Annotated in this window: 100 protein-coding genes (1 of these 100 running past the window's edge); 57 read left to right on the top strand and 43 right to left on the bottom strand. The window is 68.1% G+C overall.

The genetic code is table 11. The annotated features are described in order from the left end of the window. The 5 genes from BC793_RS52940 to BC793_RS49925 all read left to right on the top strand — a co-directional run. Window positions 1-586 carry the 3' end of a glycosyl hydrolase 53 family protein gene (locus BC793_RS52940; RefSeq protein WP_109601240.1) on the top strand. The gene continues 1,079 nt to the left of window position 1, outside the view, so 586 of the gene's 1,665 nt are visible here — the last part of the coding sequence; its start codon lies beyond the left edge, outside the window; its stop codon occupies window positions 584-586. A 101-nt stretch (window positions 587-687) separates the two neighbouring features. Then, entirely contained in the window at window positions 688-2,094 is a 1,407-nt protein-coding gene (locus BC793_RS37320; RefSeq protein ID WP_109601238.1) for a GDSL-type esterase/lipase family protein, read from the top strand. A 392-nt stretch (window positions 2,095-2,486) separates the two neighbouring features. Further along, a complete protein-coding gene (locus BC793_RS37315; RefSeq protein WP_158319492.1) occupies window positions 2,487-3,887 on the top strand; it encodes a GDSL-type esterase/lipase family protein in 1,401 nt (466 codons plus the stop codon). Between the two features lie 362 nt (window positions 3,888-4,249). Continuing rightward, on the top strand, window positions 4,250-4,768 hold the full coding sequence (locus BC793_RS37310) for a GNAT family N-acetyltransferase (RefSeq protein ID WP_239170485.1): 519 nt from the start codon (window positions 4,250-4,252) through the stop codon (window positions 4,766-4,768). Between the two features lie 60 nt (window positions 4,769-4,828). After that, a complete protein-coding gene (locus tag BC793_RS49925) occupies window positions 4,829-5,098 on the top strand; it encodes a hypothetical protein (protein WP_158319491.1) in 270 nt (89 codons plus the stop codon). Between the two features lie 52 nt (window positions 5,099-5,150). Here the strand turns inward: BC793_RS49925 and BC793_RS37300 are convergent, their stop codons facing one another. Beyond that, window positions 5,151-5,363, bottom strand: coding sequence for a hypothetical protein (locus BC793_RS37300; RefSeq protein ID WP_109601236.1), 213 nt, complete (start codon window positions 5,361-5,363; stop codon window positions 5,151-5,153). A 106-nt stretch (window positions 5,364-5,469) separates the two neighbouring features. Continuing rightward, window positions 5,470-5,862: a helix-turn-helix domain-containing protein gene (locus tag BC793_RS37295; protein WP_275416277.1), complete on the bottom strand. Its 393-nt coding sequence runs from the start codon at window positions 5,860-5,862 to the stop codon at window positions 5,470-5,472. Window positions 5,863-6,017: 155 nt separating this feature from the next. Between BC793_RS37295 and BC793_RS37290 the strand changes: the two genes are divergently transcribed. The 3 genes from BC793_RS37290 (at window position 6,018) to BC793_RS37280 (ending at window position 9,491) form a co-directional block, all read left to right on the top strand. Further along, complete coding sequence (locus tag BC793_RS37290) at window positions 6,018-7,382, top strand: hemolysin family protein (RefSeq protein WP_109601232.1); 1,365 nt, start codon at window positions 6,018-6,020, stop codon at window positions 7,380-7,382. Further along, window positions 7,379-8,455 (top strand): hemolysin family protein, encoded by a 1,077-nt coding sequence (locus BC793_RS37285; RefSeq protein WP_109601230.1) that lies wholly within the window; start codon window positions 7,379-7,381, stop codon window positions 8,453-8,455. Before BC793_RS37290 ends, BC793_RS37285 begins: the two co-directional genes overlap by 4 nt. Window positions 8,456-8,528: 73 nt before the next feature. Next, complete coding sequence (locus BC793_RS37280; protein ID WP_109601228.1) at window positions 8,529-9,491, top strand: sporulation protein; 963 nt, start codon at window positions 8,529-8,531, stop codon at window positions 9,489-9,491. 107 nt (window positions 9,492-9,598) lie between these two features. On the opposite strand, the gene BC793_RS37275 is transcribed toward BC793_RS37280, so the two are convergent. After that, complete coding sequence (locus BC793_RS37275; RefSeq protein WP_109601226.1) at window positions 9,599-10,372, bottom strand: ZIP family metal transporter; 774 nt, start codon at window positions 10,370-10,372, stop codon at window positions 9,599-9,601. 307 nt (window positions 10,373-10,679) lie between these two features. Further along, on the bottom strand, window positions 10,680-11,519 hold the full coding sequence (locus tag BC793_RS37270; protein WP_146246627.1) for a hypothetical protein: 840 nt from the start codon (window positions 11,517-11,519) through the stop codon (window positions 10,680-10,682). Between the two features lie 381 nt (window positions 11,520-11,900). Here BC793_RS37270 and BC793_RS37265 point away from each other — a divergent pair, with 381 nt between their 5' ends. Both BC793_RS37265 and BC793_RS37260 read left to right on the top strand, forming a co-directional pair. Continuing rightward, on the top strand, window positions 11,901-12,845 hold the full coding sequence (locus BC793_RS37265; protein WP_158319490.1) for an endonuclease/exonuclease/phosphatase family protein: 945 nt from the start codon (window positions 11,901-11,903) through the stop codon (window positions 12,843-12,845). Between the two features lie 328 nt (window positions 12,846-13,173). Continuing rightward, a complete protein-coding gene (locus BC793_RS37260; RefSeq protein WP_170167318.1) occupies window positions 13,174-14,157 on the top strand; it encodes an SDR family oxidoreductase in 984 nt (327 codons plus the stop codon). Window positions 14,158-14,458: 301 nt separating this feature from the next. Here the strand turns inward: BC793_RS37260 and BC793_RS37255 are convergent, their stop codons facing one another. Further along, the gene (locus BC793_RS37255; protein WP_239170486.1) at window positions 14,459-15,487 is read right to left on the bottom strand and encodes an arabinan endo-1,5-alpha-L-arabinosidase; all 1,029 of its coding nucleotides are present in this window, start codon (window positions 15,485-15,487) and stop codon (window positions 14,459-14,461) included. A gap of 304 nt (window positions 15,488-15,791) precedes the next feature. Here BC793_RS37255 and BC793_RS37250 point away from each other — a divergent pair, with 304 nt between their 5' ends. The 7 genes from BC793_RS37250 (at window position 15,792) to BC793_RS37215 (ending at window position 24,786) form a co-directional block, all read left to right on the top strand. Continuing rightward, on the top strand, window positions 15,792-16,766 hold the full coding sequence (locus tag BC793_RS37250; RefSeq protein ID WP_109601305.1) for a PaaX family transcriptional regulator: 975 nt from the start codon (window positions 15,792-15,794) through the stop codon (window positions 16,764-16,766). A gap of 53 nt (window positions 16,767-16,819) precedes the next feature. Continuing rightward, window positions 16,820-17,011, top strand: a complete 192-nt coding sequence (locus BC793_RS37245; protein WP_109601219.1) for a hypothetical protein — start codon at window positions 16,820-16,822, stop codon at window positions 17,009-17,011. Window positions 17,012-17,213: 202 nt separating this feature from the next. Continuing rightward, window positions 17,214-18,278, top strand: a complete 1,065-nt coding sequence (locus BC793_RS37240; RefSeq protein ID WP_109601217.1) for a glycoside hydrolase family 43 protein — start codon at window positions 17,214-17,216, stop codon at window positions 18,276-18,278. A 265-nt stretch (window positions 18,279-18,543) separates the two neighbouring features. After that, window positions 18,544-19,602: a pectinesterase family protein gene (locus tag BC793_RS37235; protein WP_109601215.1), complete on the top strand. Its 1,059-nt coding sequence runs from the start codon at window positions 18,544-18,546 to the stop codon at window positions 19,600-19,602. Between the two features lie 48 nt (window positions 19,603-19,650). After that, window positions 19,651-20,145, top strand: a complete 495-nt coding sequence (locus BC793_RS37230) for a hypothetical protein (protein WP_239170487.1) — start codon at window positions 19,651-19,653, stop codon at window positions 20,143-20,145. A 1,195-nt stretch (window positions 20,146-21,340) separates the two neighbouring features. Beyond that, window positions 21,341-23,113, top strand: a complete 1,773-nt coding sequence (locus BC793_RS37220) for an ABC transporter ATP-binding protein (protein WP_109601211.1) — start codon at window positions 21,341-21,343, stop codon at window positions 23,111-23,113. A gap of 20 nt (window positions 23,114-23,133) precedes the next feature. After that, the gene (locus tag BC793_RS37215; RefSeq protein ID WP_158319489.1) at window positions 23,134-24,786 is read left to right on the top strand and encodes an ABC transporter ATP-binding protein; all 1,653 of its coding nucleotides are present in this window, start codon (window positions 23,134-23,136) and stop codon (window positions 24,784-24,786) included. A gap of 43 nt (window positions 24,787-24,829) precedes the next feature. Here the strand turns inward: BC793_RS37215 and BC793_RS37210 are convergent, their stop codons facing one another. After that, entirely contained in the window at window positions 24,830-26,074 is a 1,245-nt protein-coding gene (locus BC793_RS37210; protein ID WP_109601207.1) for a YlbE family protein, read from the bottom strand. A gap of 222 nt (window positions 26,075-26,296) precedes the next feature. On the opposite strand from BC793_RS37210, the gene BC793_RS37205 reads away from it, so the two are divergent. The 14 genes from BC793_RS37205 to BC793_RS37140 all read left to right on the top strand — a co-directional run bounded on the left by BC793_RS37205 (window position 26,297) and on the right by BC793_RS37140 (window position 44,968). Then, window positions 26,297-27,181, top strand: a complete 885-nt coding sequence (locus tag BC793_RS37205; RefSeq protein WP_158319488.1) for an LLM class flavin-dependent oxidoreductase — start codon at window positions 26,297-26,299, stop codon at window positions 27,179-27,181. Continuing rightward, window positions 27,178-27,747, top strand: coding sequence for an O-methyltransferase (locus BC793_RS37200; protein ID WP_109601204.1), 570 nt, complete (start codon window positions 27,178-27,180; stop codon window positions 27,745-27,747). Before BC793_RS37205 ends, BC793_RS37200 begins: the two co-directional genes overlap by 4 nt. 20 nt (window positions 27,748-27,767) lie before the next feature. Further along, entirely contained in the window at window positions 27,768-28,763 is a 996-nt protein-coding gene (locus tag BC793_RS37195) for a thiamine pyrophosphate-dependent dehydrogenase E1 component subunit alpha (RefSeq protein ID WP_109601202.1), read from the top strand. Continuing rightward, complete coding sequence (locus tag BC793_RS37190; RefSeq protein ID WP_109601200.1) at window positions 28,760-29,713, top strand: alpha-ketoacid dehydrogenase subunit beta; 954 nt, start codon at window positions 28,760-28,762, stop codon at window positions 29,711-29,713. Before BC793_RS37195 ends, BC793_RS37190 begins: the two co-directional genes overlap by 4 nt. 38 nt (window positions 29,714-29,751) lie before the next feature. Further along, entirely contained in the window at window positions 29,752-30,915 is a 1,164-nt protein-coding gene (locus BC793_RS37185) for a pyridoxal phosphate-dependent aminotransferase (RefSeq protein WP_146246626.1), read from the top strand. Further along, the gene (locus tag BC793_RS37180; protein WP_109601196.1) at window positions 30,912-32,114 is read left to right on the top strand and encodes an aminotransferase class III-fold pyridoxal phosphate-dependent enzyme; all 1,203 of its coding nucleotides are present in this window, start codon (window positions 30,912-30,914) and stop codon (window positions 32,112-32,114) included. The genes BC793_RS37185 and BC793_RS37180 overlap by 4 nt, the downstream gene beginning before the upstream one ends. A gap of 32 nt (window positions 32,115-32,146) precedes the next feature. Further along, the gene (locus BC793_RS37175) at window positions 32,147-32,425 is read left to right on the top strand and encodes a phosphopantetheine-binding protein (protein WP_109601194.1); all 279 of its coding nucleotides are present in this window, start codon (window positions 32,147-32,149) and stop codon (window positions 32,423-32,425) included. Continuing rightward, window positions 32,422-33,102, top strand: a complete 681-nt coding sequence (locus BC793_RS37170; RefSeq protein WP_109601192.1) for an RraA family protein — start codon at window positions 32,422-32,424, stop codon at window positions 33,100-33,102. The genes BC793_RS37175 and BC793_RS37170 overlap by 4 nt, the downstream gene beginning before the upstream one ends. Beyond that, on the top strand, window positions 33,099-34,298 hold the full coding sequence (locus BC793_RS37165; protein ID WP_109601190.1) for a cytochrome P450: 1,200 nt from the start codon (window positions 33,099-33,101) through the stop codon (window positions 34,296-34,298). Before BC793_RS37170 ends, BC793_RS37165 begins: the two co-directional genes overlap by 4 nt. Continuing rightward, window positions 34,295-35,455: a class-II aminoacyl-tRNA synthetase family protein gene (locus tag BC793_RS37160; protein ID WP_109601188.1), complete on the top strand. Its 1,161-nt coding sequence runs from the start codon at window positions 34,295-34,297 to the stop codon at window positions 35,453-35,455. The genes BC793_RS37165 and BC793_RS37160 overlap by 4 nt, the downstream gene beginning before the upstream one ends. Before the next feature lie 46 nt (window positions 35,456-35,501). After that, window positions 35,502-39,236, top strand: coding sequence for an SDR family NAD(P)-dependent oxidoreductase (locus BC793_RS37155; protein ID WP_109601186.1), 3,735 nt, complete (start codon window positions 35,502-35,504; stop codon window positions 39,234-39,236). A 5-nt stretch (window positions 39,237-39,241) separates the two neighbouring features. Next, on the top strand, window positions 39,242-40,570 hold the full coding sequence (locus BC793_RS37150; RefSeq protein WP_109601184.1) for a condensation domain-containing protein: 1,329 nt from the start codon (window positions 39,242-39,244) through the stop codon (window positions 40,568-40,570). 943 nt (window positions 40,571-41,513) lie between these two features. Continuing rightward, window positions 41,514-43,766, top strand: coding sequence for an ATP-binding protein (locus BC793_RS37145; protein WP_109601182.1), 2,253 nt, complete (start codon window positions 41,514-41,516; stop codon window positions 43,764-43,766). A 458-nt stretch (window positions 43,767-44,224) separates the two neighbouring features. Next, window positions 44,225-44,968 (top strand): S1 family peptidase, encoded by a 744-nt coding sequence (locus tag BC793_RS37140; RefSeq protein ID WP_109601180.1) that lies wholly within the window; start codon window positions 44,225-44,227, stop codon window positions 44,966-44,968. Between the two features lie 342 nt (window positions 44,969-45,310). Here BC793_RS37140 and BC793_RS37135 read toward each other — a convergent pair whose 3' ends face one another. Then, complete coding sequence (locus BC793_RS37135) at window positions 45,311-45,934, bottom strand: PilZ domain-containing protein (RefSeq protein ID WP_109601175.1); 624 nt, start codon at window positions 45,932-45,934, stop codon at window positions 45,311-45,313. Window positions 45,935-46,619: 685 nt separating this feature from the next. On the opposite strand from BC793_RS37135, the gene BC793_RS37130 reads away from it, so the two are divergent. Continuing rightward, complete coding sequence (locus BC793_RS37130; RefSeq protein WP_275416278.1) at window positions 46,620-48,101, top strand: endo-1,4-beta-xylanase; 1,482 nt, start codon at window positions 46,620-46,622, stop codon at window positions 48,099-48,101. 100 nt (window positions 48,102-48,201) lie between these two features. Here the strand turns inward: BC793_RS37130 and BC793_RS37125 are convergent, their stop codons facing one another. Beyond that, entirely contained in the window at window positions 48,202-49,596 is a 1,395-nt protein-coding gene (locus BC793_RS37125; protein WP_109601173.1) for a DM9 repeat-containing protein, read from the bottom strand. A gap of 24 nt (window positions 49,597-49,620) precedes the next feature. Next, window positions 49,621-49,902 (bottom strand): hypothetical protein, encoded by a 282-nt coding sequence (locus tag BC793_RS49175; protein ID WP_146246625.1) that lies wholly within the window; start codon window positions 49,900-49,902, stop codon window positions 49,621-49,623. Between the two features lie 62 nt (window positions 49,903-49,964). On the opposite strand from BC793_RS49175, the gene BC793_RS37120 reads away from it, so the two are divergent. After that, the gene (locus tag BC793_RS37120; RefSeq protein ID WP_109601301.1) at window positions 49,965-50,687 is read left to right on the top strand and encodes a FadR/GntR family transcriptional regulator; all 723 of its coding nucleotides are present in this window, start codon (window positions 49,965-49,967) and stop codon (window positions 50,685-50,687) included. On the opposite strand, the gene BC793_RS37115 is transcribed toward BC793_RS37120, so the two are convergent. From BC793_RS37115 to BC793_RS49915, 4 genes are all read right to left on the bottom strand, one after another. Beyond that, window positions 50,666-51,517 (bottom strand): amidohydrolase family protein, encoded by an 852-nt coding sequence (locus BC793_RS37115; RefSeq protein ID WP_109601299.1) that lies wholly within the window; start codon window positions 51,515-51,517, stop codon window positions 50,666-50,668. The two genes, BC793_RS37120 and BC793_RS37115, sit on opposite strands and share 22 nt — an antisense overlap. Further along, window positions 51,514-53,007, bottom strand: a complete 1,494-nt coding sequence (locus tag BC793_RS51860) for a substrate-binding domain-containing protein (RefSeq protein WP_239170489.1) — start codon at window positions 53,005-53,007, stop codon at window positions 51,514-51,516. The genes BC793_RS37115 and BC793_RS51860 overlap by 4 nt, the downstream gene beginning before the upstream one ends. A gap of 359 nt (window positions 53,008-53,366) precedes the next feature. Beyond that, window positions 53,367-53,576: a hypothetical protein gene (locus BC793_RS37100; RefSeq protein ID WP_203896502.1), complete on the bottom strand. Its 210-nt coding sequence runs from the start codon at window positions 53,574-53,576 to the stop codon at window positions 53,367-53,369. A gap of 120 nt (window positions 53,577-53,696) precedes the next feature. Beyond that, window positions 53,697-54,419 (bottom strand): DUF4386 domain-containing protein, encoded by a 723-nt coding sequence (locus BC793_RS49915; RefSeq protein WP_158319487.1) that lies wholly within the window; start codon window positions 54,417-54,419, stop codon window positions 53,697-53,699. 108 nt (window positions 54,420-54,527) lie between these two features. Between BC793_RS49915 and BC793_RS49910 the strand changes: the two genes are divergently transcribed. Together BC793_RS49910 and BC793_RS37085 are read left to right on the top strand one after the other, a co-directional pair. Beyond that, a complete protein-coding gene (locus BC793_RS49910) occupies window positions 54,528-55,715 on the top strand; it encodes a sensor histidine kinase (protein WP_158319486.1) in 1,188 nt (395 codons plus the stop codon). After that, window positions 55,703-56,368 carry a response regulator gene (locus BC793_RS37085; protein ID WP_170167317.1) on the top strand — a complete coding sequence of 222 codons (666 nt, stop codon included), beginning with the start codon at window positions 55,703-55,705 and terminating at the stop codon, window positions 56,366-56,368. The genes BC793_RS49910 and BC793_RS37085 overlap by 13 nt, the downstream gene beginning before the upstream one ends. 122 nt (window positions 56,369-56,490) lie before the next feature. On the opposite strand, the gene BC793_RS37080 is transcribed toward BC793_RS37085, so the two are convergent. The 7 genes from BC793_RS37080 to BC793_RS37050 form a co-directional block, all read right to left on the bottom strand. Then, entirely contained in the window at window positions 56,491-56,796 is a 306-nt protein-coding gene (locus tag BC793_RS37080) for a hypothetical protein (protein WP_146246623.1), read from the bottom strand. Window positions 56,797-56,856: 60 nt separating this feature from the next. Next, on the bottom strand, window positions 56,857-57,072 hold the full coding sequence (locus BC793_RS37075; protein WP_146246622.1) for a hypothetical protein: 216 nt from the start codon (window positions 57,070-57,072) through the stop codon (window positions 56,857-56,859). Window positions 57,073-57,129: 57 nt separating this feature from the next. Then, window positions 57,130-58,389: an APC family permease gene (locus BC793_RS37070; protein WP_275416279.1), complete on the bottom strand. Its 1,260-nt coding sequence runs from the start codon at window positions 58,387-58,389 to the stop codon at window positions 57,130-57,132. 539 nt (window positions 58,390-58,928) lie between these two features. Then, window positions 58,929-60,536 carry a solute symporter family protein gene (locus tag BC793_RS37065; RefSeq protein WP_158319485.1) on the bottom strand — a complete coding sequence of 536 codons (1,608 nt, stop codon included), beginning with the start codon at window positions 60,534-60,536 and terminating at the stop codon, window positions 58,929-58,931. 34 nt (window positions 60,537-60,570) lie between these two features. After that, window positions 60,571-60,951, bottom strand: coding sequence for a DUF485 domain-containing protein (locus BC793_RS37060; RefSeq protein ID WP_109601161.1), 381 nt, complete (start codon window positions 60,949-60,951; stop codon window positions 60,571-60,573). A 24-nt stretch (window positions 60,952-60,975) separates the two neighbouring features. After that, window positions 60,976-61,602: a phosphatidylserine decarboxylase gene (locus BC793_RS37055; RefSeq protein WP_109601159.1), complete on the bottom strand. Its 627-nt coding sequence runs from the start codon at window positions 61,600-61,602 to the stop codon at window positions 60,976-60,978. A gap of 18 nt (window positions 61,603-61,620) precedes the next feature. Beyond that, on the bottom strand, window positions 61,621-62,955 hold the full coding sequence (locus BC793_RS37050) for a metallophosphoesterase (RefSeq protein ID WP_109601157.1): 1,335 nt from the start codon (window positions 62,953-62,955) through the stop codon (window positions 61,621-61,623). Window positions 62,956-63,200: 245 nt separating this feature from the next. Here BC793_RS37050 and BC793_RS37045 point away from each other — a divergent pair, with 245 nt between their 5' ends. Next, the gene (locus BC793_RS37045; protein WP_109601155.1) at window positions 63,201-63,611 is read left to right on the top strand and encodes a DoxX family protein; all 411 of its coding nucleotides are present in this window, start codon (window positions 63,201-63,203) and stop codon (window positions 63,609-63,611) included. A gap of 71 nt (window positions 63,612-63,682) precedes the next feature. Here BC793_RS37045 and BC793_RS37040 read toward each other — a convergent pair whose 3' ends face one another. From BC793_RS37040 to BC793_RS37020, 5 genes are read right to left on the bottom strand one after another with little or no spacing between them, the layout of a single operon-like run. After that, entirely contained in the window at window positions 63,683-65,170 is a 1,488-nt protein-coding gene (locus BC793_RS37040; RefSeq protein WP_203896503.1) for a vanadium-dependent haloperoxidase, read from the bottom strand. Window positions 65,171-65,201: 31 nt separating this feature from the next. Further along, window positions 65,202-66,269, bottom strand: coding sequence for a class I SAM-dependent methyltransferase (locus tag BC793_RS37035; RefSeq protein ID WP_239170490.1), 1,068 nt, complete (start codon window positions 66,267-66,269; stop codon window positions 65,202-65,204). Beyond that, complete coding sequence (locus BC793_RS37030; RefSeq protein WP_109601153.1) at window positions 66,266-67,921, bottom strand: FAD-dependent monooxygenase; 1,656 nt, start codon at window positions 67,919-67,921, stop codon at window positions 66,266-66,268. The genes BC793_RS37035 and BC793_RS37030 overlap by 4 nt, the downstream gene beginning before the upstream one ends. Before the next feature lie 59 nt (window positions 67,922-67,980). After that, window positions 67,981-69,627, bottom strand: coding sequence for a solute symporter family protein (locus BC793_RS37025; protein ID WP_109601151.1), 1,647 nt, complete (start codon window positions 69,625-69,627; stop codon window positions 67,981-67,983). Next, window positions 69,624-69,959, bottom strand: a complete 336-nt coding sequence (locus BC793_RS37020) for a DUF485 domain-containing protein (RefSeq protein ID WP_109601149.1) — start codon at window positions 69,957-69,959, stop codon at window positions 69,624-69,626. The genes BC793_RS37025 and BC793_RS37020 overlap by 4 nt, the downstream gene beginning before the upstream one ends. A 197-nt stretch (window positions 69,960-70,156) precedes the next feature. On the opposite strand from BC793_RS37020, the gene BC793_RS37015 reads away from it, so the two are divergent. After that, complete coding sequence (locus BC793_RS37015; protein WP_109601147.1) at window positions 70,157-70,912, top strand: DUF6081 family protein; 756 nt, start codon at window positions 70,157-70,159, stop codon at window positions 70,910-70,912. On the opposite strand, the gene BC793_RS37010 is transcribed toward BC793_RS37015, so the two are convergent. After that, window positions 70,905-71,606, bottom strand: a complete 702-nt coding sequence (locus BC793_RS37010; protein ID WP_109601289.1) for an SDR family NAD(P)-dependent oxidoreductase — start codon at window positions 71,604-71,606, stop codon at window positions 70,905-70,907. The two genes, BC793_RS37015 and BC793_RS37010, sit on opposite strands and share 8 nt — an antisense overlap. A 255-nt stretch (window positions 71,607-71,861) precedes the next feature. Between BC793_RS37010 and BC793_RS37005 the strand changes: the two genes are divergently transcribed. Next, entirely contained in the window at window positions 71,862-73,283 is a 1,422-nt protein-coding gene (locus BC793_RS37005; RefSeq protein WP_109601145.1) for an MFS transporter, read from the top strand. 44 nt (window positions 73,284-73,327) lie between these two features. Next, a complete protein-coding gene (locus tag BC793_RS50790) occupies window positions 73,328-74,488 on the top strand; it encodes a helix-turn-helix transcriptional regulator (protein ID WP_203896504.1) in 1,161 nt (386 codons plus the stop codon). Here the strand turns inward: BC793_RS50790 and BC793_RS36995 are convergent. From BC793_RS36995 to BC793_RS36960, 8 genes are read right to left on the bottom strand one after another with little or no spacing between them, the layout of a single operon-like run. After that, on the bottom strand, window positions 74,449-75,123 hold the full coding sequence (locus BC793_RS36995) for an isochorismatase family protein (RefSeq protein WP_109601143.1): 675 nt from the start codon (window positions 75,121-75,123) through the stop codon (window positions 74,449-74,451). The two genes, BC793_RS50790 and BC793_RS36995, sit on opposite strands and share 40 nt — an antisense overlap. 44 nt (window positions 75,124-75,167) lie before the next feature. Further along, complete coding sequence (locus BC793_RS36990) at window positions 75,168-75,953, bottom strand: 2,3-dihydro-2,3-dihydroxybenzoate dehydrogenase (protein ID WP_109601141.1); 786 nt, start codon at window positions 75,951-75,953, stop codon at window positions 75,168-75,170. Between the two features lie 32 nt (window positions 75,954-75,985). Next, a complete protein-coding gene (locus BC793_RS36985; RefSeq protein ID WP_109601139.1) occupies window positions 75,986-77,188 on the bottom strand; it encodes an FAD-dependent monooxygenase in 1,203 nt (400 codons plus the stop codon). A gap of 40 nt (window positions 77,189-77,228) precedes the next feature. After that, on the bottom strand, window positions 77,229-78,545 hold the full coding sequence (locus BC793_RS36980; RefSeq protein WP_109601137.1) for a phenylacetate--CoA ligase family protein: 1,317 nt from the start codon (window positions 78,543-78,545) through the stop codon (window positions 77,229-77,231). After that, complete coding sequence (locus BC793_RS36975) at window positions 78,542-79,303, bottom strand: amidohydrolase family protein (protein ID WP_109601285.1); 762 nt, start codon at window positions 79,301-79,303, stop codon at window positions 78,542-78,544. Before BC793_RS36975 ends, BC793_RS36980 begins: the two co-directional genes overlap by 4 nt. Window positions 79,304-79,314: 11 nt before the next feature. Continuing rightward, complete coding sequence (locus BC793_RS36970) at window positions 79,315-80,415, bottom strand: 3-dehydroquinate synthase II (RefSeq protein WP_109601135.1); 1,101 nt, start codon at window positions 80,413-80,415, stop codon at window positions 79,315-79,317. Window positions 80,416-80,432: 17 nt separating this feature from the next. Beyond that, window positions 80,433-81,257: a 2-amino-3,7-dideoxy-D-threo-hept-6-ulosonate synthase gene (locus BC793_RS36965; protein ID WP_109601134.1), complete on the bottom strand. Its 825-nt coding sequence runs from the start codon at window positions 81,255-81,257 to the stop codon at window positions 80,433-80,435. A gap of 7 nt (window positions 81,258-81,264) precedes the next feature. Then, the gene (locus tag BC793_RS36960) at window positions 81,265-82,557 is read right to left on the bottom strand and encodes an aspartate kinase (RefSeq protein WP_109601132.1); all 1,293 of its coding nucleotides are present in this window, start codon (window positions 82,555-82,557) and stop codon (window positions 81,265-81,267) included. 98 nt (window positions 82,558-82,655) lie between these two features. Here BC793_RS36960 and BC793_RS36955 point away from each other — a divergent pair, with 98 nt between their 5' ends. Beyond that, window positions 82,656-85,220 carry an NAD(P)-binding domain-containing protein gene (locus BC793_RS36955; protein ID WP_146246621.1) on the top strand — a complete coding sequence of 855 codons (2,565 nt, stop codon included), beginning with the start codon at window positions 82,656-82,658 and terminating at the stop codon, window positions 85,218-85,220. Here BC793_RS36955 and BC793_RS36950 read toward each other — a convergent pair. After that, window positions 85,210-85,623 (bottom strand): DoxX family protein, encoded by a 414-nt coding sequence (locus BC793_RS36950; protein ID WP_109601128.1) that lies wholly within the window; start codon window positions 85,621-85,623, stop codon window positions 85,210-85,212. The genes BC793_RS36955 and BC793_RS36950 overlap by 11 nt on opposite strands. A gap of 249 nt (window positions 85,624-85,872) precedes the next feature. On the opposite strand from BC793_RS36950, the gene BC793_RS36945 reads away from it, so the two are divergent. Then, the gene (locus BC793_RS36945) at window positions 85,873-87,843 is read left to right on the top strand and encodes an anthranilate synthase family protein (RefSeq protein WP_109601126.1); all 1,971 of its coding nucleotides are present in this window, start codon (window positions 85,873-85,875) and stop codon (window positions 87,841-87,843) included. 102 nt (window positions 87,844-87,945) lie between these two features. Here BC793_RS36945 and BC793_RS36940 read toward each other — a convergent pair whose 3' ends face one another. The 6 genes from BC793_RS36940 to BC793_RS36915 form a co-directional block, all read right to left on the bottom strand. Then, window positions 87,946-88,608, bottom strand: a complete 663-nt coding sequence (locus BC793_RS36940) for a class I SAM-dependent methyltransferase (protein WP_203896505.1) — start codon at window positions 88,606-88,608, stop codon at window positions 87,946-87,948. 294 nt (window positions 88,609-88,902) lie between these two features. After that, window positions 88,903-89,145 (bottom strand): ferredoxin, encoded by a 243-nt coding sequence (locus BC793_RS36935; protein ID WP_109601124.1) that lies wholly within the window; start codon window positions 89,143-89,145, stop codon window positions 88,903-88,905. A 51-nt stretch (window positions 89,146-89,196) separates the two neighbouring features. Then, complete coding sequence (locus tag BC793_RS36930; RefSeq protein ID WP_109601122.1) at window positions 89,197-90,642, bottom strand: MFS transporter; 1,446 nt, start codon at window positions 90,640-90,642, stop codon at window positions 89,197-89,199. 271 nt (window positions 90,643-90,913) lie between these two features. Beyond that, complete coding sequence (locus BC793_RS36925) at window positions 90,914-91,303, bottom strand: VOC family protein (protein WP_109601120.1); 390 nt, start codon at window positions 91,301-91,303, stop codon at window positions 90,914-90,916. Between the two features lie 2 nt (window positions 91,304-91,305). Then, on the bottom strand, window positions 91,306-92,115 hold the full coding sequence (locus BC793_RS36920) for an arsenate reductase/protein-tyrosine-phosphatase family protein (protein ID WP_109601281.1): 810 nt from the start codon (window positions 92,113-92,115) through the stop codon (window positions 91,306-91,308). A 49-nt stretch (window positions 92,116-92,164) separates the two neighbouring features. After that, window positions 92,165-94,735 carry a helix-turn-helix transcriptional regulator gene (locus BC793_RS36915; RefSeq protein WP_158319484.1) on the bottom strand — a complete coding sequence of 857 codons (2,571 nt, stop codon included), beginning with the start codon at window positions 94,733-94,735 and terminating at the stop codon, window positions 92,165-92,167. A gap of 732 nt (window positions 94,736-95,467) precedes the next feature. On the opposite strand from BC793_RS36915, the gene BC793_RS36905 reads away from it, so the two are divergent. The 4 genes from BC793_RS36905 (at window position 95,468) to BC793_RS36890 (ending at window position 99,988) form a co-directional block, all read left to right on the top strand. Continuing rightward, the gene (locus BC793_RS36905; protein WP_109601114.1) at window positions 95,468-96,691 is read left to right on the top strand and encodes a 3-deoxy-7-phosphoheptulonate synthase; all 1,224 of its coding nucleotides are present in this window, start codon (window positions 95,468-95,470) and stop codon (window positions 96,689-96,691) included. Between the two features lie 187 nt (window positions 96,692-96,878). After that, window positions 96,879-98,066, top strand: a complete 1,188-nt coding sequence (gene metK, locus BC793_RS36900; RefSeq protein WP_109601112.1) for a methionine adenosyltransferase — start codon at window positions 96,879-96,881, stop codon at window positions 98,064-98,066. Between the two features lie 9 nt (window positions 98,067-98,075). Beyond that, window positions 98,076-99,056, top strand: a complete 981-nt coding sequence (locus BC793_RS36895; RefSeq protein ID WP_239170491.1) for a carbohydrate kinase family protein — start codon at window positions 98,076-98,078, stop codon at window positions 99,054-99,056. Between the two features lie 500 nt (window positions 99,057-99,556). After that, window positions 99,557-99,988: a protein-tyrosine phosphatase family protein gene (locus BC793_RS36890; protein ID WP_109601110.1), complete on the top strand. Its 432-nt coding sequence runs from the start codon at window positions 99,557-99,559 to the stop codon at window positions 99,986-99,988. Between the two features lie 43 nt (window positions 99,989-100,031). Here BC793_RS36890 and BC793_RS36885 read toward each other — a convergent pair whose 3' ends face one another. Both BC793_RS36885 and BC793_RS36880 read right to left on the bottom strand, forming a co-directional pair. Beyond that, on the bottom strand, window positions 100,032-100,751 hold the full coding sequence (locus BC793_RS36885; RefSeq protein WP_203896506.1) for a transmembrane-type terpene cyclase: 720 nt from the start codon (window positions 100,749-100,751) through the stop codon (window positions 100,032-100,034). Next, a complete protein-coding gene (locus tag BC793_RS36880) occupies window positions 100,748-101,650 on the bottom strand; it encodes a hypothetical protein (protein WP_203896507.1) in 903 nt (300 codons plus the stop codon). The genes BC793_RS36885 and BC793_RS36880 overlap by 4 nt, the downstream gene beginning before the upstream one ends. 247 nt (window positions 101,651-101,897) lie before the next feature. On the opposite strand from BC793_RS36880, the gene BC793_RS36875 reads away from it, so the two are divergent. From BC793_RS36875 to BC793_RS36820, 12 genes are all read left to right on the top strand, one after another. Continuing rightward, window positions 101,898-102,845 (top strand): polyprenyl synthetase family protein, encoded by a 948-nt coding sequence (locus tag BC793_RS36875; protein ID WP_211340658.1) that lies wholly within the window; start codon window positions 101,898-101,900, stop codon window positions 102,843-102,845. A gap of 40 nt (window positions 102,846-102,885) precedes the next feature. Beyond that, complete coding sequence (locus tag BC793_RS36870) at window positions 102,886-103,953, top strand: Rieske 2Fe-2S domain-containing protein (RefSeq protein ID WP_109601104.1); 1,068 nt, start codon at window positions 102,886-102,888, stop codon at window positions 103,951-103,953. Further along, the gene (locus BC793_RS36865) at window positions 103,950-105,008 is read left to right on the top strand and encodes an aromatic ring-hydroxylating dioxygenase subunit alpha (protein WP_109601102.1); all 1,059 of its coding nucleotides are present in this window, start codon (window positions 103,950-103,952) and stop codon (window positions 105,006-105,008) included. The genes BC793_RS36870 and BC793_RS36865 overlap by 4 nt, the downstream gene beginning before the upstream one ends. Then, complete coding sequence (locus tag BC793_RS36860; protein WP_109601100.1) at window positions 105,005-106,054, top strand: Rieske 2Fe-2S domain-containing protein; 1,050 nt, start codon at window positions 105,005-105,007, stop codon at window positions 106,052-106,054. Before BC793_RS36865 ends, BC793_RS36860 begins: the two co-directional genes overlap by 4 nt. Beyond that, a complete protein-coding gene (locus BC793_RS36855) occupies window positions 106,047-108,593 on the top strand; it encodes a PEP/pyruvate-binding domain-containing protein (protein ID WP_109601098.1) in 2,547 nt (848 codons plus the stop codon). The genes BC793_RS36860 and BC793_RS36855 overlap by 8 nt, the downstream gene beginning before the upstream one ends. Further along, a complete protein-coding gene (locus BC793_RS36850) occupies window positions 108,590-109,183 on the top strand; it encodes a hypothetical protein (RefSeq protein WP_211340657.1) in 594 nt (197 codons plus the stop codon). Before BC793_RS36855 ends, BC793_RS36850 begins: the two co-directional genes overlap by 4 nt. Before the next feature lie 9 nt (window positions 109,184-109,192). Further along, window positions 109,193-110,161: a lysylphosphatidylglycerol synthase transmembrane domain-containing protein gene (locus tag BC793_RS36845; protein ID WP_109601094.1), complete on the top strand. Its 969-nt coding sequence runs from the start codon at window positions 109,193-109,195 to the stop codon at window positions 110,159-110,161. Between the two features lie 31 nt (window positions 110,162-110,192). Continuing rightward, a complete protein-coding gene (locus BC793_RS36840; protein ID WP_109601092.1) occupies window positions 110,193-110,513 on the top strand; it encodes a DMT family transporter in 321 nt (106 codons plus the stop codon). Continuing rightward, window positions 110,510-111,175, top strand: a complete 666-nt coding sequence (locus tag BC793_RS36835) for a phosphatase PAP2 family protein (protein ID WP_109601090.1) — start codon at window positions 110,510-110,512, stop codon at window positions 111,173-111,175. The genes BC793_RS36840 and BC793_RS36835 overlap by 4 nt, the downstream gene beginning before the upstream one ends. 9 nt (window positions 111,176-111,184) lie before the next feature. Beyond that, complete coding sequence (gene dxs / locus BC793_RS36830; RefSeq protein WP_109601088.1) at window positions 111,185-113,020, top strand: 1-deoxy-D-xylulose-5-phosphate synthase; 1,836 nt, start codon at window positions 111,185-111,187, stop codon at window positions 113,018-113,020. Window positions 113,021-113,328: 308 nt separating this feature from the next. Beyond that, window positions 113,329-114,087: an arsenate reductase/protein-tyrosine-phosphatase family protein gene (locus BC793_RS36825; RefSeq protein WP_109601086.1), complete on the top strand. Its 759-nt coding sequence runs from the start codon at window positions 113,329-113,331 to the stop codon at window positions 114,085-114,087. Window positions 114,088-114,135: 48 nt separating this feature from the next. Continuing rightward, window positions 114,136-114,561: an HIT family protein gene (locus BC793_RS36820; RefSeq protein WP_109601084.1), complete on the top strand. Its 426-nt coding sequence runs from the start codon at window positions 114,136-114,138 to the stop codon at window positions 114,559-114,561. Window positions 114,562-115,343: the final 782 nt, after the last annotated feature.

The raw sequence follows: 115,343 nt of genomic DNA, 5'->3' as shown, positions 1-115,343 counted from the left end.
GCTCTGGGACGACGGCCGGGTGGTCAACGGCAACTACACCAATCTCGGGCTGCTGCTCAGGGCCGGCTACAACGCGACCAAGGCGTGCAACAGCGGCACCCAGGTGGTCATCCACACCGCGAACGTCGAGAGCGGCGCGCGCTCGTTCTACGACGGCATCCGGGCCCAAGGCGTCCAGTGGGACATCACCGGCCTGTCCTACTACTGCGCCTGGCACGGCTCACTGTCGAACCTGGCCACTGTGGTTTCCGACATGCGCTCCCGTTTCGGAAAACCGGTGATCATCGCGGAGACCGCCTACCCCTACACCACAGCCAACGCCGACAGCACCCGCAACGTGGTCAGCACCGAGTGCTCGGGCTATCCGGCCACACCGGCCGGGCAGCAGGCCAACTTCGCCGCCGTGCAGAACACCGCCCGCAACGCCGGCGCCAGTGGGGTCTTCTACTGGGAACCCACCTGGTACGCGGTGCCCGGCAACGGCTGGGACCCGGCCGACATCAACGGCTCCGGCAACGAGTGGGACAACATGGCCGTCTTCGACCGGACCGGCCGGCTCAACCCTCACATCCGCTGGTTGCCCTGACACCCGAGCCGGTTTGCCCCCCGCCCGGTAACACCGCGCTCGCCTCCGTACCCCCGCAGTTCCGCCTCTCTCATCCCCTTGCTCACCCCCCGGAGCGCATCATGAAGTTCGCCCCACTCCTCATCGCGTCGGTCGTTCTCGCCGGTACGGCTCTCGCGGTGACGACCGGCCCCGCCACAGCCGCGTCCACCCGGTACGAGGCCGAATCCACACCGGCCACCTGTGCCGGCACCATCGACTCCAACCACGCGGGATTCTCCGGAACCGGCTTCTGCAACGGCGACAACGCCGCCGGAGCGGCGGTCCAGTTCGCCGTCGACGCGACCACGGGCGGCACCGCGACGCTGGCGGTCCGCTTCGCCGGGGGCACCACGACCGCCCGGCCAGCAGACGTCCTCGTCAATGGCTCGCGGGTCACGACGACATCATTCGAGGGCACCGGAGCCTGGTCGTCGTGGGTCACCAGGACGTTGACGGTGTCGGTGAACGCGGGCGGCAACACGATCCGGTTCAGCCCGTCCACCGCCGCCGGCCTACCCAATATCGACTTCCTCGACGTCGAGATGACCGGCAGCGGACCGGCCGGCACCGGCCAGCCGAGCGACCCGAACATCCAGTACCACGGGCGCTGGGAACGGTCGAACTCGTCGTACCACGCCATGGGATGGGCCGGCGGCTACCTGGAGACCGGATTCACCGGTGGCTCCATCGGAGTGCGCCAGCGCAACACCATCGACCTCTACTACTCGATCGACCGGGCGCCGCTGCAATGGCGCCGCAACGTCTCCGGCAACGTGACGCTGGCTACCGGCTTGCCGGCCGGCGAGCACACCATCCGGATCGGCTATCGGGAGCGGGCCGGCTCGTACACCGGCGATCCGGTCTTCGGCGGCCTCCTCCTCGCTGGTGGGGCCCGGACCACAGCGGTCACCCGGCCGCAGAACCTGGTCGAATTCATCGGCGACTCGATCACCGTCGGGCAGCCCAACGCCAATCGGCCCTTCACCGCCTACCCCTGGCTCACCGGCGAGGCGCTCGGAGCCGGTCACACCCAGATCGCCCAGGGCGGCGCCTGCCTGGTCAGCCAGGACTGCTACGGCATGATGGACTGGTTCCGCCGCTCATCGGCCTCGGCCAGCCGCGACGACTGGGACTTCTCCACCTACCAGGCGACCGGCGTCGTGATCAACCTCGGCACCAACGACATCGGCCACGGCGTGTCCACGACGCAGTTCCACCAGAACTACATCGTCCTGCTCGAGCGGGTACGCCAGGCTTACCCCACCGCCCACATCTTTGCGATGGGCACGTTCCGCAACCGGTACGTGCCGGAAACCCGCAATGCCGTCGCGGCCCGCAACGCGGCCGGAGACAGCAAGGTCCATTTCGTCGACACCACGGGTTGGGTCAACACGGCCACGGACACGAGCGACAACGTCCACCCCACCGATGCCGGCCACGCCAAGATCGCACAGCGGCTCACGCCGGTCCTCGACCAGTACCTCTAGTCACCACAGATCCCCGTCCCACCACCGCGACGGCAGCACCCACCCGGTACGAGGCCGAGGCGCGCCGGCCAGGTGCCCGTCATCGACCTGCACACGCTGAGCTTCACGCTCACAACAATCTCCGTCTGCCGTCTCTTCAACGGCGACTACGGATCAGGCCCGGTGGGTGCCCTCTTTCGCACGGACCACACGCACTTCGAAGCGCCGGTGCCCGGCGGATCGCCGGGCTCGTCGCCCTGGCCCTGCACGACCAGCAAGTCCCTCCCCGCCTACCTGAGGCAACCGCGGCAATCCACCCGCACACCAGAACACCCCCGGGAGCATTAATGAGCCAGTTGACGAAGACCTGCGTCATGACGGCAGTGACGACCGCGGTAGCCGGAGGCGCTGTCATGCTCGCATCGAATGCGTATGCCGCCACCACCCGATACGAGGCGGAGTCCGCGCCCGCCACGTGCGGCGGTGCCGTAGCCTCGACTCACGCCGGCTACTCCGGTGGCGGCTTCTGCGACACCACGAACGCGGTCGGTTCCGCGGTTGAGTTCACCGTGGACATGCGAGCCGCGGGTGCGGTCACTCTGGGCATCCGGTATGCCAACGGCAGCACCGCGAACCGGCCGGCGGATCTGAGTGTGAACGGAACGGTGGTGCAGGCCGGATTCGTCTTCGAAGCCACCGGCGCGTGGACCACCTGGACGACCAGGACCCACACGGTCCAGCTGGATGCCGGGGCCAACACGATCCGGTTCGCCGCGACCACCGCTGTGGGGCTCGCCAACCTCGACTACCTCGACGTCGCCACCACGGGCGATCCGACCGAACCGCCCGGGCGGCCGCCGGAGTGCACCGGCAGCTCGCCGATCCGCTGCCACTTCGCGGTCTCCCCCGGCAACTACACGGTGACCGCATGGATCGGCGACCGAGCCTCGGCGGGAAACACCTCCATGTCGGTGGAGGCGCGCCGGTGGATCCTCGCGCCGGTCGCCACCGCGGCCGGCACGATCAGCCGACACGTCTTCACGATCAACGTGCGGCAGCCCGAAGGTCAGCCGACCGGGCAGGGCGGTTCGGGAACGTCCGGCCTGGACGTGTCGTTCGCCGGTTCCATGCCGAAGCTGTCCGGCCTCACCGTCGCGCCGGCGAGCAACCCGCTCGCGGTCTACCTGGCCGGCGACTCCACGGTCTGCGATCAGCCCATCGCCCCGTACACCGGGTGGGGGCAGATCCTGCCCAGTCGCCTGTCGGCCGGCGCGGTCATCGCCAACTACGGCGATTCCGGGGAGGGCTCGGGCAGTTTCCTGAGCAACAGCGCGTTGTTCCCGACGATGCGGCCGCTGATCACGTCGAACGACCTGGTGCTCATCCAGTTCGGGCACAACGACAAGTCCACCGGCGCGTCGGCGTTCCGCACCAACCTGACCACGATGATCAATCAGGTGCGGGCCAGGGGCGGCGTCGCCGTCCTGGTCACCCCGCCGGTCCGGCGGCTGTTCGACGGCAACCAGCTCAACTCCACGGCGCTGCACGTCAATGGCGTCGGCGTGAACCTGCCGGCGGAGATGCGCGCTCTGGGTTCCTCGCTCAGCGTGCCGGTGATCGATCTGACAGCGAAGAGTGAACAGCTGGTGGAGTCCCTGGGCCCGGCCGGCTCCGCCCGGCTCTTCCTACGTGCAGCGGTGGACGGTGTCGCCGACAACACCCACTTCTCCGAGTACGGAGCCGAGGAGATGGCCGGCCTGGTCGTTCAGGGCATCCGCGAGCGCAACCTCCCACTCGCCGACTACCTACGCTGACACACCGGTGTCGGGTCCCTCGGCCGCCGTTGGCGGGGCCCGGCACGCTGCCGGGCAGCCGTCCGGGGATCACGGGTCACCCGATAGATCGGAATCATGCCGCCGCTGACCGCGGATGGTACTGCGGTGAGTCCGAATGTAACTGTTGGTCGCTCAACACCACTGGCCGCCAGACGAGAGGCGATCAAGACTGTCGCCCGGCCCGAGAGGCCGTCGCCCCCGGATCGCTCCAGGCTCCTGGCCTTATACGCCGCAACCTAGTGCCGCGGCCAAGACCCTTGGTGGTGTTGGTGACACGCTGACTGCCGATCGGCACCGAAATCGGGCTCGGCGAGCAGGTGGGCACGTCCTACGATTCTGCGGTGGGTTCCTCGTTGACTGTTCGCTCGGCCCGGGTCGAGGACGTTACCCGGATGGCGGATGTGCATGTTCGGTGCTGGCAGGAGACGTATCGAGGGCTCATGTCGGATGCGGTACTCGACGATCCGGGTTTCCCGGCTGCGCGGGAGCGGTTCTGGACTGCGGCTCTGACCGATGGGCGATATCGCGAGAACCGAACGGCTGTGGTCGAGCGGGAAGGTGAGTTGATCGGCGTCGCGATGTCAGGTCCATCGCTGGACGCTGCGGCGGCTGGGGCAAGACATCTGTATCTGCTCTATGTGGTTACACCCGCGCACGGTACGGGTGCTGGCCAGGCGTTGTTAGACGCTGTCATCGACCCCGTGGAGTCGGCGGTGCTGTGGGTCGCCGATCCCAACCCTCGCGCGCAAGCGTTCTACCGTAAGCACGGCTTCGTAGCCGACGGAGCGGTCCAGGTCGCGGACGGGATACGGGAGATCCGCATGATCCGCTGCGTGCAGGCGCCGTCCCCGGTGCTGTGAGCCAGAACGTTCGAGGCAGCGGATCAGGCTGCCCGGGTGGTGGGTCGGTCGGCCCCAGCGGTGGTGGTGTTCGCTGCGGGCGCAGACGCGGGCGCGTTCGCGTCGTTGGGCGGCGATGACATCGGGGTGGCGGTTGTTGGCGTTGCGCCAGCGCAGGTACGCGTGCAGGGCGCTGGCCAGGGCGATGTGGTTGGGGTAGTTCGAGCTGGCAAGGGCGACGACTGCGACAAGGACGAAGCGTTCACCGACGCCCTGGTCCCGGGCGCGCTCATCAAGGATCTGGAGCTGCACCGCAAGACCGGTGCGGTGAAGGAGGTCAAGCTCGCTTGAGCACACCGCCACCAGAGGTGTTGATCGCCGGCTACCGCCGGCGGACAGGAGGCTAGAACTGCGTGGGCGCGGTGGCTATCGCGATGACCGAGCCGTCCGCGCGGGTCGCTGTGAGCTTGGGCGCCTCGGCGACGAACACCTCGCTATCGTGTGCTCCGGTGACGCCCCGGCCCGATGCCCGCCGGGCGTGAATCCCCATCGTCCCGGTCGGCCCCCGGCCGACCACCAGGTTGGCTTTCAGCACCGCATCGTCGGCGTTGAACATCTGAAGGCCGTCTGCCGTTGTACGGTTGCCGAGATATCACTCCATCGTGAATGCCCTCGGTGATCGCACCTGCCGGATCGGGTGATCGTTGCGGTGTGGGCGGGCGTCACACCAGCGGTGAGTCGATGATCGTCAAGGCGAGATCGATAAGGGCGTGCGCGCGAGCGCTGAGCAGCGTGAGCAGCGCCTGAGCCTGTGGTGCACTCTCCGCCGCCTCTTGCAGTGTCTGAAGGCCCGTGGCGAGGTGGTCGAGCTGGGAGATCAGGTCGGTGTCGCCGGCGCCGTGAAATGCGGCGGCGATGGTTTGCAGGCTAAGGCCGTGCTCTTCCAGCTGCTTGATCGTGGCGATGGTGTCGACGGCTGCCGGGTCGTAGAGGCGGAATCCCCCTCCCGTACGGTCGGCGGCGTTCAGCAGCCCGAGCTGTGTGTAGTAATCGACGGTGCGAGTACTGACGCCGGCTTGGGCGGCGAGTTCGCCGATGCGCAGCAGGGTGCTCACAGAGACCTCCCGATGATCAGCTTTCAGCAACCGTACAGTCATAGGTGCTAGTTTGCGAGGGTGTCCAACGGTTCGATTGAAGGCTGTAGTACCTGGCCGGGCGTGACCCGGCCCCGTGTTGCCCGCTGCGGAGCCCGCGACGGCGGTGATCTGTCGTGTTGATCCTCATCGGGATTCTCGCCATCGTGTTACTGACCGCGGCGACCGGCTATTTCGTGGCGCAGGAGTTCGCGTACGTGGCCGTCGACCGCGAGAAGCTGCGGGCGATGGCCGATGACGGCGACCCGGCCGCCGAACGCGCCCTGCGGGTGACGCAGCGGCTGTCGTTCGTGTTGTCCGGCGCTCAGGTCGGCATCACCGTGACCGCGCTGCTCGCCGGTTATGTCGCCGAGCCCTACCTCGGGCGGGGCACCGCCGAGCTGCTCGGGTTGACCGGTCTGTCCGAGACGGTCAGCACCTCGATCTCGATGGTGTTCGCGCTGCTGTTCGCGACCGTGGTGCAGATGGTGCTCGGTGAGCTGGCGCCGAAGAACCTCGCCATCGCCAAACCGGAGACTCTTGCGCGGGCGCTGTCCCGGTCGACGCTGATCTACCTGGCCGTGGCCGGGCCGCTGATCCGGATGTTCGACGCCACCGCCAACCGGCTGCTGCGTGCCATCGGCATCGAACCGATCGAGGAACTGCCGCAGGGCGCCACGTCGGAGGACCTGGACCGGATCATCGCCAACGCCAGCAGCGAGGGCACCCTCGACGCCCGGGCCGCCCGGCTGCTCGACCACGGCCTGGACTTCCGGGACCGCACTGCCGCTGAGGCGATGCGGCCTCGCGTGGACGTCACCACGATCGGCCAGACGGAGCCGGCGTTGCGGGTCGTCGACCTGCTCGATACCGGGCACTCCCGGTTTCCGGTGACCGGCGACGGCGTCGACGACGTGATCGGTGTGGTCTCCATCGCCGACGTCGTCACCCTGGACCCTGCCGTCCGGGCCACCACCACGGTCCGCGACCTGGCCACGGAGCCCGTCGTGCTACCGGAGACCGCCCGTCTACCGGAGGTCCTGGACCGCCTCAAGGCGGCGCACCGGCAGATGGCGATCGTGGTCGACGAGTACGGCGGCTTCGCCGGCATCATCACCCTGGAGGATGTCGCCGAGGAACTGGTCGGCGACATCCGCGACGAGGACGACCTGCCCGAACCGGTCATCGAGAAGGCCGAGGACGGCGCCTGGCAGATCCCGGGCCGGGCTCGGGTCGACGAGATCGCCGAGGCCACCGGAATCCGGCTACCGGACGACGACATGTACGACACCGTCTCCGGCCTGATTCTGGCCCGACTCGGTCATCTTCCGGCCACCCAGGAGCAGCTCGATGTCCCGCTGCCGCCGATGGTCGACGCCGACGGCAAGCCCGTACCGCAAGGGGTGGCCAGGCTGACCGTGCTGGCCGTGCGCCGGCACGTGCCCGACCGGGTCGCCCTGACCGTCATCCACGACCACGCCGACGGGCAGGTGACAGCATGAGCACCACCTGGTCTCTGCTGATATCGGTGTTGCTGCTGGCAGCCAACGGGTTCTTCGTCGCCGCGGAGTTTGCGCTGGTCGCGGCTAAACGGCACCGGCTGGAAACGGCCGCCGCCGAAGGATCACGCGGTGCTCGGGCCGCGATGGCCGGCACCCGGCAGCTGTCGATGATGCTGGCCGGCGCCCAGCTCGGCATCACCCTGTGCACCCTCGGCCTCGGCGCACTGGCCAAGCCCACGGTTGCACACCTGCTCGAACCCGTTTTCACCACGGTCGGGCTGCCCGCCGGCGCGGCGTACGTGGTGGCTTTCATCCTGGCCGTCGCCCTGGTCGGCTTCCTGCATGTCGTCGTCGGGGAGATGGCGCCCAAGTCGTGGGCGATCAGTCATCCGGAGAACTCGGCGCAGCTGCTGGCGATTCCGTTCGTCGGATTCACCACCGTCTTCCGGCCGGTCCTGGTCGCTCTCAACGGGCTGGCCAACGCCTGCCTGCGGCTGTTCAAGGTGACGCCGCAGGACGAGCTGGCGCAGGTGCACAACGCCGAGCAGCTGCAGATGCTACTGAAGACGTCCAAGGAACACGGCACCATCGAGGACGTCGAACACGAACTGCTCACCGCGATGTTGCGGGTGCAGTCGATGTCCGTACGCGAGGTGATGGTCCCGACCGCGGAAATCCTCGACGTTCCCGCGAACGCCGACGCCCGCGCCGTCGAGGTGCGCAGTACCGAGACCGGCCGGTCTCGGCTCCCGGTCACCGACGACACCGGAGCGATCGTCGGCGTCGTGCATGTCCGGGACGCCGCGAAGACCACCAGCGGCAATCGGCCCGCGACGGCGCGAGACCTGATGACCGCGGCGTTGCCGCTGCCGGCCGACACCAGCGTCCTGGATGCCATCGCGGCGATGCGCAGCCGGCGCAGTCACCTGGCCTTGGTCACCGACACGACCACGGTGATCGGCCTGGTCACTCTCGAAGACCTTCTCGAGCAGGTGATCGGCCAGTTCGACGACGAGACCGATCCGGTCGTGGACGCTGCCCGCCGCGCCGGGCGCACCGGCAGCACCCGCTAGTCATCCGCCGGGCCGGGGTGCGCTGCGGCCGGGCAGATCGTGGTCCGCCCTGCTCTCATGGAGGAGAAAAGACGTGGTGTTCAAACGGATGCTCGGCGCTTTCGGCGTCGGCGGTCCCAGTGTCGACACGGTGCTGACCAATCCGAACGCCTATCCCGGCGGTGTGGTGGCCGGGCAGGTGAATCTGACCGGCGGCAGCCACGACGCCGAAATCGAGCACGTCGCCTTGGGCCTGGTCACCCGGATGGAGGTCGAAGGCGGCGACGGCGAAGGCACGACCACCGGCGAGTACCACCGCGTCACGGTCAGCGGTCCGCTACGGCTGGCCGAGGGCCAGCACCTGTCGGTGCCGTTCCAGCTGGAACTGCCGTGGGAAACCCCGATCACGACCGTGTACGGCCAGCCGTTGCGCGGGATGGTCATGGGTGTGCGGACCGAGGTGGCGGTCGCCCGCGCCGTCGACAAGGGCGACCTGGACACGCTGCACGTCAACCCGCTGCCCGTGCAGCAGCGCATCCTCGACGCCTTCGCCCAGCTCGGGTTCGGGTTCAGAGGCGCCGACCTGGAGTACGGGCAGATCGCCGGCGTCCCGCAGACTCTGCCGTTCTATCAGGAGATCGAATACTTCGCTGCACCGCAGTACACGCACGCGATCAGCGAGGTCGAACTGACGTTCGTGACCACCGCGAACACCGTCGAAGTGATCCTCGAATTCGACAAGGGCGGCGGCATGTTCAGCAGCGGCCACGACAGCTTCGGCCGGTACACCGTCGACCACGCCGCCGCCGACAGCCTCGACTGGACTCAGCAGGTCGACGCCTGGATCCGCCAAGCCGTCGACCACCGGCAGAACCGCGCTGGCTACGGCGCCCCGGGGTACGGGCACGGCGGCCATCACGACGAACACCACGGCGGTCACGCCGGCGGTATGGGTGGCGTCGCCATGGGCGTAGCCGGAGGACTTGCCGTCGGCTACGTCGCCGGTGGAATCCTCGACGAGGTCTTCGAAGACGACGAAGAGGAAGCCGAAGTTTGAAAGATCGTGGTGACGGTGCGGGAGAGCCGCGCCGTCACTCCAGCAGGTCCATGGACACAGCGTCCGGACGGTCTACCGCACCGGTCGTGGTGTCCTCGGTGATGCGGTCACAGCGTCGCGAGGACGAAGGACAGAACGAATCCGGCGGTGGTGCTCAACGCGACCAAAGGGCCGCCCTTCTCGTATGCCTCCGGCATCAGGGTGTCCGCCAGCGAGGCTAGGACGGCACCGGCGGCGAAGGCGAGCGGCAGCGACAGGGTCTCCGGTGCCGCGGACGACAGCGGTCCGGCCCCGAGGACCACGGCCAGGGTCAACAGCCCCGCGCACGCCAGCCACGTGCCGAGGATGAACGTCCGGGAACGACCCTGTTCGCGCATGGAAGCGCTGCCGACCAGCGCCTCCGGGAAGTTGGAGACGAAGATGGCCGCGAGCAGTGCCAGCCCGCCGGTGCCTTCGCCGAGCGACACCCCCAGCGCGACGTTCTCCGGAACACCGTCGAGGGTCACGGCTGCCAACAGCGCCAGCCCGGCGGCACCCGACGTGGATGCGGCCGACGGTGCCCGGTCCTGCGCGGCAGCGTCGACGTCGAGTTTCTCGCTTCCTTCGGGCTCTTTCCGCTTTCCCTGTGCCAACCGGTCGAGCCGGGAACTGAGCACGGTGAACACGAGCGCACCGACGATCAGGCCGACCGCGGCCCGCCAGATTCCGCCGTGCTCGTAGGCGTCTTCGAACAACTCGAAGGACAGCGCGGTGATCAGCGCACCGGCCGCGAAGGCCAACATTCCGGCGAGCACAGCCTTGGGCAGCTGAAACCGGGAACCTACCCACGCGCCGATGACCAGCGCGCTGGAGGCGATGAGACCGAACAGGAGCGCATCCACAGCTGCGGCCTTACCCGTCGGGGCTGCGATCGACACGGAGTCGCCCTCACCTGGCCTACCGGCTGGGCTGGCGTAGTCGTCTCAGCATCCGGCTCCAAGGTCGGCTTACAGTGCGGTAGCCGTGCTGGTCATGCCCAGACGTTGTGTCGGTGCCTCGGCTACGGCGTGCTGCTACTGCCGACCTGGCAGTGGGGCTCGGTGGCAGGTTTCGTAGGCGGCGGGACTGAGATATCCGAGGTTTGAGTGAATGTGGCCTGGTGGAAGGCCTTTCGGCGGTCTCCCTCATGGGGCTGAAATGGGCGTCCGACTACCCCGGATACGACGTCCACAAATCGATTGTCGATCCGGCGATGAAGAACGCCAGCGCTGTCCATCGCAGCAGGTGAAGCGGCTGGGCGCGGTCGAGCTGTCGGGCTGCCCATAGTATGGGCACCGCCAGCACCCGCCATCCGACGGCCAAGGCGGCCCCGGGAGCCGAGCTCACCCACAGCGCCACCACGCACCCGAGACCAAGCGTCCAGGACAGCCACTGCGCCCTGCCCCACCAGCCCGCCAACGGCGTGTGCAGCGCGTACGCCACGAGCCCGCCGACGGCCATCGTGGCGATGAAGGCGATGAGGGCGAGGATGCCGCTCCGGTTGGCAGCACCGGTCGCCTGGCCGACGTACCGTCGCTGACCCGTCGGCAGCACGACCCGTAGCCACTCCTCGATCCGCTCCTCGATGAACGCGTCGGCTGCTCCCGTCTGTCGAGGCGTGAGGATCCGCTCGTCGGCGGCGAGCCGAAATTCCCGCCGTACGTCCGCCGACACTTGGTGCCACCAGGCTTGATACTCCTCCAGCGCGATGTCGTGGGACGGGGCGTAGGTCGGCGGCTGGGCTCGCAGGGTCAGGAACCGGTCGAAGCCGCGCTCGTCAGTACCCTGGCCCGTGACGATATCCAGGTAGGCCGACCACTGAAGGCCGACGATCCGCCGGATCGCCAGCGACCGGCGCTGTCGCCGCCGCGCCCCCGCCGCCCGGCACCGCATCCATACTCCGATTCGGCGCAGCCGGACTCCTCCGAGCAAATCAAGTAGAAGCGGGAAGCCGGCCAGCAGTAGAAGCCATTTACCCGACCATGCGAACCAGCCCATGTCGATCCACATTAGATCCTGCGGTCGAGCGATACCGTCCAGCCGGATCGTGGTCCGGGGTTGACTAGAGTCCCCGATCGGTACCTTCGCCGGAGTGCTGTTCACCGCCGACGCCCTGCACACCCAGACCGGGCACGCCGCTGAGGCAACCGCCCGCCAAGCGCACTTGCTCGTCTAGACCGTGTTGTTTGGAGTTGTTGAACTGCAAGGTCATTCGTGGACCGGGCGTGGATGACGTGGAGAAGTACTGGCCGGATGCGTTGTGGCAGTTAGCGCAGCCGTTGCTGCCCGAGCACCCGGAAAGGCATCAAGACGGCGGGCGGTGCCGCACCGAATAACCGGGGGGTAAGGTCCACTATTTGTCGATCTTTACCCTTACAAATGGTGGATTCGTTGCGTACATACCTGCGAAACATTCTGGCGGCCGCCACCGCACTCCTGGTGGCACCGGCCATCGCGCCGCAGCCGGCCCAGGCCGAGTCCACGGTCCGGCTGACCGCCATGCACTGGAACGTCGGCGGCGGCTGGAAATATCAGACGCCCGGCTCGTCTGACCTGGTGGTCACCAAGATCTTCGACACGATCAAGGGGAAGAACCCGGACTTCGTTGCCCTCAACGAGATCTGCCAGAGCCAATACGCCGCCCTCACCAAGCGGTTGCAGAACGAGACCAACTGGCCGCAGGACAAGGGCAACTTTGTCCGGTTCCAGGCGACCCGCAACGGCACGACCGACGACGGGGACGTCTGTGACCACAAGGCGGTGGGCATCGCGCTGCTCAGCCGGCAGCCGCTCGGCACGGCGAACCGGTTCCCGCTGACCCCGAACCCGGAGTACGACAAGGACGAGATCCGTCACCTGCTCTGCGCGCCGACCACCACCATGCCGGTGCGCTACTGCGTCACCCACATCACCCCGAAGCCGTTCGGCACCTTCGGGAAGATCCAGGTCAACGAGGTGCTCAGGCACGTCGAGGACTTCGAGGCGGCTGGTGACACGGTGCTGGTGGGCGGCGACTTCAACGCCACGCCGAGCTGGCCGGAGCTCAACGTCTGGTACGACCCGAGCGTCAACACTCCGGCGAACGGCGACAACCTCGGCGCGTACCGGGAGATGGACGACGCCGACCCGTACTGCCTGGGCTACGGCGAAGGCACCACCCGCGCGACCACCGGCAGCCCGTGCGGCACCGGCACGAAAATCGACATGATCTTCTTCCGGGCCAATCGCCTCAACGGCCAGCACGCCGGTGACTCGCTGCCGCTGAGCACCTGTGGCAGCGCGCTCTGCTCCGACCACCGCATCTACTGGGGCTGGGCCGACCTAAGCATCGGCTGACCTACGGTCGTTGGAGGGCTGGTCCGGCTCGCCCACGAACCGCTGCCGGAACCCCGCCAGCGCATCGATCACTTCCGCCCGATCCGTCAGGCCCGCAACAACGAACATCGATGCGGCCGGACATGGCTGAAGCTTTTGTCAGGGCTGCCTGCTTCGCGACGCCGCCGTCGCGAGATACCCCTTCTCCGGGGTTGGCACCCATCGGCAGGGGCCGGTGAGGTCGCCGCAGTTGGATCCGCAACGTCGATCGCAGTGGTGCGCGGAAGCCGCCCGGCTGACCACTACTGATCACGCGCAAGATCCCCGCCAACTCTTGGAGGGTCTTGCCATGGACAGATCTCACTCGTCCCAAAGCCAGCCAATCGCCGAGGACGTCAAGCTCCTCACGGTCGTCGCGCCCAACAGGGATGAGGGCTGCAGCCCTACGGGGCTTGTCGGACGACGCTTGGCAGGGCAGTTGCTTGCCGCCGGGGACCCCGTAAGGGTGCTAGCGGAGCTGAAGGAGCGCAGTGGCTGGCCGGCTGAGGTAGAGGTGGTAACTGGCTCCATTAGTCAGCCGTTGCCGTCAGCCGAGATCTTCGCTGGCGTTGATGCGGTATTCCTCGCCGGCGCGCATCCCTCCACCGTCGAAGCGTCATTGAGGTTGGCGCGTGACGCCGGTGTCCGACGGATCGTGCTGCTGTCGTCCCACGGGCCCGAGTACGAGCAGTACAACCCGCCAGAGACCTGGCACTGGCTCGCCATCGAACGCGCTGTAGAGCGTTGCGGGATCGAGTGGACTCATCTCCGGCCATCCGCCGTGATGGGCTCCGTCAGGAGCGGCACGTATCCCGCGACCGGGTCCGACTGGCCGCAGTCCATCCGAACGGCGGGAGCCGTCCGGGAAGCCTTCCTCGACACCGGGCACTACCCGTTCATCCATGAAGGCGATCTCGCCGCTATCGCTGCAGCGGCGATGCACACTGACCACTATGCCGGCACCGTCATCGAGGCGGTGGGACTGCCTTCGTCCACCCAGTCACGAGTACGCAGCATCGCTCACGCCATCGGTCGCGACATTCAGGCTATCAACGTAACGGCTGCTGAGAGCCGGGCAACATGGCAACGTAACGGCTGGCCAGAAGGCGCCATCGAGGTAACGCTGTACGCCCTCCAGGAGTACGGTGCGCGCCTGACCGAACTCACTGAATGGACGGTCGCGCAACGGCCCTCCGTCCGCGACATCATCGGTCGCTCGCCGCGTACCTACGACGAATGGGCGGCTGAGAACGCCGACCTATTTCTCTGGTCCTGCTCGCGCCCGGCACGCTGATCGGCACTCGCTGTAGTCACTTCTGGTAACTAGCGGTCGGGTCTGGTGCGCAGCGATGCTGAAGGGGTCGGAGGTTAAAGCACAAGCTTAAGGTGAAAGGCGACCAGCCAACCCTGTTCAACAGCTCAAACGGCTGCCCTGTTATCCCCGACGCTTGACGTCTCGTCCTAACAGATCCTCCGCGGGTCGCTGCGCCCGGATTGACCTTGCGGGTACGTGATGGGGGTGCCCCGGCCGGAGCCGGGGAACCCCCATCACGTGGCCGACGAGAGGGGGCCGCAGACGGGCCGAGCAGGCGTGCTCAGTAGGCGAAGGGCCAGCCGGTGCTGTCGTAGCCGAGAAGGTTGATGCCGAGTCGGGAGGCCCCGTTGTCGGCGTAGTAGTGGTAGACGAGGACGTCGGCGTCGCTGTCGGCGATCACTGCCTGGTGGCCGGGCCCGTGGACGCTGCCGTGGCCGGCAAGCACCTGGGTGCCGCCACCAGAGTTCATCGCCTTGCCACTACGGTCGACGAACGGCCCGTTGGGGCTGGTCGAACGACCCACCATGATGCGGTATGTGCTCGCGGCGCCCTGACAGCAGCGGTCGAACGACACCCACAGGTAGTAGTAGGAGCCGCGCTTGAACATGTGCGGCGCTTCGATCGCTCCACCGTTACGGCCCGCGATGAGACGGATGCTGTTGTCGGCGCGCAGACCGGTCGACGGGTTCAAGGCGATCTGCTGCAGACCCGACCAGAACGAGCCGAAGTTGAGCCACCAGCGGCCGTTGGCGTCGACGATCAGGTTCGGGTCGATCGCGTTGTAGTTGTTCGACGAGCTGGAGGCGATGACCAGACCGCGGTTGGTCCAGGTCCCGGAGGCGCCGGTGGGGCTGGTGGCGAGGAAGATCGCGGAACGGTTCGAGCCGAACGTCGAGGCCGAGTAGTACAGGTAGTACTGGCCGTTGTGGTAGGAGATGTCCGGCGCCCACAGGTTGGCGCTCCCGCCGGTGTACGTCGTTGTCCACGGCGCACCGTTGGGGAAGGCCGCTCCGGCGGCCCGGAAGGCGGTGCGGTCGGTGGAGGTGGTCAGCGCGATGTTGTTCCCGGTCTGCGCCACGATGTACGTGCCGCCGGGCGTCTTGACCATCGTGGGGTCGTGGGTACCCGTGGCGCCCGAGACGGGACCGGGGTTGGGGTAGGAGCCCGGCGGTGTGGTCGGTGTGGCGAGCGCAATGATCGGGGCTGCGGCGGCGGGCGGTCGCACAGCGGCTTGCGCGTGCATCGCGACAGCCGACATCACTGCCACGACGGCGGCGACCGGAACGGCGAGGAGCACTCGCCTTCGCATGTGGGATCCAGGCATGGAAGCCTCCAGGTTCGCTCGAACCTGGAGAGGGCCGCCAGACTCGAGCATGGGGATGTTAGCGCTCACAAATAGGAGCGCGTTCTGACTGCGTCCGAAGCCGAGGGGGCGGCTGCCGGACGCTGGTGCGCTGTCGTCATCGAGTTTGGCGCAGCGACACGTTGCACGGCAGTTATCGTGCACTCCCGTACAGGAAAGTGTCAAACAGGAACGTCGATGCCTACCCGGGCCAAGGGTGATCAACGGCGTTACAGTCGGGGTCGACAAGTGGAAGCGGTGCGGAGACTCTGTGGATTACCCGTTCGAGATCGAGGAGATCTTCACCGGCGACGCGTCCGGCTCGTTGCAGCTTCCGCGACGGCAGGCGGGGAGTTCACCACAAGGCTTGGCTCTCACGCTTCTTGCTGACTACACCGCGTACACCGAGGCCTGGCTGCCGTCCGGCGCCCTCGTGGCGCTCCTGGCCGAGGCTGACGTCAGCGCGGCCGGCGCGCGGACCGCCATCAGCCGTCTCGCGCGGCGGTCAGTGCTGCAGAGCGACCGCGTGGGGCGGAGCACCTTCTACCGCCTGGCGCCGTCGGTCGCGGCGCATTTGCGCGGCGGAGGGAGGGGGGTCGTCGCGTTCGGCGAGGACGCTGAGAAGTGGGACGGCTGGTGGACGCTGGTGGCGTTCTCGGTGCCCCAAGAGGGTTACGCACAGCGTCGCGCTCTACGTAACCACCTGCGGTGGAGAGGCTTCGCGCCGCTGTACGACGCGCTGTGGGTCTCGCCGCGCCAACTCGAGGACGAAGACCGGGCGAACCTCGCGGAAGTGAATCTGCAGGATCTAACCGTTTTCCGCGCTCGTCACACGGAACTGGCCGTCGGCTCGGGCCGGAGCCCTATCGACGCATGGGACCTGCACGCCGTCAGCGAGCAGTACGAAACCTTCGTTCGCCACTGGAGCGAGATTCTGCCCCGTGTGCGGGCCGGGGCTTTCGGTGGGGCACAAGCGGTACGTGCGCGCACCGCCGTGATGGACAGCTACCGCCGGTTCGCCCCGATGGACCCGCCACTACCGATGCGGCTCCTGCCCGGCGGGTGGCCACGGGAACACGCCCGGCTCATCTTCGCCGCGGTCTATGACGGCCTCGCCGAGACTGCCGAGCGGCACGTTCGCGCCATCGTCGCCGACTTCACCGCGACGCCACCGCGGATCCACGCCAACACCGTCGCCGACCTCTCGGCTGGACGCGTCGCCGACAGCGTGCCGGATTTCCACTGAGGGCGCGCGACCGCGCTGCTGACCCAGTCGTCGCGATCGGGTTTGCCGAGCTGGTGATCAGTGGCCTGGCCGGGTTCCGGAGGCTGAGGTGGACCGAGCGCAGCGACCGGGACCTGCAGACGTCGGCGCACCTGACCCGCACCGCTCTGGAAGCCGGCACGAACCTCGACGCCGTCCGCGGTGACGTGCTGCGCATCGTGTTCGCCCGTGCCAACACCGAACGCGCCGAAGCAACCAGGCCTTGACAGATCTCTATGTGAGCGTTAACACTCCCAAGAAACCTGGCGTCAACATAGCCGAAACATGCGGGCCGCCTTGCCCCGCGGCGCGCCTGCCACCCTCCACCAACCGCAGCTCGCCGCCACCGACCAGTAGGGCGCGACCACTCCTCCGTCACGATGCGCGCCCCTTCCGCCCCTTCGCAGTTCCCGAAGAAAGGACTCACTCATGCCGGTGATGTACCGATGGAAAACAGCGCGGCGCATGCTGATGGCCGCGGGAACAGTCATACTCGCCTCGGTCCTGGGCACAGCGGTTCCCGCCTCGCCCGCGCTCGCGGCACCCGGCCCCTCATTCACCAATCCCCTCGTCGGCTCCCCGAACAGCGCGGATCCCTCGATCGTCTACAGCAACGGCAACTGGTACTACGTGGCCACGACATGGTCCTCCAGAATTGTCATGCGCACAGCGTCCACGATGGCCGGCCTGAAGAACGCCCCTGAGCGAACGGTGTTCACCCTGGGTGCCGGGCCCGGCTGCTGCACCATGTGGGCGCCGGACATCCAATGGATCAACAATCGGTGGTATCTGTACTTCTCCGCGGAGCCGTCGCCGGGCCAGGGCCAGCGCCGTACCGGGGTGCTGGAGAGCAACGGCACCGATCCGCTCGGGCCGTACACCTACCGCGGCATCCTCAACCTCGAACCCAACAACGGCTGGGCGATCGACGGCAGCGTCGTCCGCTTCAACGGCTGGCCGAACCACTTCGTGTACTCGGCGTTCCGCGGCGGGGAACAGGGCCTGTTCATCGCCCCCATGTCCTCACCGACCCAGGTGTCGCGCAACGGTGTGCGGATCTCCTCGCCGACGCTGTCCTGGGAGCGGCAGGGTGGAGCCGTCAACGAAGGTCCGTATGCCGTCTACAACGACGGAAAGACGTTCCTGACGTACTCGGCGAGCTCCTGTAACACCCCCGACTACAAGCTCGGCACGCTGACCTGGACCGGCGGAGACCCGATGTCGGCCGCCTCGTGGACGAAGCGGTCCACGCCGATCTTCCAGCGCAGCGACGCCAACGGCGTCTACGGCCCGGGCCACGCCTCCTTCGCACGGTCGCCCGACGGCGCGGAGACGTGGATCATCTACCACGCGAACTCGTCCACCAGCCAGGGCTGCGGCACCACCCGCACCACGCGGGCACAGAAGATCGGCTGGAACTCCGACGGCACACCCAACCCCGGCACGCCGGTACGCACAGGCGTCACGATCGCGGGCCCCTCCGGCGACTCGTGACCCGCACACGTCATCGGTACTGAACGAGCGTTCCCGTGGTCGCGCAGCGGCCGGTGAGCTTGCGGCGCCACCACGGGATCGGCCCGCTACGGTGCGAACCGGCCGAGGGTCGCCTCAGGGGAAGCGCACACACTTCGGTCCGGTGTTCCGGCACCGCTGGTTCCGATACCGCACTGGCGCACCGCCATTTCGGTCCCCAGATGCGGAATCCGCCCTGGTGAAGAGGTATTTCATATAGCGATCCATGGATGTTAACGTTCACCGCATGATGACATCGAGCAGTGTCCTCCGATGGTGTTCGGGCACGGCGGCCGCGGTCGGCGCACTCGCCGCTACGGTGGTGCTGACCCCGTCCGCTTCGGCGGCGGTGACCATCACGGTGGCGGCCGACGGCAGCGGCAACTTCAGATCCGTGCAGGCGGCGATCGACAGTATCGCGGCCAACAACGGCGTACCGGTCACCATCAACATCAAGCCCGGCACCTACCGCGGTGTGGTCACCATCCCCGCCACCAAGCCGCACCTCACGCTGGCCGGTGCGGGTGGCACCGCCGGCCAGGTGGTGATCGTCGAGGGACATGCGTCCGGCCAGACCAAGCCCGGTGGCGGTACCTACGGCACGTCCGGCAGCGCCTCGGTCTTCGTCAACGCCAACGACACCACGATCAGGAATCTGACGATGGCGAACGACTTCAACGAGGGCGCCAACAATCTCGACGCCGAGCAGGCCGTCGCGGTCAACACTTCCGGCGACCGGGTCCAGTTGGACAACGTCCGCATCCTCGGCAACCAGGACACCCTGCTGGTCAACGCGCCCAGCACGAGCGCGGTCCGGCGTCTCTACGTCCGCAACTCCTACGTGGAGGGCGATGTCGACTTCATCTTCGGCCGGGGCACCATGGTCTTCCAGAACGGCACGGTGCACTCGCTGACCCGTGGCTCGTCATCGAACAACGGCTACCTCACCGCGGCGGCCACCGACATCAACAACAAGTTCGGATTCCTGTTCTGGGGCACCACCCTCACCAGCAACGCTCCCGCCAAGACCGTCTACCTGGGCCGGCCCTGGCACCCCAGCGGCGACGTCAACGCCCGCGGCCAGGTCCTCTACCGCGGCGTCACCATGGGCGCGCACATCCGCAACGACCCCTGGACCGACATGTCCGGCTTCTCGTGGAAGACCGCCCGGTTCGCCGAGTACAGCAGCACCGGCGCCGGTGCCGTCATCAACGCCAACCGGCCCCAGATGAGCGCTTCCACCGCCACCCAGTACACGCCCACCGCCTACCTGGCCGGTACGGACGGCTGGAACCCCATCCGCTGACGAACAGCCCCGGCGACTCCGCGACCGAGCCGGAGGACCCTCATGATCATGCGGCGAGACACGCTTACCTCAGCCCTCCTCGCCGTCGCCGCGACGGTGCTCATCGCGGCTCTGCCCATCTCACGGGCCGACGCGGCGGCCGGTGACGGCACCCCGAGCGACCCGAACATCAACTTCGTCGGCCGGTGGGACAAGACGAACCCCGCGGCCTACGGAGCGTACTGGGCGAGGGCATACCTGCGGTCCGGGTTCACCGGCAGGCCGGTGAAGATAAAGCTGCGCGACACCATCCACCTGTGGGCGAGCGTCGACGGCAAGGCGTTCACCCCGTTCAGCGGCTCCGACACCATCAACCTGACCCCGACCGCGCTGGGGGCCGGCAACCACACATTGATCATGAGCTACCGGCAGGTGGCCGGTTCGTACACCGGCGACGCTGCTTTCCAAGGTCTGGTCCTCGACTCGGTGCGAGCACGTTCAAGCCGCCAAATCGGGCTAAACTGGTCATTTTCGCCGAAGACTCGATCACCGCGGGCGCCATGAGCAGTCAGCTCGCCGTCACCGCCTACGGCTTCCAGGTGGGTGAGAGGCTCGGCTACGACCATACCTAGATCGCGATCGGCGGCATGCGCCTGGCCGAAGCGGCCGACAAGTGGGCTGGACTACGTGGGGGTAGATTTCAGAGACGAGCCGCAGCTCAGACTCGATGCCGGAACTGTCGAGGTGCGGGATTTCAACCGTGGTGAGGAATTCCGAGTTCGAGGTTCTTTTAGCGCAGCGGCTCCGGTTGGGTTCCCCGTTGCGTCAGGCTCATTGTGAGCTGGGCATGGGTCACGAGGACGCACATGTCGCTTTCGTGATGGCCGCGCAGGACGGCGAGCGGTGGTGGTGGGTGCGGTGGGATAGCGCCCGTCACGAGGTCGTCGATATCGATGTGTGCCCTTGGGTGGACGGTACGGTTCACGACGACTGCCGCTTGCCAGGGGGCACGTCGGTCCGCATGGGACGGAGCTCAGATCTGCTTGACGCACCGGGCGACGCATGGTTCATCTGCCGCGTCGCTGCTCACGTTGCTTGAGACTGGGAGCGGGTAGCCATCGATTGACGTGGATGATTTGTTCCTCACATCGAGGACATCAGCGGGCTTCAGGCGAGCGCTGACATGACGCCATGACTGGCGTCACGCAGGGTCTTTATCAATCAGCAGCGGCGTGTCGCGCACCGTTCCGCGGCACCACTGCTCACCTGAAGGCAGTGCGGCAGCGACGAACACCTGTAGACGGCGGAGGGCGCGAGCTCAACAACAAACGGAAGAGCGACTGACCACAAAGCACCATACCAAGGTGCAGCGTGGAGGGTCTGGACTCAAATTCACAGGTTTCAGCTCGACAAAACCTGCCCAGCGGTCTGACCTGGAAAAAGATCGCGCGGAGCCGGAGCGGCGCGTCGGCGTAGCGCCCTTTGCAGCGCTGTTGCAGCGCTGCAAAGCATTGACTTGGCTGACATTGATCGTGCAGCATCGATCTGCCCGGATCGGGCACGTGAAGCCAGGGGTTCCTACCGGAACACGGCTCGACACCAGCTCAGTGGCCCCACCGGGCATCCTGGGGCGCGTTCTTGCAGCACTGCGGCACGGCCATCAATTCGTGGTGGAAAACCACCCATGCCGGCCCTTCCCGATTCGACCGAGCAGGGAGTTCACTCGGAATGACCACGTTCACCGGCCTTCCCGCGGGCAATGACCGGTAACACCGCCGCGGCGAGCTGGCGCGAGATCGCCGATGCTGAATGGGCTCTCCTGAGTGGGTCCCGGCGTCACCTGGCCGTGTGGGCAGTGCTGCTGACGACCGCGTCGCTCTGCGGTGTGGCGGCGGCGGTCCTTCTCGGGCGCTTCGTCAACGAGGCGCGACAGGGACGGGTCGACGCCATGCTGGGGGCGGCCCTGGCCATGGGCGGGCTGATGGTGATCTCCGCGCTGGCCCGGACGGAATCGACGCGCAACATCGAGGTTGCGATCGCTGCCGGGGTCGCTCGCTTGCGCCTGGAGACGTTCGCGCTGCTGCAGCATAAGGACATCCCGGCGATGACGAAGCTAGGCTTGGACGAGATCTACCATCGCCTTACCGACGGCATCACCGCCATCCGGGAGGCGATGCGCCTGCTACTCAGCGATTTTGCCTTCAACGTCGTCGCCGCCATGATCGGCCTGCTGGTGGTGGTGAGGATCGATCCGCTGATTCCGGTCATCTGCGGTGTGGTGTACCTGCCATACATCGTGGTCCGCCGCCGTCTGATGTTCCGGCTCGGACAGCACTGGAACGGGCAAACCGCCCTCTACCCGGCGATCGGCGGAGTCATCCGCGAGGCGGTGGAGGGCGTACGTACGGTCAAGAATCACGCCGCCACCGACATCGAACTCGCGAAACTGGACCGTGCCCAGGATGCGTACCTCGGTGCCGTCCGGCGTCATCTACGGGCCCTCGGCGTTGGTGGGTTCCTGAACCACGTCATGTTCCTGGTCCCCGAAGGGCTGGTGTATCTGTACCTGGGTCGGCACGTCATGCGTGGTGACGCGTCGATCGGCGACCTGCTGACGGTGGTGGCGCTGTTTCCCTTCTTTCGCCAGGTCATCTGGCATGCCTCCCGGATGGCCGCGCACCGGCACGAGCACGGTATCCATCTGGCCCGGCTGGCCGACCTGCGCTCACTGCGCGACGCGGCCCATCTGTCCACGGCGCACCTGCCGGCCCGTTCAGAGGCCCTGCGCGGCGAGGTCGAGCTGCGACAGGTCTCGGTGAACATGGACGGGCAGGCCGTACTGTACGACGTTGACCTGGTTCTGGAGCCGGGCAGCCGGCTGGGCGTCGTAGGGCTCAGCGGGGCCGGGAAGTCCACCATCGCGAATCTGCTCATCGGGCTGATCCAGCCGGACACGGGCGTGGTACTGGTCGACGGCCGGCCGCTGCACGACTGGGACATCGACGACCTGCGCCAGCAGATTTCCTACATCACCCAGGAGATCTTCCTGCTCAACGGGACGGTACGGGACAACCTGACGTACGGCGTGCCGGTGCCCCGTGACGAACGGCTCTGGGAGGTTCTCGGTCAGGCCGACCTGATCGCGTTCGTGCGCGGCCTGCCGGAGCAGCTCGACACCGTCATCGGCGAACGCGGCGTCAAGCTGTCCGGCGGTGAGCGGCAGCGCTTGTCGATCGCTCGCGCCTACCTGCGCGACCCCCGGATTCTGGTCCTCGACGAGACGACCAGCGCGCTGGACAGCGACTCCGAACGCCGGGTCCGGGAGGCGCAGGACCGGCTTGCCGCCGGCCGGACCGTCATGGTGATCGCTCACCGGCTGATCACCTTGCGCCACTGTGACCGGATCCTCGTGGTGGAGAACGGCCGGGTGGCGGAACAGGGCCGGCACGACGAGCTACTCGCGGCGTCCGGTACCTATGCCCGGCTGCACCGCAGTCAGTTCTCGCTCGCCCCGGAACGGCATACCTCATGATCGATCGACGGTGGAACAGTGTGCTGCCGGTCCTCGCCGCGCAGGAGGCCGTCGCGCTCGCGGTGCCGCTCGTTGCGGGTCTGGTGGTGGGCGCGCTGGTGGATGGCGACAGCCGGGCTTTCTTACTGGGCGCGGCAGCGCTGGTCGTGCTGCCGTTCCTGGACGGCCTGATGTTCTGGCGCTGGGAACTGGCGCAAGGGCTGGCCGCCGAGGACAGCGGGGCCGCGTTGCGCCGGCGACTTCTTGCACACCTGATGAGCCTGCCGGTCCCGTGGTTCGCCGAGGCCCGTACCGGAGCGGTGCTCAGCCGGGCGACCAGCGACGTGAAATTTCTCGTCGCGAACCATCGGGTGCTGTTCGAGGCGGTGCGTGGCCTGCTTGCCGTGTCGGTGGTGGCGGTGATCCTACTGGCACAACATCCGCTGCTGCCGCTGGTTCTGGCGGCGACGATGATTCCGTTCGCGATCAACCTGCGTCTCGCCACCCGTACTGACGACCGCGCCTCGGTCGATGTCGTGGACGGCGCCGACCGGATGCACGAGTACTTCCGGGAGCGGCTCGACATTCTGCCGCTGACCCGTTCCAGCGGCGCACGCCGCTGGGAACTACGCGAATGTGAGCGCATGGCACACGACGTGGTGCTCGCCGCCGACGTGGCCAAGGCATCGGTCGATGCCCGCAACGCTGCCCGCATCGGATCCCTCGAGGCGACCGGCCGGATCGCGTTGCTGATCGGTGGAGGGCTGCTGGTGGTGCACGGCGAGATCGGTGTCGGCGCCTTCGTGATGGCGTACGGCTACACGTCGCGTGTCTCGAAGGCGGTCGTCGACTGGAACGCTTGGCACCGGCAGCGCGGTGAGGCCCGAGAGCGGCGCCAGCGGATCTCCGCGGTGTTCAGTGCCGAACCGGAGCCCACCGGCACCACACCGGCGCCGGACCTGGTCGATGTCATCGATTTGCGCCAAATCCGCGTCGACCATCCCGGACGGCCCGCGGTGCTTGACGTGCCGGCGCTCACCTTGCACCGCGGGCAGGTCGTGGCGGTGGTGGGGGCTAGCGGCGGGGGCAAGAGCACTCTGTTGGACGTCCTGTCCGGGCTCATCCGCCCGGATCAGGGCACGATCGTCGTCGACGGATCGCTTACGTTGGAGGAGGTCGACCGGGAGCAGTGGCGCCGGCGGGTCACCTACATGCCGCAGTTCCCCTACTTCTTCACCGGCTCACTACGGGAGAACTTGTACTACGGCCACCGCGCCGAGCCGGACGAGGATCGGACCGATCGGCTGGCCGCCGAACTCGGCCTCGATCCGGTACTGCAGCGCGCGGCCCAAGCGCCGGGCGGCGCCCTGCCCCGCGCGGCGTTGTCGGGTGGTGAGCGCCAGCGGCTGTGCCTGCTACGGGCCTGCCAGTCGCAGCGGCCGCTGATGGCGCTGTTCGACGAGCCCACCTCCGCGCTCGACTCGCTGACCGAGGAGAGGGCCATGAAGGTCATCCGGGACCTCGGCGCTGCGGGGCCGGTGGTCTTCGTGGCACACCGGCTGTCGACGTTGCGCTACGCCGATCGGGTGCTGTTGCTTGACGGCGGGCGGCTCGTGGAGGACGGCGACCCTCAGCAGTTGCTACGCCAGGGCGGCGTATTCGCGGCGATGTGCGCCCGGGAGCTGGAGCCGTGAGGCCGCACGGGCCCGCCAGCGCCGGGCGCTCACCGATTCCGGCTCAGCGTGCGGGCTGTGAGCGCGTCGCCTCTACCAGGGCCGCGGCGGCCGCCTGGAAGACGGACAGCGGGATCGGGGCCAGGCCCGCGCCGATCTGGCCGATCGCCGGATCCCGGTGCACCAGTCCGGTATTGATCATCGGCACGATGCTGGCATCGATGACCCGGCGCACATCGATGCCCTGTGGAATGCCGGGGAATCCGGCCATCGGCAGCCGGTACCGGCCGCTGCGGGTCACGGTGATCCGTTCCATGTCGCGCTCGCGCTGGCGTACGTCGTCGATGTCCAGCCCGAGGTGGGCGGCGACGACCGGGCTGGCGGGCAGGGACAGCGCGCCCAGGCCGACGACCTCGGTCACACACGAGTCCCCCATGATCGGCAGGACGTCGCCGGGGTCGAAGCCGGAGAACAGGACGGTGTGTCCGACGGGGGCGTCTGCCGTAAACCAGCGGTCACCCAGGCCGCTGACCCGGATACCGACCCGGCAGCCGTTGGCGGCGATGGCGGTGACGACCGGGCTTCCGGGGACTCCGTGCACCGAGTCGGCAAGAATCCTGGCCGCCGCCATGGTGAAGGTGCCGAAGAATTGGGCGTCCATGTTCATCCACCGGAAGACGCGGGTCAGCCGGTCCGACTCGACGCCGTTCCGTACGGCCCCGGCAAGGAATTGGATAAGGAATTGATTGGTTGCAGCAACGGACCGACTGTGACATTCATCGCCATGCTCCAGTGCGGAGCGGATTATCCGGCTGATGTTCAGCGACGTTCCCTGGAATGCTGAATTGATGACCGGTAAAGCTTCGGCGAGGATCCACCGGATGCGCTGAATTGTACGTTCGTCATGGGATCCGAACCTCAGACAGCGGCCCGCACCCTCACTCAACGGGCTGAAAGCCGTACGTCCTGCGGAATCCGTGGCGACGACCACCGGCGTGGATGCTGAAATGATGCCGGTCATCGGCCCGACCGCATTAAAGTCATGCCCCGGCATCAGCGTGAGCGCCTCCTTGTCGAGGAGGCGCGCCGCTTCCGAAGGGGTGTCGGCCTGCCTCTCCAACAGCAGCGCCCCGATGAGGGCACTACGCGTTGGACCTGGCAGTTCACCCGCTTCGATCGGCGGTCCGGCATGGAGGAAGGTACGTGGGCCGAGATCCGGGCAGACCGTCGCGGCACGCTCGATCCTGGTGAAAGAAACCTGCGCTGCGTCCCAGTGCTCGACGCCATACGTCTCGTTGGAAATGTGCATGCTGAACCTTCTTGCATTGGCGGTCGGTGTCGTTCCGATGGTGTTGCACGGGCACACGGAAAGTCAACCGAACATTGTCGTCAATTGTTTCCGAGGGATGGGACGAGTGGTTGACGTCGATCCGGCTGTGGGATTAACTGGCGCCTGCCATAACGGCCCATGCCGATACGGTCAGCCGCCATTAGCGGCATAGAATCGCCAGTCGAATCCGCGGGAGCAGTCGTGAGCGAGGCGAGTCCGGGAGTCAGTTTCGGGTTCAAGACACCACAGCAGTCAACCTCGTTCGACGAACTCGTGCGTCTCTGGGCGGCCGGGGACGCCGAGCCGATCTGGGAACACGCCTGGCTCTACGACCACTTCCAGCCCGTCAACGCCGATCCCGCCGGCCCGTGTCTGGAAGCGTGGACAACGCTGGCCGCACTTGCCACCCACACCCGGCGGCTGCGAGTCGGTGTCCTGGTAACCGGCAACACGCACCGCCATCCCGCGGTGCTGGCCAGCATGCTCGCCACGGTCGACCACATCTCCGGTGGCCGCGTGGACTTCGGCTTCGGCGCCGCGTGGCACGAGGCGGAACATCAACGGATGGGAATCGACCTGCCGTCGCCCGGCGTGCGGTTGGCCCGCTGGGACGAAGCCTGCACCGTCGTGCGGCGGCTCTGCACCGAGGATGAGGTGTGGTTCGACGGCGTCCACTACCGGCTCGCCGGAGCACGGCTGAACCCGCGTCCTCCACGACAGCCGACGTTCGTGCTGGGCGCGACCGGACGGCGCGCACTGGCCGTGGTGGCCCGGCACGCCGACGTGTGGAACGCCGGGACGAGCCAGCCGGCCGCCCTGCGCCGCGGCATCGCGGTGCTCGCCGAGCGATGCACAGCGGCCGGGCGGGACATCGCTGACGTGACTATCTCGGTCCAGGTGCCGGTCGTCGCGGCCGACCTAGGCGCCACCCGCCTCTGGACCGAACGCCTGATCAGGGCGGGCGCCCGTCACATCGTCCTGGAGCTACCCGCCCCCGCCGGGGCAGCGCTGCTGCCGCGGCTGGCCGCCGAAGTCGCCCTGCCCCTATCCCACACCGCACCGATCAGTCTGGGGAGTATCCGATGAGAGCCGTTCCCGAGCGGGTGACCGAGTCGATCCGGCGTGCCGGGCGACTGGCATTCCCGGCCTCCTGCGAAGACCCGACCGGCCCGCTGCTGGCGGCGCTGGCTGCAGCCACCCCGCCGCATGCGCGGATTCTGGAGCTCGGCACCGGAGCCGGGGTGGGTACGGCCTGGCTCGTCAGCGGCCTGACCGGCCGTACCGACGCCACTGTCGTCACGGTCGAGATCGACACCGAACTGGTCGCCGCCGTCCGCGAAGCCGGATGGCCGCCGTACGTCGAGATCGTGGCTGGCGACGCCGAGCCGCTGTTGCCGGAGCTGGGCCGGTTCAATCTCATCTTCGCCGACGCGGTCGCCGGCAAATGGACCGGCCTGGACCGCACCATCTCCGTGCTCGCACCTGGCGGCGTCCTCGTCGTGGACGACATGGACCCGGCCCGCTATCCGGATCCGGAGCACCGAGCCACGGTACGGCGCGTCGAGCAGACCCTGGCCGAGGATCCACGCCTGGCCTCGGTCCAGCTGCGGGCTGGAACCGGCATCACCATCGCCACCCGCTGCCACCAGTGAGCCCTTGTGAGGAGAGAGCCATGACGTCGATACCAGCCACCCTTGAGGAGACCGCCGCGCCGCCGGCCGACCTGGCGTCCCTGTTCGCCGGCATGGCACTGATCCGCGAGTTCGAGGACCGCCTGCTCGAGCTGCGCAAAGCCGGTGAGGTGGTGGGCCCGGTGCACCCGTACATCGGGCAGGAAGCCATCGCGGTGGGGGTCTGCGCAGCCCTGGGCGACGGCGACTCCGTGGTCAGTCACTACCGCGGGCACGGGCACGCGCTGGCGCGTGGCGTCGACCTCAACGGACTCACCGCCGAACTGTTCGGCCGGGCCAACGGTGTCTGCGGAGGAAAGGCCGCCGCATTGATCGGCGATCCGCGGCGTAACCTGCTGATGTCCAGCGGCATTGTCGGTGCCGGCATCCCGGTCGCCGCCGGGGCCGCGATGACCGCCCAGGTCCGTGGGGACAGCTCGGTGGCCGTGGCGTTCTTCGGTGACGGGGCCCTGGGCAGCGGCGTGGTGCACGAGACGCTCAACCTCGCCTCGGTGCAGCGCCTGCCGCTGGTCCTGGTCTGTGAGCACAACGGCTACCAGGCCGGCAACCGCACCGAGGACATCTACCCCGAGGTATCGGTGCTGCGCATCGCTGAGGCCCATCGCGTTCGCGCGGTGGCGGTCGACGGCAACGACGTGCTGGCGGTCGCGGCCGCGGCCCGGAGTGCGGTCGCCGCGGCCCGGGCCGGTGAGGGACCGACGTTCATCGAGGCCCGCACCTACCTCACCAAGTTCCACCTGCAGTTCGAACGGCCGTCGCCGGAGGTGCGGCCCCCGGACGAGCTGGCCGCGTGGCTGCAACGCGACCCACTCACCGTGGCACTGACCCGCGCCGCCGAACTCGACATTCACCTCAGCGCCGAACCGCTTCGGGCCGAGGCCCGTGCACGAGTGGAGCAGGCCGTTCAGGCGGCCCGATCGGCGCCCTGGCCGGCCGCCGCCGAGGTCCACACGCACGTACTGGCGGGTGCGGCATGAACGAGGTCGGACTGCTCGATGTCGTGGTGCAGGAGGAGTTCGACCGGGACCCCACCCTGGTTTTCCTCGCCACCAACAGCCCCGCCGCGCTGCGCGGACGCTTCGGAGCCGACCGGGTGCGGATCTGCGCCATCTCGGAACAGGCCATGGTCGGCATGGGCGTAGGCGCCGCGATGAGTGGGCTGCGGCCGATCGTCGACCTGAACCGGGCCTCGTTCGGCCTGCTCACCATGGACCAACTGGTCAACCACGCCGGCCGGATGCATTACCAGAGCGGCGGCGGCTACCGGGTGCCGATGGTGGTGACCGCGGCCACGCGTGGCCGACAGCAGCTCGGCCCGCAGAACGAGCAGTGCACGTACGGGCTGTTCATGCAGACACCCGGCTTGACCGTGGTGGTTCCGGGCTCACTTGCCGAGGCGTGTGGCCTGTTGCGTACCGCGGTGCGGTGGCCCGGTCCGGTGCTGTACTTCGTCGCGCCGGAACTCAACCGGCAGCGCGGTCTCAGCGCCGCTCTCGGCACCCCGCCGCTACCATTCGGCGTCGCGGCCCTACTACGACGCGGCGACGCGGCGACGATCGTCGCGATCGGTGGAGCCGTGCCGGTGGCACTTGCCGCCGCAGAGTCGCTGAGCAACGCCGGTACCGATTGCGACGTGCTCGACCCGCGCACCTTGGCACCGCTCGACGTGCCGGCGATCGCGGATTCGGTCGCCCGGACCGGTCGACTGATCGTGGTCGACGACGGGCCGCGTTCCGGGGCCCCGGTGCAGATCCTCGGCCGCCTCGCCGAACGCCCGGACGCTCTGGCCGCCCTCGGTGGCCGGGTCGGTTTCGTCTGCCAGCCGGACGTGCCGGTGCCTTCCTCGCCGGCGCTCGAGGACCTGACCTGGCCTACCGAACAGCGGATCGTCGACGAGGTCCGCCGTCTGCTGGACGCCGACGGGTGACCGGCCCGGCTCTGCGGGCAGCCCACGGGCAGCGGCCGGTGGACCGGCTGCATCGTCAGTCGGCCTTCGCGGTGCAGCACCGGGCCGACGAAATGGCCCGATCGGGCCGCGAGATCTTCCAGCTGGGACTCGGCGAGCCTGACCTGCCGACCCCGTCGTACATCGTGACCGCGATGGCCGACAGCGCCCGCCGCGGCGACACCGGCTACACCCAACCAGCCGGCGACCCGGCGGTACGGTCACGGCTGGCCCGCCACTACAGCGAGCGGCTCGGTCACCCGCTCGGGCCGAACAACATCCTGCTGGTGCCCGGCAGCAACATGGCGTTGCACTTCGCGCTGCTCGCCCTGGCCGAGCCTGGAGACGAGGTGCTCATCCCGGATCCCGGCTATCCGGTGTACGCCGAGTTGACCCGCCTCGCCGACGCCGTACCAGTCGGCTACCGGCTACGTGCCGAGAACGGCTTCCAGCCCGACATCGCCGACCTGGCCGCCCTGCTCAACGCCCGGACCCGGTTGATCGTGCTGAACAGCCCGCACAATCCGACCGGGACGTCTCTGCCGGCCGGGTTCGGGCCGCGGCTGGCAGAACTCGTCGGCTCGTACGACTGCCACGTGCTGCGCGACGAGGCGTACCGATCGCTGAACTTCGACGGTGTGGACGCCGACCGGGAGTTGTCGGCGTTGCCGGCGGACCGGGTGATCGTCGCCGAGACGCTGTCCAAGAGTCACGCCATGTGCGGCTGGCGGGCCGGCGTCGTACTGGTGCCCGACGCGCTGGCCGCCGATTTCGCGGTGTTGATGACCAACACCAACTGTTGCATGCCTGCGTTCGTCCAGCAGGCGCTGGTGCCGGCATTGACCAGTACCGAGAGCCAGCGGGTCGCCGCCGGGTACGCGGCCGTCCACCGCGAGCGTAGAGATTTGACCGTCCGGCGGCTTCGGGCGATGCCAGGGCTGTCGCTGGTGGCCCCCACCGGCTCGCTCTACGCCTTCCCCGACATCCGGGCCACTGGACTGTCCGACGGCGAGTTCGCGCAACGGCTGCTCGAGGAGACCGGCGTGGTCGTCATGCCGGGGCACATCTTCGGGACAGGCGGCCAGGGATACGTCCGCGTGGCGTTCACCCGTAGCCCACAGCAGCTGACGGCGGCCTTCGACCGGATGCACCTGTTTCTGCAGCGCACGATGGAGGAGAGATGACCGGATCAGCCGTGCTCACCGACCGCGTCCGGTGTCTCAGCGCACTCGACGAGTCGGCTGTCCTGCCGGGCCGTTATGAACTGCTCGACGCGGACAACGCGACCCTGCGGCTGCGTGACATGGCCGGCCGGGAACGCGAGTGCACCGACCTGATGTCGGCGTACGCGTCGGTCAATTTCGGTCACCGCAACCCGTTCATCGAACAGGCGCTGCGCCGTTCCTCCGACCTGGCGGCCCTGTTCCACGTGCCCGAGGCCGAGCAGGTCGCGGCATGGCTGTGCGGACGTCTCGGCCGCGCGACTGACCGGCGGGTTCTGTACCAGGTCGGCGGCAGCTTCGCCGTATCTACCGCGCTGGCCCTGGCCCGCCGTCACCGTCCCGGGCGGGTACTGGCCATCGAGGGCGCGTTTCACGGTCTCGGCGTCGACGCGGCCGCCGTCACCACCGTGCAGCGGGAGTTCTCGTTGCAGGACACCGGACTGCCGGCACTGGTCGCCGGGGAGGTCCGGCATCTGCGGGTCGGTGAGGTGCCGCGTGACTGGACCGGGGTGTCGTGCCTGATCTTCGAACCGGTGCAGGGTGCCAACGGCTACGTCCCGTTGCCCGCCGACTGGCTGCACGAGCTGGTCATGACGGCCCGGGCGGCCGGCGTGGTCACCATCGCCGACGAGATCCAGTGCGGGTTCTACCGACACGGAACGCTGAGCCCGTCCACGGCCGCCGGCCTCGACGCCGACATCACCCTCTACGGCAAGTCGCTGACCAACGGAATGTACCCGCTGTCCGCGGTGGTGTATCGCCGGTTCCTGGAGGAGAGGGCCACCGCCCCGGTCTACCTGGCGCACACCTTCCAGACCGCAACGCTCGGGCCGGTAGCGGCCGCCCAGGTGTGCCGCTACATCGACGAGAACGACGTCGGCGCGATGGCCGGCGCGGTCGAGACCCAGCTGAGCCGCCTCGCGGAGCATCTGACCAGCCACGGCCTGGCCCGTCGGGTGTACCTGACCGGGCCCGCGCTGTCGTTCGAGCCACTCGGGGTGAGCAGCCGGGACATCGTCCGGCGGGCATTCGACGACGGCGTGCTCGTGTTCGCCGGCGGCAGCCACGGCGAGCGCATCCGGATCGCCCCACCGTTGACCACGCCGGCGGCTCAGCTGGCCGCCGCGATCACGACCATCCGCTCCGCGCTGCCCGGCTGAGGACGCGGACGTTCCAGAAAAAGGAGAGCACTGTGGACCGCAAGCAGTTCTACCGTGAGGTGACCGGCTTCCTGACGAAGGTGAGCGCCGAGAACGGCACCCCCGGTTCCGGCACCGAGGCGCTGGCAACCGACATCGGCGAGGACAGCAACCTGTTCGACCTGGGCCTGATCAACTCGTTCACGGTGATCCGGATGATCGTCTTCATCGAGGACCTCACCGGCGCTCAGATCGACCTCGCCGAGCACGACCTGGAGACCTTCTACACCCTGCGCGGGCTGTACACCGTTGCGAACGGTGCCGACCAGTGACCGCACCGACCGTTGCCGACCGTGACGCACAGCTGCGGCGACGGTTCGACGGGCTGGGATGCGCCCAGCTCGCCGACGCCGCCGGGGAATTCGTCACTCCGCTGCGGCTCGACCTGCGCCCGCGCAACGGCCGGCCGCGGCTGTGCGGACCGCTGTTCCCGGTCGTTACGGCCGACGACATGCTGCCCTGCCTGCAGGCGCTCGCCTCCGCCCCGGCCGGGTCGGTGCTGTTCCTGCACAACACCACGACGCCGTCCGAGGCGCTGGCCGGTGACATCTTCGTCACCTCCGCCGCGGTGCAAGGGCTGGCCGGCATCATCGTCAACGGCGCGGTCCGCGACCTCGCCGACCTGCGCGACATCGACGTTCCGGTCTTTTCCACCGAGGTCACCTTCGTTTCGGCGCGGACCACCGCCACCCGCAGCGAGACGGTTCCAGCGGTTGTCGATATCGGCGGCGCCACGCTGCGGCCAGGAGACTGGATCTTCGCGGACGAGGACGGGTTCCTCGTCGTCGAGCAGCATCGCGTCAGCGCCGCGATCACCGCCGCCGCGGTCCTGCGGCAGCGCGAGGACGGGCTCAAGGAGGCGATCCGCGATACCGGGCGTACGCTCGCGGACCTCACCGATTTGACCGGCTTCCTCAACGGCGAGGCCGACCTCGGGTTCGTCCCATGACGGCGGTCCGCTCCGGGCCACCCGATTCCGAGCTGCGATTCGATTTCGCCGATCTACGATTCCAGCAGGACCCCTGGCCGCTGTACGCCTGGCACCGCGAACACCAGCCGGTGCACTGGTCCGAACCGCTGGCCTCGTACGTCGTTGTCGGCCATGAACACGTGCGGCGGGCTCTCACCAGCGCCGACTTCACCGTGTATCACCCGTTCCGGGTCAGCCGACGGGCCTTCGGCCCCTCGATGCTCGACACGGACGGGCCGCGACACGCACCGGCGCGCCGGTGCGTGTCCAGCGTGCTGCGGCCGCGTGCCGTCGACGCGCTGGCACAGGAGGTCATCGCTCCGATCGCCCGGCGGCTGGTGACCGCTGCGGTCCGTGACGGTGATCCGCACCTGGCCGACAGCCTCGCCCGGGATCTGCCGATGCGCGTGGTGTGCCGGGTGATGGGCCTGCCCGAGCAGGACGCGCCGGAGCTGCACCAGATGATGCGACCGCTGGTCGCCTACGTCGATCACGACGAGGTACCACTGGCGGAGGTGACCGAGCACCGCAGGCACATCCGTGACTACTTCCACGACGCGCTGGTGCGCGGTACAGGGGACGGAGCCCTGTTGTCGGCGATGGTCGCCGAGGACAGCTTCGACCGTACTGATCTGGTGAACAACGCGATCCTGCTGCTGGCCGCGGGCACCGAGACGACCGCCGGGGCGATCACCGCGCTGCTCGCCCGGGTGGTCAGCGAGGACGGACTGTTCGACGCGCTGCGCGCCGACCGTACCCAGGTCCGTGCGGTGGTTCAGGAGACCCTGCGGCATGAACCGCCGTTGCACGTCACCCTCCGGTTCGCCGCGAAGGATCTCACCATCGCCGGCACCGACCTGCCCGCCGGAGCCCCCGTCCAGGTCTGCCTCGCCAGCGCCAACCGTGATCCGGAGGTCTTCGCCGACCCGGACCGCTGGGATCCCGGCCGCCCCGCCCGCACCAACCTGTCATTCGGGGTTGGCCGGCACATCTGCCTGGGCATGGGCCTGGCCCAGGCAGAACTCGAGGTCCTGCTGGAGGTGCTGCTCGATGAGCTCCGCTCGTTGGAGGCGGACGGCGCCGTCCCGGCGATGCGCGGCCGGTCCTTCCGGCACGCGACCGGCTTACGGCTGCGCTACCGGCTGGCCCCGGCCTCCGACGGGGTGGCGCCGTGAACGATGTCGCCATCTGCGAGTACACCTGGCGCGGTGACGCCGGGCTCGGCGGCGAGGAGCTACGGGCGTTCCGTGATCTGCTGCCCTACTGCTTCCCGCCCGGCAGCGTCTGGCGCTGGGCCGGCACGGAGGTGCCCGTCGTCCATTTCACGACGCGGACCCCTGAGGAGGTGCGGCTCGTCAACGCCCGGCTGGACGCCGTCCTCGCGCGCACCGGCGAACGACAGCGGTCCGGGCCGGCCCGCACCCTGCTCGACCAGTGGGATGCCGAGATAGGGGGCATCGTCCTCGACCCGCCGGACATCCGGCGTGTCGGTCCCGGGCTCGACGTCATCGGTCCCGGCCCGGCCCTGCTGTTGCAGGCGGTGGACCGGGTCGCCGCCGATCTGGCGGCCCGTCTGGGTGCCTCGGAGTACGTGGTGCCGCACCTGGTGTCCTGGGACACCCTGGAACGGGGCGGCTACCCACGCACCTTCCCGCAGCACGTGACGGCCTGCGCCGTGGTCCGCCCAGAACTGGAGGCGCTGGACGGTTTCGCGGCCGCCACCAGCGCCGACGAACGGGCGCGGCACCTCGAGCCCGCGCCGGTCACCGTCTCCCCCACGGTCTGCCTGCACCTGTTCGCCGCGTATGCGGGACAGACCCTCGACCGCCCGGTGATCGCCACCGCCCGCCAGTCGTGCGGGCGCTTCGAGGCCGGCGCCGCCGGCGTCGCTACCCGGCTCTGGTCCTTCACCATGCGCGAGATCATCTACATCGGGGACGGTAGCGGCGCCCGCCAGTTCCGCGACGAGATGCTGCTGCACCTGAAGGACCTGATCCGGGAGCTGGGGCTGCCCGCCCGGCTGACCGGCGCGAGCGACCCGTTCTTCACCATCGACCGCTCGCAGCTGGCCTCCTACCAGTCGACCTGGGACCTGAAACAGGAGCTGTGCGGACGGATGAGGGAGGACTCCTCCTCGGTTGCGGTCTCCTCAGTGAACCTGCACCACCAGCACTTCGGTAAGAGCTTCGAGATCACCCTGGCGGACGGCAAGGCCGCAGCGTCCACCTGCACCGGGTTCGGACTGGACCGCTGGGCTCGGTGGCTGCACGGGCACCTGGGGCCAAACCCCGCCGACTGGCCGGCGCCGCTGCGCCGGGCTACGAACGCCTGAACGCCCCCGCCGGCCGGGCGTCGGTCCGGAGAAGGAGACACCCCAGATGACCATCGAGAGCCTTTCCGGCCTGGAGCTGCGCGCCCTCGTAGCAGCCAGGGCGGTGACCGGAATCGTGGATGCCACGGTCACGGTGCGCCGCAAGCGTGGACCGAACGCCATGGCAAGCACGCCGGACCCGGGCCCGGCAGTGACCGGGCCACCAGCCCACATCGACGGGCTGCCCCTGCGCTGGCGATCCGGCGCTCCCCGAACCCTTCAGGCGGCGCTGGCCCGGGCGGCCGCCGAACCCGGCCGAGGCCTCACCTACCTGCAGACCGGCCAGGCACCGTTGTGTCAGACGTACGAACAGTTGCGCAGCGCCGCCGGTCGCATCGCCGCGGGCCTGCGCCTCGATGGGCTGCCGGCCGGCGCCCCGGTCATCCTGCAGACCAGTGACAACCGATCGTTCCTGACCGCGTTCTGGGCCTGCGTCGTCGGCGGCTTCGTGCCGCTGCCGGTCGCTGTGCCTCCGTCGTACACCAGGGACAGCATGGTGGTCCGCCGGCTCCGGCACGCGTGGGAACAGTTGGGCCACCCCCTCGTACTCACCGACGACCACCTGCAGGAGCGTGTCGCCGGGCTGCGCCGGCTCTGGGACGTCGATGATGTCCGCACCGCGTCGGTCGACCGTCTGGGGGACACACCGCACGAGCTGCACCACCCGGTGGCAACTGACGACACAGCCCTGTTCCTGCTCACCTCGGGCAGCACCGGGGCACCCAAGATCGTCCGGCACACCCATCAAACGCTCTGCGCCTTCCTCGAGACCACCGCCCAGGCGCACGGGCTCGGACCGGACCAGGTCACCCTCAACTGGATGCCCCTGGACCACGTCGGCGGCATCGTCATGTCGCACCTGCGCGACGTGGGACTGGGCTGCGAGCAGGTCATCGCCGGGGTCGACGACTTTCTCGGCGATCCGCTGCGCTGGCTGGACTGGGCGCACGAGTACCGGGCAACCAGCACATGGGCGCCGAACTTCGCGTTCTCGCTCGTCAACCGGGCTCTGCAGGAAAGTTCACCGGAGCGGCAGAACTGGGATCTGAGCACGCTGCGGTTCATCGGCAACGGCGGCGAGGCGGTGGTCGCCGCGACCGCTCACCGCTTCCTGCAGTTGTTGGCGCCGTACGGGCTGCCGCCTGATGCGATACGGCCGGTGTGGGGCATGTCCGAGACGTCCTCCGGGGTGGTCTTCTCCACACTTTCCGGAACTGACAGCGGCCACGGGGTGGTAACCGTCGACAAGCACACTCTGACCGGGCAGGTCCGTGAGATCGCCCCGACGCAGCGGGGCGCGACCACCCTGGTCGAGGTGGGTGTTCCGGTGCCGGGAGTCTCGGTGCGGATCGTCGACGAGAAACGGGCGGTCCTGCCGGAGGGCTGGGTGGGCCGGCTGGAGGTTCGTGGCGCCACCGTGATGCCCGGCTACCACGGCAACACCGAGGCGAACGCCGTCTCGTATGCCGACGGCTGGTTCTCCACCGGCGATCTGGCGCTGGTCCGGGGCGGTCGGCTGATCATCACCGGCCGGGAGAAGGACACGCTGGTCATTCGGGGTGCGAACTACCTGTGCTTCGAGATCGAGGCGGTGGTCGGCGAGGTGGAGGGGGTCCTGCCCACCTACGCGGCCGCGTGTGCCGAGCCCAGCGCCGCCGAAGGCACTGACCAGCTGGTGGTCTTCTGCGCTGTCGCACCCGGTCACCTCGCTGTCGCGGACGCCGTCGCGCATCGGGTCAGCGCGCACGTCGCGAAACACATCGGCCTACGTCCCGGCCGGGTGATCGCCGTGGACGCCGCCGAGTTCCGCAAGACGCCGAGCGGGAAGGTACAGCGCGGCGAAATGCTCGCCGATCTGTACAGTGGCCGCCTGGCACACCGGGAGTTGCCCGCCGACGAGAACACCGGGGATCCCGAGGCTCCCTGGCTGTACGAACCGGTCTGGCAGCCTCTCCCGGCGGTGCGGGAAGTACCGGCCCCGGGCGTCCACGTGGTGCTGGCGGCGCAGCCGGTAGTCGCCCATCTGCGCAGTGACGTGCGGCTGCCGGCGGTGATCGGGGTTTCGCCGGGAACGCGATGGTCGAACAACGGCGACGACTACACCGTCCGGCCCGGTGACAGCGACGATCTCGCCGCGTTGCTCGCCGACGTACGCCGCCGGCACGGCCCGATCGCCGGGATCGTGCACGGCTGGACCGCCAGCCCGGCGCCGGTGGCCGTCGCCGAAAATCTGCGGTTGTCCGCCTACACTCTGTGTGCTCTCCTGGCGGCCGTCGAGAAGGCGAGCGCCACAGACGTACGCGTGCTGGTCGTGTCCCGCGGCGCGTACTGGGTCCGGCCCGGCGACCGGGTGTCGCCGTGCATCGCGACCCTGGAAGGGCTGGTCCGCACCGCGTCCGCGGAACGGGCTTGTGAACGAATCCGGCTGGTGGACCTGCCACCCGCGGCCCCCCGGCGAATCGCCGAGATGATCGTGACAGAGCTTACCTGCGCTGATGAGGCCGAGGTCGTGGCCGTCCGCGACAACATGCGCCTCACCTGCCGAATACGGCCGCTGGACTCCGGAGCCCCGGCCACGCCCGGCTCGGCGCTGCCGATGTACCTGCTGGCCGGCGGCGCCGGCGGCATCGGCATCGAGTTGGCGCGATCGCTGGCCGCAGATTCGGCGGCGGTGTTGCTGGTTACCGGGCGTAATCCCGACGGCGAGCGCCTCCTACGCGAGCGGGTGACCGGTCCGGCAGTGATCGAGTACCACGTCGCCGACGTTACCGACCCCACCGTACTGGGCGACCTGGTCGCCGACGCCGAGCGTCGGCACGGCCGCCGCCTGACCGCGGTCCATCAACTGGCCGGCGCCGACGTGATCGACCACTGGCGACAACCACTGGCTCACACGCTCACCCGGGAGACGCCGGAGGAACTGACCCGGATGCTCCGCCCCAAGGTGTACGGCACTCTGGCGCTGGCCGAGATACTCAACGACCGTCCGCAGACGCTGCTGGTGCTCTGCTCCTCGGTCATCGGCCACTTCGGTGCGGTCTCCTTCGGCGGATACGCGGCGGCCAACAGCTTCCTGCGCGGATTCGCCGATTATTGGGGCCGCGAACTCGGCCGCCCGGTGCGGTACGTGGCCTGGAGCCAGTGGCGTGACACCGGCATGAACCGCGACGGTGACGCGTCCGCGGCGACCCGGCGCGGCTTCCGCGACATTCCGCCCGCGCACGGCGTCGCGCTGCTGCAGGAGATCGTCTCGGGTAGTGCCGGGCACGTGCTGGCCGGCCTGGACGACCACAACGAGCGGCTCACCTCCGACCTCGATCCCCAGGCGTACCCGCGGCTCGAGGTCGTGGTCCGGTTCGCCGACGATGCGGCACGGCCGGTCGATCCGGCGCGCTTACATGCCGCGGTGCATGACCGGCTCGGCGACGACCGGATCACGGTACGGGTCGAACGGCGATCCACCGGCGGCAGGGCGACAGCCCGTACGAGCGAGGCCTCGCTGTCCGGCGCAGGAGAATCAGACGGCCTCGTGGCAGGGGTGATCGAGGCATGGCGAAGCGTTCTGGGACAGTCGGACATCGGCCCGGGCGACGACTTTTTCGAGGTCGGTGGTACGTCCCTGGACGCCGCCCGACTGATCGACAAGATCAATTCCGGAATGGGTATTCGGCTGTCGACCCACGACCTCTACGAGAACCCGACCGCCGGGGACCTGAGCCGGCACATCGAAAGCGTGAGGTGACAGACGTGGAGACAGTCGGCATCCGGCAGATCGTGGCTACAGGAGAGCGCTCCGGCGACGCCCCGGCCACCTGGGGCCAGCGGTACATGTGGGACATCGTGCAGGCCCTGGCGCCTGCCGACGAGCATCTCAACGTGCCGATCGTCGTGCCGGTGCCGTCCGGGCACACTCTCGACGAGGTACTCGCCGCGATCGAGGTCATGATCGCCGCCCATGAGTCGTTCCGTACCCGGTACGCCGTAGAGGACGGACGGCTGCGGCAGTGGTTCGCCGGCTCGGAGCCGATCCCGGTGACGCTGTATCGCAGTACGGAGGTTGATCTCCGTGCCGCCGCGAGCGCGCTGGCCAAGCGCATCGCCGGGCAACGGTTCGCTCTCGACACCGACCTTCCGACCCGAGCGGCGGTGCTTCTGCATAATGACGTGCCGGCTGCGGTGGTCCTGGTCATCTCGCACATCGTCGCGGACGGGTGGGCAATCAGCATGATCGCGCCGACCCTGCGCCGAATTCTGCGGGAGGGCAGAGGCGGCACCGGGCCCGCACCGGTACAACTGGTGGAACAGGCCGCCTACGAGCAGTCCGAGGCGGGAGCCCGGCAGAACCAGCGTGCGCTGGCCTACTGGCGGCGGATGCTGGAGCAGTTCCCGGCGGTCTATCCCGGCGACGGCGAACGCCCCGCCGCAGCGCCACGCTATTGGCAGGGCGCCCTGCGGACACCGCGAGGCTTCACCGCCGCCCGGCAATTGGCCGAGGCGGCGCAGGTATCCGTCCCCACCGTGCTGCTGACCGCCTTCTGCCAGGTACTGGGGACGACCACCGGCCTCTCCCAGGTCCCGCTCATCATCCGGGCGAGCAACCGGATGCGACCAGAGACCACCGATGTGATCGGCCACTTCTCCGAAGCGGTGCCGATCCTGATCGACGTGACGGGGAAAAACTTCACGCAGGTACTGCGTCACGCGCATGTCCGGGCGCTCTCCGCCTATCGGTACGGCCACCACTATCCGCCGGACGTCATCGACCTGCAGCGTGCGATTGCCGCGGAGCGCGGCACTGACGTGGCGATGCGAGTGGCTCTGAACAACCCGTACGTTGCACCGCGCGGCGCCTTCGAGGTGGCCCCGGAACACGACCCTGCCGGCCGGCAGCACAGCGAGTTCGTGTGGATGGACAAGCGGGAGACGGAGGCGATCACCGCATACGCCAACGTCTGGCCGGAGGCGCACATGTTCTCCATCTTCGCGGACACCACGTTCCTCGATCCGGCGGCCATCGAGAACTCTCACTGGCAGCTGGAGAAGGTTCTCGTCCAAGCCGCCGCCGCGCAACGGTAAGGTCCGTCCGCCCCCTGACGGGCGTTGGTGCTGCGCCAGCGCGGCCAGCCTGTCGGACCGGACAACATCCGGCGATCGGGTGTTGTCAGCTGACGAGCGTTGGCGTGGCGTGAGGCAGGGGCGCTGTCTTCCTGTCTCACGCCATGCTGAGCTGCCCCGGCGGCTCAGCATGCTGTGATGACCGTGGAGGAGGCCTCATGGCAGCACCGAAGTATCCCCAAAAGCTTCGCCGGCGTCCGTGCGGTCATATCGGGAGTCTCGTCCCAGCGCGGGCAATGTCGACCGAGCCCACCCGAGCAGCGGCCTCGGCCACCGTAGTACCTGCGGCACCGCGAACTCGTGGACGTAGCTGTGTCGCCACCTATGCACGTGCCTCCGGCTTGCCTGCCGCGGCATTTACTGAGCTTTCGGGGAAACTTCTACTGACCAAATCGGGGAGATACTGAAGGATGCGCCAACCACTACCGAGTGCTGCCCGGAGTGCAACAGCCTTGGTTGGACCGTAGTCACCTGACTCCGACCGCCTCGCCGCCCCTACCCGGCTGAACGTGAGTACACGTGCTCCCGGACATGGCGCCGAGCGGTCGGCGGCTTCCTTTTTGTCCGGCGCTGAAATCTGCACCTTGTCAGCACTATCGCGGTACTCGATACGCCGTTGGATGCCACGCTGACTGAACTCGCGATGGAGTCGATTCTCGCCGGATCGGCCAACTTGCACGGACCGCTGGCCAGACCGTTCTCAACTGTGGTGGCGGACATAGCGAGGTCGGCGTCAGCGCCGAGAAGATGACTCAAACCGGCGAAGGATGATGATGGCAGACGTGCATGAGGTGGTGCCGTTGTACGTAGACGGCGCCGTGAACCGGAGTCGTTGGTTGCGGTGGCCGAGGACCGCCGTCGCGTACGTGGACCGGCGTGCCGCGTACGCGCGGGCGCTGGTCAGGTGAGCAAGACATTCGGCGCCCGCTTGCGGCAGTACCGGCAGGCGGCCGGGCTCACCATGGAAGAGCTGGCAGAGGGGTCCGGCGTCAGCGCCCGCGCGATCAGTGACATGGAACGTGAGCGCAGTCTCGCGCCTCAGCGACGTACCGTCCAGGCGCTGGCCGAGGCGTTGGGCCTGCCCGAGCCCCGGCGATCGGCCTTCCTCGCCGCGGCAAGAGCCGGACGCCCGCGAGTGGTGCCGCAGGTATCGGCGGGCTACTGTGCGCTGCCGCGCCCGGTCCCCGACTTCATCGGCCGGGCCGGGGAGCTTGCCCGGCTCGCGGCGGTGGTGGCGTCGGCTGAGCCGCGGCCGGGAGTCGCGCCGGTCGTGACGGTGTCCGGGACGGCCGGAATCGGCAAGACCAGTTTGGCGGTGCAGGCGGCTCACGTGCTCGGCGCGGCGTTCCCCGACGGCACGTTCTTCCTCAACCTCCGGGGGATGGACGCCCATCCGCTCACCGGTGGGGAGGCGCTTACCCGGCTGCTCGGCGCGTTCGGGGTGCGCGCCGACCAGGTCCCGATGCACGAGCCGGATCGTGCCGGGATGTACCGCGATCTGCTACGTGACCGGCGAGCGCTGGTCGTGCTGGACAACGCCGTGGACGAGGCGCAGGTCCGGCCGCTTCTGCCGGGACCGGGACCGTCCTTGACCGTGATCACGAGTCGTCGGCTGCTGGCCGGCCTGGAGGGCGTCCATCGGCTCAACCTGGCTCAGCTGCCGGCCGGCGACGCGGCCGTGCTGCTGCGGCGCATTCTCAGTGATGACGACTTCGTGCGAGAACCGGACGCCATCGACGAAGTCGTCGAACTGTGCGGTCGGCTGCCTCTTGCTCTGCGTATCGCCGGCAACCGGCTGTCGAGTCGGCCGCGATGGACGTTGCGGGATCTGACCAACCGGCTGATCGACGAACGTCGCCGTCTCGACCAGCTCGTCGCCGGAGATTTGCGGATCGCCGCGGCCTTCGGCCTGTCGTACGAGCAGTTGTCCTCGCCGGCCCGCCGGCTGTTCCGCCGCTTGGCGCTCGTGACCGGGCCGGACTTCGACGGGCGGCTGGCTGCCGTACTCGTCGGGGCCGACCCGGACGAGACCGAGGACTACCTCGAAGAACTCGTCGAACTCAGTCTGCTGCAGGCCGAGACGGACAGCCGATATCGATTCCACGACCTCGTCCGCCTGTTCGCTCGAGAACGGCTGACCGAGGAAGAACCGGCCGTCGAACGCGACGCCGCACATCGCCGTATGGTCGACTGGCTGCTGGACGTCGCGGTCGTGGCCGGCCGCTGGTTCGACCCTGAGTACGGCGGAACCGCATCCGTGGCCGGCGGCGTGGCGCTGAATGACAGCGACACGGCCCGCACCTGGCTCGAGACCGAGGTGGACAACTGGTTCCCGGCATTGTGCTCGGCCGCGGACACCGGACGCCATACCGACGTCATCCGACTCGCCGAGGCCCTGCACTGGTTCTCCGACCGCTGGACCCATTGGGGGCACTGGCACGAGGTGTACGGCCTGTCCCGTGCCGCTGCCGCCGCGCTCGGTGACACCCGTCTGGAGGCGGTACACCTCAACTATCTCGCCTGGGCACAATCCGTGATCGGCCGGCACCGGCAGAGCGCAGCGTCCGCCTTGGCGGCGCTCGACCTCGCACGCTCCGCCGACGACGGCACCCAGCAGGCGTGGGCGCTGAACTACGCCTCCGCCGCGTATTTCCGCTTGGGCGAGTTCGGCCCGAGCGTACGCTACGCCCAGGAATCCGCCGATCTGTTCGAAGCCCTAGGAGACGCCGACGGCTACCTGCAACCTATCGCGTTCAGCGCCGTGGCCCTGCTCGCCGCGGGCCGGCCCGCCGACGCGCAACCGTTCGTCCAGCGGGCCCTCGCCATCCTCGACGATCCGGATTCACAGGTCTCGCCTCAGGTGGCGGTGATGACCCGGCCTCTCACCCTGTGGCGAGCCGGCCTGGTGCACCGCGCACTCGGCGAATCCGTCCAGGCCGCCACATGTCTGCGGGAGGCGTACGACCTGCTCCATCGTGAAGGCGTGCCGACGATGGAGATCCGCGTGCTCGTGGAGCTGTCGGCAGTGCTGTCCGGCCTCGACGACCTGCCGGCGGCGGCTGCAGCCCTCGACACCGCTGCGTCCCTTCACGAAACGCTCGGCGCTCACGGGCCGGCCGCGGAACTTCGGGCGCAGCGGGCGGCACTCCTGGGCTGAGGACACCTCGACGTCGCGGATCATGTATTGGCTGACTCGGTCGGCGGCGCGGTGGACGTTGCACAACTTGTAGACAGCCACGATGGGGTCGCTGTTCCAGGGGGCGGGTTTGCCGGCGACGCGCTGAGTTCCCGTCGGCGGAAGGCGGAACGCACTGCCAGGTCACCGATGGCCACCCCGACTCCGACGATCACCCCAGCAGTCAGCAGGGTGAGGCCAGAGAGTGCGAGCCGTATCGGGGTACCGACATAGCGCGGCGTGCGTGACGTCTCCTCGCGGACGCGTGGCGCGGGCTGGACGCCGGGGTCCGGCTTCGTGCGCGGTGAGGCCGCCAGCGGTGTGCATCGATCGAGTGATCCATTACCTTGGCCCCGACGTACACCCGATCGAAGGACGACATCCGTTCCGCTGAGAGGACAAACATGCCGCGTAGGAAAACAATGATCGCCGCAGCCGCAATGGCGGCACTCGCAGCAGGAATCACCGTACTCGGCATCATCCCGGCCAATGCGATCGCCAACGGAGAACCCGTCAAGGACGGCGAGTACCGGTTCTCCACCAAACTCACCATGACCGGCATCCCGGTCCTAGGCGGCGGGACACGCAACAGCGCCTGCTCGGGCGCACTCATCGCCCGCCAATGGGTGATCACCGCCGGGCACTGCTTCCGCGACGAGAACGGCATCCGCGTCGAGCGCCCCGTCGCGGCCTCCACTGTCGCCACCATCGGACGCACCGACCTGATCACCGGCACCGGCGGCCACGACCTGGAGATCATCGCGGTACGGCAGTCCGCCAACGCCGACGTAGCCCTCGCGAAACTGGCCGAGCCGATCGACGACGTGGACCCGCTCAAGGTGAGCGATCAGGCCCCCGAAGTCGGTGACGTCCTGCGACTCACCGGATACGGCTCGCTGACCAGCACCAACGCCAAACCCGCAACACACCTCAACACGGGACAACTCGAGGTGGCGTCCCTGAGTGCCGCCAACCTCGGGGTTCGGGGCCTGGCGCCCCATCCCGACACCACGCCGTGCCCCTTCGACTCCGGCGGCCCGTTCTTCAGGGAACCCCGCTGGCAGGAACCGGAACTCGTAGCCGTGGTGAGCAACGGCCCCAGCTGCCCGCACACCGCCATCGAGAGCCCCGCACGCACCGACAACATCGCCGACTGGATCCGCGACACCATCGGCCTCCGCTGACCCTCGGGGTGCTCGTCACGCCAACCTCTGGTGACGAGCACCCCGAGCAGACGGCCCGTGCTGTGCTCTCTAGTTGCTATCCATCTCGATCGCCTTCCGGGGATGCCCAGTCGCCCAGTCCGGGGAGCGAGGAAGCGAACTCGGTTCCCTCTTTGGACCGGCATCGAGAACCTCGAAGTAAATCCGTTCCCGAAATTCATGGAGCTACTGAGCGTCCGTTGATGGTGGGTTCGATGACCGTTTCGAGCATTGCTACCAGGCGTCGTCCGCCTGGCGCTTTCCCTGGGCTGCCCACGATGATCGGCAGTCTTATTCCGACACCAACAATCGCCGGACCACTGGTCAGCCCGGACCGCGACGACGCTCGGCGATCTCCCACGCGAAGATGTGCTGCCTGATCGACTGTGCCAGGGCCTCCTCGGCCCGGAACCTCAAAACCAGGTTGTATCCCGGCATGTCCCAGGCGTCCCGGACGGCGTGCACCACACCGGTGATCTCGACTTCGCCGCCGTGCAGCGACACCGCGGCCCGGATCCGGTCATTGACGCCGGCCTGTATCGCATGCTCCGTCCAGCACCGAAGCCCGCCCTCGCTGATGTCCAGGAGCTGAGCGCCGAGCGGGGCCTGATCGTGCGCCGCCAGCAGGTGCAGGGTGCTACCTCCTCCCCCGCGTACGAACTGGCGACGGTTGCTGGACTCCGGAGCACCGACGGCCTTGAGTACCCAGCGGGACAAGGCGCCGTCACCGGTCGACGTCAGCTGACAGGGCAGGACGGCACGGGAACGTGGCTGCGCCCAGAACAGATCGAGCCTCTGACCTGGCTGAAGGGTGATCCGGTCGGTGGTCTCCAACGGCGCCGCGACCGTGATCTGCGTTCCGTCTACCTCTTCCAGCCGGGAACGGTAGCTCGACTCCGCATCGGCGGCGAGAAACACCGGCGTACCGACCGGCGGAAGCTCGACCATGGGGATGCCTTTCGGGGGAGTTTACGGCAGCAGGCCGCCTGCGCGGTTGCCACCACATCTGTGGGAGACCAACCCTTTCGACAGCCGCGGAGCGGTCTGAAGCAGTAAGGCCCGGCGAAGTTCCTCTTCCAGGCCCGGTAAGACACCTATGTCGATCATCCGTCGGCCGGATCCAGGGACCGGGTCCCGCGACGCGCAAGTCGCCGGCTTCGACGGCGTGGAGTTGCACGGCGGCCTGCTGGATCAGTTCTCGCGGTGACTCCGGTGACGGCCGCCGTGCCGGAGAAGTGCGTGGCCGGGATGGCAGGTGTCTTCCGCCGCCGTGCTCGGTCCCTGACACCGTCGGCATGAGGGTGCCCGGCACCCCCGCACGAATTCGGAAGTTTCGGAAGTTCACTACGAGGCTCGGGGGCACATGCCGCGACCGTCGTGGATCTGGTGGATGGACGAATCGGAAAGCCGCTGGTGAAGTGGCAGTCGGTCGACGAACTGAAACGATTCGCCATCTGATACTTACGAGACTTTTCCGGAATCTATTGTTTCATCGATGTTACCGTGCCAGCATTCACGAATTGACGGTCATCGCTTGAGTTGGCCTGTGCGCTCCCCCGCCGCGCGTGACGGCTGTGACTGCCGCGCGTAACGGCTCCCGGCGCCCCACACAGGACCAGGAAGGGAAGATCCCGTGGTAGACACATCCCCACTGCGTCCCGCCGGCGCCACCCGGCGGCGATCGTTGCGAAGCCAGATCCTGATCGCAGGCCTCGTCGCCGCGGTCGGGGCGTTCAGCGCCGTGATGGTGATGCCGGACGCCAACGCCGCGGCCAGCACTCTGGGCGCCGCGGCACAGCAGTCCGGCCGGTACTTCGGCACGGCGATCGCCGCGAGCCGGCTCGGTGATGCGACGTACACCTCGATCGCCGGGCGCGAGTTCGACATGGTGACGGCTGAGAACGAGATGAAGCCGGATGCCCTGCAACCGCAGCGGGGCCAGTTCAACTTCAGTTCCGGGGACCAGATCTACAACTGGGCGACCCAGCGCGGCATGAAGGTCCGCGGCCACACCCTCGCGTGGCATGCGCAGCAGCCGGGCTGGATGCAGAGCCTGAGCGGCAGCAGCCTGCGGCAGGCGATGATCGACCACATCAACGGGGTCATGGCCCACTACCGGGGCAAGCTCGCCGCCTGGGACGTCGTCAACGAAGCCTTCAACGAGGACGGGAGCCGCCGGTCGTCGAACCTGCAGTCCACCGGCAACGACTGGATCGAGGTGGCGTTCCGGACCGCGCGCGCCGCCGACCCGTCGGTCAAACTCTGCTACAACGACTACAACATCGAGAACTGGTCGTACGGCAAGACGCAGGGCGTCTACAACCTGGTCCGTGACTTCAAGTCCCGTGGCGTACCGATCGACTGCGTCGGCCTGCAGACCCACTTCACCGGTGGCAGCTCGCTGCCGGGCAACTTCCAGCAGACGCTGTCGAGCTTCGCGGCTCTCGGCGTCGACGTGGCGCTGACCGAGGTCGACGTCACCAACTCGTCGACCACCCAGTACGCCGGGCTCACCCAGGCCTGCGTCAACGTGCCGCGCTGCATCGGCATCACCGTGTGGGGCGTGCGGGACAGCGACTCGTGGCGGGCCGGCGAGAACCCGCTGCTGTTCGACCGCAGCGGCAACAAGAAGGCCGCGTACACCTCGGTGCTCAACGTTCTCAATTCCGCCGGCCCGACCCCGTCCTCGCCGGCTCCGAGCGGCGGCAGTGGGTCGCCGTCACCGTCGGTCCCCTCGGGACAGGCCGGGCGGATCCTGGGCGCCCAGTCCGGCAGGTGCGTCGACGTACCGAACGCGTCGCAGAACAACGGCACCCGGGTTAGCCTCTACGACTGCAACGGCCAGGCCAACCAGCAGTGGACTCTGACGGCGAGCAGGCAACTCACGGTGTACGGCAACCGTTGCCTCGACGCCGCCGGCTCCGGCAACGGTGCCGCCGTGCAGATCTACAGCTGCAACGGGCAGGCCAACCAGCAGTGGAACGTCAACACCAACGGCACCATCACCGGCGTACAGTCCGGGCGCTGCCTGGACGTCTGGGGCACCGCCAACGGCCAGCAGATCCAGATCTACGACTGCCACGGCCAGGCCAACCAGAGGTTCAGCCTGACCTGATCCCTCACGACCGGAGCGGCGTGGGGCTTGGATGCCCCACGCCGCTTCGCCGTGCGGTCCGGCGCTGCACGCAGACTGAGTCCCCGCAGGCCGCCTCGCGCTACGCCGGACGGCCGCGGTAGCCGATGGGGCCTTCGCCGGCGCGCTGGTAGGTGCCCAGGAATCCGTCGTCACCGAAGGCGACCGTGCCGTTGTTGCCGCGGCCGTCGCGCCAGCTCAGCCTGGAGACCGGGTGGCCCGGCACCCCCACCGCGAGACGCAGATCGCCGCTGCGGTGCCAGCCGCCGCTCCAGCCCTCCTCCGTGGTGAAGTGCCGGGCCTGCTCGGCCACCGACCCGCGTCCGACCAGCCGGCCACGGAACTCCTGCGGCCGTTCGCCCGGCTGCCGGCGCCAGCCGTAGAAGGCGGCCTGCTGCTGCTCGAACGTGATCGCGTACTCGGTGCCGGACGCGTCTGCCCAGGACACCTGGTCGAGGACGGCCTGCTCGCCGCGGTCGATGACGATGGTGACGTCGCCGGCGGCGGTCGCGTATCTCAGCACCGGCTCGGCGATCGCCTGTCGTTCCAGCGCCAGGTTCGCCTGGTCGTGCGCGTGCATCGGGTCGATCGTCACCCGGTACAGCCACAGCATGCTCCGGGCGTCGCCGGCGTTTTCGATCCGCAGCGTGTTCCGGCCGGCCAGCAGGTCCTCGGCCGGGACCGCGAAGGCCACGCGTTGCGGCAGGCCGCCGCCGTTCGGGATGCGCAGGCGCTCGGCCAGCGGCCGGTCGTTGAGGCGAACGGTGAGAGGGGCGTACCCGGGCTCGTCGAAGAGCATCGACGCGAGCGCCCGGAGAGCCACGCAGGCCTCGCGGGCAACGGCCGGGTCGGGCACGTCGAACTCCAGCTCGACGAAACCGCCGTCGCCGATGGCCAGGTGGTCACCGGCGGCGGCGGACCGTTCGACGCCGATGATCGTCAGATTCCCGGCCCGGGGCGGTTCGGCGCCGAAGTCGGCGTAGGTGGGCTCCATCGCGACCCCGGGGCGCCGCACGCCCGGCGCCGCCGACGACGGGTGCAGCAGCACCTCGTACGAGAGGATCGGGTGTTCGTCGTTGTCGTATCCGATGTTGGCGGCGCCGAAGGCGGGTCGCACCTTGCCGGGGTGCAGGGTGCCGGGGGCGGCCGCCGCGCGGGCGACATAGAGCGGTTCGCCGTCGGTCTCCCGGCCGGCCGGGTAGGCGTCCGCGGGCACCGCGCCGCCGGACGCGATGCCCCAGACACCGCGGTCCATGAGGATCTCGTACTCGTCGACGGCGACCTCCTTGCCGCCCCAGGTGGCCTGGGCCGCGCCGAACGCCGGGCGGACCTTGGCCGGGTGCACGCCGCCGTACATCCGCACGCGGCCCACCCACAGCGGCTCGCCGTCCGTCTCGTAGCCGTGCGGCACCGCGCCGGGCGGAATCCGCCCGCCGTGGGCGGCCACCCACCGATAGTCCTCAGCCGATTTGTGCATTCCAGGGAGGATAGATCAACGCCGCTACGAGTTCGGCGACGCCGCCGAGCCGGGACCGGTCACCCGCCGGACGCTGCGCGACCCGGCACGCAGGCTGCCTGCATAGGGTCGGCCGATGCGCTCGTGCTGGGCCGGGTCGTTGCCGTCACGCGACGCCGGGTCGGCAAACCAGCGCCAAGTGACGTTGGAACCGTATCGGGCAACCCGGTCCAGACGCCCAGCAGGCTTCGCGCGGCACGATTCTGCGCGACGAACGGTGAGTAGATCGTCGGCCACCTGGGCCGGCGTGTGCTCGAGCACGTCCAAGGGTGACGCCGCCCAAAGACATCTGATGTCTATAGTGGCGGCGGGTGGGTGAGGGAGGGGTCGTGGCACTGACCGACGAGGCGATCGCCAAGATCCGGAGCATGATCCAGCGGGGTGAGCTGCCGCCCGGGTCGAGGCTGCCGCCGGAACCGCAGCTGGCCGCACAGATGGGCCTGTCGCGCAGCGGCGTGCGTGAGGCGGTCAAGGCGCTGCAGCTGGCCCGGGTGCTGGTCGTGCGCCGCGGCGACGGCACCTACGTGACCAGCCTCGCGCCTCACCTGCTGCTCGAGGGGGTGGGCCTGGCCGTCGAGCTGCTGCAGGACGACACGCTGCTCGAGGTGATGGAGGTGCGCCGGATGCTCGAGCCGGTCGCCACCGGCACGGCCGCGTTGCGCATGTCCGACGAGGACCTCGACGTGCTCAGCCGAATCCTCGACGACATGCGCGACGCCGCGGACGATCACGAGAAGCTCATCCGGTTCGACACGGCCTTTCACCGTACGGTGATCGCGGCAACCGGCAACGAGACGCTGACCTCGCTCATGGACGGGCTGTCCAGCCGCACGGTCCGGGCCCGGGTGTGGCGCGGGCTGATCGAGAGCAACTCGGCACACCACACCATCGACGAGCACCACGCGATCTACCTGGCCCTGCGGGCTCGGGACCAGCTGCTGGCGCAGGCCACCGCACTAATCCACGTCAACACGTCCGAGTCGTGGCTGCGGGCGGTGCTGGCCGAACGGCCCGCTGCGGCGCAACGCGGTCAGGGCAGGGTGAGCCGATAGACCCGGGTCGCGGTGCCGGCATAGATCTCGTCGAGGTCGTGCGGCCGCAGCGGCGGCAGGGCCCGCTCGAGCGCCTTACGCACACGGTGATAGTCGGCCGTGAGCAGGCACACCGGCCAGTCCGAGCCGAACATCAGACGTTCGGCGCCGAACTCGGCGACGGCGACCGCTACGAACGGCGCCAGATCGTCCGGGCTCCACGCCGGGCCGGCCTCGGTGACCATGCCGGACAACTTGCAGCTCACGTGCGAGTTGCCGGCCAGCATTGCGAACGGTTCTCGCCACCGGCGCAGGCCGGCCTCCCCCTCGTCGATGCGCGGCTTGCCCAGATGGTCCAGCACGAACCGCAGCCCCGGCAGGGCCCGGGCGGCGCGCGCCGCGGCCGGCAACTGGTCGGCCCGGACCACCAGGTCGAAGACCAGCCCGGCGGCGGCGATCGCGGCGAGCCCGCGCCGTACATCGGCGCGGTCGAGGTAGTCGGGATCGGCCTCGCCCTGCACCTGAGAGCGCACCCCGACCAGCCGGTCGCCGCCTTCGAGCTGCCGGTACCGGTCGATCTCGGCGGTCACGTCCGGCGCCGCCACGTCTATCCAGGCGACCACGCCGGCGATCGGGCCGGTCTGCGCGGCGAGGCGCAGCAGCAGGGCCGCCTCGTCGGGGTGGCAGCGACCACCCTCGACCAGCACGGTGGCGTCGACGCCGTTCGCGGCGAGTTCGGTGGTCAGGTCGGCCGGGGCGAACGGTCGCCGGATCCGCTCCAGGCCTGGTCCGTCGAGCCAGGTGTAGCCGTCCAGGTTCGGCCACAGGTGGTGGTGCGCGTCGATGATCATGCGGCCACCTCCGTGGTCCATGCCGGGCCGTCCGGGAACCGGTACGCGTGCAGCGAGGCGGGCGTGATCTCGGCGCTCATGCCGGCAGCGGTGGGCGCCAGGTAGCGGCCGGCGCGGATTTGTGCCGGTTCGGCGAAATGCTCGTGCAGGTGATCCACGTACTCGATGAACCGGTCTTGGAGGCTGCCGCTGACCGCGACGTAGTCGAACATGGCCAGGTGCTGCACCAGCTCGCACAGGCCCACTCCGCCGGCGTGCGGGCAGACCGGCACGCCGAACTTGGCGGCCAGCAGGAGAATGGCGAGGTTCTCGTTGACCCCACCGACCCGGCACGCGTCGATCTGCACGTCGTCCGGCGAGGTCGGTTCCTCGATCCAGTAGGGGTCGAAGCGGCTGAGCTCGCGCATCCAGCCGATGGCGTCCGGCACGCCCCAGATCTGGTTGGCGTCGACCGCGATGCGGATGTCCGGGCCCACCGCACGCCGGGCGATGCCCATGCGGCGTACGTCATCTGCCAGGTTTCCGCCCACCTTGAGCTTGATCAGCTGGTAGCCGGCGCCGACCGCCTCGGCGCACAGCCGGTCGAGTTTGTCGTCGTCGTAGCCGAGCCAGCCCGGCGTCGTGGTGTACGCAGGGTAGCCGTCGCGCAGCAACTCCGCCGCCCGCGCGTCCCGCCCGGCGGCCCGATCGCGCAGCAGGGCGAGCGCCTCCTGCTCGGTGAGCGCGTGCTTCGGGTCGGTCGGCGGCACCTTGAGGCCGCGCTGCGCCAGAATCTGCAGCGTGCCGGACAGCGCGAACGACGACTGCATGTAGACACCCTTGATGTCGGGGTCCGAGGTGAACCGCGTCTGCAGCTTGCTCGCCGCCACGTCGGCCTTCCAGTCGGTGGCCTCGCCGAAGACGGTGACGCCGGGGAAGTCCTTCTTCATGCACTCGTTGAACGCCTCGGTGCGGTCCCGGCCGTTGATCGAGTCAAGCCCGCCCTGGAGCATGACGACCTTGCCCTTGCCGCCGAGCTTGGTGCCCAGGAACTGGCAGGCCTTGGTGCCGTAGGCCCGGTTGTCGGCCCGGACCACCATGAACACCTTGCCGGTGTCCGGCCGGGTGTCGATGGTGACCACCGGGATCTTCGCGCTCGCCAACTGGTCGAGGGTGGGCGCGACGGCGGCGGTGTCCTGCGGCGCCATCACCACACCCTTGACGCCCTGGCTGCGGAACGTCTGCACGTTGGAGATCAGGTTCGCGATGTCGTTCTGCGAGTTCGTCGTCTTCAGCTCGACGCCGAGTTCCTTGGCGAACTCGGGTACGTACTTGATGTAGGAGTTCCAGAAGTCGGTGTCGGATCGTGGGTAGTCGACGCCGATCAGCGGCTGCGCGGCACTGTCGCCACCGCTCCCGGCCGACGTCTTGTCGCGGTTACAGGCCGCGGTGAGCAAGGCGGTGGCCAGCACCGCGATCGCACCCAGCCGCAGGAAAGCGTGGCGGTTCACTGCGCCTCCTTGGTGAGGGCATACCCGGCGGCGGTGGGGCCGGCCCGAAGCCCGCACCCGCTGCCCGGGCGTCCGGATTCATCTGATGTATTTATAGGTCAGCGATCGATGGACGTCCATAGTTTGGATGTTTCTCCGCACAACGACGCGCAGACATCTGGTGTCCGACGGCTTCAACCGCGGTGATCGCCACCGGGGCCAACGGCGGAGGAGATCCTCCAGCACCGGGTCCACCACCCCCGGGTGCCCGGATGTGCGACCGCGACCTCGTCGTCGTCGCGCATCCGGGCGCTGACACCGATGATGTCGGCGCCCGCGGCAGCCAGGTGGTGGTGGGCGCCGACCAGGGACGGCGGGCCTCAGACACGGTCGGCCCAGGCCCGTCCGCCGGGGTAGCCGTACTCCTTGAGGGAGGCCGGGTGCATCTGCGCGCTGAGCCCGGGCGCGATGGGTGCGGCGTACCGGCCGTCGACGATGCGTACCGGATCGAGGAAGTGCTCGTGCAGGTGATCCACGTACTCGATCACCCGGTCCTGCATCGTCGCGGAGACCGCGACGAAGTCGAACATCGACAGGTGCTGGACCGTCTCGTTCCGCCGTAGTGCTTGCCTGCGGATTCGTGGTTGCCTGCACACCGAAAGTGCCGGCGCGGCAAGTTCACCAATGCGGCATCTTCTCCGCGGGTACGGTCATCGTCGCAGCGCAGCGCTTCGTGTGGGTTGCGGCTGCTGTGTCGTGGGCTGCGGGCGGACGCCGCGGATCAGCAGATACAGCAGAAGCCCGAACTCGCCGACCGACGTCGGTACCTCCACCACCGTGCGAATCAGGGCAGGCGCGTCGGGCAGGCCGAACGCGAGCAACGGGTCGGCGACCCAGGCCACGGCCGCCGCCATCACCAGCACCCCTAGCCAGGACGGCAGCATCGGTGAGCGCCACGCGAGGTAGCCCATCGGCAACAGCCACAGGCCGAAGAAGACGCCGCCGAGCACGTACCCCTGCTGGTGGAGGTCGAACAAGAGGAGCACCAGCTCGGCGGAGTGTCCGGGCCGGGTCGCGGCGAGCAGGGCACCGGCGTGGAAGGTGAGGTTGAGCAAAATCGAGCCGGCACCGATGGACACGAACACCAGCAGCGCCGTGGCCGCCCGTTCGTGGACGTGGTGCAGCAACCGGTGCAACACCAGCCCCAGCAGTACGAAGACGGTTGCCATCAGGATGTCGGCCACCAACCCGAGCCGGAAGAGGGTCTCGTGCTCGATGATGTTCGCGGCGGTCCGTGTGGCGTCGCCCTCGACGTACACGCTGCCGCGGGCTTGGAGCTGGGCCCATCCGCCGAGCACGGCCAGGATCAGGTAGAGCAGTCCGGCGATCCGCGCGAGGGTCCGCGGGTTGCCGGTCATCGATGTGGAGGTCATGTCCACCGACGCTCCGGCATGGACCCGGCCGCTACCTCCACCCGTGGTCTCCGGCCCCTCCACCCTGAGGTGGAGCCGCCGTGCGGGGCGGGTCACTACGCTGGCCGCATGCTCCCTCCGCCGCCCGCCTGGGCCACGGCCGGGCAGTACGCGCTCGCGGTCGTCGCCGGGGTGGCGGGCTGGCTCGCCGGCGCCGCTGATCGGCTCTCCGGACCTCTGACCCCGGCCGCCGCCGAGCTGGTCGGCGCGTTGCTGGTGCTCGACGTGTTGATCGGCACGGCATTGCTGGCCGTGCTGCCGCTGCGGCACCGCCATCCTCTGCCGGTGGCGTGCGTGGCGGCGGCGGTCCTTCCGTTCTCCGCGTCGAGCGTGGGTGCGGCGGCGTTCGCGGTCGGTGCGACGGCGACCCGCCGCCGGCGAGACTGGGCGGTCACGGTAGCCGTCGTCGCCGTGGTCGGCGCGACGGGAGCCGAAGTCTTGTACCCCGGATTCTCTCTCGACGGGATCGCGCTGATTCTGCTGTTCGTCGTGGCGTGCCTCGCCACGGGCACGTATCTCGGCACCCGCCGGGAGCTGATCGCCGCTCTGCACGAGCGGGCGGTGACCGCCGAGCGCGAGCGGGTGCTGGCGGCCGGCGCGGCCCGGGAGGCGGAACGGACCCGGATAGCTCGCGAGATGCATGACGTTCTGGCGCACCGGATCTCGCTCGTCGCTCTGCACGCCGGCGCGCTGACCTACCGCGAGGACCTCACTCGCATCGAGACGGTCGACGCCGCCGTAATCATCCAGAGCAACGCCCACCTCGCCCTCGCCGAGCTTCGCGAGGTCCTCGGCGTGTTGCGCACCAGCGGCGACCCGGCGGACGGTGCCGCGGAACAGCCGCAGCCGACGCTGGCCGAGTTGCCTGCACTTCTCGCCGACGTTCGGGAAGCAGGATCGCTGGTCCGGCTCGACAACACGGTCGCGGCACCGGTGGTGCCGCAGCTGTTGTCCCGCACCGCGTTCCGGATCGTGCAGGAGGCATTGACCAATGCTCGCCGCCATGCGCCCGGCGCAGCGGTGACGATCCGGCTCGCCCGTGCCGACTCCTCGACCGGTGAAAACGACGGTGGGCACCTGGAGGTGAAGATCAGCAACTCGGTCACGGCGCCGACTCAGCCGTCGCCTGAGCCGGATCCCGGGGTCGGCCTCATCGGGCTGGCCGAGCGGGCCGAACTGGCCGGCGGCTCGTTGCAGGCCGGACCACAGCCGGACGGGACCTTCGTGGTTCAGGCGAGGCTGCCGTGGCCGGCCTGAATCCGCTGCGGGTCGTCATCGTCGACGACGATCCCCTGGTACTTGCCGGCCTGCGGTTGATTCTGGGCGGTGCCCCCGGCATCACCGTCGTCGGTGAGGCGACCGACGGGCAGCAAGCCGTCGACGTGGTGACCCGGGAGGTTCCCGACGTCGTGCTCATGGACATCCGGATGCCGCGCACCGACGGACTGATCGCCACCCGGCGACTGCAGGAACGCGGCTCACCGGCCCGGATTCTGATCCTCACCACCTTCGACACCGACGAGTTCGTCGTCGCGGCGCTGCGCATCGGCGCGGCCGGTTTTCTACTCAAGGACACCCCGCCGGCCGACCTGGTCGCCGCCGTCCGTCGCGCCGCCCTGGGCGAGCCGATGTTGTCGCCACGGATCACGACCAAACTCATCGCCGCCGTCACCCGCCCGGACGGCGACGCACGCCGACGCGTCGCTCGAGCGTTGCTCGCCCGCCTGACCCACCGTGAGCACGAGGTCGCCGTCGCAGTCAGCCAGGGCCTCACCAACACCGAGATCGCCCGGGCGCTGCACATGGGCGTCGCCACAGTGAAAACACACGTCGGCAACGTGTTCGCCAAGCTCGAAGTCACCAACCGGGTCCAGGTCGCCCGCTACGTCCACGATGACGAGGGAACCTGAGCGTCGTACTCCCGCCGAACTTTCAGGTTCGAAGTCTGCGTTGGTAGTAGCTGGTTCTGGCGCGGAATCGATGCCTGCACCATCCCGACGTCGATCGTACTGCTTGGACTCCTGATCTCGTATCAGTGGACCTTGTGACAGGCGGGATGGCAGGTCTGGACGACGTATGGCCCGCCCCGGTGAAGCCGGTCATCGGCGCGGCTGGCGCGCATCCGGGTGAGGAAGTCGTCGGCGAGGAAGTCCGGGTTGATCCGCCGCAGCTGGGTGGCGAGCAGCCGCAGCAGCTCGTTGTCGTGCGTCCACAGGCCGACGTGCCGGCCGGCGCTCGCGTAGAGGTGCTGCTGGAGCCGATAGAGCGGCAACGCGATCTTGATGATCTCCGTGGTCATGCCGCGCCCGTGCAGTTCCTCGGCTATCAGCCGGCTCACGGTTGATTTTCCCGGAGCCCGCGGTGCCGTACACGCAGAGCTTGAGTGTCGGCGGCATCGCTAACGGGACCAGCCGAGCTCGCGCGGACGGAATTGATCGCCCTGCTGGGTCGGCACCGGCGGCTCCAGGACCTGGCGGCACGGGCTCTGATAACCGACCCGCAGGACTCCGTCACGGCGGCGGCACGGGCGTTCCAGCTGATCCACCAGGGCCGGCAGATCCGCGGCCGTGCGCGAGCCCGGCACGTGTCCGGGCGACAGTTCACGATGTTCCACCGATACCTCACTGGAAGGGTCCAGGAGGACCGGTTCACCGCCCGCCCCGGCCGGATGTCAGCGCCGAGTCAACCGGTGGCGGATGCCGTAGGCGGCGGCACCGACGGCCAGCACCGCGGCGCCGCCAAGCACCGACTGCAGCGGCAGGGCGAAGGCCAGAACCAGACAGCCGGCCAACCCGACGACCGGGACGACCCGCGGCGGGCGGCCCTCGGCGGTCGACAACGTCCAGGCGCTGGCGTTGGCGATCGCGTAGTAGACCAGCACCGCGAAGGAGGAGAACCCGATCGCGGTACGGACGTCAGCGGTGGCCGCCACCGTGGCCACCACCACGCCGACAGCCAACTCCGCCCGGTGCGGCACCTGAAAGCGCGGATGCACGGCAGCCAGGGCGTGGGGCAGGTGCCGGTCCCGGGCCATCGCCAGGGTGGTGCGCGACACCCCGAGGATCAGCGCGAGCAGGGACCCCAGCGCGGCGACGGCCGCACCGACCCGTACCACCGGGGCCAGCTCGGGCCAGCCGGCGGCGCGTACCGCATCCGCCAGCGGCGCGGCCGCCCCGGCGAGCCGGTCACCGAGCACCGCCAGCACCGCGACCGCCACGACCGTGTACACCATCAGGGTGATCCCCAACGCCAGCGGCACCGCCCGGGGAATGGTGCGCGCCGGGTCCCGGACCTCCTCACCGAGGGTGGCGATACGCGCGAACCCGGCGAAGGCGAAGAACAACAGCCCGGCCGCCTGCAGCACACCGACAACGGTGGCGTCACCGCCGACCGACAGCCGGCCAAGGTCGGCAGACGGCGCGCTCAGACAGGCCACCACGACACCGGCCAGCACCGCCAGGACGACCGCGACGATCGCCCGGGCCAGCCACGCCGACTTCTGCACGCCCACGTAGTTGACCGCGGTCAGCGCCACCACCGCCGCCACAGCCACCGCGTGTGCCTGCTGCGGCCAGGCATACAGTCCGACCGTGAGCGCCATCGCCGCGCACGAGGCGGTCTTGCCCACCACGAAACCCCAGCCGGCCAGGTAGCCCCAGAACGCGCCGAGCCGCTCCCTGCCATAGACGTAGGCGCCGCCCGAAGCCGGATAGCGGGCTGCCAGCCGCGCCGAGGACGTGGCGTTGCAGTAGGCCACCACCGCCGCTACGGCCAGGCCCAGCAACAACCCCGAACCGGCCGCCGCGGCCGCCGGCGCGAGAGCTGCGAAGATTCCCGCACCGATCATCGACCCGAGGCCGATGACCACGGCGTCGGACACTCCCAGCCGCCTCGCCAGCCGGCCCCCGGCCGCCGTGGATGTCGCGCTCACAACCAACCTCCCGATCAGTCCGAAGTCATACGCCCGCCGATATCGGTCGGCGATACGGCAGCCGACAGGCCTACTCCGCCATGCAGTGAACCCTCAGCGACCGACGATCCGGTCCTCGCTGTACCGGTGCTCGGTGGAACCGATCAATCTGTCTGGATGTATCCTCATGGTCGTAGGGGTCACCGCGCAATACCGCGTCGCCGTTCGTCCGGCTGGCCGCGCACCCGCGGCGCTGGCAAACTGCTGACCGAACTCGCCCCGTAATGACGTGCGGGTCCGCCACATCACCGGAGTTATCAAGCTCCTCCGCGCCACCCCAGCCACAATCGGCCGCTGCACGTGGGTAACAAGCAGCCACTCTCGGGCACCGCGGGCCTCGAACGCTCAGAACAGGGCAGGCAATTGCAGGCCGGTCGCCCGGCGAGCCATCCTCTACGGGAACGGCATTCCGGGACGCGCTGCAGCACAGCGAGCCGGCCGCGGCGCACCGTGCCGCGGATGTCATTCGCACCCCTTTCCGCGGCCGGTCCTGATCGTTGCTACTCAGGAACACGCCTGCCCCAGCGCAGGCGCGCCGTACGGGCCGTCGATGCGGGTCCGCCCCGGACTTCCGGAGGCAGGGCCGGGGCGGCGCCCGCACCGGTGAGCGCCCGGACCTCCATTTCAGAATATTCGACGTCGTTTTGGTCAGGCCTGCAGATGGTGCCGATGTAACCGAGCAGGAAGCCCGCCGGTATCGACACCAGACCGACCGACCTCCACGGGAAATAGGCGAAATCAGCGTCAGGAAACAACGCCGAAGGTCCACCGGAAACGGTCGGTGACACCGCGACCAGGATGACCGTCACCGCTGCACCGCCGTACATGCTCCACAGCGCGCCCGCTGTGTTGAACCTCCGCCAGAACCACGAGAACAGCAGTGGCGGCAGCATCGACGAAGCGACCAGGGTGACGTCGAGCGACAACAGAAACTCGATGCTGTGCCCCAAGAGCAGTACCGCGCACAGGGTCTGCGCGATACAGAGGACGACGACGGTCCGCCGGGCCACCTTCACCTCGGACGCTTCGTCGAGCGGCTTTCGGCGGGCCACGGTCGGGTACATGTCCCGGGTGAAGTTCGCCGCGGCGCTCGTGGTCAGTCCCGCCGCCACCGCGATCATGGTGGTGAAGATGACCGAGGCGGTGAACGCGAGCAGCGGGACGCCACCGAGGTGGGCGGCCAGCAACGGCACGGCGGAGCGGTGTTGCCCGGCCCCGGGCAGGTTCTGTTCGGTGGTGATCAGGGCCGTCGCGCCGAAGCCGATCAGAATCAGGAGCAGGTAGAAGGGCGTGATCAGCCAGATCGTCCAGGAGACCGATCGGCGGGCGTGGACGGCGCTGGGCACGGTGAGGTAACGGATGAACAAATACGGCAGTGCCGCATACCCGAGGACCGTGGTCAGCAGGTGGGACACGAAGTCAAGGGGGTGCGTATCGGCGCCGAATCGCAGACCCGGGGCCAGAATGTCGTCGCCCGGGCGCGCGGCCGCGGCAGCCCCGAGCAGCTCCGAAATATCGTAACGGTGACGGGCGAGCAGGATCCCGGCAAGTACGATCACCACAGCGAACAGCAGCACCGCGTTGAGGATCTGGGTCCAGGTCGTGCCGCGCATGCCGCCGTACCAGACGGTCATGACGGTGAGACCGCCGATCGCGATGATGACGAGGAGCGGGCCGATCGGACTCGGCAGGTGCAGCATCTGCGCGAGGAGCCGGCCGGCGCTGACCAGCTGGGCTGTCATGAAGCAGAAGAACACGACGAGCGTGACGGTGGCGGCGGCCAGCCGGACCGAGCGGTGCCGCATCCGTACGCTGAGTGTGTCGCCGAGCGTGTACGTGCCGGTGTTGCGCAGCGGCTCAGCCACGAGGAGCAGCGCGACGCCCCACGACAGGACGAGTGCCGCGATGACGAGCACACCGTCGTATCCGTTGAGGGCGACCTGGTCACCGGCTGCCAGGAACGACGTCATCATCATGAACGTGCCGAAGAGCGCGAATCCGTTCTGCGGCGCGGTGAAGGCGCGGTCGGCGGTGTAGAAGTCGGAGCAGGTGTCACGGGCGCGCCCGAGACGCGACACCAGGAAGAAGATGATCAGGCTGAAGATCATGCCGGGTACGGGGTCTGCTGCGGCGTTGTGACGGTCACCGCCGTGACCCCTCGAAGCTCTCGCGGATCCGCGCGGCCAGAGGGTCCAGCCGCCGGCTCGCATAACGTAGATGGACGACCGAAAGGGCCGCCGGCAGGACGATCAGCCCCGCGGCGACGAGCAGGCCGACGTTGATGTTCCCGGCCACCTGAGCTTCGAGGAACCCGGGCGCCCACCCGGCGAGCGCCACGGTGACAGCGAAAGCGCCGAGAAGCAGGACGGCCGCTGTCGCGAGGTAGCGGCGCGACCTGGTGCGCAGGCGCGCGAAGTCCTCCCCCGCCCTCAGCGCGACGTATGTCATCGCCTCGTCAGCGACGAGGGCGACGGCGCGATCGCGTGGCGGAGTGGTCGTCTGGTCGTCGCTGACGGTGCTCATCGCATCTCCTTCGGAGCCTGCGGCTCAGCTCAGCCGTGTCCGGGCGGCGAAGGTCCGCTGACGGAGGGTCACCGCCGGGGTGAGACCCGCGGGCAGGTACACGTCGACCCGGGAACCGAATCGGATCAGCCCGATGCGCTCGCCTCGGTCGACGGACTGACCAGCATGCGCGTAGGGAACGATGCGCCGTGCCAGGGTCCCGGCGATCTGGGTGACCTCGATGTCGCCGAGTGCGGTGTCCAGGTGCCACACCACTCGTTCGTTGCGGTCGCTGTCCTTGTTGAACGCCGGAAGGTAGCCGCCTGGGATGTGCCGGACCGAGGCGACCGTTCCGGCACAGGGTGCCCGGTTGACGTGGACGTTCAGTGGGTTCATGAAGATCGCCACCCGGGTACGGCCGTCGGGCTGAGGATCGATGCTTTGGACGACACCGTCAGCAGGCGACAGGATCAGGCCCTCGGCGGGTTGCCGTTCCGGGTCGCGGAAGAACCACAACATCAGGCCCGACAGGGTCGCCAGCGGTGGTACGGCCCTGGCCCATCGGTGTGATCGCCGCGACCTCATCACCGCGGTGGCCGTCATGGCGAGCACGGGGCCGAGCCACGGACTCGATCCGCGTGCCAGCTTCAGTCGTCGGCCGGTGTACGTCATGCTGTCGATCTCCTCTTCTCAGGACTGCGCCTGGAGTTTCACGATCGCCACCTCGGGCGGAATGCCGGCCCGGATCGGCGGACCGAAGAAGCCGGCGCCCCGGGTGACGAAGAGCGCGGTGTCACCGCTGCGAGCCAGGCCCGCGAGCACCGGCTGCTGGATGCCGACCAGCCGGTCGAACGGAACCGTCTGTCCACCGTGGGTGTGGCCGGACAGCTGGAGAGCGACCCCGTACTTCACGGCCTCATGGACTTGGACCGGCTGATGGGCCAGGAGCAGCGCGGGACGTCCGGGGTCCCGCCCGCCCAGAGCGGCGGCGAAATCCGGGCCCTGCGCGTCGTACATGGGTGCCATCAGATCGTTGACGCCCGCGAGGTCGAACGCTGCACCGTTGGCGGTGATCTCCACCCGTTCGTTGAGCAGCGGTCGCATCCCGAGCTCCCGTACCCGGTCGACCCATGCGTCAGCGCCGGAGGAGTACTCGTGGTTGCCGGTCACGAAGAATGTGCCTTGGCGCGACCTCAGTCCGCGCAGCGGCTCGGTGGCGTAGCCGACCTCTTCGACGGAACCGTCGGCGAGGTCACCGACGATCACGACCATGTCGGCCTGTTCGCGGTTGACGACTGTGACGATGCGGTCGGCGAGTTCCTGGCGCAGGAAGGGGCCGAAATGGGTGTCGCTGACCACGGCGATGCGGAAGCCGGACAGCCGCGGGTCGAGCCCGGCGACGGGTGCGGTCGCCCGGACGGTCCGCAGGTCACCGAATGCGGTACGCACACCGTAGCCGACTGTGCCCGCCGCGACGCCGCATGCGGCGACGGCGCAGGCACGGGCCAGGAACAGCCGGCGGTCGGGGTCGGCGGACCCGGATCGGGTGTTCGAGCCGTCGCGCCCGGCGGGGTCCTCGCGCGTCGGCCGCGGCCGTGTGACGGTCGGCGTTCTGGCAACCGTCCCACCGGGCGTGCTGTTCGCCCTGCTCGCCGTCTCAGGACCGCGGTCCAGGTCCGCTTGCGGCGACGGGGCAGCGGCGGAGAGCCGCGTGCCACGGCGTAGCCACAGCGTGTACGCCGCCCGTGGGATTTCCAGCCCGAGCAGGGTGAGCACGAGATAGAACATGAGCGCCATCCACCCGAATCCGAGCCAGGCAAGCCATTCCGTGTCCACCGCGACCGTCCGGGTGACCAGGAACCCAACCAGGCCCAGAACTCCTAGCGCCGCGATCGCGATGGCGCCGAGGCGGCGGTACCGGGGCGAGCGGGTGGTGCCGTGCACGAGGCGCCACCACAGGTACAGGTGGATCGTCACCGCGAGCAGTGTGACGACTCCGAAGAACAGGATCGGGTTGGGTCGCATCGCATCCCCTGCTGGTATCGAAACGCGCGTGCCGGACGTCGTCCTGATGGGAAGTCTCGAAGGTGCCGCTTCGCCGGTCATCACGTGTGTGCGTGATCCTCGCCGGGGTCGGCGCGCATGGCCTCCGCTGCCGATCGGTGCTGGCGTGAACGCGGGATTCCCCTACGCGGGGGCGGCGGACAATACGTAAGCCGGCCGGTGACCACCCTGGTCGCGTGGCGGTACCCGTACGGAAAGAGAGCCAGATGAAGGTGGACCACTCGACGCCCGTGCCGCGGCGGCGGCAGGCGGGGCTCGTACTGCTGTGGGGTGTGCAGATCGTCCTGGGCGTCGTGTTCGTCCTCATGGCGTTCACCCGGCTGGCCGGTTCCACGGCCGCGGTGGAGACGTTCGAACAGATCGGATGGGGCCAGTGGCTGCGGTGGGTCACCGGTGCGGTCGAACTGGCCGGTGGGGTCGGGTTGCTGATCCCACGGCTGGCGGGGGTGGCTGCTCTGGGGCTGGTGGGTGTGATGGTGGGTGCCACGCTCGCGAACCTGCTGGTGTTGAACCCGGCGATGGCGGTGCTGACCGTTGCTCTCGGCGTCGCGACCACCGCGGTCGCCGTCGCTCGGCGGGCGGATATCAGATTGCTGCTGCACCGGCTCAGACGGTGAACACGACCGTCGCGGCGCCGAAACGACGGCGCCGCGACAGGGCCTGGCGATGACGGTGGAAGCTGTTCGGGTCAGCCGCCGTTGAGCTTGCGCTGAATCAGGTTGTGCACCGAGTCACCGACCTGCGGGGCGAACTGTTCAGCGTTCTTGATCGCGGACCTGAAGTGCACACCGGCCCACACACGGCTCTCCCGGCAGTCGTTCGCCAGGTCGGTGAGGTTGTCCCAGTGCAGTGTGAGGTCCGCGGCCGGGGTGATGCCCGGCTCGATCCGCGAGGACCCCTTGGCGTAGGTGACCGTGACCGGCAGGCTGTCGGTACCGAGGAACCGCCGTGCGGCCTGCGCGTACGCCAGGCAGTACGCGGCCGAGCCGGACGGGTAGTCAGCGTGGTCGGCGGTGTTCAGGTAACTACGCCATTCGTTGCCGGTGATGTCGTTCACGGTGCCCTTGCCCGGCCCGCCCCAGGCGGTGATCTTCGAGTCGCCGTAGAGGTGGCGGATCGCGGTGGTCGGCCGCACCGAGTCGTACTTGCGCTTGAAATGCCAGGTGGCCACGGCGACGTCGAAGATGGCGATGTCGACGGTCGCGACGAACTGGACGGCCTTCTCGATGTCGTAGTTACCCTGCTGGAAGGCAGCCGTGCCGGTGGAACGCCCAAGGCTGAAGATCTTGTCGTTGAAGAACTCGGCGGTCATCTTCTGGCGGTCGGTGATGTTCGCCGACGCGGTGAGGATCTCGTCGGCCTGACGCTTGTAGGCGGCGCGGTTCCGGTGGTTGCTGTTGACCGGCGGGGTCAGTGAGAACTGCTCCGGGCTCCGGTAGGAGATCGGCCTGACCCGGCCGTAGTGCGGCGTCACGAAGTGCTGGCTCCGGACGAGACCCTCGTTGTTGATCACGCGGGGCTGCCAGCGCGACGGGTTGCGCAGTTCGTAGGCGGTGTTCACCGGCTGGTAGCCGGTGTAGTCGGCGTACGGCTGGAGGTTGTACTTGCGACCGCCCTCATCGCCGTCACGGTTCGAGCCGTCGTGTTTGCGGGCAGCCAGAACCCGCGAACTGGCGGCGTTACCGATACCGGCGGGCGTGGTGAGATCCTGCGAGTGGTTGTCGGGGTCCAGGCCCGCCGACACCATCATTTCCCGGAAGTCGGCTTTGAACTGCGGGAAGACGGCGTTGAGGGAGGTGTGCGCAGCGTAGATGACGGCGATGTTCCGGTTACGGGTCGTCGCCTCACTGCGGGGCCGGCGGCCGAGGTTGGAGTAGATGCCCACCGCTTTGTCGTTGTACGGGGCGATCGCGTCGAACCACGCCACCTCGACCATGAGGATGTGGTCGGCGACGATCGTTGCGTCGGAGCCGTCCGGCGTGATCGTCCGCACAGCCTTCTGGAAGTGCGGGTAGATCACCTCGATGAGCGCGTTACCGCGGTCGAAGTCGAACGTCGCGGCCGCCTGTGCCGGTGAAGGCTGTGCCGGGCTCAGTGTCGCCACCAGTGCCGCGGCGAGGGCGACGCCCATGCCCTGTTTGATGCGCCGCCGCGAGGGTGTGGCCAGGGGTTTCATCAACAATGCTCCTTCGGGTAGGACTTTCGGATCACGCAAACTTCGTCGCGCTGAGGATGCCGTGGGCGACCAGGGCATCCGCCGGCATCTCGGCCAGGTCCTGGGCAATCGCCTTCGTGACGGAGAACCCGCAACTCTGCAGCCACCGCCGGTAGGTCGACAGCTTCTGAGGTCCGCCCTGGCCCATGGTGCAGCCGAGGAAGTAGGTCGGAAAGAAGTCCGCCCCGTAGGACTCCTCGAGGTTCTCCGAGTACACCGGCCCCAGGATGTGCAGCGTGCCGCCCGGATTCAGTGCCTGGTAGGCGTTGCGCAGGACGGTGAGGACCTGGTTCTTGTCGAACATGTCGACGAAGTGCTTGATGAGCACGACGTCGAATCCCTTCGGCACCGCATGGAAGGCGTCGCCGCCGATGAACGAGCAGTGCTGTTCGAGGTCCGCGGCCTTGAAGTTCATCAGGCATTCCGCCTGCTTCTCAGGAAGATCGAAGGTTGTCACGTGCACGTTCGGCGCCGAGGTGAGCCGGTAGGCGAGGATCGCGCCGAGGCCGGTGTTGCCCGCCAGATCGAGCACCTTCGAGCCCGGCGGGATGTCGATGTTGTCGAAGAACCAGGGATCGATGTGCGCGGTGACGGTGTCCATCATGGTGGCCCAGGCGTCACGCAGGTCCCGGTGCTCCTCGAGAGCCTCGTACAGGTTGCCGTCGTGGCCGTAGAGCGTCTTGAGACCGACGGTCGTGGCGGTCCGCACACTTTCGGTGAGGTAGAAACTCTGCCGCAGCACGACCATCTTCGTCGCGTTCATGATGGCCAGCACCCGATGGAGGTCCTCGTCCCCCACGGCTGCAAGCCCGTCCAACAGATAGGTACCTGTTTCCACGTCGTACGCGACGAGGCCGTCCTTGACCGGCAGGTGCAGCAACTGCTCGACGGCGTCCGGCCTCGCACCGACCACGGCGCCCAGCTCCACCGCCGTCGAGCCGGGATTGCGCCGCAGTTCGTCGATGATGCCGAGCTCGAAACAACTCAGCACGTTCATGAATCTCGTCGGTCCCAGCATGTACTCGCGGAGTTGGTCCAGCATGCGGTGTGCAGTCGTCACAGAATTTCCTTCCCATTGTTCGTTGACCCGCTCGCGGAGCCGGTGAGCACAGGAGCGAGCGCGCCGCGGACGCGCCGAACCACAGCCTCCGGGTCCCGCGGCGCGCCGGATCCGCGCCAGGCGACATGCTGATCGGGCCGGACCAGAACGAGGTCGCGCTCCCACAGCTCACGTGCCCGGCGATCAGTCACCACCGTGTGCCGGACCGGCAGCTTCTGTGCGGCTGCCGCCTCCAGCAACGAGTCGGCGCGGCCGTCACCGGCGAAGTCGACGAGGGTGAAGACGGGCCCGAATCGGTCGTAGATCGGTGTTCCGTCGTCCAGCAGCACACTCGGCGGGCGTCCGCCGGGCCACGTCGTCGGCGTGTACTGCTGCGGATGCCACGGCGGCTGTGGCGCCGCGTCGTGGCAGACGATCGCCGAGTCGCTGTAGCGGTAGCCCAGCTCGACCCCGCGATACTCGTTCTCACCCCGTTCGGCGGCGATGTACTGGGCGATCGCCGCCGATGAGGCGCCTTCGCGGAAGAGCCGGCCGGCCTCCAGATGTACGCCGAGATGCCGCCGGGACGTGTGCATGTTGTGCAGGCCTACGGGCCGCCGTTCCTCGGTGAAGCTTGCGAGCAGATCGGGGCCGCCGTATCCCCCGACGAGCGCGGCGATCTTCCACGCGGCGTCGATCGCATCCGCGATACCGGAATTGAGGCCGTACCCGCCGGTCGGGAACATCTGGTGCGCGGAGTCCCCGGCGAGGAGGACGCGACCGGCATGGTAGCGATCTGCGATCACGAACCCGGGTCGCCAGCGCGACGTCAGCAGAATCTCGTCGATCTTCAGTGGTGCCTGGAGCGTCTCTTGCAGGAACCGCGCCGGATCGGCGGGCGGCGGGTCGAACTCGGCCGGGTCCATGCCGTTGACATGCACGGTCCAGGTCTCGGCGTCGTCCTGGGCGATGATGACGTACCGGAAGGCGAAGTAGTGCCAGAAGGCCCCGTGCCGGTAGAGGGTGGTCAGATCACGGCTCTTGAAGTGGACCATGAGAGCGTTCGGCAGTTGCGGTACGTCGAAGCCGTCGAGGCCGATGTCCAGTACTCGGCGGACCCGGCTCGACGCACCGTCGCAGCCGATGACGTACCGGGACCGGACCTCGATCTGCTGGCCTGTCACCACGTGGACCAGGCTGCTGGTCACCTGGTCGTCGTCCTGGACGAGAGTCTGGAACAGCCAGCCGCAGCGCAGGTCCACGAGGGGATGGCGTCTGCAGTGCGCACGCAGGACCGGTTCCAGGTCGATCTGAGACAGGCGCTGACCGGGTTCGGCCGGCTGGGTGCCGTCGTTGTGCTCGACGATCCGTCGACGCTCCTGAGTGACGGACGGCAATTCCCATGCGGTGATCGGTTCGCCGGCCAGGCCGGTGGACCAGATGACGGTGGAGGGGTTGTCCGCCCCGACACCGGCGGCCCGCACATCCTCGGTGAGACCGAGTGGGCGCAACAGTTCCATGCTGCGGGCGTTGACGTAGTCGAGTTTGGGATGGGTGGTCGTGGTGAAGCGTTCGTCGACGACGGTGCACGCGACGCCACGGTGTGCAAGTGCCAGAGCCGCAACCATGCCGACCGGGCCTGCGCCCACGATGAGAACCGGTGCCGTATCCATGTCTGCCTCCTCCCTGCGTGGGACGGCCGCGTTGCCGCCCCACGCACGACTCGGGCTGGTCAGAGAGCGCTGGGCGTGCGGCCCGCCCGGGTGGCTCCGGTCGCCGGCGCGGTGGCCACGTCCGGGTTACGGACGGCGGGCAATACCGCCCCGGTCAAGGCGCGGACCTGGAGCTGCGCGAAGCCGGCGTCATTGCGCTCGCGGCTGCTGAGCGTGCCCAGGTAGCCCAGGAGGAAGGCGATCGGCACGGACGCCAGGGCGGGGTCGAAGTCGACGAGATGGAAGTCGGCGTTGGGCAGGATGGCGATCGGTGTACCGGACATGAGGCCGGAGAACAGGAACAGGATTGCCGTCACCGCCAGTCCACCGAAGACCGACCACCGCAGTCCGGCGGTGTTGAAACGCTTCCAGAACAGTGAATACACCACCGCCGGAAGCACGGCCGCACCGGCGAAGCTGATCGTCACCGGCAGCAGCACGTGCACGTTGACCTGCAGCAGCACGGTGCCGAGGAGGACCGTTGCGGCGCCGATGACGACGGTGTTGCGACGGGCCGCCCGCAGTTCGTCGGCGGGTTCCGGCGCGACCTGACGCAGCGCGCTGCCGTCGCGGGTCACCGACGTCACCGCACTCATGAGCAGCGTTGCCAGCATCCCGACCACGATGATCAGCGCCACCGCGCCGAGCAGGCCGGCCATCCATGGACCGCCGAGGTGATCGGCGAGGATCGGCAACGTGGTGTCTCGCAGGGGCGGCGCCATCCCGATGTTCTGCCCGCCGAGCAGGGCCACCGCGGCGAGGCCCAGGAACGCGACGCACATGTAGAAGCCGGTGGTCAGAATGCCGGCCCAGCCGGCCGACCGCCGGGCGTCAGGGCCGGAGGTGGCGGTGAAGTAGCGCATGAACATGTACGGGAGTGCAGCGTGGCCGACGAACGCGACGAACAGCTTGGAGATGTGCACGATCGGCCCTGCGGGGCCGTTGAACTCGCGGCCAGGGGCGAGCAGGTCGCTGCCGCTCGGATGCGGCACCGCCTTCGCCTGCGCGTCACCGAGGAGCTGGACGAGGTTGAAGCGGTATTTGACGAGCGCGATGACGGTCAGCACCGCGAGGATGCCGATGATGAGAACGCCCTTGGTGGCCAGTACCCGGGTCGTTCCCAGCATGCCGCCGACGAGCACGATCACGATGGCGAGCACGCCCATCCCGGCGACCATGATCGAACGTCCGGTCTCGGAGCCGATGCCGAAGAGCATCCGGGCGACGATGCCCCCGCCCTCCATCATGACGATCGAGTACGTGAGGAACAGCAGCAGGGTGACCACGATCGACGCGACCCGGGCGGTACGCGGGTCGGCGCGCAGCGCGAAGACATCAGCGATGGTCGTCCCGCGTATGTTGCGCAGCGGTCCGGCGAAGAAGAACAACGCGATCAGCCACGACATCGCGAACGCGGCCGAGAACAGGATGGCGTCGAGCCCGTTCAGCGAGACGTGGCCGGTCATAGTGAAGATCGTGGTGAACAGCACGAACCCCGCGAACAGGGCGAGGGCGTTCTGACCGGGGCCGATCCGGCGGCCGGCGAGGTAGAAGTCGTCCGGGCTGTGCTGAGTCCGTCGGGCGGTGACGGCCATGCCGAGCAGCACGGCCACGAGCCCGATCGAGATGGCGGCCGCGATCGCCGGTGCTGCGAATCCGTTGTTCATCGCGCCGCTCCTTCCACGTCCGCGCGGATGACGTCGGCGGCGGGGTCCAGCACGGTCCGGGCGTACCGCAGGTACAACCCGGTGATGACGATGACCATGGCGAATGTCAGCAGGAGCAGAAGCAGGCCGACGTTGAGGTTGCCGGGTACCGCCTGCCGGAAGAAGCCGGGCGTGTAGGCGGCGAGCAGGATCATGAGAAACCACCAGCCGGTGAAGATGACACTCGCCCACGCGGTGAAGGTGTGGGCCTGTCGTCGCAGGGTTTGGAACCGGGCACTGTCATGTACAGCGACATAGCGGTCGGCTTGCGACAGCGAACTTGTCGTGCCCATGACACCTCCTCGTCTCGACGTGACGGAATGCACCGCAGCATCTGCCATCGCTTCCGTCCCCGGCATGCCTCATTCACGGGATTCCGAGCGCCGTATGTGAATGGCGCGCTGATGCGGCCGAATCACGCGAAAGTGCGATATCCAGCGTCGGCGACCGGCCGCGATGGTGAGGCGGACCCGCTTCGAAGGAGGCCCTGATGAACGTGCTGCCGCAGGCCACAACGACATACGACGACTTCACCGGTGACGACATCGATGCCAGCCGCTGGGTGACGCTGGTCGCCGAGGGCGCCGACGGACAGCGGTTCGTCTACGAGGATCGCAATACCCGGCTACGCGCCGGCGGCGGCTATCTGGAAGTGACGGTCGACCCGTTCAGCCGTTTCCATGACACGGATCCGAAGCAGAACAACGCCAAGCAGATGTACCGGTCAGTTCGGCGATTCGCCGTACCGGCGGGGGGACAGCTGAGGGTCGATGTCGAGATGGCGGTACAAACCTACCGGCAGATACCGTACGACCTTCTCGACGCATTCGGCGCAATGAGCGTCTTCGATCTCGAAACGGGTGTGGTGCTGAACTTCGCCGCCACCAACGACACCGTGTACGCGGTGGTGGAGCGGCTGCTCATTCCCGGAGTCACCGGACCGGACGACCATTTCGTGCACCGGGTCGTACTGCCGACGCCGACCCGGCCAGGACAGGCACACCACTACGCGATCGTCTACGACGCCACGACGTCGGAGGCACAGTGGCACGTCGACGGACATTGCGCATACTGGGCACGGACGCCGGCCCGGGTGAGCGGCTTCCACGTCGGGATGGCGCTGTTCTCAGCACGCGACCTACGCCGGTACAGCCGAGCGGAACGCGAGCGCGGGCAGGGCGCGACCGGCCGATGGGGGCCGTGGCGGATCACCGCGGAGGGGCAGCCGGCCGGCGAGCTCAGATGAGCAGCTCTCCCCCGTCGATGCTCAGGTTGACTCCGTTGACCGACCGGTTCTCCAGCAGGAAGGTGACAGCGTCGGTGCAGTCCTGCATCGTGACCAGCCGTCCGGTCGGCGTCCGCTTCTTGACCGCCTCGCAGATCTCGTTCTTGCCGCTCCAATACGGTGTGTCGGCCACCAGGCTGGGGTGCAGAGCGTTGAACCGGATCGGGGCGAGTTCGGTCACCAGTGTTCGCACCAGCGCGCTGATCCCGCCGTTGGCGGTCGTCACCGACGTCGAACCCGGGTACGGCCGGTGCATCGCCAAGCCGCCGAGCAGCACACACGAGCTGTCGGCGGACATCTCCGGCAACAGCGCATGGACCACGGCCGTGTACCCGACGAGCTTCATCGTCAACATGCGCGTCGCGTCGGCGGGCCGATAGTCGCGCACCGTGTTGTGGTCGCGTTCGAGCGCCGCGAGCACCAGCCTGTCGACCCGGCGGACATCGGCCAGCGCGTCCGGCACCTGATCCGGGACAGTCAGATCGACGCCCAGGCCGCGTACGTTGCCGCCGAGCTCGCCGGCGATGTTCTTGGCACGCTCGGCGGACCGGCCGGTGATGACGACGTCACAGCCACGGCCCGCGAACGACTCCGCGACGTGCCGCCCTATCCCTGACGTGCCGCCGATGACGACGACCTGTACACGATCAGACATTCGCTGCTCCCGGTTGTCGATGACGCAGGTGGCACGGTCCGCCGACCGTACCGGCGCCACGGCCCGGCGGTCGTCACGTATTCACGGTGTCCTGTGCCCGTACCCGGGACGGCGACCTGGCCCGACACCGATGCCGGCACCGGAGTACGGGAACCACGTGAATGGGCGATGGCCGTGCACGACCGCAGCCGGTGAGGCTCGACATGGCCGATACCGCACACAACGGCAGCACCCCCTGCCGCGGAGAGAGGCACGATGACTCAAGCAGGCCCGGAACAGCTCGATCGCCACGCCACTGCTCGGCCCGGCCCGGCCGGAAACTGGTGGGTCGTCGGCGGGATGGGGCTCGTCGTCTTCATGGCGTCGCTGGACATGAGCATCGTGCACGTGGCGTTGCCGCAGATTCAGCAGACCTTCGGCGCCCCGGCCTCGACCGTCCAGTGGGTCGTCCTCGGCTACCTGCTCCCCTTGTTGGCACTGGCACTGCCCGCCGGACGATGGCTGGACACGGTTGACCGCGGGGCTGCTCTGATCTGGGCCTGTGCTGGATTCGCTGTGGCCAGCCTCGCGGCCGGTCTCGCGCCGACGATCGGGTGGCTGATAGCAGCGCGGATCGTTCAAGGCATGGCCGGTACGGTGCTGATGAATCTGATCCCCGTTCTGATCACCACCTCGGTGGATCCACGGGTGCGCGGCCGCGCGATGGGTGTCGTCGACACGATGGGGATGCTCGGGCTGATCAGCGGACCGGGCATAGGCGGTCTGATCGTCGCCTCGATGGGCTGGCCGTGGATCTTCTATGTCAACGTCCCGGTGTGCGCGGCCCTCATCGCGTTAGCGGTGCGCCGGGTGCCGCGAGCCGGCCGCATTCGCCTGTCCGGGCGCAGTACGGCCATCGAAGCGCTCCTGCTCACCACCGGCACCGTCGTCGTCATGCTGGCGTTCACGCTCGCCAGCGGCCGGACCCCGTACTGGCTGATCCTCGGCCTTACCGCCGTGCCGTTGCTGCTGGTCTGGCACCGTCTGCCGGTGAGCCGGCACGTGCGGGAACTGGTGCGACTGCCCGCGATGCGCCGGCCGCTCACCGCCCTCGCCACCACGGCCACGGCGACCGGGCTTCTCTTCTACATGGTGCCGTTCTACCTCGCGACGGTGCTCCGGACGCCGGCGCCCGTCACCGGTTTGACGATGCTGGCTCTGCCGCTGGCCGCCGCAGCGCTCGGTCCGCTCGCCGGGCTGCTCGCCGACCGGTACGGGTACCTGAAAATCGCCATGATCGGCATGGTCACGATGATCTGCGGACTGCTGACACTCGCTTCAGCTGCTCCCACGTGGCACGCCACCGATGTCGCATGGCGGCTGGCATTGACGGGGATCGGGATCGGCCTGTTCAACGCCCCGAACATGAGCGCGGCGATGTCCGCGGCACCGCGCAGCCTGGTGGCCACAGCGGGTGCCGCCACGAGTCTGGCCAGACAGGGCGGTTTCGCACTGGGCCCGGCAGCGGCGACGTTGGTATGGGGACTGTCCGGATTCGGCGTGGACGGATTCGGAGACGCGTTCGCCGTCGCCGCGGTGATCGTCGGGCTCGGCCTTGTGCCACTGCCCGACCGCGCGCCGGAGAACCCCGCGGATTCCGGCGAGACGGCGGGACGACCGCCGGGAACGGGGAGATGATGAGCATCGGTCTTCGTGGCTACGAAACCGAGCAACGTCAGGTCATGCGGCTGCTGCACGCGGTCTCGACCGGTGTCGGTGCCGTCCTCCATGTGGAGGGGGGATGGGGCAGCGGTCGTACGCTGCTGGCCCGCGAAACGGCCGCCACCGCCCGCCGACTGAACCTCGCCGTCGTGGACGCGGACTGGCCCGCCGATGCGGTACCGGAGCTGCTGACCCGGGCCGGCACTGGTCCGGGCGCGCCACCCGGCCCCGTCCTCGTCGTCCTGGACGACCTGCACCTGGCCGATCCGGCGCTGCTGCGCAGCCTGCAGACCCTGCCCTGGCAGCTGCGTGACCGGCCGATCGGCTGGCTGCTGAGCCGGCGGCGTGGCGCCGGAGGTGTCCAGGCCGATCAGCTTTTCGCCCAGCAGCATCCGGCCGGTGGGCACGTTGATCTGCGGCCGCTGACGGCACAGGCGGCCGGGCTGCTCGCTGCGGACCAGTCGGCCGGCACCCTCATCGGCCTGCCGAACCTGCTGCGGGCCACCGCCGGCAATCCGCTGCTGACCATTGAGCTTGTCCGGGGCGTGCACGAGGAGGGACCGGACTGCATCTCCGGTACACCGCCGAGCCGGGTACGGCAGTGCGTACGCCGCTGTCTGGCCGCGCTGAGTGTCGACTGCCGGCAACTGCTCCAGGTGGGTGCGGTGCTCGGTGTCCGCTTCGCTCTCGCCGACGCCGCCACGATGCTGCGCAGGCCGGCAGCGGACCTGCTGGCACCGATGGAGGAACTGCTGTCGGCGGACCTGCTCACCTGCGACGGCGATCAGCTTCTTTTCGGCCAGGAGGTGTTCTGGCGCAGCGTCCTGACGTTGCTGCCGGGCCCGGGCCGGGCGGCACTGAACCAGGTGGCCGCTGACGCGCAGCTGACCACCGCGGCCGGACCCCCACCGCCGGTGACGGGCATCAGGTCGGCCCGGACCGCTCACGATCTACCGCAATGGTCTGCGCTGAGCGACACCGAGCGCACGGTGGCCCGGCTAGTCAGCCAGGGTCTGACCAACCAGCAGATCGCCAGCCATGTGTTCCGCTCACCGCACACGATCAACTACCATCTCCGCCGCATCTTCCGGAAACTGGAGATCCGGTCGAGGGTGGACCTGGCGCGGCTGGCCCTGCAGCACTATTCGCTTGCCGACGACGTGATGGACGTGGCCGGCTGACGCGCCAGCGCCTGGGACGTTGAGGCCGTGGTCAGCGGTACCGCGCACCGGCCGGCCGCGTAACGCAGCGCCATCAGGTGGTGCTCCAGCGAGAAGTCGGCGATCGCGTCGGCCACCAGGAACGGCTCGATGTCACGGTGGAACGCGTCGCAGACGGTGGCCAGACACCCGACATGGGCATAGACCCCACAGACGATGAGCTGATCGCGGTCGGCCGCGCGCATCCAGGTCTCCAGGTCGCTGCGGTAGAAGGCGCTGTACCGCCACTTGGTCAAGATCTTCTCGCCGGGCAGCGGTGCGATGTCGTCGACGATGCCGCGGTCGGTGTCGTCGGCACTCATCCCAGGACCCCAGAAGTCGAACAGCAGTCCGCGGTCCTCACGGCTCATGCTGCCTGGTTGCGCGGTGTACAGCACCGGCACCCCGGCCGCACGTGCCGCCGCGAGCAGAGCTGCGGTGTTGGAGACCAGCTCCGTCCGTGGAGATCGCCCGGCGGCGAACGGCCTGAGGAAATACTGCTGCATGTCGTGGACGAGCACGACGGCCCGGCTGGGATTCGGGCGCCACGACACCTCGGCGGACGGCAGATCTTCGTCGTGGGGCATGCGGTACGACGGGATCCTGTTGAGCGGCATCGATTGTCTCCTGTTCCCCGTGGGGGATCGTTGCGGCCGGGACGTCACACATGCAGCGCGGCGCCGCCGTCGATGTACATGTCGTGCATCGTGATGTGGCCGGCCTGATCGGACACCAGGAACGCCACCGCCGCGGCAACGTCCGAGGGTTGTGCGAGTTTGCCGAGCGGGATCGCGATCTTGTACGCCTCGGCCGAGCCGGTGATCAGGATTGCCGGGTCTGTCAGCTCGCCGAGCATCGAACGCAGCATCGGGGTGTCGGTCGAGCCGGGTGACACGACATTGCACCGGATGCCGGACGGAGCGAGCTCCAGCCCCAGACAGCGGGTGAAGTGCGCGGACGCCGCCTTCGACGCGGCGTAGGCGGCCATGTCCACCCGGGGCACCCCGCCGGCGTTGGAGGCCACGGTGACGATCGCGCCACGCCGGCGGGAGAGCATCCGGCGGGCCACCGCCCGGCTGACGTGGAAAACACCGGTGGCGTTGACGGCGAACACTTCGTTCCAGTGCTGGTCGGCCAGGTCAACCGCGCGTCCGGTACGCAGCACACCGGCCGCATTGACGAGGATGTCGATCGGACCGTGCTCGGCCTCCACCTGCTGGGCCAGGGCCTCGACAGCGTCGCTGTCGCGCACATCGACCGGATGCCCGCTGGCCGACAGACCAGCGGCCTCGATCTTGGCGACGGCGGTGGTCAGCCGCTCGGCGTTGGTGTCCGCCAGCGCGACATGGGCACCGGCGAGCGCCAGGGTGTGCGCCACCTCCGCTCCGATGCCCTGTGCCGCACCGGTGATCAGCGCGACCTTGGACTCGATGCCGGACAGTTCCATCGGTTCTCCCCCGCTCGTCGAACAGTGACCGGTCAGACAGGCGTTTCAGCGGTGGTCCGCACGGCGACGGCCTGTTCGGCGTCATAGCCGAACAGCCAGTCGTCGGGGTCCGGTCCGGCCGTGACGGAGCCTGCCGCGTCACGGTCCTGCTGTGCCGCGCCGTCAGCCAGATGGAACGTTCGTACGCTGTCCCGGGACTCCTGCTGAAGCCGACTCGTGCGTGGCAGCCGGACCCGCTCGTAATGGCGCAGCGCGGCGGCGATGCCCTTGGAACCCGCGCCGGCGAGGCAGCCGGCGAGCGCGGCCGCATCCTCTATCGCCTGGTTGGCGCCCTGGGCACGGAACGGCAGCATGGGATGCGCTGCGTCGCCGACCAGGGTCACCCGGCCGTGGGCGAGCACGCTGATGCTGTCCCGGTCGTGCAGAGCCCACCGGCTGACGACCTCTGCCGCGCCGATCAGCCGGGTCACATCCTCGTGCCAGCCCGTGTAAGCCTGCATCAGATCGTCAACGCTGCCCCGGGCCGACCAGGACTCCTGCTGCCAGTCCGAGGCGGCGACGGTCGCCCCGAAGCTCACCTGCCTCCCCGATGACACCGGATAGCAGACGCAGTGCCGGCCAGGCCCGAACCACAACCGCACCCGTGGTCTCACGAGCAGGTACGGCACACGTTCGGCCGGCACGAGTCCGCGGTAGATGGTCTGCCCGGAATACCGCGGCCGGTCGGGGACCAGCGCGTCCCGGACGACCGAGTGGATCCCGTCGGCGCCCACTACCAGGTCCGCCTCGACCGTCGTACCGTCGGCCAGATGCAGCCGCGCCGCGTCGGCGGTCTGACTCACAGCGGTGCACCGGGCGGCAAGATGCACGCGGCCGGACGGCACCAGCGACAGCAGGGCGCTGTGCAGGTCGGCCCGGTGCACGGTGTAGTACGGTGCCCCGAATCGGCGGCGACACCTCTCACCGAGCAGTGTCCGCTGCAGCAACGCACCGTCGTCCCAGCGGTGAATCTCGATCGCCTCCGGAGCGACCGATATCTCGCGTAGCCGAGCACCGAGACCCAGCCGGTGCAGCAGCCGGGTCGCGTTAGGTGCCAGCTGCACACCCGCGCCGACCTCGGACAGCTGCGGTGCCCTCTCGTAGACGTGAACGTCGATGTCGGCCCGGCGAAGTGCGGCGGCCAGCGTGAGACCGGCGATCCCGGCTCCTACGACGGCCACGGTCATCTGCGGCATGTCGAACCAATCAGTAGTCAGGCATCAGCTGGCCGGGCGGTCAGTAATAGAGCAGGGCCTTGTTCCAGTCCTCGTCCGGACCGAACAGGCTGCGCGGCTTGACCACGTCGGCCATCGAGGTGAGCACCGTCTCCGGCACGAGGCCTCCCGGCGGCAGCCCGACAACTTCGCTGTCGATGCCGAACGTCGCCCGGATGGAGGACTGCAACTGTGCCTGGGCCGCCTCCCGATGAGCGTGGTCCACCTCAATCTCCACGCGCAGGACCACCGGCTCGGCGCGGGCACGCCAGAACAGCACGCCGAAGGAGTCCGGCAGCGAATAGACGAGTTCCTCCAGCTGGTGCTGGGTGACGGTCGCCGCGCCGACCTGATGCCCGAACCCCGCACGGCCGTACACCTTCACCGTCGGCAAAGCCCAGCCACAGTCACAGTCGCCATACGACACCGACACGTCGTCCTCGAGGTTGTACCGCAGCAGAGGCATCGCCTCGCGGTACAAGGGGGTGACGACAAGCTGCCCGTCGCCGTCGGCGCGAACCGTACCGCTGGCCGGGTCGTACACCTCGAACAAGGCCCGATCGGACCACAGGTGCAGCCGCCCGTGCGGGCATTCGCCGGCCAGGCTGCCGGTCTCGGTGGAGCCGTACTCCTCGACGACCGGCACGCCCCAGATGCGGCTGATGCGCCGCCGCCGGGCATCGGTGAGGGGTTCGCCCCCGGTGAACAGCGCCCGCAGGCCGGGGAAATCGGTGTCAGGCCGATGCCCGACGGCGGCGGCAGCAGCGGCCCAGAGCAGATACTCGGTCGCCACGGCCCATGTCAGCGTCACCTCCAGGTCGTGCAGGACCCGGACCACACGGGCGTAGGGCATCGCGAGCGACCGGTTGTCGCCGGGGACGACCGTGGCACCGCACAGCCGGCCGGCGGCCTGTGCGAGGTGGCCGCTGAGCATGAGCGCATACGGCGTGCGAACGAGGAGGATGTCGCGTTCGGACATGCCGATCCACTTGCGGGCGAAGCGCTCGGCCAGATCGGTCCAGTCCTCGGCGGTGTAGTACGACGGCGTGGGCCGGCCAGCTGTCCCGCTGGACTCGTGGTACGTCGCGAGGCGTTCCTTGGGCACGGCGAGCATGCCGAAGGGGTAGTTGTCGCGCAGGTCCTGCTTGGTGGTCAGTGGAAGGCCGGCGAGGTCCGCGACGGTCGCGGGCAGCGCGGTCGCGTTCAGCCGGCTGCGGTAGAACGGCGAGCGGGCCGCCCAGGAGACGGTCTGCGGCAGCTGCTTCTCCTGCAATGCCTGGACGTCGTCCAGGCTGTTCCACTGACCCAGCTGAGGCAGACCGGAACTCGCGCTGTTCATGGCTTCCCTTCCCCTATCAGTCGGTGAGCGTTGTCCCAGGCGACCTGCCGCCACTGCGATGGCGCTATTCGCAGGGACTCGTACTTCGCCAATTCGACGGTCGGATGCTGGAGCGGGTACTCCGAGCCGAACACCACCCGATCAGCGCCGAGACGGCGCAATGCCGCTTCGGTCACGCAGGTGTAACCACCGGAGGTCTCCAGCAAGACGGTCGGCACGTCTTCGATGAGCTCGAGGGCGTAGAGGTCGATGTTGCCGATGCCGCAGTGCCCGAGGACGAATCTCGTTTCCGGGAACCGGCGGGCCAGCGTGACGAGGTCGGCGACCCCGGCGCCGGGACGGTCGAGGCACACGACGTACACCGGGTGACCGACGGCGGCGGCGACCTCGACCAGAGCCACGACCCGCGGGTCGGTCAGGGCGACACCGTGTACCGCGGGCGAGACCTCCAGACCACGGAACTCGGCCGCCACCTCCCGGTACACGCCGGGTTCGCGGTGCGGGTTGGCGAAGTAGAACGGCACCAGGCGCCCGTCGGTGCCCTTGCAGGCACGCAGGACCGCGAGGTTGTCGGCGTCGGTCTCGACATGCCCGCCGATGATCAGCTGACGCGACAACCGCTCCAGGTCGATGGTGCCGCCCGCGCAGACCACCGCCCTTTCCAGCCGGCACTCGTCCAGCATGGTGAGCAGCTGCTCTCGGGCCCCGGGCCGGGGCACGAGACGAATGTGGAAATCGAAGACGGATTGCCCGATCATCGGGTCACCGTTCACTTCTCGATGCAGAACTCTTCGATGGGGTAGCCGACGTGCCGCTGTTCCACCGGCAGGTAGCCGAGGACTGTCGAGCCGGTGGTCAGGTCCGTGACGTTCAGTACCGAACCGCCGGGCCCGAGCACGCGTACGTGCCAGTCGTCCTGGACGATCAGATTGACCACGACGCCGGAGTCGGAGATGGCGTCGATCGCGAGCATCGGCCGCCGTTCGATCTTGACCCTGCCGACCGTGACGGCCCGGACCTGTCCCTTGGAGTCCACGGCGAGGACCTTGCCGCCGGCGTCGAGTTCGCTGAGGTACCTGGTGCGCTCCTGCTCGGACAGCGTGTACGAGTGCAGCGCTCCGGCGTTGACCCGGAAGGGCCGCGTCGGCATGTACGGCAGCGGGTGGGTCTCGCTGCAGCAGAGGATCATGCCGTGGGAGAAGGAGCCGACGAGAATACCTTCGTCCGGACGGAACTGGGAGCAGGTGTCGACGCATACCCGATCGCCGAGCCCCGCGCGCCGGATCCCGGTGATCCTCAGCTCGACCAGCGAAAGATCGTCCGGGCTGCCGGCCGCGGATGTCTTGAGGTCCGTGACCTCGCCGACGGCCCTTGGGGCGAGCATCACGCCGTCGGACCCGTGCTCCAGCACACCGAAGACGATCTGCGCCTCCTCGACGTCGGCCACCTGCGTGATGATGGACCCGTCGGCCCGGGCGGCCGCCGCCAGCACGATCTCCAGCGGGATCTTGGTGGGATCGCGGAAGTACAGGACGCTCCATCGGTCGGTCCGCGCCGCCCGGCATGCCTCCTCGAGGCTGGCGGCGTCCACGATCTCGACGAACCGGCCGAACTCCACGTCGGGGTACCGGATGGCGAGTTCGGCGGGATCGCCGTGACGGGCGGGGTCGACGATGACGAGGGCAGCGGTGCCCAGGTCCTCCGGCAGCGGCCCGGCCGGGAACAGGATCTTCTTGACCGTCGGGGGAAGCGTCTCCAGGTCGGCCGGATCGGCCGCCACGATCGCGTCCACCCGCTGATGAACGGCTTCTTCGGCGATCGCAGCCGCGGCTGCGCCAGCGTTGCGGATGTCCACCCAGCACATCTTCATGACGTCTCCTAGCGAGGTCAGTTGGTGAGGGAGAGCCGGTCGTCGAGTGATCGCCGACCGGAAGGTAGTAGCGGGCCGTGCAGCAGTCGCGCGATCATGGTGGCCATCGGGCCAGGCTGATCGGCCTGGAAGACGTTGCGTCCCATGGCGACTCCGGCGGCCCCGCCGCGTAACGCGTCGGAGACGTACGAGAGGACAGCGTCGGTCTGCTCCTCACGAGGTCCGCCGGCGACGATGACCGGAATGGGGCAGTGCCGCACCACCTCAGCCATCCGCTCCGGTGTGCCGGCGTAGTCGGTCTTGACGATGTCCGCGCCGAGGTCCGCAGCCAGCGACGCGGCGTGCGCCACCAGTTCCGGCGCCCGCGAGTCGCTGATCTTCGGTCCGCGGGCGTACACCATGGCCAGCAGTGGCATGTGCCAGCGATCGCACTCCTCCGACACCGCGGCCAGGTCGGTGATCTGCCGGCCTTCATCGCCGGAACCGAGGTTGACGTGCACGCTGACGGCATCGGCGCCCAGCCGTAGAGCCTCCGCGACTCCCGCGACGAGGTACTTGGCGTTCGGATCCGCGGCATGTCGGGTGCTGGCACTCAGATGCACGATGAGCGACATTCCGGTGAAGCATCCTGGATCGATGTGGCGCAGGCTGCCCTTGTGCAGGACGACGGCGTCGACTCCGGTGCCGGTGAGCTGGCCCACCAAGCCGTTGAGGTCACCACAGCCGAGTGGTCCGTTGGTGATCGAGTGATCCAGGGGCACCACGAACAGCCGTCCGTCTCCGTGACGAAACAGGCGTCGCAAGCGCAGGCGCCGGGCGAATGAGGCGTTGTGCAGGGCCATGATGTCCTTACCTGTCTCGAGCCGGGATTACGTGCTCCGAGGTCGGCGCCGTGCCGTTTCGGACGGGTGGGCGGGGTTCCTGCCGGTCGAGCTGGAACGCACGATGCAGTGCGTCGACGGCGGCGACCGTGCTGTCCTGCGGCACGATGACCGACAGCCGTGACTGGGACGTGAAGATCCAGCTTGTCGGAATGTCGGCCGCGGAGAGGGCTGCCATGAGCTTGGCGGTGTATTCGGGTCGGCTGAGCAGCCCCATGCCGACCACGGAGACCTTGCCGACGTTCTCGTCGAAATGGACGCCGCCGCCGAACCCGACCGCCACCTTGTGCAACGCGTCCCGGACACGGCTGACCTCGCTGCGGCGGATCGTGAATCCCATCCGGAACTCCTTCTCATGAGGTCCCGATCTGGCCACCAGGTCCACCACTGTGCCTTGGGCGGACAGTGCCTCGAACACCTCCGGGGCCAGGTCGTGACAGCCGTTGCGGCAGTGCACGAGCACTCTCGCGACATCGGTGTCGTGGGCGACCGCCACGACGGCCCGTCGAGTTTCCAGCGGCCGGTCGTCCGGCAGCTCGGAGATGATCGTTCCCGGCGCTTGCGACATCGCGTTTCGGACCGACACCACGACTCCTTCCATTGCGGCGAGCTCGACACAGCGGGTGTGCAGGATCCGCGCGCCGGCGAACGCCATCTCGGCCATCACCTCGGGATGAATCCACCGCAGGCACCTGGCGGCCGGCATGATGCGCGGATCAGCGCTGAAGACGCCGTCCACGTCGGTGTAGATCTCGCAGGCGGAGGCGCGTAGTTGCGCTGCGAGTGCCACCGCGGTCGTATCGGAGCCGCCGCGGCCGAGCGTGGTGACGTCGCCGGCCCGGTTCACGCCTTGAAACCCGGCAACGACGGCCACTCTGCGCTCGCTGAGGACGGCGTGGACCGGCCCCGTCGCGATCGTCGATATGAGTGCGTCGCCATGGCGGTCGGTCGTACTGATTCCGGCCTGGTGGCCCGTCAGCGAGCTGGCCGGCACCCCGAGCCCGCGCAGGGTGAGGGCCATCATCGCCACCGACTCCGACTCCCCGACGGCAAGCAACTGATCCAGCTCCCGCGAAGGGGTCGTCGGGCCGATGTCAGCGGCCAGCCGCAGCAGATCGTCGGTCCTGCTGCCCCGCGCGGAAACGACCGCAACCACCGATCGTCCGCTGCGCCACGCCTGCCCGATGCGCATGGCGGCGTTGCGCACCCGATCGAGTGTTCCCAGTGAGGTACCGCCATATTTCTGCACCAGTACGTCCATCTTCGGTCACCGCCCGTTTGGATTCCTCGTACCGAATCGACAGTAATGGCGATCGATGTGTTGCCCCACTACTCACGCGAGTGGTGGGCACGACGCGGGTGAGTACACCGCAATCCCGTGACGTCGTCACGCGCCACCCATTCACGTTAATGCGGGCGAAATCGCGGGAATCAGTGACGCCCGTCTACCCGGCGGGCGCGGAGACTCCCAAGGCGGAAGAGCGTGCCGTTATCGATGTGGAAGGCGCTCGCATGCCGATCAGACAACGCTTCGTCCGGGAACAATCGCTCGGTCCGCGCTCCGCGGGACAACGTTCGCTCAGCCGGCGTCCCGTCGGCACACCGGGGGCCGCGGCGGTGGTACCGACAGCACGGGGACCCGCACGATGGCTCGGCACCCTGCTGCCGGGTGATCCGACACCGGGGCGGCTACTGCGCTTCGCCGTGGTGAACCTGTGCACGGTGAGCGTGCTGCTCCTCGGGGCGTACGCGATCCTGCTCGCCAGCAGCGGCGAGCTGCGGTGGGCGGCCGCCTGCCTCCTGGGCTGCTTCTGTCTGGACGGGCTCGACGGCGCGCTCGCACGCCGATTCGGCGTCGACAGCCCGTTCGGGGCGCAGATGGACTCACTGGCGGATCTCTGCGGATTCGGGGTGGCCACCCCGCTGCTGGCCTACCACTGGCTGCACGGCACGGCTTCGGCATACGCCATCGGGCTGGCGTGCGCGATGCTAGCAGCCTGCGCCATGGTTCGGCTGGCCCGCTTCAACGTGGTCCCGAAGCAGGTGCGGCACTTCTCCGGTCTTCCAGCGGCCATGCCGCCGGTGATCCTGGCCGGCGCCATCCTGCTGGACGTCGAGCCGGCCGGCGGCCACATCGGGCTCATCAGCGGCCTCGCCGTTCTGATGATCACGACAGTTCCCTATACCAAGTTCGCTCCGTTGCTCACGCTGCCGCGATGGGTGTGGCCGGCCACGGGGGCAGCGCTGGTGGTACGACCGACGGCCACGCTCGGCACGATGATCGCCGGGTACCTGGTGTCGGGCCCGGTGCTGTCGATCGTCCGACGGTTCGCCAGGTCCGTGCCCGCGGCGGCCGGCCCGCAGCCGGCACGTTCGGCATCCGCGACCGTGGCAGCCCGTGATCCGGTGCGCTCACACGTTCGCATCGCGATCGTCGGCGCTGGATTCGCCGGCCTAGGCATGGCGATCCGCCTCAAGCAGTCAGGCATCGACGACTTCGTGGTGCTAGAGCGTGCCGGCGAGGTCGGTGGAACGTGGCGGGACAGCGTGTACCCCGGTGCCGCCAGTGACGTGCCGTCCAACCTCTACTCGTACTCGTTCGCCCCCGACCCGAACTGGACGCGGACGTTCCCGACACAGCCGGAGATCCAGTCCTACCTGAACCGGTGTGCGGTGCAGTTCGGCCTGGACCGGCACCTACGCGCGGGCCAGGAGATGCTCACCTCGGAGTGGGTCGACGACGCCGCGCACTGGCGGGTGGACACGCCCGCGGGTTCTCTGACCGCAGACGTGCTGGTGGTGGCGACCGGCCCGCTCAGCAAGCCCGCCCTTCCCTACCTGCCGGGCCTCGAGCGGTTCACCGGCGCCGCTTTCCACTCGGCGACCTGGGACCCGTCGTACGACCTGCGCGGCAAGCGGGTGGCGGTCATCGGCACCGGCGCCTCCGCGGTGCAGTTCATTCCCGAGATCCAGCCCGAGGCGGCGGAACTCTTCGTCTTCCAGCGGACGCCTCCGTGGGTCATCCCCCGCTGGGACCGTCACAAGACGGACCTCGAGCAGGGAATCTACCGCCGGCTACCCATCGTGCAGCGCCTGGCACGGACCCTCGTGTATCTGTGGCGTGAGACGCTCCTGCTCAGCTTGACCTCCGGCCAGAGCATGCTCAAGCCCGCGGAGTGGCTGGCCCGGCGGCACCTGCATCGGCAGGTCGAGGACCCGAGCCTGCGGGAGGCTCTGACACCGGACTACCGGCTCGGCTGCAAACGGGTCGTGCTGTCGAACACGTACTATCCCGCGGTGAGCCAGCCGAACACCCGGCTGGTGCGCAGCGAGATTCGCGAGGTGCGCCCCGACTCGATCGTCTGTGCCGACGGGTCGGAACACCTGGTCGACGCGATCATCTTCAGTACCGGGTTCGAGTCGGCCAACATGCCGATCGCTGCCCGGCTTCGCGGCCGGGACGGCCGGCTGCTCGCTGATGACTGGCGCGACGGTGCGCAGGCGTATCTCGGCACGGCCGTATCCGGCTACCCGAACCTGTTCATGCTGCTGGGACCCAACAGCGTATCGGGACAGAATTCGTCGCTGCTGACGATGGAGGCCCAGGTCGAGTACATCGTCGAAGCGGTGCACCTCATGCAACGGACCGGCGTCGTGGCGGTGGAGGTCAGCCGAGAGGCACAGGCCTCGTTCGTGTCCGACGTCCACCGCAGGAGCATCGGCACCGTGTGGGTGTCCGGGTGCAGGAACTGGTATCTCGACGCCCGCGGCCGTAACACCACCCTCTGGCCCGGGCTCACCCGGTCGTTCCGCCAACGGACCCGCCGATTCGACGTCGAGAACTATGTCGTGCACGCGGGCGTGCGGAAACCTCCACCAGCCGCTTCGGCTGGTGGAGGTGTCCGCACGCCGGTCAATGACTGAATCGGGTGAACAGCGCCTTGGTCTGCGGCCAGCGGCCCCAGGCGATGATGACGACCAGCACGAACCAGGCCACCGGTGCCCAGCCTTCGCCGATGATGACCACGTTGGTGTAGGTGGCTGCGACCATCAGCGTGGCCAGCCCGATCGCGGCGAGGCCGGACAGTGCGGGGATGAGTACACCGATCCCACCCACGATCTCCACCACCGCGACCAGATACCGGAGCCAGTCTCCGGCACCGATGTGATCGAACAGATCCACCATCCGCTGCATCCCGAATAGTTTCGCGAGCCCGCCGGCGATGAAGTCGAGGCCGACCACGATCTGCAACACCCACAGCAGCCTGTTGGTCTTTCGTCCTCTTGCCGGGATTTCGGTTCTGCCGGCGACGGCGTTGCTGCTCATGCCATGTACCTCCTCTCGCGAGAGATACCGCTAGTGCACCGCGGCACCGACATCAATCGATGTCAGATCGACCGTAAGGGCGGCGCACGACTTTTCCCACTACCCGCGTGAGTAGTACCGCGACATGCAGGTGATCGCGCCAGCGATCTCTGGGCATCATCGCGTTTCCACGTGATCCGTCGACGGTTCCGTCAGTGGATCCTGAAATCTATTCAGTGCCACCACCGCGGACTCCATGAAGGAGAGCTGATGCCACGCGAAAGGGCACGACATGCCCGGCACGACGAATTCACGGCTGATCCCCTCGGTGCTCTGACAGCACTCGAAGCGGAGGGAAGCGCCTTCGCGCTGCTCCATCGGCCCCGGTCGGCGCAGGGAGCCCCGGTGGAGGTTCTCGTCGGCGACGTCGGTGAGTTCGACCGCCTCGCCGACCTGGTGCTGCCCGACCCGGCGGCCGCGCATGAGGCGGCGGCCGGCCCGGACCTTCTCGTGGCGGTTCCGTACCGGCAGATCGTCGAGCGCGGCTTCGACTGCCGGGACGACGGGGCGCCGTTGCTGGCCATGCGGGTGCGCGCCCGGGCCGAACTGGAACTCACCGAAGCTCTGGCGAGCCTGCCGGACGAGCGGGTGGAGATGTCCGGTGCCGGGTTCGATATCGACGACAAGGACTATGCGGATTGCGTACGACGGGTGTTGCGGGAGGAGATCGGGCAGGGCTCCGGATCGAATTTCGTCATCAGGCGCTCCTTCGTCGCCCAGGTGCATGATTACGGCGTCCGCAAGGAGCTCGGTATCTTCCGCCGGTTGCTGACCGGCGAACTCGGCGCGTACTGGACGTTTCTGTTCCACACCGGCGCCGGCACCTTCATCGGCGCATCCCCGGAACGGCACGTCAGCCTCACCGACGGCACAGTCATGATGAACCCGATCAGCGGCACCTACCGACACCCGCCGGGTGGTTCCGACGTGGCGGGTCTGCTGCGATTCCTCGACGATCCGAAGGAAGCCAACGAGCTGTACATGGTCGTCGACGAAGAACTGAAGATGATGGCGCGCATGTGTACGACCGGCGGCCGGGTCCACGGGCCCTATCTCAAAGAGATGGCGCGCCTCACCCACACCGAGTACCTACTGAGCGGTGACTGTGAACTCGATGTGCGTGACGTGCTGTACGAAACTCTGCTCGCGCCGACAGTCACTGGAAGTCCCCTGGAGAACGCCTTCCGGGTGATCAGCCGCCACGAGACGACGGGCCGCCGGTACTACGGCGGCGTTCTCGCTCTGATCGGGCACGACGACGCCGGCAGCCGCACTCTGGACTCCTCGATCATGATCAGGACCGGCGAGTTCACCGCCGACGGCGGACTCAGCCTCGGCGTCGGCGCTACCCTCGTCCGTGACTCGGATCCGGACTCCGAAGTCGCGGAAACCCATGCGAAGGCCGCTGGGATGCTGGAAGCGCTCGGTCTCACCGCTCATCCCGATACCGGCCCGAGGCCATCAGCGCCGACACCCGCCTCGCCGGCCGAGGATCCCCGCGCTCGCCGGGCGCTGACCGACCGGAACGCGACACTGTCCCGCTTCTGGCTCGACGGTGCGGGTCACACGGTCGCAGATCCGGCTCTGCTGGACCGGCATGTGCTGGTCGTCGACGGCGAGGACACGTTCACCGCAATGCTGGGCCATCAACTGCGTGCGCTCGGATTGCGGACCACGATCGCCCGGTACGACGAGCCGCTGTACCCCGAACGGTTCGATTTCGTCATCGTCGGCCCCGGCCCGGGTGACCCGTGCGACATGACTGATCCGCGCATTGCCACCCTGCACGCACTGACCCGCGAGCTCCTCGCCGGCGACGTGCCGTTTCTGTCCATCTGCCTGGGCCATCAGGTACTCGCCGCCGCACTGGGTCTGCGGGTGGTCCGGCGTGCCCGGCCCAACCAGGGCGTTCAGCGTCTGATCGACCTTTTCGGCCGGCCGGAGCGGGTTGGCTTCTACAACAGCTACACGGCGGTGGCCCCCGAGGATCTCGTGGTGTGCGCGCCGCTGCGGGAGCCGGTCCGCATCAGTCGCGACCACCGGTCAGGTGAGGTACACGCGCTGCACGGACCGGGATTCCGCTCGGTGCAGTTTCACCTCGAGTCGATTCTGACCCAGCACGGACCCCAGATTCTCAGCGCGATGCTCACCTCGGTGATGCCGGTCCCCGTCGGCAGCTGAGAAGGGGCCGGTCCTCCTTCTGCGTCGCCAGTGACGCAGAAGGAGGACCGGTGCTTGTCGCTCGACCGACCGCAGCGCGGCACGAGGAGTGCGGAAGTCACCTCAGGTGCGTGCCGGATCGGTCGCGGTCTGCCCGGTGACCAGCGCCTCGGGGGCGTCCGATTCCACATGGTGCGGCTGGGTCTTGTAGCGAGCCGTATACACATAGGCGGGCGGGAAATAGGTCCAATGAATTCTGCCGGTCACGACCTCAGCGAATCCGGTGTGGACCAGCTGATGGAAATGGCGGGCCGGCGGCGACCAGACGGCATGGGCGTATGCGTAGGCCGTGAGTCTGCCGTCGGGGGCAAGGCAGGTCTGGAAAGCTTCCATGAACCGGCGCTGCAGGCTGTGATTGAACAATCCGTGCGGCAGACCGCTGACGATCACGTCGGCATAGCCGAGCCCTCGTTCGTCGAGGATCTGGCGGAGCTGCACAGCGTCGCCCACAGCGACGTCCAACTCCGGATACCGGCGCTGCAGCCGGACGGCGAATCTCTCGTTCAACTCCACCGCCACGTGGCGACCACGGCCGCGAAGCCGTTTTTGAATCTCTGAGGTGAAAGGGCCGGTGCCGGGCCCGAGTTCCACGACCAGCGGGTCGCCCGTCTCCGGCACTGCGGCTGCCATATTTCTCGCCACCGGTGGTGGACTCGGCATGATCGCCGCGGTGCGCATCGGGTGCCGCAGGAATTCCCGGAGGAACATGCCACGCTCGCTGTTCATGATACGCCACCCGGTTCCTCTTGAATTCGGCATGCATGCCGTCGCAGATTAGTCACCGACGAAGCTCCCTCTGCTCAACCACTTAGGGCGCAATATGCCGCACCCTTAACATTGGATTTCTGCAGCCGCCCTTCGCGGAACTGGCCGCCACAATGAGAGCCTATCGAGCCGAAATCAGTCGGCGAACTACTCGACCTGACTGGCTTTCGCTACTCGGGTGGGGCGCCTACCGGAAAGGTATCGTGAACGTCCATCGCCGCCGGATCAGGCAGCGATGGACGCGACGCGCAGTGGTCAGGCCGATCCGCGCTGCGTGGATTCCGACAGGACCGACGATGACGGCTCGGGCTCGCTCAATTCGATGACCTGCATGGGACAGACTTTGACGGCCTCGGCCACCGCGTCGCGATGATGCTCGGCGGGCTGAGGCTGCAAAAGCATGACGATGCGATCCTCGTCCTGGCCGAACACCTCCGGCGCCTGCAGCACACACAGTCCGGCGCCACAGCATTTGTCCCGGTCGACGGTGACGTTCATGTAGGTCTCCTTCGTTCTACTGAAATCTCGGCGGACCAGGGGCCGGCACTGTCAGCGGCTCACGGTGCTGCCCGTAGCAGGTTGTGCCGGTGCGGACTCCCGCTTCTTGCCGGGATCCGCTGTGCGCAGGAGGGCAACGACTGCCAGCGCGCTGAGGATCGTCGCCAGCGTCATGGCCCATTGCATGCCGGTCCGGTCGTAATCGGAGGCGGCCCACATCACGGTGGCAAGCGCCGGACCGAAGGCGAAGCCCAAGGTGCGAGCCAGGTTGGTCGAAGAGCCCGTCGTCGCCAGCAACGGCTGAGGCGCGTTGCCCATTGCCATCGCCGCATTCGGGGCGTTGAACAGGCCGTTGCCGCAACCGGCCACGAACAGCCGCCAAGCGAGATCTCCCGCTCCCCACGAGCTGTCCATCGGCAACAGCAGGGCCAGCCCGACCGTGAACAGCACCGTACCCAGCAGAGCGGTCCGTCGCGCACCCCACAAGTCGCCCAGCACTCCTCCAACGGGCCCGGTCAAAGCCATCCCCAACGGAAAGAGCAGAACGGTGGCGCCGACCGCTGACACCGACACATCGAGTTCGCGTTCCATGAAGAACGGCGTGATGAAGAAGACGGTGCCGATGGCTGTCGCGGAAGCGAGCAGCGCAACGTGCGGGCCGACCTCACCGGGTGCTTGGAAGAGTCCGCGTACCGCACGGCTGAGCGGCATGCGCAACCAGGCGACGAGCAGGGGAACGGCCACCAGGGCGAGCAGCAGCCATACCGGTCCTTCGCTGGCGGTGAAGGACAGCGACAGCAGCAGGGCGGCGACAGCCGTGCTCAGCAATGCAGCCTCGGCGAACCAGGCCCGGTCGGGCAGGTGCAACGGTTTGCCCGGTGCCAGCGTGCGCACACCGACGATCATCACGAGGACGCTGACCGGAACGTTGACGAAGAAGATCCACGTCCAGCCCAGTCCGTCGACGATCAGGCCGCCGAGCCCGGGGCCGCTGATGAGGCCGAGCGGGCCGAGGGTGGTGATCAACCCCATCGCGCGCCCGCGCGCCTGTGGTTTAACGGCTGTCGTGGCCAGCGCGGGCACCAGCGAGAAGAGCAGGGCACCGAAGGTTCCCTGCAGCAGTCGCGCGGCTATCAGCCAAGTCAGGCTGGTGGAGAGGCCTGCCGCGACGCTTGCCAGCGCGAACCCGGTGAGCGAGAAGATCAACGCGGGGCGCCGCCCGACAGTGTCCAGCCAGCGGCCGCTGGGCAACGCAAGACCGGCAAGGGGAAGCAGGTAGCCGAGCACTACCCACTCGGTCATGCTGGTGTCGATCTTCAGGTCACGCTCGATCGCCGGCAACGCCACGTTGACGATGCTCATGTCCACGGAGGCCATGAAGACCGCCAAGCCGGCGGCGATCACCAGCCACCACTGATTCTTCTGCGGCCCGGCCGGGGGCGGCTGCGGGCCGCCTTCCGGTGCGGGGCTTCCTCGACGGTCGGTCTCCTCGGCCATGACAACGATCTCCCTGGTCTCGATCAGGCTTCGCCCGGGGCCCGTGACGAGCTGCCCGGGGCCGCGGCGACGAGTCTGGTGCTGTAGGTAGGGAGAGACTACATCAAATCCATTTGATCAATCAAACTCATTTGGTCTAGTTTGCCATCGCTTGCTGCCTCGGATTGCCTGGTCATCTGACGCCATGCAAAAGGCGGCGGTGTCCGACCGTCCCGCGAACACGCGGAACTCGGTCGGCCACCGCCGCCTTCGCGGCCGGCGTTTTCGGGGGTCAGCCCGCCGGTTCGAACAGTTCGACAACGTTGCCGAACGGATCCTCGAGCAGGATCTGCTTGCCCCCAGGGCCACTGACGATGTCATTGCGGAACGAAAGGCCGGCCGCTCGCAACCGCTCGACCTCGGCGGCGATATCGCCGACGACCAGGTTGATCCTGTTCCACCCACCCGGTGTGGGCTTGGCCCCGTCGGGCATCGGCCGGCCGGCGGAGCTGGTGGGCCCACTCAGCAGTAAGCGCAGCTTGCCCCGCAGTACGTCGGCGAACGCCGGCGACGCACTCATCCGCAGGGTGAAGCCGAGATGCTTGGTGTAGAAGTCGACAGCAGTGTCGACATCGTCGACCATGTATCGCACATGAACCATGTCTGCGAGGTCGTTGGCCATAATCAGAGCCTTTCCGGGTTGGTTGCGGCGCTGTCGATTGCATACAACAGGAAGTCGATGCGAACCTTCAGCTCGTCCGCGGCACGAAGGAACGGTGGATAGTCGTCGTCGCCGGCTCCGGCTTCGGCTGCCGGGTCCGGCAAACTCCAGTGCGCCATCGTCGGCGCGCCGGCAAACTTCGGACACACCTCCCGCACCCGATCACAGAGGCTGATGACGTGGTCGAAGTACTGGTCGGTGAAGAGGTCCAAGTGCTTGGAGTGGCGACCGCTGATGTCGATGCCACTCTCTCGCATGACTCGAACAGCGTTGGAGTGCAACGGCTTGGGATGACTGCCGGCGCTGACGGCTTCGACCCGCGCCCCGCCGACCCGCTCCAGCAACGCCTCGGCCATCTGCGAACGTGCGCTGTTGCCCGTACACAGGAACAGCACCCGGGCCCGGCGACTGGACTGGCGCAACTGGAGCCCCGCCGTCGGGGGCGTCAGTGCTGCGGGTACCAGTCGCAACCCAGGGTGCAGAGCTACACCAGCATCCGCAAGCTGCTTCCGGCACGCGGAAAGATCGAGGCTGTAATAGGTGTCGCGCTTGTCCGCCGAGCTGCGCCGCATCGTCACCAGCCCGCCCTCGCGCAGCAGGCCGAGGTGGTACGAGGTCAGACTCTGCCGCTGGCCGATCAGCTCGACGAGTTCCCGGACCTGCCGGTCACTTCGCGCCAGCTCATGGAGCAGTTGCCAGCGCACCGGGTGCCCGGTCAGGCGCAGGACACCGGGCGGCGCTGCCGGTGTCTCCCAGGACGGTGTGAGGGCCATCCTTGAATGGTACCCCAAATACAACAGTTTCATTTGATCGACTTGGAGTTCAGGCAACCTCATGAGTCAGGAAGTACTTGGTCAGTTCGACCCGCGTATTGATGCCGAGCTTGCCGAACACCCTTCGTAGATGGCTGTCGACGGTGTGGGGTGAGAGGAACAGCGTGTTCGCAGCCTCCTTGTTCGTCTTGCCGTCGACGATTGCCCGCACGACGCGAAGCTCCGCGCTCGTCAGACTCTCCCAGCCGGAGACCGGCCGGTTCCCGCCCATTCCGCCGGCGTCGGACACGCCGAGCTTGCGGAGCTTCTTCTGGGCCCGGGCGACGTCTCGGCGAGCATCGCACTGCACATACATCTCCAGCGCGGAACCCAGAAGTTCCACAGCGCCGGGCGCATTTCGTTTCTCCTGCTCACTTTGGGCCGCGTCCTCCAGAGCGATACCGGCAGCCAACGGTCGTCCACCGCGGTAGTAATGGCCGACCGCCCTGCGCAGCGCGGCCGTGTCCCGGTACAGGAGCCCTTCGGCGTGTTCCGCGCCGCCGGCCAACGATGCCACTTCCGGGTTGCGGTCGGCGACCGAGCGGGCCAGGCCCGCGGCGCGCTCCGCCGTTGTGCCGAGGTCGGCCTTCCTGGCCAGGCGCACAATCCTCGCCGCAGCCGTCGGCGCCTCGCTGAAGACCAGCGGATCAGGTGTCGTCTCCGCGTCGATGTCGACCAGGGACTGCACCGCCATCCGGGGTCGTCCGGAGGCTGCGTGGAACTGCGCGAGCGCCCAGTCGAGACGAATGCGGTCGGCAACGGCGTCGTCGGCGACGAATCGGTTAGCCGTCCGCAAGTGGTTCCGCGCCGTGTCGGTGTCACCGTAGTGCAGGCTTACCCGGGCCAGCACCGCATGTGTCAAGACAGACCGTTCCGGTTCGGTCCGGTCGCTCAGGTGCAGGCCGGCCTCAGCCGCGGCGCGGGCTTCACCCAACCGCCCCAGCGCCATCAGCAGCTCCGCCCGATGGCCGTGCCACTGCGCCTCCGCCCAGGAGTCACCATCATGCACGGGACTCTGCCTGATCGCTTCGGCGACCTTCTCAGCCTCCGGAAAACAGTCCGCGGCGATCAACGCGTGTACGACCCATGTCCAGGAGGGGCAGACGCGAATGCCTGCATCCGGATACTGGCGGAGGGGTGGCGGCATGTCGGCCCCGATGCGCCCGTCGACGACCGCAACGAACGGCAGAGCACTGCCGGCCGCTGACGCAGGTCGGACAGCTCCACCCGCGGAGGATTCATGGCTGCCGCGCTCGGCGCTACTCCTGAGCAGGCCTTTTAGTATGGCCCGGTCCGTCTCGCCCAGGTCGAGCCCGGCCCGAATCAGCACCGCGGCGAAGTGGCCGGCTTCGGCACTACGGCCGGCGCCGACCAGCAGGCGCAATGCCCGAGCCAGCGATCGGGATGCTTCTGACGGAATGCTCAGAGCCACCAGAATCGTGGCCGCGACGTCGTCGCATTCGCACAGGGGCGACATCGGCGCTTCAGCAACGAGAAGCCCATGCCCGGGCGACTGACGAAGTGGCTGCGCGGTGACGTCGGCCGCTCCGGCCCGGCCCACGCGGCGAAGGTCTGCACTTGCCGAAGACGAGTCGTGACCGCGGCGGTCGGTGACAGCGGTGCGCAGTCCTCGCCGCTTGGCGGTGTCACGCCGCCCCGGCAAGCACACCGTCTCATCACCGGGCAATGGTCGATCCACCTGCGAGGACCCGGCTGAGTCGTGGTCCGGCGGCGGTTGCGCGCCCTGGACCAGCAGGTTGCCGACTTCGGCCGGCATGGCGCTCATCAAACCGTGGACGGCACTGTGCATGCTCTCGGGAAGGCGGTCAGCCAGTATGGACGCCTTGCCATCGACGATGACGACGTTGCCGGCGTCCACGAACGCGCTCATCAGCCTCTCCAGAAGCCACGGATTTCCGCCGCAGCGTGCCGCCCACGTGAGTACCGACGAGTCTGGTTTGACGCCCAGAATGCCGGCGCACAGCGCGCTTACCGCCTCGTCGTCCAGCGGTCCGAGATGCAGCCGCATCGCAGCGCGGTCGCACAGCCAGCCGATCGCGTGCTGGGCCAGGGACTGTCCGGTTGTCGGCCGACGGGCCAACAACCACAGCACTGCAGCTTCGGCGTGGGTCCGCACCAGTGCCTGCAGGGCCACGCTGCTGATTTCGTCTACGCGCTGAGCATCGTCAAGAATGATCAATAGCGGCCGTCTGCTAGCCGCCTCCTCGATCATTTCACCGAGACGGTCCGCCACCAGAAAGGGGTTCGAATCCGGCGAAATGAAATCCGCGGATTCCGGGATGTCTGCTGGGACATCACCCGCAATGACGTGGCGCAGGAAGATGTACAGCTCTCGAACGACCGTGGCCTCTCGATTGGCTCCAGCACGCATGTGAGCGACCGCAAGTCCGCGCTGGGCGCCCTCTCCAGCCACGGCTTTCAGCATGCGGCTCTTGCCGGTGCCGACCGAGCCTTCGAGGAGCACGCAAGCACCGGAGCCGCCCAGCGTGGCATCCAGATAATCACTGAGCACCTCAGATACGCATTCACGTCCGACAATCGGATACATGAATTCCCCCATGTGTCGATACTCATGATCCCTTAGCGAACATACCCAGGCTATCGACATCCGCCACTCGCCGCACACCAGGATGGTGCGTTTACGTTACATCAATCCAGTTTGATTCAGTGATCGCTGGAACCGACTAAAGGGATCTATACCGCCGATATGCATCGCATGCCCGCGAACAACATCGCTGCCTCACTCGACCGCCGCACATGGCGCCCCTCTGTGTCAAGAGGCGGTGAGGAGCGGTGCTCTAAGGCGGTTTTCGGCGGGTCCGGGAAGTGACTTCTCCGAAGTGTCGGCCTTGGGGGTTAGGTCTCGATGGTCGCGGAGCGTTTGTGCGGATCTACGCCGATGATGACCTGGCCCATGTCGTTGGCCCTTCCTCGAGTCGACGGTGTGTCGACGGGAGGTCAGCGCTACTTTGAGCCGGGCAGTCCCTCTCTGGAGCCACTCCGCGCCGCGGTGACCGGCAGGCGCATGCCATGTGTGAGTCACACCGACACGCCGGTGGACAGCCGCAAGAGAGCGATCCGCCGGTCACCTCGACCGAGCCTGGCCGGGCTGCGGTCGTACGACCAGTAAATAAATAGGCCCGTCAACGCGAAGACGTGATGTCTCCACGCCACGGACTGAGTCACGCTGTGGCCAGGCGCCGCGATCGGGCCGAGGAGCCTCATCGCAGCGGCCGGCCCTTCCAGGACCTGGACAGAAGTACACGGCTACGGCTTTTCGACGGGAGCAGACATGCAGTCAGCCGGCATCATCGGTGACTTCGCCGAGCCTCGGCCCTGGAAGCACTTGCCGGCAGAACAGCAGCCGGACTGGCGCGCTCACGCCGCCTACGACGAGGCGTGCCGCAGTCTCGCTGAGGCCGAACCGCTCGCGACACACGTAGAGATCGGGCGTCTGCGCCAGTCGCTGTCGACCGTCACCACGTCGGGAACTCTCGTGCTGCAGAGTGGCGACTGCGCTGAAAGCTTCTCCGAGTGCACCGACGCCCACATCGCCGACAAGCTGCGGGTTCTTGATCAACTAGCGGATCGGTTCAGCGACCTCACCGGTTCGCCGGTGATCCGGATCGGACGGATGGCTGGGCAGTTCGCCAAGCCACGCTCACAGGCGACGGAAATCCACGGCGACCAGGTGATCGGTTCGTTCCGCGGGCACATGGTCAACTCCGAGGCAGCGGCGCCGGCCGCACGTGCAGCTGACCCACAGCGCATGTGGCGTGCGTACCAGGCGAGCAGCAAAGTGCAACGAGCTATCCGAAACCACCGTCGGAGACCCGGCGTCCCCGCCGGGGGCGGACCCTGGTCCAGCCACGAGGCTCTGATCCTTGACTATGAGACACGGCTGCTACGCCGCGACCTCATCACGGGCGGACTGTGCCTCACCTCGACGCATCTGCCCTGGGTAGGCGAACGAACCCGCGATCCACGCGGCGCGCACGTCGCATTGCTGAGCGCCATAGCCAATCCGATCGGATGCAAGCTCGGACCCACAGCCACCCCGGACGAGGTCCTGGCGTTGTGCCGAGCGCTCGATCCGCATCACGAACCGGGCCGTCTCACCCTGATCCCGCGAATGGGTCGCCATCAGATCCGGGATGTGCTGCCACCGATCGTGCGGGCGGTCACGAGTGCCGGGTACCCGGTCGTCTGGTTGTGCGATCCCATGCACGGCAACACGGTGGTGTCCCGTCGAGCCGGCCTGAAGACGCGCTACCTCGTTGACATCATCACCGAGTCCTTGACGTTCCGCGACATCCTCGACGGACACGGGCAGCATGCTGCCGGACTGCACCTTGAGGTCGCCGCAGGTGACGTCACCGAGTGTGTCGGCGGGCCAGTACCGGACGAAGACCGACTGTCGCACCGGTTCACCTCGCTGTGCGATCCCCGTCTCAACCCCGAACAAGCGATCGAACTCGTCGAGGCGTGGGCCAAGGGTGTTGCCGCACCGGCATAGCGGATGGCCGGCGAGGTGGTGCCGGGTGGCACTCATTGTCCAAGGCCTGGCGACGTTCAACCGTCAATCGGCCCTGCAGGCAAGGGGCCCTCGAGCCACCCCGATGGCGCTCCGGCGACGGCTCGCTTGAGCGAGACTCCACGGTGGAAGACCGACTTATTGTGCAAGTCCACGGGAAGGTGAGACCGTGCAACGTTTGTTCACGTCCGAGTCGGTCACGGAAGGCCACCCGGACAAGATCGCCGACCAGATCAGCGACGGGATTCTCGACGCCCTGCTCGCGCAGGACCCGCGTAGCCGCGTCGCGGTGGAGACCCTGATCACCACCGGCCAGGTGCACGTTGCCGGTGAGGTGAGCACCGGGGCGTACGCGGACATCCCGGAGATCGTCCGGCGAACCGTACTGGGCATCGGTTACGACTCGTCGAAGAAGGGCTTCGACGGCGCCTCCTGCGGCGTGAGCGTCTCCATCGGCTCGCAGTCGCCGGACATCGCGCAGGGTGTCGACACCGCCATCGAGCAGCGTGAGGGCGAAGCCGGCGACTCGCTGGACAGCCAGGGTGCCGGCGACCAGGGCATGATGTTCGGTTTCGCCTGCTCCGAGACGCCCGAACTGATGCCGCTGCCGATCGCACTGGCGCACCGCCTGGCCCGCCGGCTGTCGGCCGCGCGCAAGGACGGCACGATCCCCTACCTGCGCCCCGACGGCAAGACCCAGGTCACCATCGAGTACGACGGGCTGCGCCCGGTTCGGCTCGACACGGTCGTCGTGTCGTCACAGCACGCCGCCGACATCTCGCTGGAGTCCCTGCTCACGCCGGACGTCCGCGAGCACGTCATCGCCCCCGAGCTGGAGGAGCTCGGCCTGGAGACGGGCGGCTACCGGCTGCTGGTCAACCCGACCGGCCGGTTCGAGATCGGCGGCCCGATGGGTGACGCCGGGCTCACCGGCCGCAAGATCATCGTGGACACGTACGGCGGTTACGCCCGGCACGGTGGCGGCGCGTTCTCCGGCAAGGACCCGTCGAAGGTGGACCGGTCCGCGGCGTACGCGATGCGCTGGGTCGCCAAGAACGTCGTCGCCGCCGGACTCGCCGAGCGGTGCGAGGTCCAGGTCGCCTACGCGATCGGCAAGGCCCACCCGGTCAGCCTGTTCGTCGAGACGTTCGGCACCGAGAACGTGCCGGTCGAGCGGATCGAGAAGGCCATCAAGGAGGTCTTCGACCTACGCCCGGCCGCGATCGTCCGCGACCTCGACCTGCTGCGCCCGATCTACCAGCAGACCGCGACGTACGGCCACTTCGGCCGTGAGCTGCCCGATCTCCGCTGGGAGAGCACCGACCGCGCCCAAGACCTGAAGAACCTGGTCGGATAGGCCCCCACCATGACGGACCACATCGGACCGGTACTGATCACGGGGTCCATCGCGACCGACCACCTCATGACCTTCCCAGGCCGGTTCGCCGACCAGCTCATCGCCGAAAAACTCGATCAGGTGTCGCTGTCATTCCTCGTCGACGACCTGACGGTCCGGGACGGAGGAGTGGCCGCCAACATCGCCTACGGCATGGCCCGGCTCGGCGGCCGCCCGCTACTTGTCGGCGCGGCCGGCGCAGACTTCGACGACGGATACCGCAACCGGCTCGAGCTGAGCGGAGTCTGCACCGAACACGTGCACATCAGCACAACGCAGCACACCGCACGCTTCGTCTGCACCACAGACCTCGACAACTGCCAGATCGCATCCTTCTACGCAGGCGCCATGGGTGAAGCTGCCTCGATCGATCTTGACGTCATCGGGACGGCGGTTGGCAACCCTCGGCTGGTTCTCGTCGGGCCGGACCAGCCGGAGGCAATGATCCGCCACACGGACACCTGCCGTCGGCGCGGCTGGACGTTCGCCGCCGACCCTTCGCAGCAGCTCGCGCGGATGAACGCGGCTCAGCTGCTCGACTTCATCACCGGCGCCGCCTTCCTGTTCAGCAATGCGTACGAGTTCGAACTGCTGCTCGCCAAGACCGGCCTGTCCACAGCCGATGTCGTGCACCGGACCGCCACAGTGGTGACCACGATGGGATCCTCCGGAGTGAGAATCGCCGATCGTACGGGATCGACGACGATCCCGGCCCACCCTGTATCCGCGGTCGTGGACCCCACCGGTGCCGGGGACGCCTTTCGAGCCGGCTTCCTCACCGCCGTCCTGCATGGAGCCACACCAGCCGATGCAGCAACGCTGGGCTGCCGACTTGCAGCCCTCGTGCTGCGCAGCCACGGCACGCAGGAATACGACTCTCTCGATCTTCAACTTCCGCCGTCCAGCCATCAGGCCCGAGGGTGGACCCGCTCGCTCGGCACAGCCAGCTGATTGACGCCGCGGCGTCCGGCACACCATCTGCACGCCGGGATGCTCCGGCAGCCATGTCTCCACGGTGTCGGCCCGGCGGCAAGGGCAGGACGTCGACGTTCGTGTGTCCCCGCGTCGATCAAGACAGTCGTGGACTGCCGGCTGCGGCACGACGGGAGGTCTTCCAGACCCAGAATGCTTGCCTACCTGTAGCCCGGACCCGCCGTGCCCCGTCAGCAGCAGGACAGAGCAGATCAAGTTGCATCAAATCAATTCGATGGTTAGCCTGCGAGCTGAGACGAATCACGGCCTCGCGGCCAGGCAACTGACGACCCAGGCAGCACCGGACTGGTGCCACCACCCACGAACATCTCGACCGTCACAACGGCCCCCAGCCTGAACCATCCGCACGGCCATTCGACATGAAATCGATCTCCATATCGTCATCACAAACGGTACCGAACGCGTGCGGTGCTCCTACTTCATCGATGGACACACCGGCTCCGTGTTAGCATTCCGATATGACCGGGACTTGGAATCCCCAGACTGACGGCGCCATTAGGTTGCCCTCTGGGAGAATCATTCGCGGCAGAGGCCTGCGACGCCCCATACCCGATGGCGAGAAGCCATCTTTCGCGGTATATCTCGGCGGCCGGCGCCCACCGGAGGTGCCATGGAAAAGCCGCTGGATCAAGTGGCCCGACTTCTGGCTGCCGTCTGACCGCCACGATGCCGAGGAAGCGCTGCGCGAAGCATGGGAACGCGCCGCCACCGAGCGAGTCGAGGTTGCCTGCAACGGCGGGCGCGGTCGCACCGGAACGGCGTTGGCGTGCCTTGCGGTGATCGATGGTGTGGAAGCCGCGGAAGCCGTTGATTTCGTGCGTCGTAACTATTCGCGGCACGCCGTCGAGACCCCGTGGCAGCGCCGGTACGTTCTCCGTTTCCCGTCCTGACAACAGCGGGCCGGGCCGGGCCGATCGGCCCGGCCCGCGCGACTCAGAGGCGCCGCCACGGGTTCTTTCCCTCGGCCCTGAGCTGCTGGTACAGGAGAACGATGTAGATGATGTCGACGACGAAGGTCACCCCGTAGAGGACGTTGATCAGCGGCGTCAGGGGGTACTCGGTGTGCCCGAGACTCACCGAGAAGAATTCGCCGAGACTGTCGGGCCACTGGTTCGTGGCGCTCGTGGTGACGGTCAGAGCTGTCGCGATCCAGGCAAACAGTGTGCCTTGCCATTTGGCGATTGCAATGTAAAGGGATTGCCCTCGGGAGCTTCCCCGCCTCAGCAGCATCGCGATGAAAAGAATCGACATCATGAAGTTGATGCCGAAGCCGGTGTATTCACCGTCGGGATCCTCAAATTCCAGGAATCCAAGGAAAACGATCGGGAAAGCAATTACGATGGCTCCGAAGAAGATCGCCGGGTAGAAGCGCTGGATGAGCGGCTCCTGGAAGTCCTTCCGCCCATATCGCAGACATTGCCAGGCGATGACCAGATCGATGAAGAAGCATGGAATGCTCAGCAGATGGATGTGGTCGCCCATCGGATCGAGTATGAAGCCGTAGGACGCCTCCCACGAAAGGTTGGCCGCGAGTGCGGTGATCGGCATACCGAAGCTCTGGTCGCGGAAACCGCGGTAGATGATCCCGAAATAGGCAATCATCCAGAACAGGACGCAGATCACTCCCGTGACTACGACGGCGTCTGAGATCACGACTTCTCTTCCGGCTGCGGCGAGGTGGTGGGGCGCAGGGCCGTCGGCAGATCGGTCAGGCCCCGGATCAACGGCCGGTACCGGCGCTCACACAGGTCTTTCAGATCCTGCCGCCGGCCTGGGGGCAGCTCGGCCAGCCGCTCGTGGAACAGCCGTTCGTAGTGTTCGATTTCCGTCCGCAGCCGTTGCGGCGCCTCATCGTGATAGAGCCGCAGGAAGACGCCGTAGGTGTTGAACCGGCCGGCGGCGATGTCGCCGGAAGCATGGCTGATGTCGTTGCCGATGTCCGCCAGCACCTCCACCGGCCACAGCAGATCGAGCATGCGCTGATCGGCGGGACGTCGGAGCAGTCCGAAGATCATCGCGTGAAGCAACCGGACATCGGAAGGGCGCAGTTCGACAAGCCGGAGCACCTCGACCGCGGACGGCTGAGGCCCGGAAGTCACCCGATTCTCCAGCCTGACGTATTGCTCACCGGCGTCCAACTGGGCGGCCACCGCGTCGCTGTGTACACCCAGGCCCCGCAACAGGCGCGCAAACGCTGCCTTGTACCGGTGCAAGGTGTCGTAGTCGGCGGCGCGTGTCACCTCTAGGTCGATGTGCTGGGAGCGCTCCGTGACGGAATCGACCCGGTAGACAAGATATTCGACGAGGAAAAGCAACGGAGCGCACCAGACACGCTGCCACCAGGACAGGGCATGAGCCGGGAAATAGAGGTCAAGAACATAGTCTTTGAAAATTCGTCCCGCTTTACGTGCCGGTTCGAACAATATTCGATCGGGTGGCGCCGCAGAGTCATTTGCCGACTTATTCATGGGCGCATTTCCCGCCCGCCGCCACGGACCTCGCCTGCGGTCTTGACCTAAATAGCGGCAACCGCCGACGACGATGATCGACACCGACGAAACACATTACCACGTTTCCCCCCGATGCAATAAATCAGGATGATGCATACCTTCTGGACTGCTGGGACCTCACTCAAATGATCATGAAAGCAGCGCCTCGCTGCGGCACGGTTGCCCATCATGTGTTCGCCCTCCATCGATGTCAAGCCACTTTTTGATCTTCCGAGTCGGCAGCAAGAACTGCCCGGGTCGCCGCCTCGAACTTCACCCGGATAGTCGAGACCATGAGACATTGACGCGCATGACGCCCGGTGCTAGCTTCCCGTTCATGCTTTATTCGGGGGAGCTCCGCGCTGAAGCCGTGGCAGAATTTGATCTTGCCGAGTACCTCCATCATCGGCAGGAAATCGTCAACAACGAACTCGAACGCGCTGTCCTGCCGGCATATCCGGAGCAGTTGTTCGACTCCATGCGGTACTCACTGATGTCCGGCGGCAAGCGGCTGCGCCCGGCCCTGTGCATAGCCGGCTGCGAGGCCGGAGGCGGCACGGCCGAGACCGCACTGGCCTGTGCGTGCGCACTGGAGATGCTGCACACGGCAACGCTGATCCACGACGACCTGCCGGCGATGGACAACGACGACTACCGGCGTGGCCGGCTCTCCAACCACAAGGTCTTCGGCGAGGCCATCGCGCTGCTCGCCGGTGACGCGCTGCTGGCGTACTCGCTGGAATTCCTGATGCTCAACACCCGGGGCGTCCCACCCGACCGGATGCTGCGGGTCATGCAGATCCTGATCCAGATGGTGGGCGTCGACGGGGCGGTCGGAGGCCAGGTCGTCGACCTGTCGTACGAGGGCCGCGACATCGATCTGGAGACACTCGAGTACATCCACACCCACAAGACCGGCGCGCTGCTCGTCGCCGCGGTGGTGACCGGAGCGGTGTTGGCCGGCGCCGACGAGGACACCATCACCCGGCTGCGCAGCTATGCCCAGAAGCTGGGACTGGCCTTCCAGATCGTCGACGACATCCTCGACGTAACGTCGACCCGCGAAGTCCTCGGCAAGACCCCGCACAAGGACGAACAGGCGGGCAAAGCCACCTTCCCGCGGCTGCTCGGCCTGGACGCGTCGCGCCGCCGGGCCGCTGAACTCATCACCGACGCCAAGCGAGACCTCGCCCCACTCGGTGTTCGCGCGGTGCCGCTGCTGGCGATAGCCGACTTCGTCGGCGTGCGGATGAGCTGAGGCCCTCGACCGACCACGCCACATCCCGTGGAGGGACACCATGTCCGACATCCTTCGGCCGAGTGCCTCGGATCTCGCCGCGAGCTGGTACATCGCCATGCCCTCGAACAAACTCGGCGCCAAGCCCGTACCCCTGCAGTTGTTCGGTCGTGAGGTCGTCGCCTGGCGCGACGGCGCCGGCCGCCCATCCCTGTTGCCCCGCTACTGCCCTCATCAGGGAGCCAGCCTGGCCGTCGGCAAGGTTGTCGACGGGACGCTGCGGTGCCCCTTCCACGGGTGGCGTTTCGACAACACCGGCGCCTGTGTGCGAATCCCGGTCTCCGCGCGCATCCCTTCGACCGCGCGTCTGGCACCCTTTCCGACCGAGGAGCGGTACGGATACGTCTGGGCCTGGTACGGCGGGGCCGAACCGATCTTCCCGCTGCCCGACTTCTCGGCTCTCGACGTCGACCGCGACCAGTACACCGGCTTCCGATTCGACGACAGCACCGCGGGCACCGCCCGCCAACTGCTGGAGAACGCCATCGACTACTTCCACTTCCTGACACTTCACGGCCTCGCCATGGATCCCCTCGAGTTCCGGGTCCTGCACGACCCTGAGGAAGCTCGCGACAACGGCTCACCGATCCACGGCGACGCCTTTTTCGGAGCGTGGCTCGACGGCCGGGTCCAGCAGTACCCGTTGCTGAAACAGCCGTCCCAATGGCTGTTGGCCAAGGCCGCGACCTACTTCTCCGGCGAGAACTTCCAGCTCCTGGTCGACGGCTGGCCCGGCGGGCAGCGATACACCGGCTATATCGACGGCAAGGAGGTCTACAAGGTGTTCCTGGCCATCACCCCGGTCCGTGACGGCCTGACCCGCCAGCGCGGCTGGGCGCTGGTGAAGAAATCCCACCGGCGCTCCCGCACGCTGTTCGACCTGATGTTGCTGTACGGCCAGAGCCGTGGCGGCACCGCGCAGGACATCCCGATCTACAACCACACTCGGGCCGAGGAGGGCCGCTCGTACGTCCGCTACGACAACGGGCTGCTCAAATACCGCAAGCACTACCAGTCCTGGGTCGACCGGGTGGACGCCGATCCGATCCGATCCGGAGCGCCGTCATGACGGCCGTCCTGCCTCAGCGCGCCACGGAAGCTGCCGGATACCGCCTGGCCGCCGGCTGGTACATCGCGGCCTCCACGCGCAGCTTGCAACGCAAGCCGCTTGCCCTCGACCTGTTCGGCCGCCAGTTGGTGGCCTGGCGTGATAGCGCCGGCCGGCCGGCCGTCATGCAACGACACTGCCCGCATCTGGGCGCCAGCCTCGCCGACGGCAAGGTCGTCGGCGGTAGCCTTCGCTGCGCGTTCCATCACTGGCAGTTCGACGGCTCCGGATCGTGCGTCGCCGTACCGGGTGTCGCCCGGATACCGCAGACCGCGACCCTGCGGACCTATCCGGTCGTCGAGCGGTACGGCTACCTCTGGGCCTGGTACGGCGGAGACTCACCGGCATATCCGCTGCCCGCGGTGCCTGCCCTGGACGCCGGCCGCGACGGATACCTCGCGTACCGGTTCCGGCACACGACTCCGGCCTCGCCACGGCGAGTGCTGGAGAACGCCTTCGACTACTACCACTTCATGCACCTGCACGGCATGCGGTCCGGTGAGCCGGTCACCTTGCAACTGCTCTCCGACCCGGCCGACACCGCGGAGAACGGTCCCCCCATCGCCCCGCAGGCCTGGATGGGAGCGGTCCTGGAGTCGAAGGGTCTGCACATTCCACGGGCCGTGCGGTGCCTGGGTATCCGGGCCGACCGTTTCCATCTGCTCGTGGACGGATGGCCGGGCGGTCAACGGCTGACCTTCCTGCTCGACGACGAAGTGATCGCGAAGGAACTGCTCGGCATCACGCCGGTCGCGCCAGGCCGCACAGTGATGCGCGGCTGGTCGCTGGTACGCCGGTCCGGGCACCGGGCACGCGACGCGTTCGCCTATCTCGCCTACCGCGCGCAGCATCTGCAGGGCACCCTGCAGGATCTGGCGATCTACCGGGACACCGACGAGCAGTCTGCCCCCGTGCCGGTCCGATACGACCACGGTGTCCTGCGCTTCCGTAAGCACTACGACTCCTGGGCGGACCGGGCGGAGTCCGCCGAGTCGCAGAGATCGGCGGCGTCATGAGAGCCAGGCGAAACACCGCTCCAGCCGAGACGTCGCGTGACCTTCACCTGGCAGCGAGCTGGTACGTGGCGCTGCCCTCGGCCACATTGGGGCGCAAGCCCCGGCCGGTAACCCTGTTCGGCCAGGAGCTGGTGGCCTGGCGCGGGGCCGGCGGCCGGCCGGTCATCATGCGGCGGCACTGCCCGCACATGGGCGCCAGCCTGGCCCGGGGACGACTGGTCGACGGCCTGCTGGAGTGCCCCTTCCACGGCTGGCGCTTCGACACCTCAGGCAGCTGTGCCGCGATTCCCGGCTCGGAGCGCATTCCGGCCGCGGCCAGTTCCCCGCCATACCCGGTCGTCGAGCGATACGGATACGTGTGGGTCTGGTACGGCGGTCCCGAACCGATCTTCGACCTGCCCGACATGCCCTCCATGGCGCCACACACCGACAGATACCGCCACTTCCGTCTCGCCGACACGACCAACGCCACCGTCCGGCGAATCATGGAGAACACCTACGACCCCGACCATCTCATCGAGTTGCACGGTCTGGAGGTCGCCGGCCATCCCAGCCTGCGTATGGTCGACGATCCCGGGGTCTTCCGCGATCACGGCGCACCGATGTCGCCGGACGTCTGGGTGGGCGCCGAGCTGACATGGCCGCGTTACGCCGGCCGGCTCGGCAACATCACGCGGCTGCTCGGAACGAATGCCGGTTCGTTCGTCCTACGCGTCGACGGCTGGGCGGCGGGCCAGCGGATCTCCTACCTGGCGGACGGCGCCGAGCAGTACCAGCTGCTCCTCGCCGCAACGCCGATCGCGGCCAACCGCACCGTGCAGCACATCACCGTCGCCGTGGAGAAGAGCGGCCGGCGGGCGCGCGACCTGTTCAACCTGCTGGTCAACCGCTTGGAGATCACCTTCACCTCCAACCAGGACCTGCCGATCTTCAACACCATCCGGGAAGGCGACGAGCACGGCATCTACCTGGACAGCGATCACGGAGTACGGCGATTCCGCAAGCACTACCAGAGCTGGGTCGATCGGGCGGACGCCCGTGTCTGACCTGATATTCCTGACAGACCTGCGGGCTGCCGACAGCGGTGACGTCGGTGCCAAAGCCGCGAATCTCGGTGACCTGATCGCCTCAGGCGTCCCCGTCCCACCCGGGTTCTGCCTTCCCATGAAAATCTTCGCCGAGCTGACCGGAACATCACTGCGGGCCGCGATCGAACGCCTCGCCGCGGTGCCCGCCGACAACGGCGCCGATCTCGAGGAAGCCGCAGCGGACGTCCGCGAGCTGATCCTCGGGCTGCAGCTGCCCGACGAGACCCTGTCAGCGCTCACCCTGGCGTGGCACCGGGTCATCCCCGCCGGCCAACGGGCCGCGGTGCGCTCCTCCGGCACGTTCGAGGACTCCGCCGGAGCCAGCTTCGCCGGCCAGTACCACACCGAACTCGACGTCTCGTTCGAGGAACTGCCCGCAGCGGTACGGCGCTGTTGGGCCTCGCTGTGGGAACCAGCCGCCGTGCGGTACCGCACCCGCCACGCGATCCCCCACACCGCGGCTGCCATGACGGTCATCGTTCAAACCATGGCGCAGGCCGAATCAGCCGGGGTGCTGTTCACCGCTGATCCGCACAGTCCTGCCGTCCCGGGTGGTCACGCCGAGACCATGGTGATCGAGGCCGCGTGGGGCTACGGCGAATCGGTGGTCAGCGGCCTGGTCGATCCGGACCGGTTCCGTGTCACCCGCGACGGCACCCGCATCATGAGCAGCGACATCGCGGACAAGCAGGTCATGAGCTCTCCGGCAGAGGAGTCGGGAACCACCGTCCGTGCCGTCGGCGCCGCGCTCCGCACCACACCGTCGTTGACACCGGAGCAGGTCCTCGAACTGAGCGGACTCGGTCTGCGCATAGAGCACCACTTCGGCGCACCCCAGGACATCGAATGGGCCATCGCCGACGGACGCTTCACGATCCTGCAATCGCGGCCGATCACCACCGCACGGCCACCGGCTGCCGCGCAGGACGCACGCTGGGAGAGCCCCATCCCCGGTGCGTGGTGGGCGCGCATCAGCATCTGCGACTCCTGGCTGCCGGAACCTCTGTCGCCGCTGTTCGCCTCTACCCTGTTCCCGACGCTCGTGACGAAGTGGGCGAGCAACTGGGCCGGGCCTGAACATGTGCAACGGCGAAACCCTCTGCTGCCGAAGCCGATGTCCGCAACGGTCAACGGATACGCCTACCTCCGGCTCGACTTCCACCTCAACCGGCATCCGTTGCGGACCGTCGGTCTCATCGCCCGGTGGTTGCGATTCCACCTGTCGCCGCTGATCCGGCACTGGCGCCAGGTGATTCTGCCCCGCCACCTCGACCGGCTCGAGGCACTGGGATCAGTCGACGTCCAGGCGACCGGAACCGACGAGCTGATTGACATGATCGGCGAAGCGGAGCAGCTCAGCGGTGAGTACTGGGCCGTCATCGGCGGCCTCGCCTGGTACTGGAACGTCAGCGAATGGTTGCTGTCCACCGCGTACCCGTGGATCACTCGCGGGATCGGGGGTGAGTTGCCGGGTCCCGGCGCGCTTCTGCAGGGACACCACACCAAGACCTTCGAAGCGGACCTGCTGCTACACCGGGCCGCTCAGCTGACCGGCCCGGCGGCCGACGAGCAGATCGCCGGCTTCCTACGGCGATACGGGCACCAGGTGTACAACCTCGATTTCATCGAGGCGACTCCGTCGGAGGATCCGTCGAGCCACCTCACCGCGATCGAGGCGTATCGCAGTGCAACTCTGGAGGCGCCGGCGGTGCGCCTGGCGGGGCTGTCCCGGCGCCGCGACGAAAACCTCCGGAAGCTGCTGGCCGCTCTCCGGCGTGCACCGGTACGGCGGCAGACCCTCACCACCCTGTTGGAGTGGGCCCGCCGATCCGCGATCATCCGCGACGAGGCGCTGTTCTACTTCACGCTGGGCTGGCCGTTCCTCCGCCGTGGATATCTGGAACTGGGACGGCGGCTGGCCACCGCGGGAGTGCTCCCCCGCCCCGACGACGTCTTCCATCTCCACCGTGACGAACTGCTGGACGGTTTGCGGGCCGCCGGTGGCACGCAACCGCCCCCCGACCTGGCTGACCTCGTCGCTGCCCGCCGTACCGAACGCGAGCATCGCAAACGGCTCAGCCCACCGGATCAGGTGCCGGCGGACATGCGTATCCACCTGGGCCGGGCCGACATCACCTCGCTGGCATTGTTCGGGCGCTCGACCCGGGAGCGGACAGGCTCGGGGCTGCGTGGCTCCCCGGTCAGTCCCGGACGCGTCACCGGCCGCGCCCGGCGGATCACCTCGCCACGGGACTTCGACCGGCTACGGGCCGGCGAGGTCCTGATCGCGCCGTACATCACCCCGGCGTGGTCATCGCTGCTCGCCCTGGCCGGCGGCGTGGTCACCGATGTCGGCGGCGTGCTGTCGCACGGTTCCATCGTCGCCCGCGAGTACGGCATTCCCGCCGTCATGGGCGTCACCGACGCCACCAAGCGCATCGCCGACGGTCAGCTCGTCACGGTGGACGGCGACCGAGGAGTGGTGCACTGCTCATGAAAGGAAGCCGCGACATGGCCGACCGTCCACCGCTGAGTGGCTGGAGTCCAGGCCTCGACGGCGACGTCGCCCTCCGCGACGCATACGCCGGCATGCCTGGCGACCCCGCGCTCGCCATCCCCTGGTACGTGCGTGCCCTGGAAAACCCGGCCAGCCCTCTGGCGCTGCCGGGCGCCATCGACCTGTTCGGTCATGATTGCATCCACATCGTGCTCGGCCGCGGCATGCTGCCGCAGGACGAGGCATTCGTCATCGGCGTCACGATGGGCGCGAGCGGCACCCTGACCCGCTGGCAGGAGGTGCTCTACCAATGGTGCTCGCGGCTCGTCTACCGCGGCCCCTACCACTTGACCGGGTTCGACTGCCGGGTCTTCGCGCTGGCCGCGGACTTCGGACGGCGAAGCGGAATCCGTCCGCTGCACCAGGTGGCGTGGGCCGACTGGCAGGACCGGTCCGTCGCCGAAGTACGCGCCCACGTTGGGCTGACCGTCGACGCGCTACTGGGCGCGTTCGACCGTGAGCGTGCCCTGCGCCCGGACACGCCCGCGGCTCGGCGACTGCCTCATGGCGGCGCTGTACAGCGGCGGTAGCGGACGGGCATGGCACGGTTCGAAGGGCAGGCCCGGCGGAAACGCGTAGCAGGCACGGCGTTCCGGATCGTCTGCATCGGCGGAACGCTGATCGCTCTGTGGTGGTTCCTGCGCGGTCTCGACGTCGCTCGGTTGACGAGCGCCCTGCGGCAGGCCGCGCCCGGCCCACTGGCCCTGGCCATGCTCTTCGGCGTGCTCGGCCACGGGGTGCGTGCATGGGGCTGGTCCATCATGCTCGCACCCCGTCACCACCCTCCGTTCGGTCGGCTCCTGCGCTTCGAGCTGACGTCACAGGCTGCCTCCGCCATCACTCCGGCGCGGGCCGGGGAGGGGCTGCGTGTCTGGCTGCTGCACCGCAGCGATGAGGTGCCGGCCGCCACCACAGGTGCGCTGATCGGTATCAAGAAGCTGTTCGAGGGTGTCGGCCTGGCGGTTCTGGCCCTACCGGCACCGTGGCTGGTGGAAGCACTGCCCGGCTGGGCCGGCAACGCGGTGCTGCTGTTCGCCATCACCATGGGCACCTTGGTCGTCCTGCTGGCGGTCTACGCGCGCCGTGATCGGAGCAGATCCCGGCCCTCCATCGTGCGCCGGCTCGGCGACGGACTGTACTTCATGCGCGACAACCGCCGGCTGGCCGTCGCGCTCGTTGTGGCGGTCTTCGGTGAGATGCTCGACCTCGCCGCTGTCGTCGCGATCCAGCACGCGCTGGATCTGCCACTGGGCCTGGCGGCTGCTGCCTTCGTCCTGTTCCTGGTGGACACCCTCAACCTGTTGCCGTCCGCACCGGCGCACGTCGGAACGTTTGAGGTCGGGGTCTTCACCGCTTTCGGGCTGCTCGGTGTCCAAGGCGAGGCGGTGCTCGCGTTCGCGCTGGTATTCCACCTGCAACAGGTACTGACCCAGATGGTTGTGGGGGTGCCGTTCCTGCTCGCGGTCTTCATCACCCGGCGCCGGCTGCCGGCGCAAGAACCGGCCTGACGGCCGGACCATCGACGTTCCTGGAGGCCTGATGGCATGGATTCTGTTGCTCGGCGCGATCGCCGCCGAGGTCACCGGCACGACCGCGCTCAAACTGAGCAACGGGCTGAGCCGCTGGGGGCCGACGGTGGTGATGGGCGCCGGATATCTGGTGTCGTTCGCGCTGCTGGCGATCGCGGTAAAACAGATCCCGATCAGCGTCGCCTACGCCATCTGGTCCGGAGTGGGCACCGCGGTGATCGCCGTGATCGGGCTGTTCGCCTTCGATGAGCAGTTCAGCGTGGGCAAGGTGGCCGGCATTCTGCTGGTCATCGCCGGCGTGGTGGTGCTGAACCTGGCGGAAGCCCCGTGAGAACGCCGCTGGTGGTGGCCACGACATCGCTGCTCGGCGCGGTCGCCGTGGGCCTTGCGCTGACGCCGTGGCAGCAGGTCGGCAACGACCCGGCGGTCGTCAGGACCGGCTGGTCCGTCGACCTCTACCGGGCGGTCACCGCAACGACGGCCGGCTGGCCGTCATGGGCCGGTACCGTCGGGCGATGGCTGCCCGGTGCGGCGCTCCTGCTCCTCGGCGCCCTGGCCGTCGCCGCGGCGGAGGCACGCCACGACGGCAGCCGGCGACGGCACCTCGCCGTGGCGATGCTCGGGGTACTCGCCGCCTATCTGATCAGCGAGGTGCTCAAGCACCTGGTTCAAGAGGTACGGCCGTGCGCGGTTCTGCTCGACGTACGCACACTGGAGCACTGTCCACCCCTCGGGCGCTGGTCGTATCCCAGCAACCATGCCACCGTCGCCGGAGCGCTGGCCGCGTTCGTGGTCGCGGCCGCACCACGCCTGGCGGTGATAGCCGTACCGCTCGCGCTCATGGCGGCATCGGCCCGGCTGTTTCTCGGACTCCACTATCCGCATGACGTGGTGGGCGGCCTTCTCATCGGCACGGCCGCCGGATTCGCCGTGTGGACCCTTCTGCGATCAACCCAGCGCCCGGCAACAGCTCTACTTCACCGACCTACCTGAGGGATCAACATGTTGCAGTCCATTCGTTCACCCGCCGACGCCCGCGCCGTGCCCGCCGAGCAGGTGCCTGTCCTGGCCGCCGAGATACGCCGCCTGCTGATCGACAAAGTCGGCCGGCGAGGAGGTCACCTGGGACCGAACCTCGGCGTCGTCGAACTGACCCTGGCCCTGCATCGGGTGTTCGAGTCGCCGCGCGACCGCATCCTGTGGGACACCGGCCATCAGGCGTACGTGCATAAACTACTCACCGGCCGAGTCGGCGAATTCGACCGTCTCCGCCTGCGGGGTGGGCTGTCCGGATACCCGTCACGTACCGAATCCGAGCACGACATCATCGAGAACTCCCATGCCTCGACGGTGCTGTCCTGGGCATACGGCCTCGCCACCGGCTACCGCCTCCAGGGGGTGAGCGACCGGGCGGTCGTCGCGGTGATCGGTGACGGGGCCCTGACCGGCGGCATGGCCTGGGAAGCGCTGAACAACATCAGCGCCGCCGACGACATCCCTGTGATCATCGTGGTCAACGACAACGGCCGCTCCTACTCCCCCACCGTCGGTGGTCTGGCCGGCCATCTTGCAGCCATCCGTACGGCACGCGGTTTCGAACGGTTCCTGGACGGTGACACCACTGCGATTCCCTCCAGCACGCCGTCGCTCGACGACCCGCCGGAGACGTTCTTCGAGTCCCTCGGCCTGACGTACATCGGTCCCATCGACGGGCACGACGTTGCCGCGGTCGAGGACGCCTTGCGAAGCGCGGTGCGTGCCGGCGGACCGGTCCTGGTGCACTGCCTCACCCGCAAAGGCAACGGCTACGCCCCGGCGGAGAACGACACGGCAGACCGGTTTCACGCCATCGCCGCGGTCGATCCGGACCTCGGCTGTCCGCTGCCCGCGCCGGCCCCTTCCTGGACGTCCGCGTTCGGGGAGGAACTGGCGCGCCTCGGTGATCGGCATCCCGAGGTCGTGGCGATCACCGCCGCGATGCTGCGCCCCACCGGACTGGCGGCGTTCGCGCAGCGGTTCCCGGAGCGGGTCCTGGACGTCGGCATCGCCGAACAACATGCCGTCACCTCGGCGGCCGGCCTGGCCCTGTCGGGGATGCGGCCCGTGGTGGCGGTGTACTCCACGTTCCTCAACCGCGCCTTCGATCAGGTGCTGATGGACGTCGCCCTGCACCGGGCGCCCGTGACATTCGTCCTGGACCGGGCCGGAATCACCGGCGACGACGGTCCTTCACACAACGGCATGTGGGACATCGCATTGCTGAACCTGGTACCGGGCCTTCGGATTGCCGCACCGCGCGACCGGCACACCCTGCGGGCCGCGCTCGAGGAGTCGCTGGCCGAGCAGCACGGACCGTGCGTGGTGCGCTTCCCCAAGGGCGCCGTCGCGGACATGATCCCGGCGATCGCACAACATGAGAACGTCGACATCCTGCGGCACGGGCCCCGCCCGGAGGTGCTGATCGTCTCCGTCGGCCCGATGGCAGGGCTCTGTCTGGGTCTGGCCGAACGCCTGGAAGAACTGGGGATGAGCGCCACGGTCACCGATCCTCGGTGGATCAAGCCGGTCCGGCACGGTGTGATGTCTCTGGCACGCCGGCATCGGCTGGTGATCAGCGTCGAGGACGGTATTGAAGGCGGCGGTTTCGGCTCCCTGCTGGTCCGGCGCCTCCACGACGAGGGGCTCACGGTCCCGGTGATCACCTTCGGCATCCCCACCCGTTTCCTCGATCACGGTAGCCGCAACGAGGTCCTCGCCGAATGTGGCCTCACGGTGGAGAACATCACCCGTGCCATCACCCGCCACACCGCCGGCCTGGAGCCTGTCGGCGCCCCGTAGACCGAGGAGAGCAGCCGTGCAGGTCCACTTCGGCATTGCGGCCCACGATGACCGCCCGGCCCACCACCGCATCCGGCAGATCGCTGTCGGTTCCGTCGTCGGAGGTGACACCCCATCTCGGTGCAGTAGACGGCCACCACTCCTACGGCAGACGTCACCGCGACGCTGCACAGATTGCCGAGCTCACCGCCGCCGGTTGCGACAGGCGAGAGCGACCCAGCGGCCGAGAGAGCCGTGAATTGCCGCCGTCCCGGCATGAAATCGATCTCCAGCTATGCATCACCTGGATTTGATGTATCATCGGCGGCATGCAGCGCCCGCGGTCTTCCCCAGCCATCGCGCCGCCTGACTTCCTCCGGCTGGCCGGACATCCCCTCCGATGGCAGATACTCGGACTGCTCGCTGCCGGAGACCGGCAGGTCGGGGAACTGGTGGAACTCATCGGCAAGCCGCAGAACCTCGTGTCTTACCACATGGGGCTACTGCGCCGCAGTGGGCTGGTCCGGGCCCGGCGCAGCTCGGCGGACGGCCGGGATTCCTACCAAATCCTGGACCTCAAACGGTGCGGCGAGTTGCTGGCCGAAACCGGCAGTGCGCTGCACCCGGCCCTTCGGTCAGCAGGCCCGACGCAGCCCTCCACAGCACCGGAGACCGCGGCGGTGCTGTTTCTCTGCACCGGTAACAGCTCCCGTTCGCAGATGGCCGAAGCGCTGCTCCGCGTGCGCAGCTCGGAACACGTCCAGGCACGCAGCGCCGGAATCCAGCCGAAACCGGTGCACCAGGATGCGGTCCGGGTCATGCACGAACGCGGCGTGGATCTCTCCGGCGCGCGCAGCAAGCATGTCGACGAATTCACCGGCGACCACTTCGACCACGTGATCACCCTGTGCGACCGGGTCCGTGAAGTGTGCCCGCCGTTTCCCGGGGTGCAGAACATCGCCCATTGGAGCACACCGGATCCCGCCAACCGCCCGGGCGGCATCGCCGCATTTCGCGACACCGCTGCAGAACTGGACGAACGCATCGGCTTCCTGTTGCACCGTCTCGGCCAACCGGCAGCGACATAGGACTTTGCCGCTCGACACCCGGGCGACCCGATCGACGAGGAGAGAACCTTGGCGGAGCACTGCACCTACTGCGTGGCCGTGGCAGAGCACGAACCGGCTGATGGCTGGGTATACCGCGATGAGCACTGGGCAGTCGTCCACGGGCCGGCCGAGACCACCCTTGCGGGTGGATTACTACTGCGGTCTGTGCGGCACTTCGTGAACTTCGCCGACATGACCGACGCCGAAGCCGCGTCCTTCGGACGCCTGCTGGGCAGGCTCGACGAAGCCATCCACCATGCCGTGGAAGCCGAGCGGGTACACCTCGTCTCCACCCGTGACCGGGTCCCGCACTTCCACGCGTGGCTCTACCCCCGAGCCGCCTCCAGCCCGCTTCGTGGAACAGACTTCCTCGCAGCAGCCCAGACGGGCACAGCAAACGAAGCACGACGGGCCACAGCGATCTTGCAGGACCACTTGGCCGTCACTGCCTGATAGATCTGATACCCGGGCAGGTACTACAGGCCTGGTTCCTCCACGATGTTCGAGCCGATTCAGCTTCCCCGAACAATGCCGACTCGTCGTCGAGGCAGGGAAGAATGAAGTGTGATCGAAGGACTCGAAGGCGGCACCGACCTCGCCAAGCCACGCATCGCGCTCGGCCCGCGCCAGAGGGCTACGGTAGGTAACAGAAGAGCTTCGTCGGCAACTCCAGAGAGGCTGGCAGCAGCCAGCTGGTCGAGGGATCGGCCGTGGCTCGGCGACCAGGCAGCCTGGGCTTCAGGTGGGAAAATGCCGCAGCCAGGTGTTCGAGCGCACTCGTTGAGCAGATGTCCGAATGTGTAAGGAATGCCTCATGGGGGTTGGAATAGTCCCCCCCTCGGACACAACCTGATCCCCCTCGGTGCGCGGTAAGATCTACATCTGCCCGCACCGTTTTGGTTTCCGGCGAGAAGGTCAGCCGCAGCCCGGAATGGCGGCACATCTAACACTTCTCCTCGGGCGTTGCCTTCCTGAGCACGCCGACCATCCCGCCGAGTTCGTCGGCACGTCAGCGATCTCACCGGCGGACGGGTAAGCGGGGACTTCCTGGATGACAACGATTCCACGCGGCGTCGGTCAGCTCATAGCGGCGGATGACGCCGTACATCGTCCATGGCCATGATCATGTGAAGACACGGCCTAGGTGGCTGGTGTTAAACGGGGTCAAGTCACCCGTGCGATGAATATAGCTTTGTTTCTATTTTGGTTAGTTTGCTGGGATGACGTTGGGTAGG

The sequence above is a fragment of the Actinoplanes xinjiangensis genome (assembly GCF_003148685.1).
Lineage (GTDB): Bacteria > Actinomycetota > Actinomycetes > Mycobacteriales > Micromonosporaceae > Actinoplanes > Actinoplanes xinjiangensis.
Note: the sequence above shows the minus strand (reverse complement) of the source record. Positions and strands in the feature narration are given on the sequence as shown.

Coding starts and splice junctions, on each gene's coding strand:
- BC793_RS36980 (WP_109601137.1), bottom strand. CDS start 78,545: ATGAACAGCGCGAGTTCCGGTCTGCCTCAGCTGGGTCAGTGGAACAGC.
- BC793_RS36960 (WP_109601132.1), bottom strand. CDS start 82,557: ATGGACGTACTGGTGCAGAAATATGGCGGTACCTCACTGGGAACACTC.
- BC793_RS36950 (WP_109601128.1), bottom strand. CDS start 85,623: ATGAGCAGCAACGCCGTCGCCGGCAGAACCGAAATCCCGGCAAGAGGA.
- BC793_RS36865 (WP_109601102.1), top strand. CDS start 103,950: ATGACGGCCGTCCTGCCTCAGCGCGCCACGGAAGCTGCCGGATACCGC.
- BC793_RS37270 (WP_146246627.1), bottom strand. CDS start 11,519: ATGTGGATCGACATGGGCTGGTTCGCATGGTCGGGTAAATGGCTTCTA.
- BC793_RS36975 (WP_109601285.1), bottom strand. CDS start 79,303: ATGATCGGGCAATCCGTCTTCGATTTCCACATTCGTCTCGTGCCCCGG.
- BC793_RS36940 (WP_203896505.1), bottom strand. CDS start 88,608: ATGAACAGCGAGCGTGGCATGTTCCTCCGGGAATTCCTGCGGCACCCG.
- BC793_RS36945 (WP_109601126.1), top strand. CDS start 85,873: ATGCCACGCGAAAGGGCACGACATGCCCGGCACGACGAATTCACGGCT.
- BC793_RS37230 (WP_239170487.1), top strand. CDS start 19,651: ATGCGGCGAGACACGCTTACCTCAGCCCTCCTCGCCGTCGCCGCGACG.
- BC793_RS36895 (WP_239170491.1), top strand. CDS start 98,076: ATGACGGACCACATCGGACCGGTACTGATCACGGGGTCCATCGCGACC.
- BC793_RS37165 (WP_109601190.1), top strand. CDS start 33,099: ATGACGGCGGTCCGCTCCGGGCCACCCGATTCCGAGCTGCGATTCGAT.
- BC793_RS37100 (WP_203896502.1), bottom strand. CDS start 53,576: ATGTTCGACTTCGTCGCGGTCTCCGCGACGATGCAGGACCGGGTGATC.
- BC793_RS36990 (WP_109601141.1), bottom strand. CDS start 75,953: ATGGAACTGTCCGGCATCGAGTCCAAGGTCGCGCTGATCACCGGTGCG.
- BC793_RS37060 (WP_109601161.1), bottom strand. CDS start 60,951: ATGAGCACCGTCAGCGACGACCAGACGACCACTCCGCCACGCGATCGC.
- BC793_RS36920 (WP_109601281.1), bottom strand. CDS start 92,115: ATGGCCCTCACACCGTCCTGGGAGACACCGGCAGCGCCGCCCGGTGTC.
- BC793_RS37200 (WP_109601204.1), top strand. CDS start 27,178: ATGAGAGCCGTTCCCGAGCGGGTGACCGAGTCGATCCGGCGTGCCGGG.
- BC793_RS37065 (WP_158319485.1), bottom strand. CDS start 60,536: ATGATCTTCAGCCTGATCATCTTCTTCCTGGTGTCGCGTCTCGGGCGC.
- BC793_RS37155 (WP_109601186.1), top strand. CDS start 35,502: ATGACCATCGAGAGCCTTTCCGGCCTGGAGCTGCGCGCCCTCGTAGCA.
- BC793_RS36925 (WP_109601120.1), bottom strand. CDS start 91,303: ATGGCCAACGACCTCGCAGACATGGTTCATGTGCGATACATGGTCGAC.
- BC793_RS36930 (WP_109601122.1), bottom strand. CDS start 90,642: ATGGCCGAGGAGACCGACCGTCGAGGAAGCCCCGCACCGGAAGGCGGC.
- dxs (WP_109601088.1), top strand. CDS start 111,185: ATGTTGCAGTCCATTCGTTCACCCGCCGACGCCCGCGCCGTGCCCGCC.
- BC793_RS36965 (WP_109601134.1), bottom strand. CDS start 81,257: ATGGCCCTGCACAACGCCTCATTCGCCCGGCGCCTGCGCTTGCGACGC.
- BC793_RS36935 (WP_109601124.1), bottom strand. CDS start 89,145: ATGAACGTCACCGTCGACCGGGACAAATGCTGTGGCGCCGGACTGTGT.
- BC793_RS37190 (WP_109601200.1), top strand. CDS start 28,760: ATGAACGAGGTCGGACTGCTCGATGTCGTGGTGCAGGAGGAGTTCGAC.
- BC793_RS36860 (WP_109601100.1), top strand. CDS start 105,005: ATGAGAGCCAGGCGAAACACCGCTCCAGCCGAGACGTCGCGTGACCTT.
- BC793_RS36970 (WP_109601135.1), bottom strand. CDS start 80,415: ATGAAGATGTGCTGGGTGGACATCCGCAACGCTGGCGCAGCCGCGGCT.
- BC793_RS37025 (WP_109601151.1), bottom strand. CDS start 69,627: ATGAACAACGGATTCGCAGCACCGGCGATCGCGGCCGCCATCTCGATC.
- BC793_RS37020 (WP_109601149.1), bottom strand. CDS start 69,959: ATGGGCACGACAAGTTCGCTGTCGCAAGCCGACCGCTATGTCGCTGTA.
- BC793_RS36825 (WP_109601086.1), top strand. CDS start 113,329: ATGCAGCGCCCGCGGTCTTCCCCAGCCATCGCGCCGCCTGACTTCCTC.
- BC793_RS37195 (WP_109601202.1), top strand. CDS start 27,768: ATGACGTCGATACCAGCCACCCTTGAGGAGACCGCCGCGCCGCCGGCC.
- BC793_RS37010 (WP_109601289.1), bottom strand. CDS start 71,606: ATGTCTGATCGTGTACAGGTCGTCGTCATCGGCGGCACGTCAGGGATA.
- BC793_RS37040 (WP_203896503.1), bottom strand. CDS start 65,170: ATGAAACCCCTGGCCACACCCTCGCGGCGGCGCATCAAACAGGGCATG.
- BC793_RS36845 (WP_109601094.1), top strand. CDS start 109,193: ATGGCACGGTTCGAAGGGCAGGCCCGGCGGAAACGCGTAGCAGGCACG.
- BC793_RS37220 (WP_109601211.1), top strand. CDS start 21,341: ATGACCGGTAACACCGCCGCGGCGAGCTGGCGCGAGATCGCCGATGCT.
- BC793_RS37260 (WP_170167318.1), top strand. CDS start 13,174: ATGGACAGATCTCACTCGTCCCAAAGCCAGCCAATCGCCGAGGACGTC.
- BC793_RS49915 (WP_158319487.1), bottom strand. CDS start 54,419: ATGACCTCCACATCGATGACCGGCAACCCGCGGACCCTCGCGCGGATC.
- BC793_RS37320 (WP_109601238.1), top strand. CDS start 688: ATGAAGTTCGCCCCACTCCTCATCGCGTCGGTCGTTCTCGCCGGTACG.
- BC793_RS37240 (WP_109601217.1), top strand. CDS start 17,214: ATGCCGGTGATGTACCGATGGAAAACAGCGCGGCGCATGCTGATGGCC.
- BC793_RS36905 (WP_109601114.1), top strand. CDS start 95,468: ATGCAGTCAGCCGGCATCATCGGTGACTTCGCCGAGCCTCGGCCCTGG.
- BC793_RS36890 (WP_109601110.1), top strand. CDS start 99,557: ATGACCGGGACTTGGAATCCCCAGACTGACGGCGCCATTAGGTTGCCC.
- BC793_RS37210 (WP_109601207.1), bottom strand. CDS start 26,074: ATGCACATTTCCAACGAGACGTATGGCGTCGAGCACTGGGACGCAGCG.
- BC793_RS50790 (WP_203896504.1), top strand. CDS start 73,328: ATGCGGCTGCTGCACGCGGTCTCGACCGGTGTCGGTGCCGTCCTCCAT.
- BC793_RS37050 (WP_109601157.1), bottom strand. CDS start 62,955: ATGCGACCCAACCCGATCCTGTTCTTCGGAGTCGTCACACTGCTCGCG.
- BC793_RS37315 (WP_158319492.1), top strand. CDS start 2,487: ATGCTCGCATCGAATGCGTATGCCGCCACCACCCGATACGAGGCGGAG.
- BC793_RS37255 (WP_239170486.1), bottom strand. CDS start 15,487: ATGCGAAGGCGAGTGCTCCTCGCCGTTCCGGTCGCCGCCGTCGTGGCA.
- BC793_RS36870 (WP_109601104.1), top strand. CDS start 102,886: ATGTCCGACATCCTTCGGCCGAGTGCCTCGGATCTCGCCGCGAGCTGG.
- BC793_RS37005 (WP_109601145.1), top strand. CDS start 71,862: ATGACTCAAGCAGGCCCGGAACAGCTCGATCGCCACGCCACTGCTCGG.
- BC793_RS37180 (WP_109601196.1), top strand. CDS start 30,912: ATGACCGGATCAGCCGTGCTCACCGACCGCGTCCGGTGTCTCAGCGCA.
- BC793_RS37300 (WP_109601236.1), bottom strand. CDS start 5,363: ATGTTCAACGCCGACGATGCGGTGCTGAAAGCCAACCTGGTGGTCGGC.
- BC793_RS37115 (WP_109601299.1), bottom strand. CDS start 51,517: ATGATCATCGACGCGCACCACCACCTGTGGCCGAACCTGGACGGCTAC.
- BC793_RS36840 (WP_109601092.1), top strand. CDS start 110,193: ATGGCATGGATTCTGTTGCTCGGCGCGATCGCCGCCGAGGTCACCGGC.
- BC793_RS37015 (WP_109601147.1), top strand. CDS start 70,157: ATGAACGTGCTGCCGCAGGCCACAACGACATACGACGACTTCACCGGT.
- BC793_RS37140 (WP_109601180.1), top strand. CDS start 44,225: ATGGCGGCACTCGCAGCAGGAATCACCGTACTCGGCATCATCCCGGCC.
- BC793_RS36995 (WP_109601143.1), bottom strand. CDS start 75,123: ATGCCGCTCAACAGGATCCCGTCGTACCGCATGCCCCACGACGAAGAT.
- BC793_RS37235 (WP_109601215.1), top strand. CDS start 18,544: ATGATGACATCGAGCAGTGTCCTCCGATGGTGTTCGGGCACGGCGGCC.
- BC793_RS37030 (WP_109601153.1), bottom strand. CDS start 67,921: ATGGATACGGCACCGGTTCTCATCGTGGGCGCAGGCCCGGTCGGCATG.
- BC793_RS36915 (WP_158319484.1), bottom strand. CDS start 94,735: ATGGGGGAATTCATGTATCCGATTGTCGGACGTGAATGCGTATCTGAG.
- BC793_RS49910 (WP_158319486.1), top strand. CDS start 54,528: ATGCTCCCTCCGCCGCCCGCCTGGGCCACGGCCGGGCAGTACGCGCTC.
- BC793_RS36875 (WP_211340658.1), top strand. CDS start 101,898: ATGACGCCCGGTGCTAGCTTCCCGTTCATGCTTTATTCGGGGGAGCTC.
- BC793_RS36850 (WP_211340657.1), top strand. CDS start 108,590: ATGAAAGGAAGCCGCGACATGGCCGACCGTCCACCGCTGAGTGGCTGG.
- BC793_RS36985 (WP_109601139.1), bottom strand. CDS start 77,188: ATGCCGCAGATGACCGTGGCCGTCGTAGGAGCCGGGATCGCCGGTCTC.
- BC793_RS37045 (WP_109601155.1), top strand. CDS start 63,201: ATGAAGGTGGACCACTCGACGCCCGTGCCGCGGCGGCGGCAGGCGGGG.
- BC793_RS37055 (WP_109601159.1), bottom strand. CDS start 61,602: ATGACGTACACCGGCCGACGACTGAAGCTGGCACGCGGATCGAGTCCG.
- BC793_RS37125 (WP_109601173.1), bottom strand. CDS start 49,596: ATGCACAAATCGGCTGAGGACTATCGGTGGGTGGCCGCCCACGGCGGG.
- BC793_RS37285 (WP_109601230.1), top strand. CDS start 7,379: ATGAGCACCACCTGGTCTCTGCTGATATCGGTGTTGCTGCTGGCAGCC.
- BC793_RS37135 (WP_109601175.1), bottom strand. CDS start 45,934: ATGGTCGAGCTTCCGCCGGTCGGTACGCCGGTGTTTCTCGCCGCCGAT.